A 111,645-nucleotide genomic window follows, 5' to 3' on the forward strand; every position below is an offset into this window, starting at 1 on the left:
CATCGAGATTGAAGCTCATCACCAATGTGTCGTCAAACGGCGTGATCTGAACATCATGCTGTGCAAGAACGCCCATGTCATATTTGAAATTCTGCCCAACCTTGAGGACCGCTTCGTCCTCCAGCAGCGGCTTCAGCTTCGCCAGAGCTTCGTCCATTCCGATCTGCTGCGGCGTTTCGCCAAACATATCTCCGCTGCCATGTCCAAGCGGGATATAGCAGGCCTGATTGGGCCCGGTGGCAAGACAGACACCAACGATACGCGCGGTCACGCTTTCGAGACTATCGGTCTCCAGATCAACAGCGCAGACACCCTGTTCAGTAGCGCGCGCAATCCAATGGTCGAGTGCCGCCATGTCCTGCACACATTCATATTTGGTGCGGTCAATGGCTGGCGCTTCCGGCCTTTTCGATGCGGGCTGGGATGCCGCCTTGTCGGAAACGTCTGGATCCTGGGGCTGGGCCTGACCATCGCCGCCGAGTTTTTTGAGGAGGCTGTTAAAGCCATGATAGGATAGAAATTCGCGCAATGGATCTTCAGGAATGTCCTGAAGCACAAAACTCTCAAGCGTGTCAGGCAACGGACAATCTTCCTTGAGCGTCACCAATATCCGCGACAGCCGCGCTTGCTCGGCAAATTCGATCAGATTCTCGCGCATCTTGGACTTTTTCATTTCCGGCGCAGCGGCGAGCACGCTTTCGATATCACCAAATTCGTTGATCAGCTTCGACGCTGTTTTTGGACCGATGCCGGGAACGCCGGGAATATTGTCCGAGCTATCCCCCATCAAGCCAAGCACATCGCCAAGCTTTTCCGGTCCAACCCCGAATTTCTCTTCGACCGTGCCGCGGTTCATCCGGGCATTTTTCATCGTATCGAGCATATCGACGCGGCTGTCGTCAAACGGCTCGATCAATTGCATCAAATCTTTGTCGGACGAGACGATGGTGACATTCCAACCCTGCGCAACCGCTGCTTTTGTATAGGAGGCGATCATATCATCGGCCTCGACATTTTCCTCCTCGATCAGCGGTAGCGAAAACGCGCGCGTGGCATCACGGATCATTGGAAATTGGGGACGCAAATCCTCCGGCGCCTCCGGCCGATTGGCCTTATATTGATCATAGAGATCATTGCGGAAACTGGTGCCTGACTTGTCCAGCACGACCGCCATATGGGTCGGCCCATCGGCTTTGTTAAGCTCATCAGCAAGCTTCCACAACATGGTCGTATAACCATAGACCGCGCCAACCGGCTCACCATGCACATTGGTCAACGGCGGCAGGCGATGATAGGCGCGGAAAATATAGGCCGAGCCGTCAACGAGATAAAGATGATTGGGTTTGCTGTCTGGAGAGTTCGTCATGACCGCCAGCACTAGCAGCGCCAGCGGCCTTCGTCATTTCAAATTCAGCGTCATCTGAAATTTGAACCCAATACCGTTGCTTTCAGATCCCGGGGTTCGTCGTGGACCGGGCGCGGTTTGGCACGCAAGCCGGGTTCAAACAGCACCACTTGATTGCGCCCGCCGCGTTTGGCCGCAAATAATGCGGTGTCGGCATTGGCCATAAGCGCCGCGCGCTCCTGATGCGGAGCAATGTCGGTTAGGCCGATACTCACGGTGATTACATGGCGCATATTGTGATGCGGTTTGAAGATCGTATTCTCGATTTCATGCCGGATCATTTCGCCAATAATCTGCCCTTCAGGCGCACTGGTGTCGGGCAAGAAAATACCAAATTCTTCACCACCTATGCGCCCGATCAAATCATCTTTGCGCAAAATTTTGCGAAATGCCTGGCCTAGCAACGCCAACGCCTGATCCCCGATAGGATGTCCGAAATTATCGTTGATGTTTTTGAAATGGTCGACATCAACCAGCATCAATACATTGGCCATGTCATCGGTCAATTCATCCTCGCGCATTTGATCAAAGCGGGTGATGAAACTGTCCCGATTGAGCAGACCGGTAAGCCCGTCAAAATTGGCCCTCTGTTCCAATGCCTTGTTCGCCCGGCGCAATTTTACCTGCGTTTCCTTAAGCCGATTGGTCAAGCTGGTAAGCTTGAACCGCTGTTTCGCCATATACAGACCCAGCGGAATGCTGATTCCCCAAGGCACCAACAATGCAAGACCCATCGCGCCCCAGAAATGATCATCCATCCCGAAGAATAGAAGATATAACGATCCGGTGAACGTAAACGACAGCAAAGTCGCGATCATCGAAAGGATAGCGGTCTGCCGCACGGGTGAAATATTGGTTAGGCTTGCTCTCATGGAAGCTCTGGATAAGGGAGATAGATTGCGGGGCTGTGGAAACCTATGGTTAACGCGCTGGTGTCTAAGTTCTTCTAACCCGTTAAAAAACTGGGATAGTCTGGTTAATATCGACCTGTTTGGAGGTTAACGCGTTAAGATTCCCTGCAAAGCATCTTTATTTTCGCGCAATACCATTTCTGCAAAATCCATGAAGGCACGAACCCGCGCAGTCCGTCTCAAATCCTCGTGGGTCAATATCCAGATATCACGCGACGGCATCGGGTCCCGGTCAGTGGCACGCACCAAACCGGGAACGCCATCCGCACCAAGGCAAGGCACCATGATCAAGCCCATAGCAGCCTGTGCCAGCTGTACCTGCAGACCAATGCTGGCAAAATTCCCCCAGACGGGAACCCGCGCATATTCGGTATCCTGAGTCCAATCTGGAAAGCGACTGCCACCGTCGTTCCCACCGAGCCAACGGGCATCCTCCGGCCGGTTTTCGAAATCCTGCTTGGCCAGATAATCCGGACTGGCATAGATGGACGAACAATAAGCAAAAAGCCGTTTTCCGACCAAAGTTTCCGGCGGGTTGTTATCCATCCGGATCGCAATATCCGCTTCGCGCCGGGCGACATCCAGCAGATCGAAACTGGTGATGATCTCTAGGTCCAAACCCGGATAGGCTGCACAAAATTCCGGTATGCGGTCCCCAAATATGGTGAGCGCAAAAGGCTCAGCCATCGTCACCTTCAGATTGCCCGACAATTCATTGTCGCGCCCGGCGATATGGCGTTCGACGGCAAATAATTCTTCCGAAAACCGACCGGCGACCCGGGCCAGTTCTTCGCCCGATACCGTTGGGAAATAGCCTTCGGGACGGCGTTCAAACAACCGGCTGTCGATTGATTTTTCCAGCTGCTCGATCCGGCGACTGACCGTGCTGTGATGCACCCGCAGTTGCTTGGCCGCGGCGCGCACCGTACCCGCCTCCATCACAGCGCGGAATGTTTTGACGTCTTCCCAATCCATATACCGGACTTGTAACCGCAAAATACGTGCATTGCATGGCTAAAATTTGCACCACTGATGTGCATTTAGTGCCTTTGACGCCTTATTTTTTGGCCGCTAAAAATCTTGCACTCACGCATCAACTGCCGCAAGTTGGCCAAAGACAGAAAATGGTCGATTAGGAGAGACCCCATGACCACACCGATTATCGCCGCCATTGCGGGCGCCATACTCATCATTCTGCAAGCCATATTGATGATACTGGTCGGTAGCCATCGTATCCGCAACCGGGTCAATCTGGGCACGGGTGACGACCCGGCACTGGAACGCAAAATCCGGCGCCATGGTAATCTTGCGGAAAATGCTGCGCTGTTCATTGTCGTTCTGGCGTTGGCAGAAATGACCGTGGTCCCCAATAATGTCGTCGGGATCATCGCCATTGTCTTTATCGTCGGCCGGATCTTGCACGCCATTGCCCTGTCAACAGTTGCCGGGTCGCACGGCGCCAAGACAGGCAAGATTTTTCAGGGCTTTCGTGCCCTTGGCGCTTTCGCGACTTTTGGCAGTTTCATCGCTTTGGGCGGCTATCTGCTCGCTGGCATATTCTAGACATTCACACATAACCTAATTTTGGAAAAACCAACATGACCACAACCCTCTCCCATATCTTCAAAGGCTCAACCGCTCAGGCCTTCCGCGGTTTGACCACTGTTCTCACCAAAGCCAAAGCCGCAGCGGATGCCGCCGGAACCGAGGACCAAGCCTATCTTGACGCGCGCCTATTTCCCGACATGAATGACCTGAAGTGGCAGGTACAGATGATCACGGAATTTGCCGTTCGCGGCGCCGCTCGCATGACCGGTGTGGCATCAGATGATCTGCCCAATATGCCAATGGAAGGCGATACATTTGATGCGTTGATCGCCAGAGTCGCAGAATGCGCGGAACAGGTCGCCAGCGCAGATGACGCCACAATCGATGGCAACGCCGCCATGAAAATAGCCCTGCCCGTCGGTCCCGAACAAACGATGGATCTGGATGGTGAGACCTATGTGCTCAGTTTCTTCCTCCCCAATCTATTTTTCCACGTCACCACAGCCTATAACTTGCTGCGCATGCAAGGGGTCGAGGTCGGGAAACGGGACTATATGGGAATGTAGGGCGGGATTAGCGCAGCCGCTCCGGACCCCGGCCGTCCTGCCACCATTGTTGTAACCAACCATAGGGTCGCGCAACCGCCCGCCCCCGTTCATCTCGCGCGGGTTCGAAGCGAAAGCGATCCTCGATCAACCGGCAAGTGGTGGCGTCCAAACCCGGATGACCGCTGGATTGCCGAATGCGACAATCGCTTGCCCGACCATCAACACCAACAGTGAAATGGACCAGGACATTGCCGCGATTTCCTGCCTTCCAGACCGACCGCGGAATATCCCTGCGGGAGAGCGCACCGGACAAATGGCGCGGGCCGGAGACAATGCCACTGCCGAAGCCATCGCCCTCTCCACCACTGCCAAAGCCGGGGCCAGGCCGGTCGGAAGCACCAGCACGATTGTCATCCCCCACGCCCGAAACCGGTGCCGTGACCACCGGCGATGCCAATTTCAGTTCTACCATCGGTTCCGGAGTCACAATCTGCGTCGCCTTTGCTCGCAAATTTTCGGAAGAGGCAGCCGCTTTCGTGTCTTTGGCCGGTTTCTTAGGCGGCACAGGGTCGGGCGGCGGCGGGGCGTTGATATTGATAACGCTAAGGCCTGCATTCACAGTCTTTGCTATTTCCATTCCCATGCCGTTCACTAGTACATAGCCAAGGGCAACATGGAGACTGATCACCCCTGCCAGTGATTTGGCACGATCTTGCCAGTCATCTTCCGCCACATAGTCCATAGTCATGTTCTACCACAGGGCCGATGAATATTCGCTGGCTAGCGTCAATTCTCGTTTGTTTGCGCGCGCAGATGCTGTTACGCTCGCTCCTGTTCGTGACTGGCGAGATCAAGATGGGCCACCATCGGGGAGCGGACGATTTTCACAGCCGATCGCCTGGGCGTTTCTCAAACTTTGGAGTAGCCCCATGACCGATAGCCCAAAACCCTTTCACATCGTTTTTCTGCTGTTTGACGGCATTACCCAACTCGACTTCACCGGACCGGCGCAATTTCTTTCCCGGATGCCGGGAGCGGTTGTCCATACGGCTGCCAAAAGCACCCAACCGATCGAAACCGACAGCGGCTTTGCCATCGTACCGAACTGCAATTTCGTCGACTGTCCACAAGCAGATCTGCTCTGCGTACCCGGTGGCTTTGGCACAAAGGACGTGATCGCCGATGCCGAAACATTGCAATTTCTGCGCGATCAGGCCGCTGGTGCCCAATATATAACCTCCGTTTGCACCGGTTCATTGGCACTCGGAGCGGCTGGCCTGCTCGAAGGCAAACGGGCGACGAGCCACTGGGCCTATACGTCGCTGCTCGAACGCTTTGGCGCGACCTTTGAAAAAGCGCGCGTCGTAAAGCATGGCAATGTCATCACCGCGGGCGGCGTGACATCGGGGATTGATTTCGCGCTGACCGTGATCGCCGAAATTGTCGGACAAGAATTTGCCGAAGCCGTCCAGCTGGGCCTAGAATATGATCCGCATCCCCCTTTTTCCAGCGGCAACCCAGATGTCGCCAGCCCAAAGCTCGTCGAGACATTGCACGAGCGCGGCTATGGTGCCGTGCTAAAGGAACTGGAGGAGATCATCCCGCCGCGATCCGGCTGACAGGATTGACTCAATCAAAACCCAAAGCGTATTTGTCCATATTATGGCAAGCAACATCATCAGGGTCATTATATCCGGCTTGGCCTGCCTATCGCTGGCATCTTGTGTAACAGCATCCGCACCGACGCCGCATCGTGCGCTGGTCGAAGCCTATACTGCAGCTTTCAATGGCCAGGATGTGCCCGCGATGGCGGCCATGATGCATCCGGATATTCAGTGGATCACGGTGACGGCGGGCAAGTCTGCGGTCACGACCGATGGCAAAATAAAAATGGTCGCTGAAATGGATGAATATTTTGGCGGCTCTACAAAGATCCGCAGCACGCTTAGCGGCTGGGGCATCAACGGTGCCTTTGTTTCGGCGGTTGAAACCGCGTCCTGGACATCGGCCTCCGGCAAGAAAATGGCGCAAAGTTCCAACGTGATCTATCAAATCGACGACGGATTGATCCGACGGGTATGGTATTTTCCTGAACAGCCGGCTCAATAGAAGGGCTCAGTATAGCCTCGCAAAACAAACAGACGACTTTCCGTGCCAAGGCAGGCATAGCCAAATTCAAATAGCGTCTGAAAGCCAAAATCCTGCCCGACAAACAACCACCACAGGAAGATAGGCCCCGCCGTATTAGCGAGGTCAAACTATTCCTCTTCGCGCTGTCGGCGGCGGCGGTCATTGCCAATGGCTATTATATTCACCCATTGGTTACCCCAGTCGCAGAAGAATTTGGTGTCAGCGGCGCGATGATCGGACTGGTTCCAGCGCTCAACCAGATCGCATTGGCGCTGGGCATATTGCTGCTGCTGCCGCTCGGCGACCGTATCAACAACCGCAAGCTGATTACGATATTTGTCGGTGGGCAATTTCTAGCCATGTTAGCGATGGCGCTATCCGGAAACTTCCCAATATTCCTCGTCGCCTCTTCGCTGCTCGGCTTTGTCACCATCGCGCCTTATCTGCTGCCCGCTTATGTGACCCAGCGCGTTGATCCGGCGCGCATCGGGCATGTCACCGGGATTATGACCGCTGGTGTAACTTTCGGAATATTGGGCAGCCGGGTGGGCGCAGGCTTGCTCGGCCACTATTTCGGCTGGCGATCGGCCTATTGGGTCGGGGTGGCGTGCATGGCATTGCTGGTGATCCTGCTGCCCGCGATCATGGAACGCAAACAGGATGAAAAGCCCTCCAGCGTTGAACCACCGCGCTATGGGGCGCTGCTCCGCTCGCTATGGCCCATCATGAAATCTCTACCCGAAGTGCCGTTGGGCGGGCTGATACAGGCGCTTTCATTCGGACTTTTCCTAGCGCTCTGGATGGCTATCGGCCTGCATTTGCCGCGCAATGGCTATGGTGTGGATACGGTTGGCTATCTTGCAATTATCGCTATCGTCAATGTCCTGGGCTCACCCTATGTCGGCCGGTTCGCCGACCATCTGGGGGCAGAACGCACACGCGTCTATTTCTGTGTCATGCAGCTGATCGGCGTCTGCCTTCTGCCCTTTGCGGGCGACAATCTCTGGCTCTTGGTGATCGCGATTATTTTCAACAGCATCGGCGGCGCTTCCGTCGACATTTGCAGCCGGACCATCCTGTTCAGCCGTGCACCCGAAATCAGAACCCGCCTGATGACCATCTATATTGTCATCATGTTCGTCGGCGGCGGCCTGTCCAGCTGGCTCGGCGCAGCCACTTATGAATTTGGCGGATGGACGGGCATCTCGGTCATGGCAGCCGTCTACGCCCTGACGATCATGGCGCTATCGCTGCTGGGTTTGCGCGTCGGTCGATCCAGAGCCTAGATTTTCACTAAAACCTTGCCGATATTACCGCCCGTAAAGAGCTTTTCATATGCGGTCAGGACATGCTCAATCCCGTCGGTGATATCAAAAGGCGTGTCGATCAAACCCTGATCTAACCACGTCTTGAGCTCTGCCGCCAGCCGCTCGCCCTGATCGGCAAAATCGGGAGAGAAAAAGCCTTCGATGCGCAGCCGTTTCATCAATATCTGGTCGAAATGTTCCGGCCCATGGCCACGGCCATCGCCTTTATATTGGGCGAGCAGTCCGCACAGCGCTACCCGCCCATAGAGCGCCATATTGGGTAAGACTGCATCCAATATCGGCCCGCCGACATTGTCAAAATAGGCGTGGATCCCGCCATCCACTTTGGCCAGTTCAGCCGCGATATCTGCATTCTTATAATCAATCGCCTTGGTGATGCCGAGTTCCTCTTCCAACCAGCGGCACTTGTCCGGTCCACCCGCCAGACCATAGACGTTCGCCCCCAATATCTTGGCAATCTGGCAAGCCAGCACGCCGGTGGCCCCCGCAGCAGCAGAGATCAGAACATTATCACTAGCCTTCACGCCCGCCGTTTCCTGCAAGCCCCAAAGCGCGGTCCAGCCGTTGAAGCCGAGCACACCAAAATGCTGTTTGATATCATCAATGCTGTCGTCAACCTTCACCAGCCCCGCCAGCTCCGGCTGCACGATACTATGTTCCGCCCATTGTCCGAAACCGCGGACCAGAGCACCTTCGGCAAAGCCCGCATGGCGGGAAGCGGCGACATGGCCAAGCACCAGACCAGCCATTTTTGTGCCCAGTTCCAAAGGTGGCTGATAGCCGTCTTCGCGTTCGGTCATCCACATCCGGGTGCCCGCATCCATCGACAAATAGGATGCCTTGATCATCACTTCGCCATCGGCGAGCTCCGGCATCGGTTCGCTCTCCAGTGAAAGCGAACCCGAAACATCCTCCGCTTCGGGGCGGCTGTTCAATTGCCAAAAACGGTTGCTGGTCACGGCATCACTCTCCTCATAAGCGGCGTAGCTTAGAGAAGATCATCCTGTTCGATACTATCCTTATTGGCGGGTGGGCCTTATTGGCGGGAAGGCTGAACAGCATCCCGTCCTTGCCCAGCTTGATAGCGGAGATGACCAGCCTCTTCATCGACTGTGCTCCCGTATGGGTCAGCATTCCACCAGATTGACCGCCAGTCCGCCTTGCGATGTCTCTTTATAGCGCTCGCTCATATCGAGGCCGGTCTTGCGCATCGTCTCGATCACTTCGTCGAGACTGACCCGGTGGGTGCCATCGCCCAGGATCGATAGCCGCGCCGCCTCAATCGCCTTGACCGCGCCCACCGCATTGCGTTCGATACAGGGCACTTGCACCAATCCACCAACAGGATCGCACGTGAGGCCAAGGTTATGCTCCATACCAATTTCGGCGGCATTTTCGACTTGCGAAGGCGTCCCTCCCCAAGCGGCGGTCAAGCCCGCAGCCGCCATCGAACAGGCGACACCGACTTCACCCTGACAACCGACTTCCGCGCCGGATATCGAAGCGTTTTCCTTGAACAGGGATCCGATAGCCGCAGCGGTCAGCAGGAAGGTCTCCACGCCCGCCGCATCGGCTTTCGGTGCAAAACGTTCATAGAATCGCAGCACAGACGGGACGATGCCAGCCGCGCCATTGGTCGGTGCGGTCACCACCTTGCCACCCGCAGCATTTTCCTCGTTCACCGCCAGAGCCCAGAGATTGACCCAGTCCAAAATGGTGAGCGGATCGGACAAGGCGCGTTCCTGTCGTTCCATCAAGCGTGCGTGGATCAAGGGGGCCCGCCGCTTGACGCGCAAACCGCCGGGCAAAATCCCGCCCTGTGCGATGCCGCGGTCGATACAGGCCGACATCGCATCGGCAATGGCGCGGATATCGGTGCTGATCTGCTCGTCCGACTTCACCATGCGCTCGTTTTTGCGCATGATATCGGCGATAGAAAGGCCCTCCTTATCGGCGATTTCTAGCAAATCGGCACCCGAGCAAAAGGGATGTGGTACGTCCCACAATCCACTCTCCGGATTGTTGCTGCCGATCTGATCCTCGTCCAGAATCGCGCCGCCGCCAACCGAATAATAGACTCGTGTATCGATCAGCTCCTCGCCGGAAAAAGCATTGAGTCGCATCGCATTGCTGTGAAAATCGAGACGCTTCCTTTGATCAAAGATAACGTCTGCCGCCTCGTCAAAGGCAATCTCATGCTTGCCGTTCAGACTGATTTGCTGACCGGACCGAATATTCTCGACCATTGCATCGGCGGCATCGGGTTCGATATTATCCGGCCGCTGACCCGACAGGCCCAACAGGATCGCCCGATCCGTCGCGTGGCCCTTGCCGGTCAGCGCCAGCGATCCAAAAAGCAATGTTTCCAGCCGCGTCACATCGGCAAGCCTGCCGGTCTCGGCAACCCGTTCCACGAATAGCGCAGCCGCTAGCATCGGACCCATCGTGTGGGAACTCGATGGGCCTACGCCGATTTTGAACAGCTCAAATGTGCTGGCGACCATATGCGTTGTCCTTCACAGTTCCCAGCTCAAGCCGAGATGTATGTCTTAAACCGCAACCTATACCAAGGCGATAGGACGGAAGATAGTCGCTACACATGTAACTGGCTTGCGCTGCACGGGCCGCGAAGTTTGCAAATACCTATGGCGGCATCCACAAAAAAGGGCCGGAAGTTTCCTTCCAGCCCCTCTTGATAGGTTCAGCGTGAGCCGAGCGTTTGGGTTTAGAAGCCCATACCGCCCATGCCGCCGCCCATGCCGCCCATATCAGGCATAGCTGGAGCGCCGCCGGCACTATCGTCAGGCGTATCTGCAACCGCTGCTTCGGTGGTGATCAACAGACCTGCAACCGAGGAAGCGTCCTGCAGAGCAGCGCGCACAACTTTGGTAGGATCGATCACACCGGATTTGACGAGATCTTCGTATTTGTCGCTGAACGCGTTAAAGCCGAAGTTCTTATCTTTCTGATCCAGCAATTTGCCAGCGACAACGGCGCCGTCAAAGCCTGCATTTTCAGCAATCTGGCGAACCGGAGCCTGCAACGCTTTACGAACAATGTCGATACCACGTGTCTGGTCTTCGTTTGCGCCTTCGAGGCCTTTGAGCGAAGATGTTGCATAGATAAGCGCGGTTCCGCCGCCAGGGACAATGCCTTCTTCAACAGCAGCACGGGTTGCGTGCAGCGCATCGTCGACACGGTCTTTCTTCTCTTTCACTTCAACTTCGGTCGCGCCACCGACTTTGATCACGGCAACACCGCCAGCGAGTTTCGCCAGACGCTCTTGCAGCTTCTCTTTGTCATAGTCGGACGTCGTGTTGGCAATCTGGCCACGGATCGCTTCGACGCGCGCCTTGATGTCGCCCTTCTTGCCAGCACCGTCAACAATCGTTGTATTGTCTTTATCGATGGTAACATTCTTGGCTTCACCGAGCATGTTCAGCGTAACGCTTTCCAGCTTGATGCCGAGATCTTCGGAGATCATTTCACCCTTGGTGAGGATCGCGATATCTTCGAGCATGGCTTTACGGCGATCACCGAAACCAGGTGCTTTCACCGCTGCGATTTTCAGACCGCCGCGCAATTTGTTGACCACGAGAGTAGCCAGCGCTTCGCCTTCGATATCTTCAGCAATGATCAAAAGCGGACGTCCGGCTTGCACAACAGCTTCCAAGATTGGGAGCAATGGCTGCAAGTTGGTCAGCTTCTTCTCGTGGATCAGGATGTAAGGGTTTTCGAGGTCCGCAATCATCTTGTCCGGGTTGGTGATGAAGTAAGGAGACAGGTAACCGCGGTCAAACTGCATGCCTTCCACAACGTCGAGTTCAAAGTCGAGACCTTTGGCTTCTTCAACCGTGATAACGCCTTCTTTGCCGACTTTGTCCATTGCTTCTGCAATTTTCTCACCAACTTCTTGGTCGCCATTGGCAGAGATAATGCCAACCTGAGCAATTTCGCCGCTGCCTTTGACAGTCTTGGAGCGCTTCTGAAGGTCAGCAACAACCGAACCAACAGCCTGGTCGATGCCACGCTTCAAATCCATCGGGTTCATGCCAGCAGACACAGATTTCATGCCTTCTTTGACAATCGCCTGCGCGAGCACGGTAGCCGTGGTGGTGCCGTCGCCAGCAACATCGTTGGTTTTCGATGCAACTTCACGAAGCATCTGTGCGCCCATATTTTCGAACTTGTCTTTCAGTTCGATTTCCTTGGCAACCGAAACACCATCCTTGGTGATGCGCGGTGCGCCAAAGCTCTTGTCGAGCACAACGTTGCGGCCTTTAGGGCCGAGGGTTACTTTAACAGCATCCGCAAGCGTGTTCACGCCGACCAGAATGCGTTCGCGAGCGTCGCGACCAAATTTTACGTCTTTAGCAGCCATGATATTTTCCTCTGCTTAAATGATTGAAATGATGATTGGGGAAAGCTCTTACTTCTCGACGATGCCGAGAATGTCGCTTTCTTTCATGATGATCAGCTCTTCGCCATCAACGGTGACTTCTGTGCCGGACCATTTGCCGAACAGGATTTTGTCGCCTTTTTTGACATCAAGCGCGGTGGTTTTGCCATTGTCGTCTTTCAGGCCATTGCCCACGGCGACAACTTTACCTTCGGAAGGCTTTTCCTGTGCACTATCCGGAATGATGATACCGCCTGCGGTCTTTGCGTCCGCTTCAACGCGGCGCACCAATACACGGTCATGTAATGGACGAAATTTCATAGATTTCCCTTTCTTGCCCTATCCAAAACTCTTCCGGCCAGCTGTTGTCGCCAACCCCAAGAGCAGAATCTGTGTGAATTAGCACTCTCTCCTTTCGAGTGCTAACGGAGACCATGTAATAGCTATTCACCCGCCGTCAAGGGAAAGGGTGGAAAATATTTTGTCCCATTTTTGTTAGATTTCTAGGGTGTTGCGATTCGCTTGCCGGTCGGGCGGCATTGCGGCGGGGGCATGGTGTAACCCGAACGGCCCGGGCAACGAATGTCACCATGAGCCTGCTCTGGCGGGTTCGTATATATCCCCCATCTCGAGAGAGGAAATTTTATGTCTGCTTTGATCAAATCTACCGCGACCGCTGCTGCCCTGGCCGCCGCAGCTACCCTGTCCCTGTCCGCCACCGCTGCGCAAGCGGCTGGTGCCAAAGAAAAATGCTATGGCGTCGCGCTGGCCGGCAAGAATGATTGTGCGGCTGGCCCCGGCACCAGTTGCGCCGGCACCTCGACCATCAATTATCAGGGCAATGCCTGGAAATATGTCGCCAAAGGCGCATGCACCGACATGGGTGGCACGCTGAGCGCGCATAAGGGCAATGCGAAACCGGTTCCCAAAAAGAGCTGAACACGCTAAATTCCGTGGATGGCCGCAATTCCTGATCCTCATGTTTCGTCAGCGGTGACTATGCCGAGCTCCCTCCCTCCATCGAGTGGCATAGGGTTGAAGTCGGTGCATTATAACAATGTGCTGGATGATGCCGCAGAAGCGAAACACCCGTCGTGGGTTGAGGTTCATCCACAGAATTACTTCGGCGATGGCGGTCCCGCGCACCGCTGGCTCACCGCTATCGCCGGAGTTTACCCGCTCAGTTTTCACAGCGTCGGACTGTCGCTCGGCAGCGCTGACGGACTTAACAACGATGATCTGGAGAAAATTGCCGCGCTCTGTGATCGCTATCAGCCCGCGATGCTATCCGACCATCTGAGCTGGAGCGGCAATGCCCATGATCGTTACCCCGACCTGCTCCCGATCCCCTATACACGCGAAGCGCTTGACCATTTTGCGGCAGAGATAGGCAAGGTCCAAGACCGCCTGCAACGGCCGATCCTGATCGAAAACCCGTCCCGCTACCTCAGCTATCGCGATGACGAGATGAGCGAGACGGAGTTTATTCACGCGCTCTGCCGCCAAGCGGGATGCGGGCTCTTGTTCGACATCAACAATGTCGAGGTTACGGCGACCAACGTCAGCCTTGATATGGAGGCCTATATTGATGCGATTGATCCCGCTATTGTCGGCGAAATCCATCTAGCCGGCCACGCACGGGAAGAACATGACAGCGGGCCGCTGCTGATCGACGATCATGGATCCATTGTCAGCGACGTCACCTGGCAGCTCTATCGCCGCTTCATCGCGCGCGCAGGCCCCAAACCGACTTTGATCGAATGGGATAGCAATATCCCGGAATATGATGTGCTCATGGTCGAGGTCGCCAAGGCCGATGCCATTTTGAACAACCCTCTGATAGAGGAGCCGCTCCATGCCCTCGCTCGCTGAAGGCCAGTCGCGCTTTATCACCTGCCTGCAAAAAGGGCCGGAGCATTTCCCCGCTGATCTATTTGCCGAAGACAAAGCCCGCGCACTGCTCGGCCTGAAAGCGCATGCCAATACAATCTCCCATGCCCGACTGGTCGCATTGGAAGATAGCTATCCCCGACTGCACGCCCATATGGGCCATGAAAAATTTCACGCGCTTTCACGGGAATATGTCGAGCAGAATCATATATTGACCTGTGACATCAACCATATCTCCGCCGGTTTCGTCGGCTTTCTGACCGAGAGCGGATATGGCGATAGCGAGATTGATCTCGCCCGGATCGAATGGGCCTGGCTGGAAAGCTATCGCAGCGCCGAAGCCACGCCCATCGCCTTGACCGATATTGCCAGTCTGGCCGAGACCGACTTGCTGGCATTCCCGATTGCCATCCATCCAGCGGTGCGCCTGATAGCCCTGTCCGGACCCCTGTCGCCCGAACTGGTGGAGCTTGCCGATATGGATCCGCAAGCCCTGATGATTGCTCGCCCGGAAGCGCAGGTGCTGTTCCATCCGCAAACCACCGTAGAACAGGCCATTGCAGAAAAAATCAGCGAGAGCACTACCATGGGTAACCTTTTGGAACATGCGCTCGAATTGAGTGATGAAGCCACGGCGATGCAGCATATTATCAAGCTGATCCAAGCCGGGGCGTTGATGCGGATCGAGGGATGAAGAGACAATGGCCATGATAAGAAAACTGATCAACATGATGAGCGGCGCGGTACCGGAGGGCATCGCGCTATTGGTAACCCGCATAGCCCTTGCGGGCATATTCTGGCGATCGGCCCGCACCAAGGTCGAAGAGGGTAGTTTCCTGACGATCAAGGACACGACATTTTTCCAATTTTCCGATGCGCCCTTTAACCAGGTGCCGGTGCTGAACGGCGATTTAGGCGCCTATGTCACCACCTATATGGAGCATTTCCTGCCGATATTGCTGATATTGGGGCTGGCCACGCGATTTGGTGCTCTTGGCCTTTTGGGCATGACTCTGGTGATCCAGATCTTTGTGTTTCCGGAAATGATAATCTGGTGGCAGACCCATATCCTTTGGGCGGCGATGGCGCTGATCCTGATCGTGCGTGGCGGCGGGATATTCTCGCTAGACCGGTTGATCGGACATAAATTGGGCTGATCCAATGATCGCCAATGAAGAAACTTTTCGTCACTTGATGATCAAGGCGCAAGGCGGCGACAAGCTTTGCTATGCCAGCCTGCTTGTCGAATGCGAGAAATGGTTGCGCCGCTATTATGCCCGCAAGATCAATCCCGCCGCCATTGATGATCTGGTGCAGGAAACCCTGATCTCGCTCCATCGCAAACGGGCAAGCTATGATCCGGCGAGAGCGTTTCTACCGTGGCTTGCTGCCATCGGCCGCTACCGCTGGATCGACAGTCTCCGCAAAATATACAAGCATGAGCATGATGCGCTTTATGAAGAAATGGTGGCCGATCCCCAGGATGAAGGCGTGACCGCCAAGGTCAGCCTTGAACGGCTGCTTGGCATGATCCCGCCAAAACAGGCCGAGGTGATTGACCTCGTCAAAATACAGGGCCTGAGCATCATCGAGACTTCGGCAAAAACCGGCCAGTCGGAATCGTTGGTCAAAGTGAATATCCATCGGGGACTGAAAAAAATGAGCGCCCTTATCGAGAGTGAATGACATGAGTGGAGTTGCAAATAATCTGATCGACGATCTGGTCGAAGAACTGGAACCGGTCCGGGCATTGAAGCCAAAAACCGGCCTAGCTATCGCCGGTGGCTTGACCGTGATCGCCGCCATCGCGGTGATGATGATATTGGGCGTGCGCAATGATCTGATGATCGGCATGGCCGACGAGATGTTTTTCCTGCGGTCCGGCGTGCTGTTGATGCTCGGCACCGCCACCGCGATTACGGTGGTCAACATGGCTCGGCCCGGTGTCGGAAAATTGAACCGCGGCTGGATATGGGCTTTGATTACAGCCGCGCTATTCCCGGCAACGGCGGCAATCATGAGCGCAATCAACATGCCGCCAGTCGAAGCCTTGCGCCCGATGGAAGGCCTGAAATGCCTGACCATCAGCGGGATTGCCGCCTTGACCATTGGCAGCGGCCTGACCTTGTGGCTACGCCAAGGTGCGCCGACATCGCCGGAACGCGCAGGCTGGCTGGTCGGTATCGCATCGGGCGCATTGGGCGCGATGGCCTATAATATCCACTGCCCGTTTAACGATATCTATTATGTCGGACTTTGGTTCACCATTCCGGTTATCGTCAGCGCTCTGGTTGGCCGACTGGCCGTACCCCGTCTAATCCGCTGGTAATATCCCCACTTGATCCCATATAGGATGAGTCAATCCAGTTAAGACAGGGATATGAATATGCAATTTGCACGGGCGGCTTGGAGATTTCTGGTTGCGATAAAGGACGGCTTGGTCCTGATCGCCATAATGCTGTTTTTCGGCCTGCTCTATACATTCCTGTCATCACAGCCCAATGCAGGCGCGATCCGCGACGGCGCATTGCTGCTCGACCTGAACGGGGTGATCGTCGAAGAACCAGCAGCGCCAACCTTTGAAGATTTTCTAGCCGGCAACAGCGCCGGCAGCCCGCGCGAATATCGTTTACGCGATGTGGTGCGCGCCATTGATGCAACCGTCGAAGATGACCGCGTCAAAGCCATCGTCCTTGACCTCAGCAGCTTTGCCGGTGGCGGACAGACCAGTCTCACCGACGTCGGGGAAGCGCTCGACCGTGCCAAAGAATCTGGCAAGCCCATCTACGCCTTCTCCAGCTTCTATAGCGACGACAGCTACCAGCTGGCCGCCCATGCGACCGAAATCTGGATGGACCCGATGGGCGGAATTATCTTTGCCGGGCCCGGCGGCAATCGGCTCTATTATAAGGGCCTGATCGACCAGCTGGGCGTGACCGCAAATATCTACCGCGTCGGCACCTATAAAAGCGCGGTCGAACCCTATATGCGCGCCGACCAATCACCCGCAGCACGCGAAGCCGCTTCAGCGCTTTACGGGGTCTTGTGGGACAGCTGGCTTGCCGAGGTTAAAAAGGCCCGGCCACAAGCCATAACCAAACCATTTGCCGATGACCCTGCGGCCTATATCACCGCGGCGGGCGGCGATTATGCATCGGTAGCAACGGAACAGAATCTGATCGACAAGCTCGGCGACAAGACCGCCTTTGACCGCTTTGTAGCGGAGCAGGTTGGGGTCGACAGCATGACCACACCGGACAGCTTCCAAAGCATCAACTATGATGATTTCATCCTTGCCTATCCGGGTGAAACAGAAGGCTCCCCCATTGGTGTCATCACCGTTGCGGGCGAAATCATTAGCGGTAATGCTGGCCCCGGCATGGCCGCCAGCGGCCGGATAGCGGAACTAATCTATGCGGCCCTGGAAGAAGACCAGATCAAGGCTTTGGTGGTCCGGGTGGATTCCCCCGGTGGTTCTGCCTTCGCCAGCGAAGAAATTCGCCTAGCACTGCTCGAAGCAAAGAAGAAACAGCTGCCCATCGTCATTTCCATGGGTGATGTCGCGGCAAGCGGCGGATATTGGGTGGCCACTGCGGGCGATCATATCTTCGCCGAGCCCGACACGATCACCGGCTCGATTGGCGTGTTCGCGGTACTGCCCAGCTTTGAAAAAGCACTGGCCAAATGGGGTGTCACCGCGGACGGCGTTCAGACCACTCCAGTGTCTGGTGAGCCCGATTTCGTGGGCGGCTTTGGCGATGATGTGAATGCGATTTTGCAGGCTGGAGTCGAACACAGCTATAGCGACTTTATCAAACTGGTGTCCGACGCTCGCGGCAAGACGCCGGAAGAAGTCGACACCATCGGACAAGGACGCGTCTGGGATGGCGGTACCGCCCGGCAATTGGGTCTCGTCGACGGCTTTGGTGGCATGACCGAAGCGCTAGCCGAAGCAGCGAAACGCGCGGGTCTGGAAGCGGGCGACTATCACGCGCAATATCTCGATCCACAAGACGGGTTTCCGGCCCTCCCCTTTGCGGGCATTCCCTTTGTTCAACAGGAAAGCACGCCGGTCACGGGTGTCATTGGCTGGGTCGCCCGGCGGCAAAAGGCTGTTGTCGGTGAAGCGATGGCAACCGCACAGGGCCTGCTTGTACGCGAAGATGTTCAGGCCCTATGCCTAGAATGCGGTACCGGAGTGCAGCGGAACACGGACGCATCATCCGCCTTAACCGATCATCTGCAAAGCTATTTCTTCTCGTCCGCACCCCGGTAAGACGGGAGCGAAAGGCCTTTTATGATGGCCAGCGCGCGCAAGGAAAATCCGGCGGCGAACGCGATCAGTGCCGCGATAAACGCCGACATGCCGGTCTGCGCGAGCAGAACGAAGATGAATGCGGAAAGCGCGCCGGCGGTCACATAAAGTTCCGGACGCACGATGATCGACGGTTCTCCTGAAAGCAGATCGCGGATCACCCCGCCCACACAAGCGGTGATGATCCCCATGATCGCAGCGGGAACCGGATCAATGCCCAGTTGCAGCGCCTTGGCTGCGCCAAATACCGAATAGGCCGCCAGACCGATGGCGTCGAACCAGTCGACCGCCGCCGGACGCCAGAATTTGGCCGGAGTGACCCAGACCAGCAAGGCAATCGTCAGGCACAAGATCGGGACGCGGGCATCCTGCACCCAGAAGACCGGCGCATCGATCAGCAGGTCACGCACCGTGCCGCCGCCAACCCCCGTGACCAGCGCGAAAAAAGCAAAGGTCACCAATGTCTGACCATTGCGGGCCGCGACCAAAGCACCGGAAATCGCGAAGACCGCAATCCCGAACAGATCGAGCCAGCTCAACAGACTATATAGAAATACAGTGTTCAAGCTGCCGGTCTCCGCATGATATCAGATGGCTTGATTGCCACAGCCAGATTGTCCCCCACCATGTCTAGATGAGTGCCGATATCTGTCGGGCACCATCTATCGCTTTAAAATCTTCATATCGGTCGGTGATCAGCTGCAAACCGATCGGCAGACCGTCCACGGACGCCACCGGTAGAACAGCAGCGGGCAGACCAGGGAACGTCACCAATCCCGCCCAAGCCAATTGCTCTGAAAAACGTCGCTCCACGCCGTCGGTAGCATAGGTCCGTTCCTTCATCGGGCGCGGGTCATGAGGAAATGCCACAGTGCTGGCGACGGGAGCCAGCACATAGTCAAATTCCTCAAACAACGCCTGCCATTGCCGCTGGTTGCGCGCCTGTGCATCCTCTAGGTCAAACCATTCGCGCACCGTGACATGAGATCCATCGGGCTTGGGGGCGCCAGCGGATACGGCGATGTTCAGCATCCGCATATAGTCGCGGTGCTGCTTTTCCAGATCAGGAAGCAAATCGGTGGAGCGTGTCACCGCGGCGCCTGCATCTTCGATCACCGCGACCAGTTCCTCCATATGCTGGTGGATGGCTTGCTCGACCGCCGCCGACGGATGATCCTTGAGAAGCAATATGCGCGCTTCGGGCAGCGGTTTTCGATCCTTGGGCAACGGTCGATCAACCGTGACGTCGAGCAATATCTCCAGATCATCGGCGCTGCGCGCCAATGGTCCGACCACCGACAGAACACCCTCTGCGCCTTCCTCGATGCCGGGCGGGAAATGCCCGTCTTTGCTGACAATCCCATATGTCGGTTTCAGGCCCCATGTGCCACAATAATGCGCAGGCACGCGGATAGATCCGCCAATATCGCTGCCATATTCAATCGGCACCATACCGCTGGCAACGGCGGCCGCGGCACCGCCGGAAGAACCGCCGGGCGACCGGTCCAGATCATGGGGGTTATTCGTCCGGCCATAGACGGGGTTATCGGCAAACCAGTCGGTCAGCATCGGCGGGATATTGGTCTTGCCCAGAATCACCGCGCCCGCCGCCTTCAATCGCTTGACCACCGCAGCATCTTCGTCAGCAATATTTCCTGCCGCCGCCGCGACGCCCCAGCAGGTTTGCAATCCAGCTATATTGAAGCTCTCCTTCACCGTCATCGGTACACCTAGCAAGGGAGCGCTGTCGCCCTTGGCCAGCCGTGCGTCGGCATCACGCGCCTGCTGCCGCGCCCGATCAAAGTCACGCACGACGATGGCGTTGATGCTCTCATCGCATTTTTCAATACGGGCAATGGCCGCTTCCGTGGCTTCGACGGAAGATGTTTTTCCGGACTTAATCCGGGACGCAAGCTCGGTTGCGGTTGGCTCGTTGGTGAGCGAAGGAATCGGCATGATCTTTCCCCTGCTCCAGGCCAAGACCCGGAGCCCTGCGATCAGTAGCGCTGCACCGCCCAGCGCTCCGCATCCCGTGCGGAGCACAACGACCCTTCTGATCTCTACATATGAATCGGCTTGCCCTGCACAGCCATTGCGGCTTCTTTAATCGCTTCGCTGTGCGTTGGATGGGCGTGGCAGGTATAGGCAATATCTTCGGACGTGGCACCAAATTCCATGGCCTGCGTGACCTGTGCGATCATCGTGCCGGCGAGCGAGGAAATGATATGGGCGCCGAGCACCCGGTCACTCTTCGCGTCGGAGATGATTTTCACATAACCGTCCGTATCGCGGTTGGTCTTGGCGCGGCTGTTGGCGGCGAACAGGAATTTGCCGACCTTATATTCGATGCCGCTGTCCTTCACCTCTTCCTCGGTCTTGCCGATGCTGGCAATTTCGGGGTGGGTATAGACGACGCCGGGGATCAGATCGTGGTTCACGATGCCCTGTTGTCCGGCGATAAATTCAGCGGCTGCAATGCCTTCATCTTCGGCCTTATGCGCGAGCATCGGGCCGGGGGTAACATCACCAATGGCATAGACGCCGGGCACTGCGGTCTGGAAGTCATGGCCGACTTCGATCTGGCCGCGATCATTGGTGGCGACACCGGAATTTTCCAGCGCGAGACCATCGATATTCGGCCGGCGACCAATGGCGACCAGCACCACATCGGCTTCCAATGTCTCGCTGTCTCCGCCCTGGGCCGGTTCCATGCTGAGCGTCGCTTTCTTGCCCTTGACCGTACAACCGGTGACCTTGGTTCCGGTCTTGATATCAAAGCCCTGCTTCTTGAAAATCCGCGCGCTGTCTTTGCGGATATTGCCGTCCATGCCGGGCAATATCTGGTCGAGATATTCCACCACCGTCACTTTCGCGCCAAGCCGCAGCCAGACCGAGCCCAGTTCCAGCCCGATCACGCCGCCGCCGATGACGACCATATGGCCGGGGACCTTCGGCAGCTCCAGCGCACCGGTGCTGTCGACGACGATATGTTTGCTATTGTCGACATCAATACCGGGTAGCGGGGTGACCGAAGAGCCGGTGGCGATCAGGACATTTTTCGCGCTATAGCTCTTGTTGCCCACTTTGACGCTATGGGCGCTTTCAAACGCGCCGCGGCCTTTGATCCAGTCGACCTTATTCTTCTTGAACAGCATCGAGATGCCGCCGGTCAGCTCTTTCACAGCCTTGGACTTCTCAGCCAGCATCTGCTTCAGATCCAGCTTCGCGCCGGTCAGTTTCACACCGAATTTCTCGAGCGCGCCGCTATGGGCTTCGTGATAAAGTTCGGATGCGTGCAACATCGCCTTGGACGGGATACAACCGACATTCAGGCAGGTGCCGCCCAGCGTCTCGCGACTTTCTACGCAGGCCGTTTTCAGGCCGAGCTGCGCCGCCCGGATCGCCGCGACATAACCGCCGGGGCCAGAACCAATTACCAGAAGATCATAGTCAAAATTATCGGTCATTTCTTACCTCTTGGTCCGTCATCCTGACACAGGATCAGCATGACGCGTGAAACTAAAGATCAATCAAAAGCCGTGCCGGGTCTTCGATCGCTTCCTTGATCCGCACAAGGAAGGTCACGGCTTCGCGGCCGTCGATCAGACGATGGTCATAGCTGAGCGCCAGATACATCATCGGCCGCGCCTCGATCGATCCGTCGGGCATCACCACCGGACGCTGTTCGATCCGGTGCAAACCGAGAACCGCCGACTGCGGCGGGTTGATGATCGGCGTCGACATCAGCGAACCGAACACGCCACCGTTGGAAATGGTGAAGGTTCCGCCCTTCATATCCGCCATGGTGAGGGTGCCATCTTTGGCACGCTTGCCGAAATCACCAATGGTGTTCTCGACATCGGCAAAGCTCATCGCTTCGGCGTTGCGAATGACAGGAACGACCAAGCCATTGGGCGCGCTCACGGCAACCGAGATATCGACATAGTCATGATAGACGATTTCATCGCCATCAATCTGCGCGTTGACCGATGGAACATCTTTCAGTGCCATGCAGGCCGCTTTCGCAAAAAAGCCCATGAAGCCGAGCTTCACGCCATGCTTCTTGGCGAACAGCTCCTTATATTTTTTGCGCGTTTCGATCACCGCCGTCATATCAACATCGTTGAATGTGGTGAGCAGCGCAGCCGTATCCTGCGCCTCTTTAAGCCGCCGTGCCACGGTCTGACGCAAACGGGTCATCCGGATGCGCTCTTCGTGACGGTTGCCACCCTGCGGCGCTGCTGTCACCGCCTGCGCGTCCACTGTGTCGCCTTTATCGGCGATAGGCGCTGCCTCGGCACCGGACTTCACATATTGCTCGACATCATCTTTGGTCAGCCGGCCATCTTTGCCTGTGCCAGTGATCTGGCTCGGGTCGATACCATGTTTCAGCACCAATCGGCGGACCGATGGGGACAGGGTGATCGAACCGTCCGCTTCTTCTGCCGCTGCAGTGGCCGGAGCCGCCGCTACTTTCGGAGCGGATTTGGCAGGTGCTGCACCGCTTCCGGCTTCGATCGTCGCGATGACCGCGCCAACCCCGACCGTATCGCCAACCGCGACCTGATGCGCACCCATGACACCGGCTTGCGGCGCGGGTACTTCCAACGCCACCTTGTCGGTTTCCAGACTAGCAATCGGTTCATCGGCAGCAACCGCATCGCCAGGCTGCTTGAGCCATTCGCCCAAAGTCGCTTCGGTGATCGATTCGCCCAATACCGGGACTGTTACTTCTGTTGCCATAATATCAACTCTGCTTTCGTAGCTTCCTTTGGCTCTGCCAAAATAGGCAGAAAACCCTTCTTAAGTCGCGTCATGTCCCAATGCCTCGGCGATTAGCCGGGCCTGCTGCTCTTTGTGCCGCGACGCGAGGCCGGTTGCCGGTGAGGCGCCCGCACATCGGCCGGCATAGGCTGGATCACGCGGACCAACGCCCGCCTGCTCCAGACAATCTTCCAAATAGGAACGGACAAAATGCCAGCTGCCGTTATTCTTCGGCTCTTCCTGAGCCCAGATGACGGTTTCTAGATTTTTCATCCGTTTCAGGCGGACCACCAATGGTTCACCCGGGAAGGGATAGAGCTGCTCGATCCGAACAATCGCGGTATTTTTGTCACCGGCTGCATCGCGCGCTTCGATCAGATCATAAGCGACCTTGCCCGAACAGAGCACGAGACGCTTCACATCCTTGTCCGCAGGCGGATTGGTGTCGGACAGGATCCGCATGAAATGATGATCGCCCTGAAAATCTTCCGCTTTTGACACGGCCATTTTGTGCCGCAGCAACGATTTGGGCGTCATGATGATCAAAGGCTTGCGGAACGACCGCAGCATCTGGCGGCGCAGGACGTGGAAATAATTGGCCGGGGTGGTGATATTCGCCACCTGGATATTATCCTGTGCGCACAATTGCAGGAACCGTTCCAGCCGTGCCGAACTATGTTCCGGTCCCTGGCCTTCATAACCATGGGGCAGCAGCATGACGAGGCCATTGGCGCGCAGCCACTTGGCTTCGCCCGACGCGACAAACTGATCGATCATGATCTGCGCGCCATTGGCAAAATCACCAAATTGCGCTTCCCAAAGCACCAAAGTTTTCGGATCGGCACCGGCATAGCCATATTCAAAGCCGAGCACGCCATATTCACTCAAGGGGCTGTCCAGCACTTCGAACCGGCCATGGGGCACCGTGCTCAAAGGCACATATTTTTCTTCACTGCCCTGATCGACCCAGACGGCGTGGCGCTGCGAAAAGGTACCGCGACCACTGTCCTGCCCGGAGAGGCGCACATTATAGCCTTCCGAAACCAGCGAACCATAAGCCAGCGCTTCACCGGTGGCCCAATCGAAATTCTCGCCCGCCGCGAACATTTTTGCCTTGGCGTCGAGAACCCGGCCCAAAGTCTTGTGAATCTTATGCCCTTCGGGAACAGTCGTCAGCGTCCGGCCAAGGCTATCGAATAATTTGGCGTCAATCGCCGTTTCAACATTGCGCCGCGCACTTTCCGGATCGGCCGGAATATGCAGGCCCTGCCAGCGACCACCAAACCAGTCAGCCTTGTCGGCTTTATAGTCGGCTGCTGCCTTGAATTCGGTTTCCAGTTGCGCAGAAAATGCGGCGCGCGTGCCATTGCCCCAATCCGCATCAATCAAACCTTCGTCGATCAACCGCTGCTCGTACAGCTTGCTAACCTTGGGATGCTTTTTAATCGCAGCATACATGACCGGCTGGGTGAAGCTGGGTTCGTCGCCTTCATTATGACCGAAGCGGCGATAGCACCACATGTCGATCACGATATCCCGGCCAAAGCGCTGGCGGAATTCAATCGCAATTTTGCAGGCAAAGGTCACTGCTTCCGGATCATCGCCATTCACATGGAAAATCGGGGCCTGCACACCTTTCGCGACGTCGGACGGATAGGGCGAGGAGCGAGCAAATTGCGGGCTGGTGGTGAAACCGATCTGGTTGTTGATCACGAAATGGATACAGCCGCCAGTGTTATAGCCACGGATACCGGAGAAGCCGAGACACTCCCAGACAATGCCTTGCCCAGCAAAGGCGGCATCGCCGTGAATCAATACCGGCAGAACCTGATCATGTTTTTCCAAATCGTCGCGCGCCACTTGCTGCGCCCGAACCTTGCCGAGCACCACCGGGTCCACCGCTTCGAGATGCGATGGATTGGGCACAAGGCTCATATGGACATTGATGCCGTCAAATTCGCGGTCGGTGCTGGTGCCGAGGTGATATTTCACATCGCCGGAGCCACCGACATCTTCCGGGCTGGCCGAGCCGCCGTGAAATTCGTGGAAGATCACTTTATAAGGCTTTGCCATCACATTGGCGAGAATGTTCAGACGGCCACGATGGGCCATGCCATAGACGATATCGCGGACACCGGATTGCCCGCCATATTTGATGATATTTTCCAATGCCGGCAACATCGATTCGCCGCCATCGAGACCGAAACGCTTGGTCCCGACATATTTCTTGCCGAGGAAATTCTCATATTCCTCGCCCTCGATCACCTTGTTGAGGATCGCTTTCTTGCCTTCCGGCGTGAAGTGGATTTCGGCGTCTTTGCCTTCCATCCGATCCTGCAGGAAGCGCCGTTCCTCAATGTCGGCAATATGCATATATTCTAGACCGACCGAGCCGCAATAATTGGCGCGCAACACGGCCTCGATTTCGCGAATGGACGCTGTTTCAAAACCCAATACGCCACCCAAAAAGATCGGTTTATCCATTTCGTCAGCGGTGAAGCCGTGAAATTCCGGAGTCAGGTCAGCCGGTTCTTCCAACTTGGAAAGGCCCAACGGATCCAGATTGGCACCCAGATGCCCGCGCACCCGATAGGTACGGATCAACATCATCGCACGGATCGATTTCTCCGCTGCCTCACCGACTTCGGCGTCGGACATAGCCTTGCCGGACTTCGCCGCCGCAGCTTTGATCTCGACGCCCATTTGCGTCGGATCGAGCGCGCTGTTCAGCTCATCCGCGGCATCAATCGGCCAATGTTTCTTCTGCCAGCTCGGGCCTGCTTCCTTTTCGGAAGTACCTATAAATTCCTGACCTTCTAGTCCCATGATCTTTTCCTTGGGGAGGGTGACCCTCCGCTCACGCAGAGGGCCATATAATCTAGACCAATTCTTTCAGCATCGCATCCAATGTGGTGCCAAGCTCTGACGGGCTTGGTGACACGCGGATGCCGGCCGCTTCCATTGCCGCAATCTTGTCTTCCGCGCCGCCTTTGCCGCCAGACACAATCGCGCCCGCATGACCCATCCGACGTCCCGGAGGAGCCGTAAGACCAGCGATGAAGCCAACCGTTGGTTTCGAACGGCCCTTCTTGGCTTCGTCAGCGAGGAATTGCGCCGCTTCTTCTTCGGCGCTGCCGCCAATTTCACCAATCATGATCATCGATTTGGTTTCATCATCGGCCAGGAACAATTCCAGCACGTCGATGAAGTTGGTACCGTTGACCGGGTCACCACCAATGCCGACCGCTGTGGTCTGGCCAAGGCCAACCGCTGTGGTCTGGTGCACCGCTTCATAGGTCAAAGTGCCGGAACGCGAGACCACGCCGACCGAGCCCTTCTGGAAAATGCTGCCGGGCATGATGCCGATCTTGCATTCATCGGGGGTCAGGACGCCGGGGCAGTTGGGGCCGATCAGGCGCGACTTGCTGCCCTGGAGCGCGCGCTTGACGCGCACCATGTCGAGCACCGGAACGCCCTCGGTAATCGCGACGATCAGCTCGATCTCGGCATCGATCGCTTCGAGGATCGAGTCCGCTGCAAATGGCGGCGGAACATATACAACAGAAGCGGTCGCGCCGGTCGCGTCTTTCGCCTCCGCAACCGTGTCAAAGTTCGGCAGACCGATATGGGTCGTGCCACCCTTGCCCGGCGTAACGCCCGCAACCATCTGCGTGCCATAAGCCAAAGCCTGTTCCGTGTGGAACGTACCGGTATTGCCGGTCATGCCCTGGGTGATAACCTTGGTATTTTTGTCGATTAAAATAGACATATAGATTCCCTTTTAATTCAATAACGATGCGATGAGGACTGCCACCAAATTCATTGCAATATGCGAGACACTTCGCGACAAAGACGGATTGGGTTGCGTCTTGATGTATCTATTCACCACCAATACGAAGGTCGGTATCGCGATACCTAAGATAGCTAATCGAATCGAGTACCATGCAATTCCAAAAGTGAGCACGAACGAAACTAGCGAAATCCACCATTCACTCTTGGCCATATGCCAGAACTGGACAATTCGCACTTCGCGATCAGTGGAATAGATTTTGTTCACGCCAGCGAGCTATCCAGCCCCTTACAAGCCACCAGCAATTCTTTCACTGCATCAACCGACACGTTGAAATTGGCTTTCGCTTCATCACTCAACTCGATCTCGATAATTTTCTCGACACCGTCTTTGCCGATAATCACCGGCACGCCGACATAGAGATCGTCAACGCCATATTGGCCGGTCAGATGCGCGGCGGCTGGTAGCACGCGGCGTTTGTCCTTGAGATAGCTTTCCGCCATCATGATCGCGCTGGTTGCCGGTGCATAATAAGCCGAGCCATTGCCGAGCAGACCAACGATCTCGCCGCCGCCCTTGCGGGTACGGTCGACAATCGCGTCGATTTTTTCCTGCGTGGTCCAGCCCATTTTGATGAGATCGGGGATCGGGATGCCAGCAACCGTTGAATAAGCCGGAACCGGAACCATCGTATCGCCGTGGCCGCCAAGAACGAACGCGGTGACATCTTCAACCGAGACTTCAAATTCGTCAGCCAGGAAGTGACGGAAGCGCGCACTGTCGAGAACGCCGGCCATGCCGACCACCTTGTTGTGCGGCAGACCAGAAAATTCGCGCAAAGCCCAAACCATCGCGTCGAGCGGGTTGGTGATGCAGATAACAAAAGCATCCGGCGCGTTGGCAGCAATGCCTTCGCCAACTGCCTTCATCACCTTCAGGTTGATACCGATCAGATCATCGCGGCTCATGCCAGGCTTGCGCGCAACACCGGCGGTCACGATGATCACATCGGCGCCAGCAATATCGGCATAATCATTGCTGCCTTTAAGATTGCTATCAAAACCATCCACTGGCGCGGCCTGGCTAAGATCAAGCGCCTTGCCTGCTGGCATGCCCTCGGCAATATCAAATAGGACGACATCTCCCATTTCCTTGGAAGCTGCGAGGTGGGCGAGCGTGCCGCCAATCATGCCTGCGCCGATCAGCGCAATCTTGTTACGGGCCATGTGGAAAATTCTCCTAAGAATAGAGTCGAAAACGGATATTAAGGGCAGGATTAGGCCCCTATTCTGACAAATTCAACCGCAGATAGCAGCATTTTACCTGCTATCTTTGCAAATAGTTCGCAATAGCAATAGTGCATGCCAAATTCGTCAAATATTCACCATATTGGCGGCTGCAACCAACATCGGAACCGGAAGAACATAGTTCTCCGCCCATCGGATTTCATTCCACCCCCATTGGCCTTGCCCAAAGTACAAAACATGCTTCCAACTCTTCCAATCTTTTGCGTTGCAAAGTGAAATTGAAATGGCATGATACAAGCCTTGGGAGAGAATATATGCTGACAAAAGGCGACGATTATCCGCTGCATCAAAGCCCGGAACCGATAGCGCTATCCGGCGGAAACCGGAACTTTTATGATCGCTATTTCTTCAACGGCTATTCACCCGACGGCAGCATCTTCTTCGCCGTTGCGCTGGGCATCTATCCCCAACTCGACATCATGGACGCCGCCTTTTGCGTCAGCATTGACGGCAAGCAGCATAATCTGCGCGCTTCCAAACGCATGGGAAGTGAAAGGCTGGACCTCACCGTCGGGCCGATCACCGTCACGATTGTCGAACCGCTGCAAAAGCTCCGCTTGACGGTTTCCGGTAATGATAGCCCGATCACGGCGGATATCACTCTCACCGCCCGTCATCAGCCGATCGAGGAACCCCGCTTCATCCGCCGCGAAGGGCCAAGGCTGATGATGGACTATACCAGAATGACGCAAAACGGCGACTGGTCGGGCATAATCACCGTCGATGGTCAGGATATAGATATCGGCAATTGCCGTGGAACCCGCGACCGCAGCTGGGGCATTCGTCCCATCGGCGCAGCGGAATCACAACCACCGCCAGCCGGAGCTTTCCCGCAATTCTGGTGGCTGTGGACTCCGCTCAATTTCGACGATCATTGCGGATTCTTTCACAGCAATGATGACGGGGAAGGCGTGCCATGGAACCGGCGCGGCGTGGTCGATACTATCTCCGGAGACGCGCTGGAATTCGAGCCCGAAGCGATTGCACTCAACTACCATTCGGGTTCTCGCCGTATCAAGCAAGTAGAGCTTGAAACCGGCAATGGATCGCTCTCGATCACGCCTCGCACCGGCGATGCAGCGCGCACATTCTATATGTCAGGCCTCGGTTATATGCATCCGGACTGGGGCCATGGCATGGATCACGGCGATCTCGACGTCGCTTATGATATCATCACTCTGGACCCTGCACCGACGATCGATATGACCACCATCCATATTCAGGCGCTGAGCGATGCAGTGCTGACGGCCGATGGCAAAGAACAGCGCGGCATCGGGGTGATCGAACAATTGTTCATCGGCCCGCACGCCACCAGTGGGCTTAGTGGAATCATGGACCCCGCAGCATGAGCGCCCAGTTTCCTCTGCGCCCGGAAGAATTCGAGACAGGGTTCATCGAAGAGGTTTTTGGCGCTGCGACGGGATCGCTCCGATCGCTGACCCATGAACCGGTTGGCACAGGCCAGATCTGCGATAGCTATCGCTTCACATGCGACTGGGCTGAAGATGGCCACCCCGAAACGTTCATCGCCAAATGCCCCAGCGCCGATCCGACAAGCCGGGGCGCCGCCGCGATCTTTCACCTCTATGATATGGAAGTCGGCTGGTATCGCGATGTTGCCGACGATTGTCAGACCCTCTGCCCGAAATCCTATCATGCCGATATCGCGGACAATGAACAAGAATTTGTCCTGCTGCTCGAAGATATGGCGCCGGCATCTCAGGGTGATCAATTGGCGGGTGCCTCATTGACGCAAGTCGAAACAACGCTGGCCGAGGCCGCTGCGCTCCATAATTTCACGCCTGAAGGCGGGTTCGACAATCTGAAATGGCTCCATCACAGTGCCGGCAACAGCCAGTTTCTGGAGAATAGCCTCGCCGCTGGTTACCCGGCTTTTCGCGAACGATTTTCTGCATTGCTCGCGGCCGATATTTTGGATTTGGGTCAGCAACTGGTTGACGGCATCGGCACCTATGTATCGCATGAAACTGGACAGCCGACGATCACCCATGGCGATATGCGGCTGGATAATATCTTGTTCCACCAAGATGATCGATTGGCCGCTCTGGTAGACTGGCAGACCTGCTCGCTGGGCAATCCCGCCAATGACGTGGCCTATATGATCGGAACCAGCTTCGCTGATCCAGCGGTCCGGCGGAAACAGGAGGCACAGCTTGTCCGCGACTATCTAAACCGGCGCACAGATGCCCCGGACTTTGATGCCTTCTGGATAGAATATCGCCGTCATGCCTTTTCCGGATTCATCATGGCGATCAACGCTTCACTGCATGTTGAACAGACAGAACGGGGAGACAAGATGTTCGCGGCAATGGCGGAAAGGCCGGCACAAATGGCGATAGATCTGGATAGCTTAAGTCTGCTCTAAACCGCCGCCCCATGGCCCAGCGCCAGATAGTCATCAGACTGCATCTCCAGCAATCGTGATGCGGTCCGCGCAAATTCAAAGCTGCCATCGCCTTCCGGATATAAAACATCCGGCTCCGCATCTGCCGCCGCCAAAAGCTTCACCTTATACTCGTAAAGTGCGTCAATCAGCGTCACGAAACGGGCCGCTTCGTTGCGATTCTCTTTGGAAAGCACCGGAATGCCGACAATGATCACGCTATGATAATGCCGGGCAATGGCCAGATAATCCTGAGCACCCCGGGCCTCTGCACAGAGCCGCTTGAACGAAAAGACACCGACACCTTTGAGCGATTTCGGTACGGTCAAATTGCGGCCACCCTGCACCGCGATTTCCGCGGACGGGACGTGTTCGCGATCCTCGGGCGGATAGTCAGTCAGGCGGAAAAAAGCTTCACTCAATGCCTTGGTCGCCGCCTCTCCGTTTGGAACATGCCAAAGATCGACGCCGCCCAAACGCTCCCGTCGATAATCGGTGGGGCCATTGAGTGAAATGACATCAAGCTGGGTTTTGAGCAGATCAATGAATGGCAGAAAATGCTCGCGGTTGAGGCCATCTTTATACAGATCATCGGGCGGGCGATTGGAGGTCGTCACGATCGTTACCCCCGCCTCGACCAACCCGGTGAACAGCCGCGACATGATCATCGCGTCGGCGCTGTTATTCACCACCATTTCGTCGAAAGCCAGAAAGCGCGCTTCGGCAGCCAAGGCCTTTGCCACCGGTATGATCGGGTCGCCCTGCTCCTTCTTCCGCTCGACATTGAGCCGCGCATGCACATCGAGCATGAATTCATGAAAATGGGCGCGTTTCTTCCGGTGGATGGCAAGATTATTGTAGAACAAGTCCATCAACATCGATTTGCCGCGCCCCACCCCGCCCCACATATAAATGCCCTTGGGTGCCGATGGCTTATTACCAAATGCACGCCATAATATGCTGCCCCGGGGCGGTACTGCTTCCAACCCTTCCTGCAATTGAGCAAGTCGTTTGGCGCAGACATCCTGATCCGCATCAGGCTTCAGCTCTCCCTGCGCGATCAAGTCCTGATAGCGCTGGTAAAAACTGCTCATTTTGCGCGCGGTGCCTTTTTCACGATGGCCGTAAAGGAGGCCATATTGTCCTGCCCGTCCTGCCCCTGCACAACCAGCCCGCGCATGAATAGAAACCGTCCGGTTTCACGGGTGATTTCGACTTGCGCCTCAAGCGGCTCATTCATCCGCGCAGCACCAATGAAATGCGTCTGTAATTCCAGCGTCACGGCATAACCGGATGGCCCGAGTTCCAGAACCCGCATCGCTGCGAAGAGCGAACAATCGATAAAGCCCATCATCGTTCCGCCGTGGACGACATCGCCGAGGTTGCGGTGCTTGCGTTCGGGGAACATGCGAACCCGCGCAATATCATCGCCTAGCCCGTCGCCGCCACGCCGGACAATCATCCGACCCAGAAAGCTATTATAGCAATCGGGATCAGTCAGCACCCACGTATTCCAGCCCGGATAGTCCGGGTCAGGATCGCTGATGACAAAATTACGCTCGGCTTCAGTCATGGTTTGAGCCTGCGTTCGAATCAGATTTCGCGCGCGGCGGTCATCTTCTTGATCTCGGCAATCGCCTTCGCCGGGGAAAGCCCCTTCGGACAGGCGTTTGCGCAATTCATGATCGTATGGCAGCGATAGAGCCGGAACGGATCTTCCAGTTCGTCGAGCCGGTCACCAGTCATTTCATCACGGCTGTCGGCTAGCCAGCGATAGGCTTGTAGCAAAATTGCGGGCCCAAGGAACTTGTCGCTATTCCACCAATAGCTAGGGCAGCTGGTCTGGCAGCAGGCACATAGGATGCACTCATATAGACCATCCAATTTGCTACGATCTTCTGGTGATTGCAGCCGCTCTTTGCCCGATGGTGTCGGCGTAACCGTTTTCAGCCAAGGCTGGATCGAGGCATATTGGGCGTAGAAATGGGTGAAATCGGGAACCAAATCCTTGATCACTTCCATATGCGGAAGCGGCGTTATGGTGACCTTATTGCCACAATCTTCAATCGCCGTGGTGCAGGCAAGGCCATTTTTACCGTTGATATTCATCGCACAGGAGCCGCAAATGCCTTCGCGGCAAGACCGGCGGAAGGTCAGAGTCGCATCCTGCTCGGACTTCATCTTGATCAGCGCATCAAGCACCATCGGTCCGCAATCTTCTGTGTCGATTTCGAACGTATCATAGCGGGGGTTTTCGCCCTTGTCGGGATCGTAGCGATAAACTTTAAACGGCCGCTTCTTGCCCCCGGTGAGCGCTTTATACATTTCGCCGGTTTTGCGAATCTTGCTATTCTTGGGGAGCGTAAAAGTAGCCATGTCTATCGGATTCCCTTGTTCTGCGGATCGACATAACCAAGAAATGTCAGTATCTCAACCGTTTTGCACTGCAAAATAGCTAGTGTCGCTTCCGATATCTGAAATCAGTGGTGGCGTTCGAAAAAAGCAACCATATCATCCAGCACCGGGGCTTTGTGACGGAATGGTTTCGCCAACGCCATCATGATCTCTAGATGGTCTATATCGGGATATTCGACATATTCAGCTTCTCCCCCCGCACTGCGAATTTTCTCGCGCAATATCTTGCTATTACGAGGCCTGACCTGTGTGTCATCGGTGCCGCTGGACAACCAAAGAGGCGGCGCATCGGGTCGGACAAAATTAACCGGCTGAGTCAGTTCGGGAGCGTGATAGTCACCAAAGCTCTGCTTCGTGGTTTCGGAATCAAAAGGATAAAAATCATAGGGGCCCGCCAGCGCCGCTACGCCCTTGATCAAATCCGGCGACTTGCCTTCGCGCCCCAGCCATTGCCGGTCCAGCGCCAACATCATCGCGTTATAAGCACCTGCAGATTGCCCAGAGAGAAATATCCGATCCACATCGCCACCATGGCCGCCAATATGATTGTGCACCCAGGCAAGCGCCTTCGCACTATCTTCTAGAAAACCGGGAAAGCGGGTTTCAGGGAACAGCCGATAATCCGGTAACACTACTATATAGCCCCGATTGGCTAGAGCCCGGCCAGTGAAAGCATATTGATCTTTCGCGCCATCGCGCCAGCCACCCCCATAGATGAAAACGACAACGGGAAGTGGTTCGGTTGCAGCCGTTTTCGGGGCCCATATATTGAGGCCTAGGCTCAGTTCCTCATCATAAATCTGGTCCTGCACCAGCAGTGTGGCATTGCCGTCACCCGGTATGACATTATTGGCCATATCCAGCTGCTTGGGTCCCGGCTGCGAGAAAAACCACCAGGCAAAACCGCCGCATGCCAATAGCAACACACCCATGATGACAAACCATTTCATACCTAACCTTAACCGGCAGCTCAACCGCTGGCAATGAGGCTCCAGTCAATCGGCTGATGGCGGTCCAGTGCCGCATCGGCAGCGGGCATGGGATATTTGAGTCCGTTGCCACAGTTGAACAGGACCACGCGATCGCTCTTGCTGATCAGGCCTTCCTCCAGCGATTTTAGATAGGCGGCAGCGGTAGCCGCACCTTCCGGACAGAGCAGCAGCCCGTCCTCCTGCCCTATCCGTTGTTGTGCCGCGATTACGGCGTCATCATCGACGGCGATTCCGAAACCGCCCGATTCGCGAACAGCACGCAGAATCAGGAAATCGCCAATCGCTGCTGGCACCCGGATACCCGCAGCCACCGTGTGGGCATTTTCCCATAACGGGGCATGGTCGAGGCCTTTTTCCCAAGCATCAACAATCGGTGCGCAGCCACTGGCCTGCACCGCAACCATACGCGGCCGCTTGGACCCTATGAAACCAATGGCTTCCAGTTCGTCAAAAGCCTTCCACATCCCAATTAGGCCCGTACCGCCGCCGGTCGGATAGAAAATCACATCCGGCACTTCCCAGCCCAATTGCTCGACCAGCTCCAGTCCCATCGTCTTCTTGCCTTCGATCCGGTAAGGCTCTTTCAACGTCGACAGGTTGAACCAATTCATGTCCGCTTCACCATCTGCGACAATCTTGCCGCAATCGTTGATCAGACCATTCACCCGCCAGACTTTGCCGCCTTGCAGAGCAATCTCACGGACGTTCACTTCTGGCGTATCATCGGGACAGAAAACAAAAGCCTCCATCCCGGCCCGCTGGGCATAGGCCGCCATAGCAGCCCCGGCATTGCCGTTGGTCGGCATCGCCAGTCTTTCCAGGCCCAGTTCCCTCGCCATCGATACCGCCATGACCAAACCCCGCGCCTTGAACGATCCCGTTGGCAGACGGCCTTCATCTTTGACGATCACATTGGCCCCAAGCGAGTTGTCGAGCGTGATTAGGGGCGTCATCTCTTCACCCAACGAAACAATATTCGCGGCGCTCGTGACCGGTAACAGCTCCCGATAGCGCCAGAGATCAGCAGCTCGGTCGGCCAGCGTTTCTTTGGTAAAATGCTCGGCGATCGCCGCCAAGTCATAGCGCACCAGTATCGGCGCGCCCGCAGGTGATAAATTCTGTACCGTTCCTACGGGTAAAACATCTCCGGTTTTGGAACATTCCAGATGGGTGACGAAATTGGCGATATCCGCCGTGCGATTGTTATGATTCATGCCACTTAGCTAGCACCAGCCGTCCGGCAGGCTACCAAAAAATTCGCATTTGGGTGATCGTCAGCCGTCCGCCTCAGCTTTTTCAAAAGGCGACGAAGCAACAGAGGTGTAGAAAAAGCTGGATTTTGCGATAAAGAGAGGGTCAACTGCCTGATCATCAAATAGAAAAGTAAAAACTTGTGTCGCGAAAGTTGTTCACCAAATGGGCCCACAGCGAAGACTCGCTCGTTCGGGTTTTCCGGAACAGCAGTTGGCTGTTTTCCGCCAAGGGTGTGGGGGCAGTTCTCAGTATTTTCTATCTTGCGATATTGACCAGAACATTGGGCGTTGCGGGCTTTGGTGAATTCATGGTCATCGTCGGCGCGGTCCAGGTCCTCGCGGCAATATTGAAGCTCCAGACTTGGCAAGCCGTCGTACAGTTTGGCGTACCATATTTATTGGCCGGCCAGAATCAGGCGTTCCGCAAATTGTCAGCTCAGAATTTCTGGATCGAACTCATCGGCGGACTGGTTGCATGCGGCGCCTTGTGGTTGATGCTTCCCTATGGCGCGTCGCAATTTGGCTGGAGTGATTCCATCAAGACTGCGATCTTGGGATATGGCGCGATTGTCTTTCTGTCGGTCCGGTCCACTCCAATTGGCATATTGCGCGCCCAAGATCGCTTCGGCGGCAATGCTTTCGGCGATGCGATCGTTCCGATCGTGCGCTTCGTTGGTGCGTTCGCCCTGTTTTTGACCACCGCTTCAATGACCGGCTTTTTGATTATCTGGGGACTTTCCGAATTTATCAGCTTTTTGGTGATGTGGTTGATGGTGTGGCGGCGGCATGAGACCGACCATCCGTTGCGTGACGCATCGGCTAGCGCCGCAAATCCGCCAAGTCGACGAGAATTTGTTGCATTTCTGCTGTTCACCAATCTCGCCTATCTGGTCAACGTGATCCGCGAACGATTGGTGGTTGTGATAGTCGGGCTTGTTGTCGGACCAGCAGCAGCGGGTTTATTCCGTCTGGCGGACCAGCTTGCCAACAGCCTCAACCGGCTTGCTGATGTTTTTGCGCGACCTTTGTTTGCAGAGCTATCCCGACTATTCGCAATCGGCCAGTCGCGCAAATTGCGCGCGCTGTTCTGGCGATCTCTCCGGGTTTCCGCAATCAGCGGCGGCGTCCTCTTCATCGGCCTTTTGCTGCTGGGGAAAAACATCATCACCCTCATTTCCGGTCCGGAATATCTTGCCGCTTTCCCGATATTGCTACTACTCGGTGCTGCGACCATTATCAGCTTGTCAGGCTTAGGTCTTGAGCCATTGCTGCAGGCGGCCGGTCGCGCACGAAATGCGCTTGTCGCGCGGGTCAGCGGACTGGTCGCGCTGGGGTTCCTCATGCTTATATTCTTACCCAAGTTCGGGACGATTGGCGCGGCGTGGGTGATGTTGATCTCCGCGATCTTGACGACCGGCATGCTGTTCTTCTCCAGTCGGGCAGCCATCACCCAACCCAAACAGCGCCCGTCGAAATCCGGATAGACATAAAAAAGGCGACCCGCAGGCCGCCTTTTTGAATTTCGATTTGGGTTCGCTTAACGCTTGGAGAACTGGAAGCTCTTACGCGCTTTTGCCTTACCATATTTCTTACGCTCAACCTTACGACTGTCACGGGTAAGAAAGCCTTCTGCCTTCACTGCGGACCGCAAAGCTGGCTCATATTTGGTCAGAGCTTGCGAAATCCCGTGCTTAACCGCACCAGCCTGTCCGGAAAGACCGCCGCCTTTGACGGTAACTTCAACGTCATACTGACCTTCACGCTCAGTGATTGCGAAAACCTGGTTGAGCACCAGACGCAAGGTTGGACGGGCGAAATAGGTTTCCTGATCGCGGCCATTGACCGTGATCTTACCCTTACCGGGCTTCAACCATACGCGGGCAACCGCGTCTTTCCGACGGCCGGTTGCATAAGCACGGCCATATTGATCCAGCTCCTGCTCGCGCAAAGGCATGGTGGAGACGGGTGGCTCAGCGGCTACAACTTCGGCATCCGCATCAGCAGCAGCCGGTGCATCAACCACAGCCGGGCCAGCGATATCTTTAAGATCAGCGAGATCGGTTTTTACGTCAGACATTATGCGCCCACCTTATTCTTACGGTTCATCGAAGCGACGTCGAGCGCCACTGGGTTCTGGCCGTTATACGGATGCTCGGTGCCAGCAAAAACATGCAAGGCACGCATCTGTGCGAAACCAAGCGGTCCCTTAGGGATCATCCGCTCAACAGCTTTTTCTACAACGCGCTCAGGGAAACGGCCTTCGAGGACCTTTTCCGCTGTCGTGCCGCTGATGCCGCCAGGATAGCCAGAGTGCTTGTAATAGGTTTTCTGCTTGGTCTTGTTGCCAGTGAACTTCACCTTTTCAGCATTGATCACGATGACATGGTCTCCGCAATCAACATGTGGGGTGTAGCTTGGCTTGTGCTTGCCGCGCAGGATATTGGCAATGATCGAAGACATACGGCCAACAACCAGATCGGTGGCATCAATGATATGCCATTTCTTTTCGACATCAGCTGGCTTCGCCGACTGAGTCTGTTTGGTGATACCCTTCATGGGCTTTGCTCCTTCTGGGAGAGTGAAGTGATTCAAAAAATACAAAAGCCGGGACGTTATGGCCCGGCCGACTGCGGCGCTATTGGCGATGTTTCTCCGGCAAGTCAAGCAAAAGCGGGGCTTTGCTGGCGGGTATAATATTACCTAGGGGTGCGGCCAGTGAGATGGATGCCCCATATGGTTGACGCGACAACCAATGCTCCCACCGCTTGATGCAATACCGCAAGATGGATGTTGATTCCGGTCATCACCGTAGCGATTCCGAGCAATATCTGACTGCCGAACGCAATGTGGATCGCAATCGAGGCCCGGCGATCTATGGGACGGACTTTCCGCGCAAGAATGACTAGAAAGCCGACGACGACCCAAGCCCACCAGCGATGAATGAAATGAATCAGATAGGGATCATTGCTCAACGTCGACCACAGCCCTGCCGCCCATTCTATCCCGCCGGGAATGAAATAATCATTCATCAGTGGCCAGGTGTTCGACACATATCCCGCATCGAGGCCCGCCGTATAAGCGCCGAACAGCAACTGTATGAAAAGCACGGCAATCACGGCCAAACCAAAGCCTGTCATCCGCGCTGGCTTATGATTGCCCACAGCCAGCTGCCGCAAATCAAGCGCGGTCCAAACCAGTCCACCGAGGATGAACAGCGCGGTCAACAAATGGACCGCCAGTCGATAATGACTAACATCGGTCCGTTCGCTCAGACCGGAACTGACCATCCACCAGCCGACCGCCCCTTGCAATCCACCAAGTGCGAGCAAGGCAAGCAGGCGCCAGCCATAGCCGGAGGGGATTGCCCGCTTCACGGCGAACCAGAGCAGGGGCAGCGCAAAAGCCACGCCGATCAACCGCCCGAGCAGACGGTGAACCCATTCCCAGAAATAGATGAACTTGAAATCCGCCAGCGTCATGCCCGCGGGACCGCTAATCTCCAAATATTCGGGAATCTGTTTATATTTTTCGAACTCGGATAGCCAATCCGCCTCGCTCAACGGAGGCAATGCCCCGGTCACCGGCTTCCATTCCGTTATCGACAGCCCTGATTCTGTCAGCCGGGTAATGCCGCCGACTATCACCATGATAAAAACCAGAAAGGCGACGGAATAGAGCCAGTTGGATATGGCGATAGGCCGCATTTTGATTGGGCTATTCGGTTGATTCGTAGCGATCGGGTCGGTCATGGATCGCTATTTGATATCAAAACCAAAGTCTGACAACCCGAAACATCGGTACCTTCGTCAGATACCTCCCTAATCCAAATGATATGTTGTATCTTAACCTCCTTAATCCTATATCGGCCGCACGCAATCAACATGTGAGGCAGCGAGTCGTGTTTACGGCCACGAAATTGTGGAACAAAGATGGTCTTTTGATCAGGGATGGTCTGTGGGATCGTTTGGCCGTGCTTCTTTCCGGCCTGTGCCTTGTGCATTGTATCTCGACCATCGCCATTGTCGCAATCTTGTCGTCGACCGGCGGTATGCTGTTCGATCCCCTGATCCACGAAATCGGTCTGGGTATCGCCATTGCCATCGGCTTGTTCAGTCTCGGTCGCGGCGTCATGGATCATGGCTATATCATGCCGGTTGCGATCGGAAGCCTCGGGTTGGGAATGATGATCGGTGCGATATCCATTGGTCATGATAGCGGGCACGGTAGCGAAGAAGTCTTGTCCACAATGATCGGCGTCGGCTTGCTCGCGCTTGCCCATGATCTGAACTACCGCGCCACGCATTAAATTGCTCCCCATTGCCCTTGCGGCGAAACTACCCTAAATTACCCTTATGGGAAAACATGATCATCATGAGCATCACGGCGAGTCTTTGGCCGACGCGGCACGCGCCAATCTAGAGAAATCCGGCGAAAAATGGACGGACACAAGGGCGTCTATCTTTGAAGCATTAGCTGGATTTTCACGCCCTGCCTCTGCCTATGACATCGCCGAACTCGTGTCCGCCGCACGCGGCAAACGCGTCGCACCGAATAGCGTCTATCGGATTCTCGATCTATTCGTGGCGAATAATCTCGCGATGCGGGTCGAAAGCGCCAATGCCTATCTAGCCAACAGCCACCCTGGCTGTCAGCATGACTGTATTTTCCTTGTTTGCGATACATGTGGCGAGGCCACACATATTGATGATGAGCCTCTGTCCCAACAAGTGCGCAAAGTGGCGCAGAGTGAAGGCTTTAATTCGATCCGCCCAGTGATTGAGGTACGTGGCATTTGCCAGAAGTGCATTTGATCCGCCCCATTTGTCAGCAAATGTTAATGGGCGGCCTGCTGAATATTCGACAGAGCATTGCGATGCCGTTAAAGCGGGGATCAAACAGGGAGTGAATATGCCGGTTTCGAATACACCTTTGCTGGATGATGTTTCCTATCCAGCAGACTTGCGCAAATTAAAGCCTGAACAGCTTCGGCAGTTTGCGGATGAGTTGCGCACGGAAGTGATCGATACGGTGTCCACAACCGGCGGTCATCTGGGCGCAGGCCTAGGGGTTGTCGAGCTAACCACAGCAATTCACTATGTCTTCAACACACCCGAAGACCGGCTGATCTTCGATGTTGGCCATCAATGCTATCCGCACAAAATCCTGACGGGCCGACGGGACCGGATCAGAACCTTGCGACAAGGTGGCGGACTATCGGGATTCACCAAACGGTCGGAAAGTGAATATGACCCCTTTGGCGCGGCACATAGTTCAACCTCTATTAGTGCGGCCCTTGGTTTTGCAATCGCCAACAAGCTGAACGACAAACCGGGCCGCGGCATTGCCGTCATCGGTGACGGCGCGATGAGCGCAGGCATGGCCTATGAGGCGATGAACAATGCCGAAGCAGCCGGTAATCGGTTGGTCGTCATCCTAAACGACAATGACATGTCAATCGCGCCGCCCGTGGGCGGTCTTTCGGCCTATCTTGCGCGCATAGTATCCTCCCGGGAATTTCTTGGCGTGCGCCAACTGGCACGCCGCATCGCCAGAAAACTGCCCAAGCCGCTACATGATGCCGCGCGCAAAACCGATGAATATGCGCGTGGTATGACCATGGGCGGAACCCTCTTCGAGGAACTGGGCTTCTACTATGTCGGTCCAATTGACGGCCATAATCTGGAGCATCTGATTCCCATATTGGAAAATGTGCGCGATGCCGCCGAAGGCCCCTGCCTGATCCATGTCGTCACCGAAAAAGGCAAAGGTTATAAATTTGCCGAGGAGGCCGCCGACAAATATCATGGCGTCGCCCAATTTGACGTTGTTTCGGGTAAGCAGAACAAAGGCCCCGGCGGCGGACCACCCGCCTATCAGAATGTTTTTGGTGAAACGCTGGCCAAGCTGGCCAACGATGATTCCCGTATCTGTGCCATTACCGCAGCCATGCCATCCGGTACCGGCGTGGATAAATTTGCCAAGGCGCATCCCGACAAGGCTTTTGATGTCGGTATTGCCGAACAACATGGCGTGACTTTTGCCGCCGGTCTCGCGGCACAGGGTATGCGCCCCTTTTGCGCAATCTATTCGACATTTTTGCAGCGCGCCTATGATCAGGTTGTCCACGATGTGGCCATCCAAAACCTGCCCGTGCGCTTTGCAATTGACCGGGCTGGCTTGGTCGGCGCAGATGGCAGCACCCATGCGGGGTCTTTTGATATCACCTATCTGGCAACGCTCCCCAATATGGTCGTGATGGCCGCCGCAGACGAAGCAGAGCTGGCGCACATGACCTATACCGCTGCGGAATATGACAAAGGCCCTATCGCCTTCCGCTATCCGCGCGGCAATGGCACCGGCGTGCCCATTCCGGAGAAGCTGGAACAGTTAGAAATCGGCAAAGGCCGGATCATCAAAGAAGGTACCAAGGTCGCGATACTCTCACTGGGCGCGCGCCTCGAAGAAGCCAAGAAAGCGGCCGAACGACTGGAAGCTAAAGGATTGAGTACGACCGTTGCCGATCTTCGTTTTGCCAAACCTTTGGATGAAAATCTGATCCGCAAATTGCTAACCACACATGAAGTCGCGGTCACGGTTGAAGAAGCATCTGTCGGCGGCCTTGGCGCCCATGTGCTCACCATGGCCTCTGATCAGGGCCTGACCGATGCCGGCCTGAAAATCCGTACCATGCGACTGCCGGATGTTTTCCAGGACCAGAATAAGCCAGATTTGCAATATGCTGAAGCTGGCTTAGATGCCGATGGCATAGTCGATACTGTGCTAAAGGCGCTGCGTCACAACAGCACTAGTGTTGAAGGGGCAGGCGCGCGGGCTTGACTTTACCCTAGGAAGTGTAGCTAATCCTCTTCGGAGGAACCTATGCCACCAATAGCCAGCAACATCATTCTCTATACATCCATAGCTGCCTTTGTTCTGTGCGTTATTGGTGGATTACTGATTTTGTTTGAAAGGTGGGAGCCCAAGCATAGCGGCACGCGACGGTGGCTCGTCGGGGGCGTGTTGGCTTCGATTGTCGGCGGAGTTGTTGCCAATTCCAACGCAATGTTTCGTCAATCGGGTGACAATAGTACGGCTGTCAGTATATTTAACGCCCAAACACCTGAAAGTCCGAACGGATCCATCGCAGTACAAACCGAACGCACGGTGCCAGATCCTCGGACAACCAATCCCGAAATAGGAAGCACTAACGACATTGGATTAACGACGCCCTCGGAGCCAGATGTGCCTAACCCAACGCCGCCCGCCACATCAGCAAAAAAATGGTCGGAACGAATTGTATCATGGCAATCCGCAAATTTGCCGGCCCGTCCGACGCTTCCCGATCCTCCCGACAAAAGCTATCCGGAATGCGCGGACAAAATAAAGGCGCAAGATTTCCTAGCGGTTACCAAGCAAGATGCTCGTGATTGCTTTCGGTTGCTGGATCAATTTAACTCGAAGACATTGCTGCCCTACCAGTTCCTCTACCATCCCTATACGGATGAGGTCGAAAAAGCGGCACGATATCAACCCGATGCTGAAATTCTGACTTTTTTACAGTCGGAATATCTTAGTCTGACCGATTCCGAAGGCGCGGATTTTCTGCGTTTCAACCAGATTAGTAATAAATTTGACGGTGATCGTCGCTGGATGCAGCGACTAAAATAACCGGATAGTCGCAGCATGCGCTTGCCGAACCGAAATCTATTGCCTAGGCGCCTTTCATGCTGCCCGAACTTTCCCATATCGATCATTGGATATTTGATCTCGACAATGTCCTCTATCCGGCCGAGTGCGATCTATTCGCGCTGATCGATATCAAAATGGGTGAATATATTTCCCAGACACTGGACTGTGATCTGGTAGAAGCACGAAAAATCCAGAAGGGGTTTTTCCACGAGCATGGGACCACGCTGGCTGGCTTGATGCATCACCATGACATTGACCCCGGCGATTTCCTCGATTTCGTTCATGACATAGATATGGACCGCCTATCTCCCGCGCCTTTGGTCCGCGATGCTATTGCTGCGCTACCGGGCGAAAAGCTGGTCTTCACCAATGCCGACCGGCCCTATGCGGAGCGAGTATTGGAAAAGCGCGGGCTCAGCGGCCTGTTTCACCAGATGCATGACATCCGAAACACCGGGCTTGTCCCCAAACCGCAAAAACCGGCTTATGACAGCATGGTCGCGGCTACCGGCATCGATCCAACGCGCGCCTTGTTCGTTGAAGATATGGCGCGCAATTTGCGTCCGGCGAAAGATTTGGGCATGACAACCGTGTGGATCAACACCGGTGCAGAATGGGCTGGCCGAGAGCATGATCCGGCCTATATTGATCACGAAATCACCGATCTGGAAAGCTGGGTCACCGGCCTCCACAAAGCGAAGGAAGAATAACCAACATGACCGCAGCATTGCAGACCATAATCGACGACGCCTGGGAAAAACGGGAATCCCTTGGCCTGACTACCCAAGGAGAGGTCCGCGATGCCGTGGATGCGGCTCTGGCAATGCTCGACAATGGCACCGGGCGTGTTGCGGAAAAAAAGGATGGAGCCTGGGTCGTCAATCAATGGCTTAAGAAAGCCGTACTGCTGTCCTTCCGGCTCAATGACAATGCAGTGATCGAAGGTCCCGGCGGCGCAAACCATTGGGACAAGGTCCCGAGCAAATTTGCCGGTTGGGGTGAAAACCGGTTCCGCGAAGCAGGCTTCCGATCCGTTCCCGGTTCCATCGTACGCCAAGGATCGCACATCGGACGCGGCGTTGTGCTGATGCCGAGCTTCGTCAACATCGGCGCCTTTGTCGATGAAGGCAGCATGATCGATGGTTGGGCGACAGTCGGCAGCTGCGCGCAAATCGGTAAAAATGTTCATATCTCCGGTGGCGCTGGCATCGGCGGCGTTCTCGAACCGCTACAGGCTGGTCCCGTGATCATCGAAGACGGCGCGTTTATCGGCGCGCGATCGGAAGTTGCCGAAGGCGTCCGTGTTGGCGAAGGCGCGGTGCTATCCATGGGCGTCTATCTTGGTGCATCCACCAAGATTGTTGACCGGGACACCGGAAAAATCTGGATCGGCGAAGTGCCACCTTATTCCGTTGTTGTGCCCGGAACATTGCCGCCCAAAGTAGCAGTTGATGGTGCGCCGCAACCGTCGCTCTATTGCGCAGTAATCGTCAAGACGGTCGACGCGCAGACGCGGTCCAAAACTGGCATCAACGAATTGCTGCGCGACTGATGGCTACCCGGGTGGATCAGGTGAAGGCAACGCTGGAACCGAACGACCACCCCTATCGCAACGGCGCATGGACTCCGGTTTTCGAAGAAGTCGACCGGGATGATCTCGAGATAATCGGGACCATTCCAGCCGATATTGACGGGCTATATGTCCGCAACACGGAAAACCCGGTCCATGGCAGCATCGGTCGCTATCACCCCTTTGATGGCGATGGAATGATCCACACCATCCGTTTGCAGGGTGGCAAAGCGGTCTATCGCAATCGCTTTGTCCGCACCGAGGGGTTTGAAGCGGAACAAGAAGAAGGCGGCCCTTTGTGGGCGGGAATCATGGGCAAGCCCGATGATTCCAAACGCAAAGGCTGGGGCGCCCATGGCAGCGTCAAGGACAGCAGCTCGACCGATGTTGTGATCCATGCTGGCGCGATCCTCTCGACCTTCTACCAATGCGGTGAAGGCTATCGGCTCGACCCGGACACATTGGAAACTCTGGGCACGGCGGGCTGGGTGCCGGAGGATGGCATTTCTGCGCATCCTAAGGTCGATGAAGCAACCGGCGAGTTGCTGTTTTTCAACTATTCGACCAAGCTACCCTATCTCCATTATGGCGTCGTCGGCCCGGACAATGAGCTGAAGCATCTCATACCCATCGAACTGCCCGGCGCGCGCCTGCCGCATGATATGGCGTTCACCGAAAATTTCGCGATATTCAATGACTGTCCGCTTTACTGGAAACCGGAGCTGATCGACCAGAATCTCTATATTCCTTCGTGGCATCCCGATGAGCCAACCCGCTTCGGCATCATCCCGCGCAGGGGCCAGCCGGAGGATATCAAATGGTTTGATGCCAAAGCGACCTATGTGCTCCACTGGTCCAATGCCTATGAAGACGGCGATGAAGTCGTCCTCGACGGCTATTTCCAGAATGATCCCGTACCGCCACCACTGACCGATTTCCCCGCCGGCTATGAAAGCATGGGCGCGAGCATCGACCTGCACAGTTTCAAACCCGAACTGCACCGCTGGCGTTTCAATATGAAAACCGGCGAGACCAAAGAAGAGACATTGTTCAACGACTATCCGGTCGAATTCGGGATGATCAACCAGCAGATCGCCGGACAGCCCTATCGCTATGTTTATAGTGTCACCGGCGAGCCGGGCTGGTTCCTGTTCAACGGTCTGACCAAACATGATCTGGTGACCGGCGAAACGGAGCATCTGAGCTTTGGCGAGCAGCGCTTCGGATCCGAAGCGCCCTTCATCCCGCGCGCCAATGCACGGTCAGAAGATGACGGCTATCTGATCAGCTTTATCACTGACATGGCGCAAGATCGCAGCGAGTGCATCATTATCGATGCGCAGAATATAGCGGCAGGTCCGGTCTGCACGATCATCCTACCGCACCGGATATCGAGCGGCACCCATGCGACTTGGGCTTCGGCGGCGCAATTGGGGTAATATGTCATGCCAGTACAGGCTGGCATCCAACCCGATATCGCGGTTCAATCAAACAATTCGCCATCGCTGGCTTTTCCGGCAGGCGGCGTAAGCCCGAGATGTTTCCAAGCACGATCATTGAGCATCCGTCCCCGCGCCGTCCGGGCGACCAGACCAAGCTGGATCAAATAGGGCTCAATCACTTCCTCGATCGTATCGCGCGGTTCGGACAGGCCGGCGGCTAGCGTTTCGACACCCACCGGTCCCCCCTTGTAGATATCCGCGATCATAAGGAGATAGCGGCGATCCATCGCGTCGAGGCCGATGCTGTCTACTTCCAGCCGCGTGAGCGACCCGTCAGCGGTTTTTCGATCAACAATCGCGGCCCCCGACACATTGGCGAAATCGCGGACCCGGCGGAGCAAGCGTCCTGCGATGCGCGGCGTGCCTCTTGCGCGACGGGCAACCTCGGTGGCACCATCCGGCGCGATGTCCAGATCGAGCAGCTTCGCGGCGCGGTGGACAACTTTTTCCAGCTCTTCGGTCGAGTAGAAGTTGAGCCGCACCGGAATGCCGAAACGATCGCGCAAGGGCGTGGTCAGCAACCCCTGTCTTGTGGTCGCCCCGATCAGCGTGAATTGCGGCAAGTCGATCCGCACCGACCGCGCTGACGGACCTTCACCGATGATCAAATCAAGTGCGCGGTCTTCCATCGCCGGATAAAGCACTTCCTCGACCACCGGATTGAGCCGGTGGATCTCGTCGATAAACAGGACATCGCCTTCTTCGAGATTGGTCAGAAGCGCCGCCAGATCACCGGATTTGGCAATGACCGGCCCCGACGTAGCACGAAAACCAACGCCCAGTTCCCGCGCAATAATCTGCGCCAGCGTGGTCTTGCCCAGGCCGGGCGGGCCGAAAAACAAAGTATGATCCAGCGCTTCCTTGCGCTGCCTCGCGGCGTCGATAAACACCCGCAAATTCCCGCGCGCCGCTTCCTGCCCGATAAATTCGTCTAGCGTTTTCGGACGCAGGGCGGCGTCTATGTCTTCGACCTTGCGTTCGGGTGATTGGAGGCGGTCTTCAGTCATGACTATTCGATGCCAGCAATTGCTGTGACCGCATCGGAAATTTCTTTGGCCACAAAAAATGCTCCTCCCCCAATCAACAAACCCAAGGGAAGAGCAATAGCAAGTGCTATTCGCCAGTTATTTGTCTTAATCCGGTTACTCAATGGATATAGGTAGCCGATTGGGAACCCTACATATGCACCTATAACTAGGATCAGCAGCCCCGACAGGATACTTAAAGTCAAACTTTCAATTTGATCAGCAGCCACTCGGAACACGGCTGCCAAAACAATTAGCTCGGCTAGCCGTGTGACATAGTCAACCGTTGGTTTTATATAATTTACCCAAGCGGTGTCCTCATATCGCTCTGTCCACTTCATCGCGCCGCCTTCTTCAATGCCAGCCGCACCAGCGCATCTAGCGTCACGCCATCGCCGGCCTCGGCATCTGCCGCCGCCACCGCTGCACTGGCATCCGCCGGTTTGAAGCCAAGATTCTGCAGCGCGCTGACCGCATCTGCGCTGTTGTTCGAGGACGCGTGAACCGCATCGCCGCCAGCAACCGGATCGGTCGCGATGCCGCCGACCTTGTCTTTCAATTCATTGACAATCCGCAGCGCCAGTTTTGGCCCCACGCCGTTGGCACGGCTGACCATCGCCTTGTCAGCGGTCGCCACGGCGCGCGAAATCTCTCCGGGTTCCAGTGCCGACAATATCGCCAGTGCGACCTTGCCGCCAACGCCTTGCACGGAGATCAGCAGCCGGAACCAGTCCCGCTCTGAACCGCTGGCAAAGCCCATCAGACGCATATCGGTCTCGCTGACCTGCATTTCGGTATAGATGGTCGCGCCATCGCCCTTGCCGCCAATCGCGCCAATGGTGCGCGACGAACAGAAAACCAGATAACCGACGCCATTTACGTCAAGCACGATATTATCCATGCCGATTTCGTCGATGGTGCCGGTCAGTTTTGCGATCATGTAGCTGTTTTAACGCGGCAGGCGAATCTGTCGAGTTTTTGTTTTGTTCTTTTCGTTCTTACCGCTTTCGGTGATGCACATGGGTGATCGCTACGGCCAGCGCATCAGCGGCATCCTCGCCAGCCAGTTTCACGCCGGGCAGCAGGATTTTGATCATCGCCTGCACTTGATCCTTGGCCGCATTGCCGACCCCAACCACAGATTTCTTCACGGTACGCGCCGAATATTCGCCGACTTCGATCCCGGTCCGTGAAGCGCCGAGCAGCACCACGCCGCGCGCCTGACCGAGCTTCAATGTGCTTTGAGGGTTGCTGTTGACGAACACTTCCTCAACCGCCGCGCCGTCCGGCTTATATTCCAGCAACAGATCCGTCAGTTCGAGATCAATTTTTAGCAAGCGACTGGCCAAAGCCATTTTGGGATCGGTTTTTATATGGCCATTGGCGATATGGGAAAGACGATTGCCATCGGCGCTGATCACGCCCCAGCCGGTTGTGCCGAGGCCGGGGTCAAGGCCTAGAATGATCATCTCAGATGGGAAGTCCCATCCGACGGCCGACAAAAGCCATGATCATATAAAGGCTGATCGTCAGCACACATCCAGCCGTCAGCGATAACCAGAAACTGGTGCCATTGCGCAGCAACAGCGGAATCAGCAAAAACATCGGGAGAGAGGGCAGGACATACCAGAATGTAGCCTCCGCATGTAGGGCCATATTCTCTGCGTCAGGGCGCGCATACCAAAGGAAAATCATACCCAAAATCGATATCAACGGCAACGAGGCGACCAGCGCCCCGAAACTCGGCTGACGTTGCGCGATGGTTGCGACCAGTGCGACGATCACTCCTGCGAGTGCGGCCTTGGCGGCAAATTCCCACATCACCCGGCGTTCAGTTTTTCCATGATCTCGTCGGACACGTCATAATTGCCCCAGACGGTCTGGACGTCGTCATCTTCTTCGAGCAAATCGATAAGACCAAGCAGTGTTTCAGCCTGTTCTTGATCGACTTCAACCTGAACCGATGGCCGCCAGGCAAGCTTCACGCTTCCCGCTTCACCGAGAGATTTCTCCAAAGCGCCTGCAACTTCATGCAAATCTTCCATCGCGGTCCAGATTTCGTGACCATCATCATCGGAAGAAATATCGTCGGCCCCTGCCTCCATGGCAGCTTCCAACACTTTATCCTCATCACCGGCGCTGACCGGATATTGAATATAGCCGACCCGATCAAAGCCGTGAGAAACCGATCCGGTTTCGCCGACATTGCCGCCATTGCGGGACATGATCGTGCGGACGTTGGTGAAGGTACGGTTGGTATTGTCGGTCAGGGTCTCGATGATCAGGGAGACGCCGCCCGGTCCAAAGCCTTCATAGCGCACTTCGCTATAGTCATCGCCTTCATTGGCAGAGGCCTTGTCAATGGCGCGCTGGATGCCATCTTTTGGCATGGACACGGCTTTGGCATTGTTCACAGCCAGGCGAAGCCGTGGGTTCATATCCGGATCCGGCATGCCCGATTTGGCCGCCACGGTAATTTCCCGGCTCAGCTTTGAAAATTGCGCCGAGCGTTTTTTATCCTGCGCACCCTTGCGATGCTTGATATTGTTAAATTTACTATGGCCTGCCATTTTACCTCAAATTCCCAAATTTCTCATTCTACAACTACCGCAGTTCCGGATGCGGATACCATTAACATCGAACCTTTGTCGCCTACGACTTCATAGTCAAGGTCAACACCCACTACAGCATTGGCACCAACCTTCGCCGCCTCTGCTTCCATTTCCGCCAAGGCTTCGTCGCGGGCGCGCTTCAGCACATTTTCATATTTGCCCGAACGCCCGCCGACAATATCAGTGATGCTGGCGAACAGGTCACGGAACAGGTTGGCACCAACAATCACCTCACCAATGACGATCCCGCGATAGTCACGGATCGCATGGCCTTCGATATTGGGTGTCGTAGTGGCGATCATATTGCTTGTCACACTCTTCGAGTTCCGAACCATTTGTTCACTGCTGTTAATCTGGCAAGGCTGTTAGAGCAATCGCTGAAACCAAGCAACATCGCGCCAAGCTCCCATTTTCCAACCCACTTCCTTATATGTGCCAATGTGCTCAAAATGCATTGTCTGATGCAACGCTATGCTCGCTTTGTTTGGTAGAGCTATTCCGGCAAATGCAGCGTGCATTTTTCTGGCTTTCAACCGCGGCAATAGCGCCTCATATAATCTCCGACCAACACCAAGGCGTCGTTGGTCAGAATCGATATAGGCGGTTATATCACAACTGGTTTGATAGGCCTCGCGGCTGCGATGTTCAGAACCATAGGCATAGCCAATGACCACTCCATCCACTTCGGCAACTAGCCAGTCGTGCAAACGCATTGCTTTGGAAATGCGAGCGGCCATTTCTTCATCGTCAGGCGCTTCGAGCTCAAAACTAATCCAGCTGTCGGTGACGAACGGCGCGTAGATTTCGGCACAGCGTGGCGCATCAGCAACCGTCGCAGGCCGGATCTCGACCATCAGGCCAAACCAAGCGCCGATTTATAGGTGTCGAGTATGGCTTCCATTTCCTGCCGGTCGTGGGTTTCCATTTTCCGCAGACGAACGATCTGACGCATGATTTTGGCGTCATAGCCTTGCGACTTGGCTTCGGAATAGACGTCACGGATATCGTCCGCCATGCCCTTTTTCTCTTCTTCCAGCCGCTCGATGCGCTCGATAAACAGACGCAGCTGGTCTGCGGCAACATTGCCTTCGCTCATTCTTTCATTCCCTTGAAAAACTATATTCGGATTCGAAGCCTATCCTTAAGATGCAACGACGTTTTTTGCTACGCTTTCCTTCATCTTTTTGAGCCGCTCAGGTGTGGCTTCGGTTTGATATTTTTTCTTCCACTCGCTCGCCGGCATGCCGTGAATTGCTTCCCGGGCTTCATCCTTGCTCATGCTACCGCCCGCTTCATTGGTCGCCTCCATCACCCAATCGGCAAGGCAGTTGCGGCAAAAGCCAGACAACCCCATCAAATCGATATTCTCCGCATCATGGCGATTCTGAAGATGATCGACCAGGCGACGAAAGGCGGTGGCAGCTGCAGCATCAGATATTTGGTCGGTCATGTTTGTTTCCGTTGTTATTTGTTTTTATCCTGTCATGAATTAGGGTTAGGAAACACGCAGGTAAAGCGCCACTAAGGAATTTGTGCATGGCATCGCCGATCTTCTCTCGTAATCGCAAAGTTAAAGTGCTGGCAACGCTCGGGCCGGCCAGCGGCAGCGCCGCCATGATCGAGAAAATGTACCGCGCCGGGGTCGATGCTTTTCGGATGAACATGAGCCATGGCGAACATCAGGCCCATGCTGCCAATGTGAAATCGATCCGGGCGCTGGAAAAGAAAGTCGGCCGGCCAATCACGATCCTCGCCGACCTGCAGGGGCCGAAACTGCGCATCGGTACTTTCGCAAAGCCGCCGGTGCTTTTGAAAGACGGCGCACGCTTCACGCTGGACATGCTGAACAAGCAGGGCGACGCGACGCGTGTAACACTGCCCCATAAAGAAATTTTGAACACCCTGCAGCCTGGGCACACATTACTTTTAGACGACGGCAAAATCCGGCTGGAGGTGACCAAGACGGATGGCAAGAGCGTCGAGACCAAAGTGGTCGTCGGTGGTGAAATTTCGGATCGTAAAGGCGTCAATGTTCCGGAAGTCGTGCTGCCGGTCAGTTCGCTCACCGACAAAGATCGCAAGGATTTAACCTTCGCGCTCGATCAGGATGTCGACTGGATCGCCCTCAGCTTTGTGCAGCGTCCCGAAGATGTTGCCGAAGCCCGGCGTCTCATCAGCGGCAAGACCGCATTGCTTGCCAAGATCGAAAAACCCGCGGCAATTGACCGCCTTGATGAGATACTCGAACTATCCGACGCCGTGATGGTGGCGCGCGGTGATCTGGGCGTTGAACTATTGCCCGAACAGGTGCCGCCGCTTCAGAAGAAGATCGTAGCAGCTGCCCGCAAACTGGGCCGGCCGGTGGTCGTCGCCACGCAAATGCTCGAATCGATGATCAAATCGCCGACACCCACCCGTGCAGAAGTGTCCGACGTAGCCACCGCCATATACGACGGCGCCGATGCAATCATGCTGTCAGCAGAATCCGCTATCGGTGACTGGCCGATCGAAGCGGCAACAATGATGGACAGGATTGCCGCCCAGGTGGAGAATGACCCCTCTTATGCCGACCGGGTTCATTTTACCGAAACGGTGCCCGATGAAACCACGGCAGATGCGTTGGCGGCGGCAAGCTATAATATTGCCCGCACCATCGAAACATCGGCGATTGTCTGCTATACATCCTCTGGCTCAACGGCGCGCAGAATGGCGCGCGAACGGCCCTCCGTCCCACTCATGGTCCTGACACCCAATCGCCACACTGCCCGGCGCATCGGATTGCTGTGGGGCGCCTATGCCATCGTCACGCGCGATGTTAGCGACTTTGAAGAAATGATCGCCAAGGCCAAGCGGATGGCATTGCGTCATCAGTTGGGCGAGACGGGCTCACGGTTGATTGTCTGTGCCGGTGTACCCTTTGGAACGCCCGGATCGACCAATTTGCTGCATATCGTTCGCCTGAGCGGGGACGAGCTCAAACAAAGCTAGAGCAGTTGTAAGACTTTCAACTCGCTTTCGAGCGTTGCCGCATTCTGAAAATGATGACCGGAAATACCGAGCGCTTGCCCGGCCTCGATATTATCGAGCCGATCATCGATGAAAAGGCATTGTTCTGCGCGTCGGTCAAAACGGTTTAGCGCGACTTCATATATCGCTCGGTCCGGTTTGATCAGCTTTTCTTCCCCAGAGATGACGATATCGGCAAAAAAGTCGAATATCGGTGCGGAGGGCCGGAACTGAGCCCAGGATTCGGCACCAAAATTGCTGATTCCAAAAAGAGGTACGCCGCGGTCCGCCAAGGCGCGGACGAGATCCAGCATACCTTCGACCGGTCCGGGAATCGTTTCGGAAAATCGCTCAGAATAGGCGATGATATGATCAGTATATTCTGGAAATTCCCGACTGCGCTCGGCAACCATGTCGGCAAAGGATCGGCCGGCATCATGTTGGAAATGCCATTCAGGCGTAACGACGTGGGAAAGAAACCAGTCCAGTTCTTCCGGATCATCGATCAGTTTTGCAAAGAGGCAACGCAAGTCCCAGTGATAGAGGACATTGCCAATATCAAAGATGACGCTATCAATTTTGGAGATGGCAGCAGCTCCTGCCAAATACAGGCGACTAGCCCTGACGCGCCTTGAAGCGACGATTCGTCTTGTTAATCACATAAGTGCGACCACGACGACGGATGACGCGGCAATCCCGGTGACGGTTCTTAAGCGACTTCAAAGAGTTGCGGACTTTCATTTTGGTACCACGCCTTGATTTTCTGAATTTCTTGAAAGCAGCCATGCTGCGTTGAAGCAGGGCAATTAAGGTCGACAGCCGCCAAAGTCAAGCGAACAGCATTATTCTCCGCGAATATCGATGAGTTTGCGCTCCCATGCCAGCGCATGGGCCACAATTTCGTCAAGGTCGGCATGTTTTGGCTGCCAAGGGAAGCGCTCCATGATCGCGCGATTGTCGGAAATCAGCGAATCGGGGTCGCCAGCGCGCCGGCCTTCCATTTCCCGTTTGATTTTCATGTTGGTGACCCGATCAACGGCATCGAGAACCTCAAGCACGGAAAAGCCGCGCCCATAGCCGCAATTGAGACGGTGATTTTGATCCGGCTGCGCGATCAACGCTTCCAAGGCCAGCACATGAGCCGTCGCCAGATCCGACACATGGATATAGTCCCTTACACCCGTGCCATCCGGCGTATCATAATCTGTCCCAAAAACAGCGACGCTGTCGCGTTTTCCGAGAGCCGCCTCGACCGCAACTTTGATCAAATGGGTCGCGCCAGCAGTGGATTGCCCTGTCCGGGCCAAGGGGTCTGCACCGGCGACATTGAAATAGCGCAACGCGCAGAAATTCAGGTCATGCGCTGCTGAAACATCCTGGAGCATATGCTCGGTCATCAATTTGGACATGCCATAGGGATTGATCGGCAGTTGCGGCGTCGTTTCGCTAACCGGGCTTTCTGCGGGAATGCCATAGGTCGCTGCCGTCGACGAGAAAATGAAATGATTCACGCCACCAGCAACAGCTGATTCGATCAGGCTGCGGCTCTTCGCGCTATTATTATGATAATATTTGAGAGGATCTTCCACCGATTCCGGTACAATGATCGAACCGGCAAAATGCATGATCGCACCGATCGTCTCAGCCTCGATGATCCGGGCGAGCAGCGCCGAATCTTCGATATCACCTTCATAAAAGGCCACATCTTCTGGCACGGCCCAACGAAAGCCGGTGGTGAGATTGTCGATCACTGCAACGGACCAACCAGCATCCTGCAAAGCGAGCACTGCATGACTGCCGATATACCCGGCCCCGCCGGTTACCAGAATCTTGAATGGTTTGGTCATGATGTCTCGATCTCGATAGGTCCCAATATTCGCCTGTTTACCACGCTGGTCTCCCATAGATTAAACGCGCCCGTTCGCCGATGCAATTTTTTACCGCAACGCCCATCATTATCCGCTAATATGCACCGGGGCGTGTTGAGGAGTTAATATTATGGCCGGTTTTCAATCCATTGCGTCAATGGGACTAGCAGGGCTGCTGTTGTCAGGATGCATGGCAATGACGCCACCCGTCGACGTCACCCGCTTTCACAACGCCCAAGTGGCTCAAATTATACCCGGTAGTGTCGTCGTCAAAGCATATGGATCAGACGAGGCCGATAGCCGCAGCATTGAATATGCGACCTATGAAACAGCGGTGCTCCGCGAATTGCAGCGCGTGGGTTTTTCAGAGGCAATCGATGCGGGCGCAAATAGCCAATATATTGCGCGCTACACACTGGAGCGCGCCCAGATAAGCGCCCGGGGTTCACGATCGCCGATTTCGGTCGGTGTCGGCGGCAGCACCGGCAGCTATGGGTCGGGCCTTGGTCTCGGCATCGGAATCAATCTGGGCGGCAAAGCGAAAGACAAGATCGCTACCGAACTTTCGGTGCGTATCGTCAAACGGGATGACGGGATCACGGTCTGGGAAGGGCGAGCATCGGTCGAAGCAAAGGAAGGGTCCCCGGCGTCCCAGCCCGGGCTGGCAGCCGCGCAATTGGCTGAAGCCCTATTCAAAGACTTTCCTGGAGAGTCCGGAACCACTATCAGGGTAGAATGACCATATATATCACCAGCGCGTTCGATAGCGGCAATATCGAAGTTCACGAGATTCACGGCACCAACGCCACGCTTTCCATCCGCAAGGATAAGGATAGCGAGTTTTTCCAATGGTTTCATTTCCGCGTGGCCTGCGAGATTGGCGACGAACTGGAATTGAACATTACCGGCCTGAAAGACTCGGCCTATCCGCAGGGCTGGCCGGATTATGATGCTTGCGTCAGTGAAGACCGGGAATATTGGGGCCGCGCAGCGAGCAGCTATGACGAGAAAAGCGGAACCCTGTCGATTCGCTATACCGCGAGCAGCAATATTATCTGGTTCGCCTATTTCGCGCCCTACAGCATTGAACGCCACCACGACTTGATCGCAGAAACGGCGACGATTGAAGGCGTCACTGTTCGGACGCTAGGGCATAGCCTGGAAGGCCAGCCAATCGACTGTGTAGAAATGGGAAGCGGTGACAAGCAGGTGTGGCTATACGCCCGCCAGCATCCCGGCGAAAGCATGGCGGAATGGTGGATGGAAGGCGCGCTTGAGATGCTGACCGATCCCACCGACCCCCACGCACGACTGCTGTTGCAACAATGCCGATTCCATATCATACCCAACATGAACCCAGATGGTTCGTTTAGAGGCCATTTACGAACCAATTTCGCTGGCACAAATCTCAACCGCGAATGGGCTGAACCGACTGCTGAAAAATCACCGGAAGTGTTGTGCGTCCGGAACGCTATGGACAAGAGTGATGTCGATTTTGCCATTGATGTCCACGGAGACGAAGCCATTCCAGCGGTTTTCATCGCTGGTTTTGAAGGCATTCCATCAATCACCGACCGACAGCTTGAACAATATCACGCATATCGCAACCGCCTGGCGCAGCGCACCCCGGATTTCCAGACCAAGCTTGGCTATCCGACCGCCGCAAAGGGCAAGGCCAATCTGTCAATGTCGACCAATCAATTGGCAGAACGATTCGGTGCTGTTGCGATGACTATGGAAATGCCGTTCAAAGACAATCGCGACCTACCCGATGCCGAGCAAGGTTGGTCCCCCGAGCGCTGCAATCTACTTGCACGCGAATGCCTCGCCACTCTGGCGGAAATGATCGACGAAATTTAGACAAGGGAAGCGATAGAGCAATATCCGTATTGCCAACATTACGGCTGTGTTTTTCAGATAGTATATCCCGCGAATATGTTATCGGGATCGTAGCGCCGTTTGAGCGAGGCAAGTTTAGTCGCCTTATCACCGAAATAGGCCGTCATCGGAGAGATAATATCCTTTTCAGCATAGCCCGCATAGGTGCGGCCATTGGCATAGGGGCGCAGCATATCGCGACAGTCGTCAACCCAATCGCACATTGACTCCCGCGTGGCCTGAGTTGGTTGCCGGCCTGTAAGGCTATTATATCGCAGCAGCATATGGGCCTCACGATGGGAAAAGCAGCTACGCTCATTGGGACGGGCATAACCGCCACCCCATGGAATACATTCAATCTCCCGCGCTTGTAGCATAGTGCGATCCGCCTGCAGGCGCGCAATCAGGTCAGAAATGGCGTCTTTTGGTAGTGGTGCTTCAAAAAACTGGGACCGTTGGGCCAACAAAGCGGTGCCGCTATAGGGTTGAGAAGGCAGCCAGGCTGGTTCGTCATGATAAGTCCGCGCGCCACTGGCATACCGCGCTATGTCATGCGCGGATTTAGTCGTAATATTAATCTGCTTGGAAAAGGAACCGAAATGCCGCGCCATTGATGCCAGCAAAGGTTCAAGTCCATCTTCATCAGGACCACTTGTGTCGAGGATGACACCATAGCATCGTACGAAACAGGACTCATCGGGGTCCTCAGGCACCATCAAGCTGATCTGAAGAGAGATTGCATTGTCCGCTAGCGGCGCATAGCTCTGCCATAGCGCGAAAATTTCTTCTGCGCTTTCCATCGGCCAGACGGCTTCCATGGCGACACCTGGATAGAGCGGTGCCGCATCGAAGCGGATTTGCGTCACTATGCCAAAGCCCACAGGCCCTGCCCCCGCGATCGCCCACAAAAGATTGCTATGCTGATCGGCATTGCATTCAACCATATTGCCGTCCGCCAGCAGCACATGCGCGGCAGACACCCGGTCGGACAGGATTCCATGCAGCCGCCCGGTCAATCCAAACCCTCCGACCATCGACAGTCCGCCGAGCGCAACCAAAGGACAACCTCCGACAGGTAAGGTCATTCCCGCTTGCAGCAAGCCGGCAACAGCATCGCCAGATAGAGTGCCCGGCCCAACCAGAATCGCATTCTCTCCTTCTGGCTCCAACCCGTTTAAATCGCCGCAATCGATTATAACATCGCCACGATTGGACATATCGGCAAAACAATGCCCTCCGCTCCGCACAGAAAAAGAAACGGCTCTATCACGCACAAATTCAAGCGCCCGGGCAACATCCTGGGGCGTTCGGCATTTAACGAGCAAGTCAGGAAGATGCAGTGGTAACTGGGATGCATGCTGTTTATTGGCAAGGACCATATCCTCATCATGTCGCCCAATACACCGACCGGCGAACCGATCACCAAATGTATTTTTCGCATCAGCGACTAGAGCGGAATGATCGGATGCACTCATAAGAGATCGGAATTATAGAGTTCTGACTGCAAGAGGAATAGCGACGCATAGGCCCCGCCCGATTGCATCAGTTCGTCGTGGCTACCCTGTTCAACGAGATGCCCATCTTGCAAAAAGAGAATGCGGTCGACATTTCTGATGCTCATCAGACGATGGGTTATTAGGAATACGGTGCGACCACGGCCCAAGTTGCGCAGCGCTTCATATGTTGCCATCTCCGCCTTCGCATCCAGCGGCGCTGTAGGTTCATCCCATATAACGATCGGACAGTCCCGATAGAGCCCCCGGGCAATCGCAAATTTCTGCCACTGCCCACCGGAGAGATCGTGACCTGCATGAAACTCCCGGGAGAGGAGCGTCTTCCAACCGTGCGGCAATTGTTCAATTATCGGCAATGCACCTGACTGTTCAGCTGCGCGCAATAACGTCTCTTCATTCTCGACATGCTCTCGATAGCGGCCGATCTCGATATTCGCTCGGGCAGAATCAGGCCAACGGACAGGGTGTTGCATGACCATCGATACTTGATCTGAAATCTCGGCAAGATCCATCTCGGCAAGGTTGATACCATCCCAGTCAACCATACCCTCTTGCGGCTGGTACAAGCCTGCCAACAGCTTAGCCAAGGTCGTCTTCCCTGACCCATTCTCCCCAACTAGTGCGACGGTTTCCCCCGCCTTTACCGTGAAGTTGATTTTCTCCAGCGTCCAGCGTCCGTCGCCTCCGGGATATTGAAAACTAAGATCATGAACATTTATACGCTGCGGGCAGCGGGGGGCTGGTTGCATGATGCGTTTGTTGCCTCGCGCACTGGCCGCCGCCACAAAACCTTGATAATCGCTTATATATAGCGACTTTTGTACCAACATATGGCCATTCATCACCAGCTGTTCGAGGGCGCCAGCAGCCATACGAAAGGCGACGATCGCAGCACTGGCCAAAGCCAGATCAATCCATGCATTCATGATCATTGAGAGCAATAGTCCCAGGACTAGCGCCCAACCGATTCCCGCCGCGATCGATGCGATGCCATTAATCACTGCCTCACGGCGGGCGATAGCAATATAGTGACTGCACAACTTCCCGGCTGCTTCCAGAAATCTAGTGATGATGAAACGCTGCGCCTGATGCGCGCGGATTTCAGCAGCGGTTTCGCGCTTGGTGGCCAATTCTCCATAAATTGTCGACATTCGCATCAGCGAAACCGTCTTTGCCATGCCGTCATAATGCACACGAGCTGCCTTAATCGCACCCCAGCCGCTAGGCAAAAGGGGAAGCAGCAGAAGGGGAAGCAGAATCGGGTGAAGAATCGCCAGTGCGATCATTGCACCAGCTACCGCAAACACGGCTGAGGCAGAATCAATCAAAGCGACGATCGATCCTTCAAGATGCAAAATGCCGCGATCCCGCGCGCGTTGTAGTTGATCATAGAAAAGCGGGTCGTCAAAATCGGATAAATGAATTCCGACGGTGGATCGGTAGAGCTGTTCTTCCGCCGCCAACCGAGCTTTTGGAGCGAGGCTGGCCTTATTCGTTGCCAATATGAACGAGAAACCAATCCGTAGCGCAAATATTACGCACAGCGCGATTATCGACGGCGCCGCAACCCGTAACTTGGCGGTAACATCCTCGCCGGAAAATAAAGGATCAAATATCCGATTGATCAGCACCAGAGTCAACGTCACGGTCGCGCCGATCAGCAACTGCATTGCGAATACGACCAGCGCCTGACGAGGTGCGGAACGCCGCACAATATCAATAACGGCCGTGCTTGCTATGCGGACACGGGACAAAGTTGCTCGAAAACCTTTTGGTAAATCCTGATTTTCCAAATGCCAATAGGGTCGCGAAAGACCCTCCGCGTCATTTTGGCCTTCACTTTCACTCACTCGCTTCGCCCTAACATGAGCGCCGATGGCAGTTTGCTATCCGGGTTCATTCTCAGCAACTGATAGGCAACGCCCCCATGTCCGGTGAACAGGCCCGGTAAAAAGGCGTCTCGTGTTACCCCACATGTTGGGCCGTGGACGTCAAGACTGGCCAATAGCGACGCTCCAAAGGCTTCGGCAGACATCGGAACATTCAATGTCCGCTGCACGGTCGGATTCCCGATGAGGTCCCAAGCCCCGAAATCGCCATGACAGATGCAATGATTCCACCCCAGCCCACGATCGAAAACCGCATCGATCGCAATTTGTACTGCGGCGCGGCTATGCTCGGTGTGAAGCGTTGGATCCATATCAAGATGCGCCAGCCCGATGCCAACCGCGCCATGGCACCAAGCCACGCTCTCTGTAACACCATCAATTTCGCGCAAATCACGCCAGTTCCTCCGCTCCGGATCGTACAGCCCATCTTCAAACTGAAAAGCCCGCATAGCAAAGTCTTGATAGACTGGGTCCCCAGTGGCCTCATGAAGCTTTTGCATCGCCCAACCAATGCCGGTTGTGCCATGGGAGAATCCGCCTAATCCTTGCGCGGTATAAGGCACCGGCCAGCTGATTGCATCGCCGATCGCTATGCTCCTGGCTGCCAAGCTGTCGGCAAGGTCTCGGGCTACGGCCAGTGGTCGCTCTTCACCACTAACTTCGGCAAGCCGGACTAGAGGGTAGATGGCACCACTTAGACCATAGAGCAGATCGTTGGTTTCCTCTGTTTCAGCACCCCATTTGATAAGTGGGACCAGCCGCAAGGCACGTTCTATCTTATCGGCCGCCGGCTGATCGTCAATATCAGCCATAGCCAACAACGCCCATATTTGCGACGCAACTCCAGCAAAGCCCCCGATCGCCGGCGGACGGACATGCTTACCTCCATCCATCTCCTGCAATTGCCGTTCTTCGATATGTGCAAGACTTTTTTCAAGCCGAACCATCACATCTTCCAGACCCTCCACCGGGTCGGCCCGACCAGACCGCATTTCGCTTAAATAAGAAGCCGCGAGCAAAGCAACACCGGACAACCCGGCATAAAGATCGGCTCCTAGCGGCGATACCGACCAACCGGCGGGCGTCAGGGTCGGGGCAATCCATGCAATGCTACCGTCGTCTGCTTTATGCCCGGTGGCTACGATCTGCGTCATTATCCTTGCCGCGTGCTCACGCCTGCACGCATCCAGATAATTGCCTTTATCGCTAGGAATCCACAATGACTCACCATCATGCATATGCCCATCCGACACATAGGCACTTACCACCGCCGCGCGAATGAAGTTGGCTTCCGCGTCCAAATCTGCATCCCGCCAATCCTCCAACGCTAGCGCGATGAGGTCCTGTTTTGCTAACCACTCAATGTCATTCGGCCCGGTGAGGGCACCATAGTCGCTTTGGGTCGTGAAGACGGGGATGTCGCCATGCCGTAGCTCCGTTACTTCAGCAGAGATGATCATGGGATCACTCGGCGCATAAGAGATATTTTCGGCCATTTCAGCCATAAGCGACTCGGCTTTTTGCCGCGCCGCCTCCGGATTGGCCAACGATGCTGGATGCCAGAGCATCCGTTCAATTTCAGCATAGGTTTCGGTGGGACGCACCACGACGCGAATCTGCCGGTCACGAAAACCGTCTAGTTGGGGTTCGAGTTTTCCGGCTTGATCAAGTGACCGAAGGATCGTGCTCAGCTTTTTGAAATGATCGACTATATCGGGCCAATAGCGCGTTATCGCTGGGTCTTTTGAAGGATGATTGGCTGAACGAGGGAGCTCGGCAGTCACCATTTCTACCCGCGCGGTATCACGGCCTGCATCCACGATAGCCGGAATGCTGGTCTTAGGCTGCTGGCCAGAGAGGCCGCCGACCCCCGACATATCAATGCCTCTCCAACCAAGGGCCTGCCCACGATCCGGCAGTAGGCCAATCGCAAGCACTCCACCACGCGTCAATTCCGAACAATAGTCATAGGCATCGCCGTAACCCGATGGCACCGGCTTCACATTGGGCGTAAAAAGCGTTTCACAATCTACCAACACGGGCATATCGCGATGAGCAATTAGATTTTCCGCATGAAGATCCGTACCGCCCAGCAGCCGCATCAACGCAAGTATTTGACCGATACCGCAGTAAAATTTCTGGCACTCCGCGTCATCTGCCGCATATTCGTGAGAAACGAACTGCGCCCAGCCATAGCTACCCTTGTCGAGAACATCGGGTACCTTGATATGAAGCGGCTCGTCCGTTTGTGCATTCAACCATTGCAAAAATCCGGTCAAACCGGTGTCGATCGCAAGCGACCGGGGTTTATAGACAATTTTACCACCATCCGTGTCTATAATACTAACCGTCTGACCGCCGTTATGAGTGTCCCCTTGTCCCAGAGACAGAGCAGTTAGCACAACTGTATCACATTTCATCATGGCGGAAATTTGTGTCCGGTCAGCACACCAGGAGACTGCAATCGCAGCAATCGCGCTACACTGTTGATCCAACAGCTTTTCTAAACGCGAGTACAGATCAGGATATTCTTTGAAACAATAGTCCCAGAAAGCTTGTGTCGCAGCGGTGTCGCAAAAATCTTGCCACCGCGCGCGGGATGTCTCACCATCAAGACGGCCTTCAACACGCGCTGCGTTAAGTTCAAGAATGAGAACGCGACTCAATCGCCGGGACAAACGAAACAGAAAAGCCTCTTTAGCGCTGCTCATAATGGCGCGCTTCTCGCTATCTGCTAAATCGGTTAACTCTTGCAAACGGGCCGCCAACCGCTCCTCAAAAGGTGCAGCCAGACGGCCCAGTTGTTTATCGAAAATGCGGTAATTCGCATATTCCGACATATTTAATTAGCAGCACCAGTTGGTGGCTGATCCACTGCAAACCGTACCACATTTGCCGGAACCGGTTCCGGTCTGGCACACGATATCAGCTTCAGCATGCTGGCCGCTGCTGAACAGTTCCCCAGCAGGTGATTCGATATTGGTGAACTCTTTCCACTTGGTTGCAGTGGTTTTATCATATTCAGATAGTGTCATCGTTTCTCTCCTTGCTAAAAAAGCCAGCATCAAAAGTCAGAAATCCATATCAGGTCGATCCATAAAATTACTCAAACAACGACTTGATAACTAAACCATTTCGTATTTTTGACGTCGACTAGTAACATTTGTAACATAGTTATTACATTTGTCAAATGCGATAAAATTTTGTGGTTTCCAACATAATAAAAGGAGCAGTATTTTGAGATAAACAACTCTTGGTTAACTATAAAAAATCCTCACTATAGATTAGATATCCAGTATCTTGGCCAAATCTCTGCAAAATATGGAGTAACTACAAATGAATAGTCAAAGGCTCGCCATATCAATCCGCCTGTAGAAACCGCCACGAAACGGGGTTTTGAACCGCTCAAGCTTACCGCATCGTCAGGTTCTCTACGACAGCCAACATTAGATATAGAAAATGGCGGAGTCGGAGGGATTCGAACCCTCGATAGGTTGCCCTATACACGCTTTCCAAGCGTGCGCGATCGACCACTCTGCCACGACTCCGCAAATACTATCTGACCCGTGAACCTGGTCGAATATCAGACAGCGCCGCTTCCCTAATGCCGGAAACAGGCTTTCGCAAGTGATAGTGTGGGGTTAGGGTGCTCGCCAAAGATGAAACCCGTTCGCGCTGAGCCTATCGAAGGACCAACTGCGCCGATAGCTTTGCATCGATAAGCCCGGCACGAGCAGAATTTTGAGGATGTTTTTATGAAAAAGATCAGCGCCGCTATCTCTCTATTCGCTCTGTTGAGCGCTATGCCTGCAATCGCTCAAGAAGCTGACAAACCAGAATCTCCGAGCCCCAATGCCATTGTCGATGCGGCCCCGGCCAGCGAATGGGTGACAATTTCGCCAAGCGACCTGTTGGTCATGGATCTTGCTCCTGATGCAAAGGGCGAAGCGCGCCGCGTGGTCATCCAACTAATGCCCGAACCCTTCTCGCAAGGCTGGATTCGCAACATCCGCAAGCTGGCTGCAGCAAAATTCTGGGATGGCACCAGCATCAACCGGGTACAGGACAATTATGTCGTACAATGGGGAGATGCCGGTTACGATAATCCGGAATCGGGAGAGACTGAGCAGAAGGCTCTGCCCGAAGGTTTGGAGACCGTGCCGGAGAGTGCCTACATAACACCAATGACTGACGATATGGTCACCAATGGCATCGCAACACATATCATCGACCAAGCATCTAATGACGACTATTTCCCGAGCAATGGTACAGACCCGTATATCAATGAAACCAGCGTTATGGCGGGTTGGCCGTTTGGGTTCGCGGAAGAAGGTGTTTCTCCCGTCCACTGCTACGGCGCGGTCGGCGTAGGCCGTAACTATTCCCCCGACACCGGGAGCGGCACCGAACTTTATACCGTGATCGGTCATGCGCCGCGTCATCTCGACCGCAATATTGCCGTCGTCGGACGCGTGATCGAAGGCATCGAACATCTCTCCAGCCTGCCGCGCGGCAAGGGGCAATTGGGATTTTATGCAGGCGCCAGCAAGCGAGTTCCGATTACATCCATCCGTCTGGGGGATGCGTTGGGTGACGGCTCAGTTCCCGCTTTCGAATATCTCGACACAAACAGCGACGTCTTCGCCCAATATGCCGATGCCCGCGCCAATCGTCGTGATCCGTTTTTTATCAAGCCAGCGGGCGGGGCCGATATATGCAATATTCCAGTGCCGGTTAGGCGGACCAAAGTGGAGTGAAACCCGCCTTTCCTACACTGATCCAATTGCGTAGACTCAACTCATGATATCAGACGCACCATCATCCTTCTTAATGTTGAATTTTCTGCCGTTCTGCGGCTATTCTGAAGGAAAAGGCTTATTTTTCTTTAGCACTGTAAAGTTTGTAAACTTCGCAACGGGAAGAGCGTGATGAAGAACAATCGTTGGAATATGGGACTCCTTGTTTTTTGCGCGCTAATTGCCGCTAATTTCTCACTGACATCGCCAGCTCTTGCACAGGAGGAGGAAGCAGAAGAAACGTCCAAGCTCACGCCGGCCGAAGTCCTTGCGGCCGCGCCCGTCGAACATTGGCTGCCGATCCCGGTCAGCGACTTAATGGTCCTCACCCTCCCTGACGCGACTGACGGAACGAAACGCCAGGCGGTGATTCAACTGCTCCCCGCCAAGCTCTCCGGCGGCCATGTTCGCAATGTTCGCGCCTTTGCCCGTACCCGCTGGTGGGACGGCACGAAAATTTACCGCGTGGCCAAGGACTTTGTCACCCAATTTGGCGGCAATCCTGATGCCAAAAAACTCCCCAAGGGGATCGAAGCCGTTCCGGAGAGAGAGTATTTCAACGCTGCTTTGGGAGCAAAGCGCGACGCCGATATGACCGCGCTCAATGCGGCGGTCGCCTATAGCAATGAATATCTCGGCACCGACATTCAGCCGCTGATGAAAATCATCTACGAAAGCTATGGTGCAAAAGTCGGCTTTGGCGCGGGCTGGCCGATTGGCAGCAAGACCGTTGATGGCGAGGTGAAATATTATCCAATCACCTGTCGCGGATCATTATCCCCCGCCCATTATGACCCGCCCGATAGTGGCAGCGGTGCGGAACTATCGGCAATCACCGGCGAAGCGGCGCGTAATCTCGATACCACATTCGGAATGGTTGGCCGCGTGATCGACGGGCTGGAGCATATGCAAAACCTACCGCTGGGAACCGCACCCGGCGGCTTCTATGCTGACAAATCGCAACATATAGAAATCCAGTCGATCCGAATGGCGTATGAGTTGCCGCTCGCCGAACAACCGCGCTATGAATATCTCGCCAGCTATAGTCCGGCGCTGCTCCAATATATCGCGGCCCATGGAGACTATGGCAATATTTGCACCGTTGCTGTGCCGATTAGGAAAGTTTCAAGATAGCGTAATAATATTACAAAGTGTCTCGCGTGGGCCGTCTTTTGCTGGTAATGTGCAGCCATTAGATTCGCTATAACAGGAGCTCCTCCATGCGCGTTGGTACCCCCAAAGAAATCAAGAATCACGAATATCGGGTCGGCCTGACCCCGGAGTCCGTCCGCGAATTGACGGCTCATGGCCATGATGTACTGGTCGAAACCGGCGCTGGTCTCGGCATCGGCGCAGAGGATGCGGAATATGTAGACGCGGGCGCGACCATCGCCGCAACCGCCGCCGAAGTCTTCGGACAATGCGAGATGGTGGTCAAGGTCAAGGAACCGCAAGCCGTCGAGCGGGCCATGCTGCGCGAAGACCAGATATTGTTCACCTATCTCCACCTCGCACCCGATCCGGAGCAGACCGCAGATCTGGTCAAATCCAAAGCCATCTGCATCGCCTATGAAACAGTGACCGGTACTGGTGGACTGCCCTTGCTCAAACCCATGAGTCAGGTTGCCGGCCGCATGTCGATCCAGGCTGGCGCAACAGCGCTGGAAAAAGCCCATGGGGGCCGCGGTATCTTACTCGGCGGCGTACCCGGTGTTGCGCCAGGCAAAGTGACGATCATCGGCGGTGGCGTGGTCGGCTTTAACGCGGCACAAATGGCCGCCGGTCTCGGCGCCGATGTGACAATCCTCGACCGCGATCCCGACGTACTGGAATCGGTCGGCACTCATTTTGAGTCGCGCGCCAAGACGCGTTTCTCCAACAAGGCCAATCTCGCGGAATGTGTTGCGGATGCCGATCTTGTCATTGGCGCCGTCCTGATCCCGGGAGCCGAAGCACCCAAACTGGTCACACGCGAGATGCTCAAAACCATGCGTCCCGGTTCGGTACTTTGCGACGTAGCGATCGACCAAGGCGGTTGTTTCGAAACGTCCAAGGCAACAACCCATGAAGAGCCCACCTATGTGGTCGACGATATCGTTCACTATTGCGTCGCCAATATGCCCGGCGCGGTATCGCGGACATCAACCTATGCGCTCAACAACGTCACCCTGCCCCATACGCTGGCTATCGCCAATAAAGGCTGGAAAAATGCGCTGCGGGCCGACGCGCATCTTGCCGAGGGCCTGAATGTCTGGAATGGTCATGTGACATATAAGGCGGTCGCGGACGATCTGGGCTATGACTATATGCCAGTGTCGGAGATAGTGGGCGCCACAATATAGCAAAGGGGATCGATTGAAATGGCAGCAGCAGACCAGAAACCGCTCGGCTCAGGATTTCACGCGAAAAGTGAGCCGCACGAAATACTGGCTGGTGTTGATCTGACCGGTAAGACCGCCATTGTCACCGGCGGCTATTCAGGCATCGGTCTCGAAACCACCCGGGCGCTGGCGGGCGCAGGTGCCTCCGTAATCGTACCGGTCCGCGATCCGGCCAAGGCAGAAGAGAATCTGTCGTCGGTCCAGGGCGATGTCTCATCGGCAAAGATGGACTTAGCCGATCTCGATTCCGTGCGTGATTTTGCGGCATCGGTCCATGGTAAGATTCCGTCACTGGATATGCTGATCAACAATGCCGGCATCATGGCTTGCCCACTGGACCGCGTTGGCCCGGGATGGGAGAGCCAATTTGCTATCAATCATATGGGTCATTTCACGCTCACCAAGGCGCTGATGCCCTGGCTCGCAAAGGCCGATACACCTCGCGTTGTCGCGCTGTCATCCATCGCCCATAAGCGCAACGGAATCCTCTGGGACGATATCCAGTTCGAGAAGAATGACTATGAAAAATGGACGGCCTATGCGCAGGCCAAAAGCGCAAACGCCCTGTTCGCCAACGGTTTGAACCGGCGGATGCAGGACTTTGGTGGCCGTGCCTTCTCGGTCCATCCCGGCGGAATTTTCACACCACTCCAGCGCCATCTTCCGATCGAAGAGCAGGTGGAATTGGGTTGGTTGAACAAAGACGGCAGCGTGCCGCCCATGGTCGCCCAGATCTTCAAGACACCAACACAGGGCTGCACGACGACACTTTGGGCTGCCACGTCAGCGTTGCTCAATGATAAGCCCGGCGTCTATTGCGAAGATTGCGATGTCGCGCAGTTGATGGACGAAAACTCGCTACCCTATGAACATTGCGCGCCGCATATCACCGATGATGCGGATGCCGAACGACTCTGGGACCTCAGCGAAACATTGCTCGCCACGGCGTGATAATGACGGGAAACCAGAACGACGCGGAATATGCTGGCCTGCTCCAACGCGACGAGGCTGGTTTCATCCTGCAGAGCGATGACGGTATCCGCTATCGGCTGGAACTTCTGCGCACCCCGATCGATGAGGTTGAGAAGCGCGTAATCGTCACCGGTCGGGTCCTGGAAAATGCTATTCTGGAAGCTGATGGGATTCGGCTAGCATGAACTTCCGCCGTGCCGCAGTCGGCGATATTGATACGCTCCATGCACTGGTAGAAAGCGCCTATCGGGGGGAAAGCGCGAAGCGCGGATGGACTCACGAGGCAGATTTGCTGGGTGGCCAGCGGACGGATGCAAGGGCCTTGCACGAAATCATTGTAGCCGATGATCAGGTGATCCTGCTCGCTCAAAATGGGCAAGCCCTCGCCGGATGCGTCCAGCTTTCCAACGTTGGAAACGGGCTCGCCTATCTGGGCCTGCTGACCGTCGATCCAACCAAGCAGGCGACTGGGCTCGGCAAGCAACTGCTACTGCAATCCGAAACCTTTGTCCGCGAAACTTGGCAGGCAGTCGCGATTGAGATGACCGTCATTCGCCAGCGCGCCGACCTGATCGCTTATTATGAACGCCGTGGCTACATGCAGACGGGCGAATACCGGCCCTTTCCGCACGACGATCCGCGCTTCGGTTTACCAAAAACTTCAGAACTGGAATTCACCGTGCTTCGCAAACCTATCTAGGCGGCCTTGCCTTCGAGGGCCTTCTGCCGGCGACGCTGCACTGAACTACCCAAGCCAAGCGCTTCGCGATATTTGGCCACCGTCCGGCGGGCAATATCAAAATCCTTGGCTTTCAACAGCGCAACCAGCTTGTCATCGGAAAGGATTTTCTTGGGGTCTTCGTTGTCGATCAGGGACTTGATATGGCTCTTCACCGCCTCGGCCGAAGAGGCCTCTCCACCGGTCGAAGACTGAATGCCGCTGGTGAAGAAATATTTGAGCTCGAACGTCCCACGTGAACAGGAAAGATATTTATTGGATGTCACCCGGCTGACCGTCGACTCATGCATCTCGATTTTCTCGGCAACATTCTTCAGAGTCAAAGGACGCAAATGCTCGACACCTTTGCGGAAAAACTCTTCCTGCTGCTTGACGATTTCCGTCGCGACTTTGACAATCGTACGCTGCCGTTGATCCAGAGCTTTGACCAACCAGTTGGCATCGGCGAGGCATTCGTTCAGCCATTCCTTTGATGCCTTATCCTGCGCTCCATCTTTCAGCTCTGAATAGTAGGTGCGATTGACCAGTACCTTCGGCAAAGTGGCGCTGTTGACTTCAATGATCCAGCGGTTCGTCTGCTCTGCGATAAAGACATCGGGTACAACCGCTTGCACATCTCCACCGCCAATCTTGCAACCTGGCTTCGGATCATAGTTGCGCAACTCGCTAATCATATCCATCAGATCTTCATCATCGACGCCACATATCCGCTTAAGTTGTGGCAAAGCCCCTTTGGCAAGCAGATCGAGATTATCGATCAAGCGGGCCATCGCTGGATCATAGCGATCCGCATCCTTAGCTTGCAGCGTGAGACATTCTGCCAGATCCCTTGCGCCAATACCGACAGGATCAAGCGTCTGAACAACGCCCAATATGCGCTTAACGTCTATAAGCTCTACAGCCAGCCGCTGAGCCAGCTCCAGCAAGTCGGATTGCAAATATCCGCACTCATCAATCTGATCGATAATATGTTGCGCTACAAATAGCTCTGTGCCGGAAAGGATGGCTCCCGCTTGGTCCATCAAATGGTCGGTCAGCGTGATCTCGGCGACCAGCATATTCTCGAAATCTGGGGCCTCACCCGGCGCGCTTGACCCGGAGCTCGCGCCATTCAGCCCAAGCTGCCCGTCCAGCGCTCCATCACTTTCAGAAAGGCTATTGTTGGAGAAACAATCCGTGTCGCTTGGCATATCAAGAGTGGATTCAGACTCGCCGGGTCCAGAAGTCAGAATTTCGTCGCTGCCCTGCGCCGCTGGCTCGCTCAGCCCTTCCTCGCCTTCTCTCCCTTCGCCGCTCTCCATCGAAATGTCACCGGTATCGAGAAGCGGGTTCTTCTCTATCTCGCTAGAAATGAATGTTTCCAGCTCTAGGTTGGACAATGTCAAAAGCTTGATCGCCTGCTGCAATTGCGGCGTCATCACTAGCGACTGACTTTGCCGCAAATCGAGGCGAGGCGCGATTGCCATCGCTAGAGCGCGAAACCTTCGCCCAAGTACAGGCGCCGAACATTGGCATCCGCGACTAGGTCTTCGGGACTTCCCGCGAACAATACTTGACCATCATAAATGATGCAGGCCCGATCAACGATATCAAGCGTCTCTCGAACATTATGATCCGTGATCAATACGCCGATGCCGCGCTCTCTCAACTGGCCAACCAAATCACGAATGTCTGCGATCGACAGGGGATCAATACCGGCAAAAGGTTCATCCAAGAGCACGATAGACGGGCTCGCCGCCAGCGCTCGGGCGATTTCACATCGCCGTCGCTCACCGCCCGAAAGAGCCATTGCCGGCGAGTTGCGGAGCTTCATAAGCCCAAATTCATCCAGCAGGCGATCGAGTGTTTCCTCTCTCGCGGCAGCTTCGGGCTCCACCATCTCCAAGACCGCCGCGATATTCTGTTCGACAGTCATCCCGCGGAAAATTGAAGTTTCTTGAGGCAGATAACCAATGCCAAGAATGGCCCGGCGATACATGGGAAGAGGCGTAATATCTTCACCATCGAGCATGATGCGCCCAGCGTCCGGCCGTACCAAACCCATAACCGAGTAAAAGCAGGTCGTTTTCCCGGCACCATTTGGCCCCAGCAACCCTACAACTTCGCCGCGCCCTACTGACAACGACACATCGGACAGGACCGAGCGTTTGTCATAGCTTTTGGCAATAGAAACGACCGCCAAACCATGCTCCATGGCATCGCTGGCCATAGCAGCTCCCGGATCGGCCATTGCCGGTGTATCAGTCGCGGTTGCGTCGTTCATCATTCGTCCTCATTCGCATGGGCTACCTTGTCGGTTGGTTAACAGCATGGCCCAATCTTATCCAAATTGGCAAGCTTTGTGCATGATGGATCGAAAATGGACCATTTCCGGAGAAAATCAAGCGCCATTGATATAGGAAACGGGATTATCTTCCCGATTCCACCCTCGGGATAGATTTTGCTAGGATCAACAGCAGATTCAGTTCTTGCGTTGCGGTACCGTGAATGTCCCAGACACCCGCCCGCCAGAGTCCTGCGTACCGGTAGAACGCCCATCTATTGTCGATCTACCCGATGCGAGATCAATGATCACGCGACCACCAGAGAGGCGGTTTGTTCCCTGTGTAAGAGAAACATCTCCGATCAAAGTGATGAGCCGCCGATTGAGGTCATATATAGCGACATTTCCTGAGGCCGTTTCACCGGCTTTCCGAATAGTAACGCCTCCGGACGCATCAATCCGGTCAATCTCGACACCTCCGACGCTCCGATATGCGACGGTCATGCGCGCGGCGTTGAGCACTAGTCCCGCCTGCTCAACACGGACCGAGCCGGATAGAACAACGCGGTCAGCACGGTCTTGAACTTCAATCCGCCCGGCATTGAAATTGACCGGAGCATTGCTGTTGTGGCTTCCGAACACTTGCGCCGGTGCTGGCTTTTCTAGCAGCAAGAAAGCGGAAGCAAGGAGAACCGTGCCAGTCGAAAGGGAAAGAAAAATATTCAATTTCATCTAAGGTCTTCTTAATCCATTTTGTTCGATCCGCAAACGGGCATTGCCATCCAGACTTACCGTACGCGCGACCAAATCTGCTTCCAGCCGATCAGCCCCAAAAGTACCAATATTGGTCCGCCCTTCGACAACACCATCGCTTATCAATGTGCGCTGTTTAAGATCAACGGTCACGTTGCTCGTCGAGAGGCGATAACCACTGGCCGCTTCAACTTGTACAGGCCCTGATACCCTCACGTTCTCTTGATCCATGTCATAGCGGCCTTCGCTTGCGCGTATCTGGCCGGGTCCATCTTGCATCAATATCCGGGCAGAAAGATCTTTCAATTCAACGACAGCCTCGTTCGAGCTTTTCTGGACCGCAGAACCGGCCTTTAGTGAAAACGGCCGTCCTTCGCTATCCTCACCTCGATAGAGTGCTTCGGTAACGCGCATCCGTTCCTTGGCAACGTCCACGCTATTCTTATCGAGCACGAAACTCAGCTCGCCAGTCATCGTGAATGGCGCCAAGGCCAGCATCGACCCCAAAATACCGACACCCATGGGCAGAATGAAACGCAACCATTTCACGTTTCTATCGTGCACGCTATTTGGCGCAGCAAATTCTTGGCGCTTTGTCCGGATGAGTTTAGCGGCGGTCGACATCGTTACACGATAATCCCACAATCACATGCACGGCTACTGAACAAGAAAACCCATCGTTTAGGCATGGGCAAAAATATCAACTTCTGGCCAGCCTGCCAAATCCAACCGGGCGCGATCAGGAAGAAATTCGAAGCAAGATTGCGCAAGGGCCGTTCTACCCTCTCGCTCAAGCCGTATCTCGAGTTCATCCTTCAACCGATGCAGAAAACGTACATCCGACGCAGCATAATCTCGCTGAGCATCGTTGATCTCAGGGTTGCCCCAGTCACTAGATTGCTGCTGTTTTGAAATATCCTTGCCCAGAAGTTCACGGACCAGCTCTTTCAGTCCGTGACGATCCGTATAAGTCCGGATCAGTCGCGAAGCGATTTTTGTGCAAAAAACCGGTTCGGCCATGACACCAAGATAATGCTCGATGGCGGCAAGATCAAAACGAGCAAAATGATATAGTTTCAACCGGTTTGGATCAGCCAAAATGACTCGAAGATTGGGAGCGGCAAAATCACTATCCGGGCCGAAGCGCACGAGATGCTCATCACCCGAGCCATCGGAGATTTGCAACAAGCAAAGACGGTCACGATGGGTTTGAAGTCCCATGGTTTCGGTGTCCACCGCAACAGCACCATCGCCTAACACGCCAGCGGGAAGGTCTTCTTCATGAAAAAAAACTGCCATTAATATTTGCCTGTCTATCTCTGTTTCTCGGCCAACTTCATTTTCTCAACCGTCGCGCCGAACAAGGCGCTCTCATGGACTTTGATTATCAACCTCGGTCCGATCTCCGGCCGCGAAAATGGACAGCAGCACGTTCTTGGATATGCCATGTGGCGCAGCCAGGTTCAAACAGCAAGTTTAGTTTGGCCATCATTCCACATAGAAATTTGGAGAAAGGGCCGAATTTATTCGCTTATTCGTCAATTTTTCGATAGGGTTGCGCCGCGCGCTTATGGGATTCGCGTGAAACAATGTTGCAGAAATCGTCCGCTGAAACATTGAAACTATTGGCCAGGGCGAATTGAAAGTGACGATTTAGGAATGGGTTTTGATAGAAACCGGCGTGGTAGAGGCCGGGATAAGCGCGATGGCTTCGGCGATGAAAACTTCGATGGATATCAAGGTGATAGCGGGCCGCCAGTAGAAAGATATACACGTCCAGACAGCGATTCTGGCGGCGGCCGACGAGGCGGCGGAATGCCAGACCAAGTCGTCGGCGAAAGCACCGGAACGGTGAAATTTTTCAATGCGTCAAAAGGCTTTGGCTTCATCGTACAAGATGGCGGCGGCGACGACGTTTTTGTCCATATCAGTCAAGTCGAACGCGCTGGCCTCAAAGGTCTTGCCGAAGGGCAGACGTTGCGTTTTTCACTGGTTGACCGCGGTGGAAAAGTGTCAGCATCCGACATCCAAATCGAAGGCGATCTTATTGAAGTTCCCGACCATGGAGGCGGTGCTCGCGAAGAACGTGGCGCACCCCCTCGCAGGGAGCTTACCGGCGAAAAAGCTACGGGTACCGTGAAGTTTTTCAACGGAACCAAAGGTTTTGGCTTCATCCAACGCGATGATGGACAGCCGGATGCTTTCGTCCATATTTCTGCGGTTGAGCGCGCTGGCATGCGCGGGCTGGAAGAAGGCGACAAGCTGGAATTTGAGCTGGAAGTTGACCAACGCGGCAAGACAGCAGCGGTGAATTTAATCGCAAAATAGCAGATTAATACCAGATCAAATATAAAAATGGCGGGCTTTAGACCCGCCATTTTTTATGCCGCAGAGGCCATTCCGCTATCCGCGACGCTTTACGAGGGAGCTAGTCTTTCTGCGCTATCTCCAGCAGGAACCAGGCACGTTCTTCGGCCTGGTCGGTCCAATCATCCAATAGACCATCGGTAGCATTGTCACCGGCCTCTTCGGCCAGTTCCTTCGCCGCGCGAAGTGTCTCTACCAACTTTAGGTTATCTGCGCGTAATTCGTCCAACATATCTGCTGCCGAAACCTTCGCATCGTCATTGTCAGCAATGCCCTGTCGGCGCGAGATATCCCCAATGGAAGTAAGCGTGCGGTGGCCATTTTTGCGCACGCGCTCAGCGATCACGTCCGTCGTCGCAAAAATCTGTGCCGCATGTTCATCAAACATAAGATGGTAGTCGCGAAAATGAGGGCCAGAAACATGCCAATGAAAATTCTTGGTCTTGAGATAGAGTGCAAAACTATCCGCAAGAATTCCATTCAGTGCTTCGGCTACCGCTTTCTTTGCATTACCACCGGTGGTCATAAGTTTTCTCCTTTTCAAAATGATCTATACTATGAAAAGAACATTACAGCCATTTGATCCTGCAGTATAATGGGATTCATTGCTGTCACAGATCGACAATATCGATCTAGAAGGGGGCGGGCAGGTAACGCTGGGAATCGCTAGATGATGCCCCACGCGCCAAGCGCTAGAATTCCACCAATAACCAACAAAACGGCACCGCCACCGTAGCGAATCGGTTGGATCGGAACATTCTCGGCCAATTGCCGCCGGAACAAGACGGCGGGCACGCAGGCGATCATCACCCCGATCCAGCCGCCGGCGGCGGCATAAGCCCACATATCTGTTCGCGCGGCAGTCGCCACCAGAATAAATTGCCCCTTATCACCAAATTGCAAAATGAAGAGTCCAAGAAAAGATGTCCAAAATGGTCCGATAGTCCAGCCGTCCAACAAATCGACTGGACGGCGCCACCCCACCATCCCAATACCGGCAAAAATCAGCGATAAGGCATAGAATAGCTGCAACGCATCCTCGCTGATCCACTGATGGACGGCAGAGCCGGCTATTGCAGAAATCATGCAGTTGCAGAGTGTTGCCAGGCCCAAACCCCAGATAATTGGCGACACGCGGCCATATCGTATCGCCAGGGCCGCGCAGAGTATCTGCGGCCGATCCCCAAATTCAGCCAAGGCCAAAGCAAAAATCGAAGTCAAAAATGCGTCCATTGCTCCAGCTACCATGCCAAAACACGGTTATGAAGCGATGAATGGACATCGACTTGGCGTACGACAGTTGTTTGCTGGCTTTTTCTTGACATTGCCCGCCACATTCACCATTAGCGCCAACAATCAATGCGGCGCCAATTGCGTCGCTGTTTTTATTTCAGCTTCTGCCTTAAGGAATGCACCATGGCGAAACCAGCCAATGTAAAGATCAAACTCGTCAGCACGGCGGACACCGGATTTTTCTATGTAACCCGGAAAAACCCGCGCAATCTCACCGAAAAAATGGTGCAGCGCAAATATGATCCGGTTGTTCGTAAACATGTCGAGTTCAAAGAAGCCAAGATCAAATAGGCGAACCCAGTTCAGCCTTTATCGGTGCAATATCTTTTGTACCGACTCGATGAATTTTGCGACCGATATGGGCTTTGAGACATAAGCCTCGGCCCCGGCACTCAATATTCGGTCTTCATCGCCTTTTCCAGCATAAGCGGTTACAGCCATGATCGGAATGGTCTTGAGCTGAGCATCCTGCTTGATCTGCTCAATCAGCTCCAAACCGCTGACGTGGGGCAATTGAATATCCATCACGATCAAATTCGGTACAAAACTCCGCGCCTTCTCGAGCACCTCCCGGCCATCGCTGACCGGTTCAACCACAAAAGCATGAGCGCGCAACAGGTCGCAAAACAGCTTGAGGTTCAATTCATTGTCCTCAACCACCAACACTCTTTTTGCCACGACCGGATTTACCCTTTCAAACTTACTGTCGACCCATTAGGCGAAAGCGGCAATGGAAACAAATCCCAATCTTGGGCAGGACCCCGAAATCATCGCCTTACAGGCGCTCGGCTGGGTGCTGCAGGATCAAGACAGAGCAGAACGCCTTCTCGCTGTGACTGGGCTGGATCCGCGCGAACTGCGGTCAGGCCTTGAGGATCCCGCGATGCTTGCAGCCCTCATCGGCTTTCTCGCCAATCACGAACCCGATCTTATCGCCTGTGCGGAGGCTATTGGCATCGCGCCCGCGACACTGGCAGCCGCAGCCGATCACCTCAATTTTCCCGGAGATTTTCATGAATAATAGGCCACTACTGATCAGCGACTGCGATGAAGTATTGCTGCATATGGTGGTACCTTTCCAGCAATGGCTGGATAGCGAAAAGCATATCCATTTCGATCTAGAAAATGGCAGTGACTTTGCCAATGCGCTGCGCCACAAACATGATGGCACGCAGGTACTCCCGGAACAGATCTGGCCTATGCTGAAAGAATTTTTTGCAACCGAAATGCATCGACAGGGCGCCATTGAAGGGGCCGTCGATTCTATCAACAAACTGAGCGAAACTGCCGATGTGGTGATATTGACCAATCTATTGGATGATCGCCGCGAAGCGCGGGCGGAACAGCTCAAGGCCGCTGGTATCGATTTTCCAGTCTATACCAACCAGGGTGGCAAGGGTGAGCTGCTAAACAGAATCATTGCCGAGTTTCAACCGTCGGTCGCTGTCTTTGTCGATGATCTGGGCCATCAACATGCCAGTGTCGCCAAGCACGCACCCGATGTCTGGCGGCTGCAGATGGTCGGAGAACCAGTCCTCGCCAAGCATATCAAAACCAACCCTGCGGCCCACACCCGCATTGACCAATGGCGCAACGCCATTGATTGGATATCAGACAAGTTTAAAAAGGCTGAGCCCGCTCCGGCAATGGACTTGCCATCACAGGAACTTGACCCAACCAACCATGCATGAGAGTTTAGCCTATGACCGATAATATTGAAAAAGCTCTGTCTGCCAAAGGCATTGATTTGCCGACACCGGCCGCCCCCGTGGCCTCTTATGTCCCGGCCGTTGAGATGAATGGATTGCTCCATATTAGCGGGCAGGTATCTATGCTTGATGGCCAGTTGATCACCGGCCGACTAGGCGATGATATGTCGCTGGAGGACGGGCAACAGGCCGCCAAGGCATGTGCACTTATGATTGCGGCACAGATTAAGAAAGCCGCCGGATCTCTCGATCGGGTTGACCGTATCGTCAAACTTGGCGTGTTCGTGAACAGCACCGCAGACTATACGGATCACCCCAAGGTCGCCAATGGCTGCTCTGATATGATGGAAGTGATTTTCGGCGCAGCAGGTCATCATGCCCGCAGTGCCGTCGGCGTAGCATCGCTGCCGCTTGGCGTGGCGGTTGAAGTCGATGCCATAGTCGCTCTGAAACCCGAGTGATCGGGACGCTGCTCGACAATGTGCTTGCGCCGGCGCCGGCGCCCGAACGTGTGGCGTTCCTGAAAGGGCAACCTTATGCGCATCGCGGACTACACGGTAATGGCGTGCTGGAAAATAGCCCGGCAGCCTTCGAAGCGGCGATCCAATTGGGCCATGGTATCGAATGCGACGTTCAAGCCGCGGAAGATGGCCGTGCCTTTGTCTTTCATGATTATGAGCTGGACCGGCTGACCGATCGATCCGGCCTGATCGGAAAGCTGCGAACCGAAGATATTGACCAGATTCAACTTAACGACGGGCATGGAAAGATTCCGCGCTTGCGCGAAACACTGGCGCAAATAGCCGGGCGCGTCCCTGTCCTGATAGAGATTAAATCCCGCAGCATGCAGGTCGGTCCTCTATGCTTGTCGGTTCGGCGAGCGCTGGAAGGCTATCGCAGCCCCGCAGCGATAATGTCGTTCAATCCCTTAGTCGGTGCCTGGTTTCGGAAAAATGCGGAACATATTGTCCGTGGGCTGGTCGTGACGGAAGAAGATAGCAAAAAATGGCGCGGCCGGATCGCCCGTCACCGCAATCTTTGGACAGCCCGGCCCGATTTTCTAGCCTATGACATCCGCGACCTACCCTCTCGCTTTGCTGCCGCCCAACGCGCACGCGGCTTACCGCTTGTGACTTGGACGGTTCGTTCTGCCGAACAGGAGAAAATTGCATCAATATATGCGGACGAGCCGGTTTATGAGATACCGCAGTCCTGATAGCATTGATTGCAATGTCCGATACGCCCGATACTTCAACAGAGATTACCGCCCGCGTTGCCGACGATATTTCCGGCCTGCCAGCCACACAATGGGATGATTGTGCCGGCTCAGCCAATCCGTTTGTCTCCCATGGCTTTCTCTCGGCAATGGAAGAATCGGGTAGCGTCGGGCCGGGAACCGGCTGGAAATCCCTTCCCATCATTATCGAAGATAGTGCGGGTAAGATCGCTGCCTGCTTGCCCAGCTATCTAAAATCGCACAGCCAGGGCGAATATATTTTTGATCAGCAATGGGCTCATGCGCTTGAAAGTGCCGGTGGCCAATATTATCCCAAGATCCAGATTGCATCCCCCTTCTCTCCAGTACCCGGACCTCGTCTGCTATTGCGCGACGACAGCCTTGCCATACCACTATTGCGGGCAGCCGAACAATTGGCAGAGAATAACGGTATTTCGTCGGTTCATGCGACATTTGTCAGCGAGGATCAGCTGGCCTATTTCCGCGAAGCGGGTTGGCTGATCCGTGCCGACAGCCAGTTCCACTGGCGCAACGACGGCTATGATAGCTTCGATGCTTTCCTCGGGGCACTATCTTCCCGGAAACGCAAAGCGATCCGGCGAGAACGCATCAAAGCACAAGAAGCAGTGGATATAGTCCATTTTTCCGGCGATGAAATTCAACCACATCACTGGGACTATTTTTGGGAATTTTATCAGGACACTGGAATGCGAAAATGGGGTCAGCCTTATTTGACACGCGATACCTTTGACCTATTGCACCAAAAAATGCCCGACCAGTTGCTATTGATATTTGCAATGCAAGATGGTGTCCCGGTCGCCGGCGCACTCAATGTCATCGGTGCAGAGACGTTATATGGGCGCTATTGGGGATGCACACAGAACATCCCGTTTCTACATTTCGAAATTTGCTATTATCAAGCGATAGACGCAGCCATCGCACGCGGATTGAAGGCGGTCGAAGCCGGAGCGCAGGGAAGTCACAAATTGGCGCGCGGCTATCAACCGGTGCCGACTTGGTCAGCGCATTATGTCGTCGATCCGGGATTTCGTTCGGCCATTGCCGACTATCTCGAACGCGAACGGCAAGCAGTGGCTGCCGATATTGAGTTTTTGGCCGAAATGGGGCCGTTCAAAAAAACGAGCTAGATTCAAGCGGCGCGGCGCGTGGTTTCCTGCAGCCAGTTGCGCGCTTCACGCTGCGCTTCGGCAATTTCGCGAGCCGTCATATCCAGCGAGATTTCAGCACGGCAAACCTTGCTTTCATCATGACCGGCCAATGCGGCCAGATTGAACCATTTATGTGCCTCGATCAAATCGACATCTGCACCTTGCGATCCGGTAGAATAGATAACACCCAGATCAAAATATGCATTGTCGCTGCCCTGTGCAGCCTCGACGAGGCGGCTTTCGATTAGAAAGGCGGCGCTTTTCATGCTGTTGCCCATATTGTCAGTCCTTGTTTCTATCGCCGCGTTTCTGGCGACAGAACGACTTTCAACCCAATTCCTTAAAGAAATGGTTAACGCAACATGCAGTAATTTTGATCGATGGCGGAAAAACCATAGAGAAACAGTTGTTTTTGATGGTTAACAAAAATGCCTCGGGCCCTAGGAAACCGGGATATTATCAATCAACCGGGTTTTTCCGATATGCGCGGCGGCAAAAAGACGGGCTGGCTCCGCAAAAACATCCAGAACTGCCAGGTTATCGGCGTTGCGAAGCTCGAAATAATCAATTTTGTGAAAACCAGAGCCAAGTATATGCGCGGCACTATCCTCTAATATCGTCGCAACTTTACCACCCGCCGCTATCGCCTTTGCCGCCGCCTGCATCGCTTGAGGCAGCGCTGCAGCATTGGCCCTTTGCTCTGCTGTCAAATAGGCATTGCGTGACGATAGAGCGAGGCCGTCGGGATCGCGGACCGTCGGAACACCGACAATATCATGAAGGAAATCAAGGTCCCGGGCCATCCGCCGGATGATCGCCAGCTGCTGATAGTCTTTCTCGCCAAAAAAAGCAGCGTCCGGACGGACCTGGTTGAACAATTTTGCCACCACTGTCGCGACACCATCAAAATGGCCGGGCCGCGCAGCGCCACACAGTCCATCGCTAATGCCGCCGACGCTTACATTAGTTGCATAGCCATCGGGGTAAACCTGATCCGCTGTCGGTGCCCAAAGCAGCTTCACCCCCGCCGCCTCCAGCAAAGCTGCATCGGCCGCCTCTTGGCGCGGATAGGCATCGAGGTCCTCACCTTCCCCGAATTGGGTTGGATTGACAAAGATTGATGCGACAACCGCATCGCACTGCTCGCTCGCCATTTCTACCAACCGCATGTGGCCCGCGTGCAGCGCGCCCATGGTCGGAACCAGGCCGATTTTAAATCCAGATTTGCGAAAATCCGCTAAAGCGTCCCGCAGCGGGTCAAGCTGTCGAACAATTTGCATGCATCACTCTTTGTGTTTAGATTTTGCTGTAAAGCTCTTGTAAGCTATGCGACGGTGGGTCGTCCTTCGCAAGGGCCAAGAACAAGGATATCACTCAAAACGTGACCAACAGCGCACATCATATTGTCTTCGCCAATGAAAAAGGCGGAACCGGCAAGTCGACCACCGCAGTTCATGTTGCGGTTGCCCTTGCCTATCAGGGCCACAAAGTGGGGATTATTGATCTCGATCCGCGCCAGCGTACTTCCTATCGCTATCTTGAAAATCGCGACGCAACGATGAAGCGTTTGGACATTCAAATTCCGCAGCCCTTTTATGAAGTCTTCGAAGATGACAATCTTGCGCGGCTTGAGCAACTGATGGATCGGATGGCGCATGGGGCTGATTTCCTGCTTTTTGACACGCCGGGTCGCGATGACAAGTTCGCCCGCTTTGTCGCAACACGGGCCAATACGCTCGTAACCCCCATCAATGACAGTTTTGTCGACTTTGACCTGATCGGACAAGTCGATCCGGAAACCTACAAGGTTCGCAAGTTGAGTTTTTACGCAGAGCTAATCTGGGACGCGCGCAAAGCGAGAGCAAAAGCAGATGGTACAACGATTGACTGGGTGTTGCTGAGAAACCGTACCCAATATGTCGAGGCGCATAATATGAAACGGATTGTTGCCGCGCTTGACGAATTGTCGCAGCGCGTTGGCTTCCGGATGATCCCCGGACTCAGCGAGAGAGTCATCTATCGGGAGCTTTTTCCGGCAGGCCTAACAATGCTCGACAAAAAGCATCTCGGCCGTTTGGCGACGAGCCATCTGGCCGCCCGACAAGAATTGCGGGAGCTGATCAAGCATCTCGCGCTGCCGCAAGGTGATCAGCAAACGCCGGATGGCAATGAGCCTGCGATAGCAAATTCCAAGCTGGTGGCCTGACCATGACGCCCTTGCTCATATTCGGTGGCGCAATTCTGACCTGGCTGGTCCTGTCCGGCAAAGCCAAAACGATGACCGCCAATCAGTGGTTGGCGCTGGTGATCGCGCTATTGGGCGCAAATTTTCTGCGCGGTGGCAGCTGGATCATGGGCGGTGCCATGATAGCCGGCGCAGCTTTCCTGAGCGGCTGGCGTATATTGATACCGGCGCGGGATAGTGACGAATCAAGCCGCAAACCGCGCAATTTTGAATTGGATCGGGCCCGATCTTTGTTGGGGGTGAACGAAGGGGCTGGCTTCATTGAAATTAACGCAGCTTGGAAAGAACGGCTTGCAGAACATCATCCCGATAACGGCGGAGATGAGCAGCTTGCGAAGATGATAAACCGGGCACGGGACATCTTATTGGAAGAGTTGGAAGCATCCGACCACAAATAAGCGCTCTTTCGCATATCGTCGGTAGCGCTGGATTTGCGCACATTTCGAGCCTATAAGCCCGGGCAAATCCAACAAGTAAGGCCTATGCCATGACCGCTGCCAACACCCATGAATTTCATCCCACTTCCCTGCGCGAATATGACATTCGCGGCATTATCGGAGAGACGCTGGGAGCGGAGGATGCCTATGCCATTGGCCGGGGATTCGGGACCTTAATCGCCCGTGATGGCGGCACAGCGGTCGCCACCGGATTTGATGGTCGTGACAGCTCTCCGATGCTGGAAGAAGCGCTTGTCCGCGGGCTCAATGATGCCGGAATCAACGCCATTTCTGTCGGTATGGGTCCCACTCCTATGCTTTATTACGCTGAAAGCGTGCTGGAACAGGTCCAAGGCGGTATCATGATCACCGGCAGCCACAATCCAGCCAATTATAACGGCTTCAAAATGGTCTTTCAGGGGCGCCCTTTTTTCGGCGCGGATATTCTCGGCCTCGGCAGCATGGCGTCCGAGGGTGACTGGGATCAGGGCAGCGGCACGTTCGAGCGGATCGACATTGAAGATGAATATGTCGAACGTCTGTTGAAGAATTTCACCGGCGACGCATTCAAGGTCGCATGGGATTGCGGCAACGGCGCGGCCGGACCGGTTATCGAGAAACTGACCAGACTGCTGACCGAACGCGGCGCGGGTGAACATCATCTGCTCTACACCGATGTCGACGGGTCTTTCCCCAATCATCATCCCGATCCGACCGAGGAGAAAAATCTCGTGGACCTCAAAGCGCTGGTCGCGGACAAGGGCCTCGATTTCGGTGTGGCCTTCGACGGCGATGGTGACCGGATTGGCGCGATCGACGGTGACGGCCGGGTGATCTGGGGCGACCAGCTGCTGCAAATCTATGCTGAGGATGTGCTGAAAAGCGAGCCTGGCACCACGATCATTGCCGACGTCAAGGCATCACAGGCCTTATATGACCGGATCGCGGCGCTCGGCGGCAAGCCGCTGATGTGGAAAACCGGCCATAGCCTGATCAAGTCGAAGATGAAGGAAACCGGATCGCCGCTTGCTGGCGAGATGAGCGGCCATGTGTTTTTCAAACATGATTATTACGGTTTTGACGATGCGCCTTATGCCGCAATCCGGCTGATTCAGGCAGCAACCAATATCGGCAAGAGCGTGACCCAATTGCGCAGCGATATGGTGGATATGATCAACACGCCGGAAATGCGTTTTCAAGTTGATGAAAGCCGCAAATTCGCGGTGATAGACGAGATATTGGAGCGGCTGTCGGCCAGCGGGGCCGATGTCAACGATACTGACGGCGCACGGGTCAATACCGAAGACGGCTGGTGGTTGCTGCGGGCCAGCAATACCCAGGATGTGCTGGTTGCCCGGGCCGAAGCCAAATCGCAGGACGGTCTCGACCGGCTGATGGCGCAGATTGACGAACAGCTGGCCCTATCGGGACTGGAGCGCGGGGAAACAGTGGGCCATTGATCCAGGACTAGAGACTGGCGAGAACATGAGGGCCCTCTGGTCTTAGATGAAGGTCGCAGAGCCCATGCTGGTTCCCGGGCCGACCGACGAGATCAGGAGGATGGCCGAACAGAAGATGGCGGCGAAACCGGCGGCAATTTCCTGATGTAGCGTGAAGCGGGGCATGGTTTTTTCCTTCCTATTGGTTTGCGTTATGCGATCAAGGCAGCAGAATTTTGAACAGCCGGGCCGATGCTTGCGGCAACAAGAATAGCGGCTGAGAAAAGAGCGGCAAAAGCAGCGGCGGCTTGATTCTGGATGTTTACGTTGGTCATTTTCAATTTCCTTTTTGTCTAAACTGGTGCTTCGCGGTTGTTGTTGCGAAGATGAAAACAACATTGCACGGGGCGTGCCAGTTTCATAATATCTATATTTTTCAATATTTTATTATAAATTTGGGAAAAGAACCGACTCACGAAGCGCTGATTAATAGGAAATATTGCCAATAATTGGTTTGCGTGATTGGTGCGGTACGCCAACAGACAGAGTGCGGCCCCGAACAGGAGCCCACGCGCAGCTCACAATCACCTCCCGGTTTCAACATCACATCCGTTTCTTATCGAAATGCACTATGGTCAGGCCCGATCCAATCGTTCAGGACCGTCTGAAAAAGGGATGGGGATTAGCGGATCATGGACCCGTATATTTACGTGGCAATCGTCAGCGCACTGGCTTTGCTCGCTTATTATTTCACATTGCTGATGGCAGGACTGGCGCGCGCCCGGTTCAAAATCGAGCCCCCTTCGCATAGCGGCCCACCAGAATATGAGCGCCATGTCCGGGCGCATCAGAACACATTGGAGCATCTGGTGCTGTTTCTACCTGGCCTGTGGTTGTTCGCCTATATCGTCAGCCCTTATTGGGCCGCCGGAATCGGATTGATCTGGCCTGTCATGCGGATCGGCTATGCTCTGGGATATCATAAGGCGCCGGAAAAACGTCTGCCTTGCCTCTATTTGAGCATGCCGCCTATCTATATATTCATACTTGGCACCTTGATCGGTGGCGTCGTTCAGCTTGTGAGAGGGTGAAACTAAACATGACCAAAGAATATGATCTGGTGATTCGCGGCGGCACCATCGCCGATGGCAGCGGCGGCGACCTTATGGATGGCGATATTGCGATCAATGACGGCAAGATTGCCGCGATCGGGCAACTGTCCGGGCAGGGCCGCGAGGAGATTGATGCCAGCGGCAAGATCGTCACCCCCGGCTTTATCGATGTGCACACCCATTATGACGGCCAGTGCATCTGGGCAGAAGAGCTCAGCCCGTCGTCTTCGCACGGCGTGACAACAGCCATCATGGGCAATTGCGGCGTTGGCTTCGCGCCCTGCCGCAAGGAAGATCACGACATGCTGATCAATGTGATGGAAGGCGTGGAAGATATTCCCGGCGTGGTCATGGCCGACGGCCTGCCTTGGAACTGGGAGACGTTTCCGGAATATCTCGACACCGTCGACAAGGGAAAGCGCGACATTGATATCGCCGCCTATTTGCCGCACTCGCCGCTGCGCGTCTATGCCATGGGCGCGCGCGGCGCGTCCCGCGAACCGGCCAATGACGATGATCTGGCGAAGATGCGCACGTTGGCGCGCGAAGCGATGGAGGCCGGAGCGATCGGTTTCGCCACATCCCGCCTTTCCATTCACAAGACCGCCGATGGCGGGGCTATCCCGACATTTGAAGCCGATGTAGCCGAACTGGAAGCGATCTGTGGCGGTATGAAAGATGCCGGGACGGGCACGTTTCAGGTGGTGCTCGACGCTTTCGTCGGTTGGGACAAGGAATATCAGGTGATCGAGCGGGTGGTGGAAAGCTCCGGACGGCCGGCGACCTTCACGCTGGCGTCCGGCAATGACGGCCCGCCGCGCTGGCGCAAGGTTCTCGATATGATCGAAAACACCAACGCCAATGGCGGCAAAGCGACCGCCCAGATCATGCCGCGCCCGATCGGGCTGATCGCCGGGCTGGAGCTGACGGTCCACCCGTTCATTCTCTGCCCGAGCTGGGCCAAGATTGCCGACTTGCCGATAGACGAGCAGGTAAAGGCCATGCGCGATCCGGAATTGCGGGCCGCCCTGATCAGCGAAGACTTTGAAGAGGGCCATCCGTTCAACGCGCTGGCCCGCGACTGGAACTGGCTGTTCCCGCTCGACAATCCACCGGATTATGCGCCGCCAAAAGAGATGAGCATGGCCGGGCAGGCAGCCGCCAAAGGCTGCACGCCGCAAGAGATCGCCTATGATCGATTGCTCGAAACCGAGGGCAAGGGCCTGTTCCTCGCGGCGCTGGGCAATTATGAAAATGGCACGCTGGCCAGCGCCCACAAGATGCTGAGCCACCCCCATTGCATTCCGGGGCTCGGCGACGGCGGAGCCCATTATGGCGCGATTTGCGATGCCAGCTATTCAACCTATTTGCTGACCCAATATGTTCGCAATCCGGGGCCGGAGCGCTTTGAGTTGGCCGAAGCCGTGCATATGCTGTCGCACAAGGCCGCCAAAGCGGTCGGCCTGAACGAGCGCGGCCTGCTCAAACCCGGCGCAAAGGCGGATATCAACGTGATTGATCTCGAAAAGCTACAGCTGCACTTGCCGGAAATTGTCCGGGATCTGCCCGCTGGTGGACAAAGGCTGCATCAGCGCGCGACCGGCTATGATGCCACCATCGTGTCCGGGGAAATCATTCGTCGCTTTGACCAATCCACCGGTGCCCGACCGGGTAAGTTGGTGCGCGGGGCGTGACCGAGACCATTCCCGAACAGACGCGCGCTGCTTGGGCAGATTTTCCGGAAGGCCTGACCAGCAAGCTAAGGCAGCTTCGTTCGCTGGTACTAGAGGTCGCAAAGGGCGATCCGGCCGTTGGGCCACTTGAAGAGACGCTCAAATGGGGCGAAGTTGCATTTCTGACGCCGGGCACAAAGTCAGGGACGACGATACGGATCAATCGGCACAAGAAGTCCGATGATGCATATGCCTTCTATGTACATTGCCAAACCGATCTGATCGACCGGTACAAACAATTATATGGCGACAGGCTGACGTTTGAAGGCAATCGCGCTGTGATATTCAATGCGAAGGACAGACTGCCCGTTGATGCGGTCAAACATTGCATTGCAATGGCACTGACCTATCATTTGCGAGATTCACGCTAGATTTTCTGACCCATGAATCGCGAAATATCGAAGAATTATTCGCTAGCCTTGGCCGGTTCACCAGACTCCGCGTGCATATCTGAAAAAATGCTCCAAATTGCTATGAATAGCGCCGCCACCAGCGGACCAATGACAATGCCGTTAATCCCGAAAAGCTGCAGTCCCCCAAGGGTGGAAATAAGCACAACATAATCCGGCATCCGCGTATCCCGGCCGACCAGAATCGGGCGCACCAGATTGTCGATCATGCTAATCACGAACACGCCGCAGAGGATCAGCACGACACCCTGCCAGACATAGCCGGTAACCAGCAAATAGAGGGCAACCGGGATCCAAACGAAGCCGGTGCCGATGGCGGGAATAAGCGAGAACAGCCCCATCAATACCGCCCAGAGCAACGCACCCCGGATATCAAGCGCCCAGAAGGCAAGGCCGCCGAGACTGCCTTGAATGATCGCGATAATCAGGCTGCCCTTAATCGTGGCGCGGATAACGATCAGGAATTTTTCCATCAATATTTGGCGTTTTTCTTCGCCCAGCGGAATCATCTGTTCGATACGGTCGGCCAAGGCCCGTCCATCGCGCAGCAGAAAGAAGGTCAGATATAGCATCACGCCAAGGCCCAGCAAAAACTGGAATGCACCCTGACCAACGCTCAGCAACTGGGTGACCAGAAATTCCAATATGGCGGATATCGATTGCTCTATCTCTGCCCTGATGCCGGCAAAGTCGTCATAACCATAAGCTGCAAGTTGGGCCTGCATCCAATTGGGCAAGGAGTTTCCAAACGCCTCGAACACGGCGCCAAAATCGATTTCTCCGGCCTGAATCCGTTGGTAGATAGTGCCGGCCTCTTGAACCAGAGCCATGCCGAGCAAGATGGCCGGCACCACGACCAGTAACAATATCAGGATCAGCGTGATTGCCGCGGCCAGATTGGCCCGGGACGGCATACGAACCAGCAGGGCTTCATAGACTGGACGGAACAGGACCGCGACCACAACGCCCCAGACGATAGCGCCGAAAAACGGCTCGATCAGCATCGCAAATGCCAGCGAAACAATGACGAGCAGTACGACCAGAAAGCCCCATTCGGCATTTTTCCTCGATGTATCTCGATTGTCCATTCACACCACTCTGCTTCGGTCTGTTGCGCGGACCGGGTTAAAAATTGCCACGAGCAACAGCTACGGGATTATTGAAGAGCGGGCAAGGATCAGCCGCTATCTCGCCGTGATCCCATCTCATGCGCCGCAACAATATCGGCCGCCTGTTCGCCTGCTCTGTTCAAATCTTTTGAAAGCTGCGACAATGGCATGGAGCGGCCCGGAAGGATGCCAGAAAGATACCGGAGTTGAAACAATAGAGCCCCATTCCAATGAAATGGTCGATGATCGCATTCCGTCAATCCTGACCGACTGGTTTACCACGCGCGGCTGGGCAATGCGGCAGCATCAGTTGGAAATGCTCGAAGCAGCACAAGCGGGCCGTCATGCCTTGCTGACGGCACCGACCGGTGCGGGCAAAACCCTAGCGGGATTTTTGCCGACGCTTGTTGATCTTATCGATCAAGAAAAATGCGATACGCTGCACACGCTCTATATCTCCCCGCTCAAGGCTCTCGCCGTCGATGTCCAGCGCAACCTGCTGACCCCCATAGAAGAAATGGGCCTGCCGATCACCGTCGAGACACGCAGCGGGGATACGCCAGCCAATCGCAAAGCGCGTCAGCGCGTCAAACCGCCACAGATATTGCTGACCACGCCGGAGTCACTCAACCTGCTGCTCAGCCAGCCGGATAGCTTCACCCTATTTGCCAATCTCAAGCGGGTGGTGATCGATGAAGTCCATGCCTTTGCCAGCGGAAAGCGCGGCGACCTATTGTCCCTATCGATGGCGCGGCTTCAGAAAATTGCGCCGGATATGCAACGCGTCGCTCTGTCCGCAACGATTGCAGAGCCGGATGATTTTTGCGCTTGGCTCGCTCCCTATGGCGATATCGACACCGTAACCCATGTGCGCGGCGCCGAAGGGGCGCCCGCCGATCTGTCGATCATGCTGCCCGAAACACCGGCTGGCGATCCGGTCCGCGTGCCCTGGGCTGGCCATGCCGGCGCTTATGCAATTCCGCAGGTGCTAGACGAGATTCGCGCCAACCGGATGACGTTGATCTTCTGCAACACACGCTTTCTGGCCGAATTCACCTTTCAAAAGCTGTGGGATATCAACGAGGAAACCCTTCCCATCGGCATCCATCACGGCAGCCTGTCGAAAGAAGCAAGGCGCAAGGTAGAAGGCGCCATGGCGTCGGGTAAGATGCGCGCGCTCGTCTGTACCGCTTCGCTCGATCTCGGCGTCGACTGGGGTGATATTGATTGCGTGATCCAAATGGGCGCGCCGAAGGGATCATCCCGCCTGCTCCAGCGCATTGGCCGTGCCAACCATCGACTTGATGTGTCATCCAAAGCGCTGCTCGTTCCCGGCAACCGCTTTGAATATCTGGAAGCGCAAGCGGCGCTGGATGCGGTGAACGAAGGCAGGCGCGATGGCGAACCCTTTCGCGCCGGTGGCCTGGACGTGCTCGCCCAACATGTGATGAGTTGCGCCTGCGCCGCGCCGTTTCAGGAGGAGGATTTGCGCGACGAAGTGCAAAGCGCCCTGCCCTATAGCGCGCTGACCCAGGAGCAGTTCGAACGGGTGCTGAATTTCACCCGCGATGGCGGCTATGCGCTCAAAGCCTATGACAAATTCAAAAGGCTGCGCCGGGATGCAAAAGGATTCTGGAATCTAACCCATCCGAAATTTGCCACCCAGCACCGGCTGAACGCCGGGATCATTGTCGACGCCGCGATGATGACCGTCCGGTTCAAAAATGGTCGCAATCTCGGAAAGGTCGAGGAAGGTTTTGCCGCCATGCTGTCAGTCGGCGACACATTTTTCTTCGCCGGGATGAGTCTTGAGCTGATCAAGATGGATAGCAGCGACGTCATCGTACGGGCATCAAAGAAAGCGGCGATGATCCCGAGCTACTCGGGGGCGCGGCTGCCGCTGACCACGCATTTGTCGGACCGGGTGCGTGGCTTTTTGACCGATCGTGCTGGATGGGCGCGCTTCCCCGATGATGTCCGCGAATGGCTGGAGATACAGGATCATCGTTCGGTCATGCCTGAGCCGGGACAGCTGCTGGTCGAGACCTTCCCGCATGAAAATCTCCATTATATGGTCAATTATAGCTTCGCCGGATGGAACGCCCATCAGTCGCTAGGCATGCTGCTCACGCGGCGGATGGAGGACCGGGGGCTGAAGCCCATTGGCTTTGTCGCCAATGACTATGCCTTGGCCTGCTTTAGCGTAGAGCCGGTGGAAGATCCCAAACCCCTGTTCAGTGCGGACATATTGGAGGATGAGTTTTTCGACTGGGTCGAAGGTTCGCATCTGCTCAAACGCGCCTTTCGCGAAGTCGCGGTCATCAGCGGTCTCGTCGACCGGCAGCATCCCGGAAAGCGCAAAACCGGTAAACAGGTTACCTTCTCCACCGACCTCATCTTCGATGTGCTGCGCAAATATGAACCTGACCATTTGTTGATGCAGGCAGCTTGGGCGGATGCCCGGTCACGGATGACCGATGTCGCGCGTCTGGGAGACCTTCTCGATCAAGCAGCCAATGCCTTGATCCATGTCGAGCTGGAGCGTGTCAGCCCCCTTGCCGTCCCCGTCTTGGTGATGATCGGACGAGAGCATGTCGCACAAGGCGCCACAGATGACGCACTGTTGATCGAAGCGGAATCGCTGATCAACGAAGCCATGAAGTTGGATTGAAACAGCGCGCTTCGCCAAGCCAAATTTGGAGAGAGTTGGTTTTTAGCGTAGGGTGCACCCATGATTGGTTCAATAACGCTATTCCCCCTCTTTACGTCGCTGTTCGCGGCCCAGCTCGCGAGCGCCACTCCGGTTGAACCCATAACCGAAGCCTTTGTTGCCGATGCGCTGCCCGAACAATTTCTCCAGCCCGATGCCGAACAAATCTCAATCGCGCAGGACCGGATGGACCGGATGACGGTTTCGGTCAGCATCTTGGATGACGGGCCTTATGAATTTATCATCGATACGGCCGCCCAGCGCACGATACTATCCAAAGAAATCGCGGGTGCGCTGGCGCTCGATATCGAAAATGTCGTCAATATTATCGCACTCGCCGGCTCCACCAGCGTGCAGACTGTCTACGTGCCCAGCCTGACGCTCGGCAAACGCAGCTATGAAAGCCTGATCTCTCCCACTTTCCGCTCTGCCAATATCGGTGCCGACGGCGTTCTTGGCCTCGACAGCCTGCAGGGGCAACGGATTCTCTTTGATTTTGTCGGAAACAATATCTCGGTCGAAGATACAGACAAAAAGCTGAAACGCCGGTCTCGTCGGGAAATCGTGGTGACGGCACGGCGGCGATCCGGACAATTGATATTCACCAACGCCACCATAGCCGGAATCAAAACCAACGTCATCGTTGATACGGGCGGGGAGCTGTCCATCGGAAACACGGCCCTGCAACGGCGATTGCGCCTCAAATCGTCGAGAATGGCGCAGATCGATCTTGTCGATGTCACCGGCCGGTCGGTGCAAGCCGACTATGGGGTCGCTGAAGAACTGCATATCGGGCGCGCGCGCTTTGGCGTCATTCCGATCGCTTTTGCGGATATTGCGCCCTTCAAAGCGTTGAAACTCGACAAAAAGCCGGCGCTATTTCTGGGCATGGACGCGTTGCGCAAATTTGACCGGATGGCGATCGATTTTGCCAACCGGAAAATCTATTTTCTGCTTCCCAAGGACATCTGAGGATGGTGCTTGTGAAGCTAGATGGCCCTTTTATCGCATCCCAATGGCAAGTGAGATGACAGCAACCGACCTAACGCCGTCAGGAACAATCAGACAGGAGATTTTATGCCAGCCTTTTCAACTAGCTTGATCCCGGCCTTCCTAGCGTCCACACTGGCGATGGCCTATCCCATTCCCTTCGGCCAACCGGTAACCCCCGGCAGCCTGACCAATCCTGAAGGGGAAATCATCGGTATCGATGAAGACCGTGCTGATCGGATGACCGTTCCGGTCAGCATAGAAGGCAAAGGGCCATTTTCTTTCGTCATCGATACCGGCGCTGAACGGACCGTGCTTTCCCACAAAGTTGCCAATAGGCTAGCACTGGAAGATGAAGAGCCTGCGGAATTGATGAGCATTGCCGGCACGACTATGGTCGACATGGTCTATGTGCCTAGCCTGACGCTGGGCCAGAAAAGCTATGAAGGCCTAGTCTCACCAGTTTTAGCCGCCCGGCACATTGGAGCCGACGGCATATTGGGTCTCGACGGTTTGCAGAATCAGCGTATTTTATTTGATTTCGTTGCCAATCAAATTGTCGTCGAAGACGCGGAACAAGTACGCCGTCGATCAAAATCGCGAGAAATTGTGGTGACCGCCAAACGGCGCTCGGGACAGCTGATCTTCACCGATGCGACAATTTCCGGCATTAAAGTCAACGTTATCGTCGATACAGGAGCGCAGGTTTCTATCGCCAATAGTGCGTTGCAGAAGCGCTTGCTGAAACGCGCGGCGGAATTGGGAGATGATAATTTCATGATCGCCGTCACCGGTGAGACCCTCGGAGTGAAATTTGGCAGATTACGCGATTTTCGCATCGGACGGGCCCACTTCTCCGGCCTGCCCGTTGCCTTCGCCGATGCCCCACCGTTTGAACGTTTCGGCCTTGCCGATAAGCCAACTCTGTTGATGGGCATGGATGTAATGCGGAAATTTGATCAGGTCGCGATCGATTTTCCCAAACGGAAAATCCACTTTCTGGCCCCAAAAAACGCGCAAAAAATCGTCAAGGAGCCACGATCCAGTCGGATCAAATCCTGACTGCGTCATCAAGCTGTGTCAGGCTGTTTCTTCCAAACTGAAAACCGGTTCTTCATCGCCATTTTTCCACTGCGGATATTTGACCATCGTCGCGACAAACAGCGGCGCGGCAAGATGGTCGCCTAGCCATTTCTGCAAAGCAGGCAAAGATAATGCATCGAACCACCCGCGGTCGTTGTTGGCGAACTGGCGGACGAAGGGGAATATTGCGTGGTCGGCTAGGCTGGGCTGCGTACCCATCAACTGTCCCGAATCCCGCAGCAGGCCATTTAGTTTTTCTAGAAAGGCCAGACCCTCTGCACGGTGCTCCAACGGGTCGACATTTTCATAGCGCGTGGGATATTTATAACGGTCAAGATTGTCTTTGAACGGGCCATCGGCTTCCGCAATCAATTCCGTTTCGGCGACACTGCCCTGCAGCCAGTTTGCTGGATCATTGCGGTCCAGAGCCCAATGCATGACCGCCAGACTCTCGTCGATCACCTGCCCGTCCGGCAGCACCAGCACCGGCACTGTGGCTTTTGGTGAGGCCGCGATCATTTCTTCCGGTTTGTCACGTAGCACGACCTCGCGCAGGCGGGCCGGAGTCTCGCTGACCAAGAGCGCCATCCTTGCGCGCATCGCATAGGGACAACGCCGGAAGCTATAGAGGACCGGCATATCGGTCATGCTGAGCCTAGATGCTGATGACCCTTTGCCGCCGCCTGTTCAACTTGGCGCTGGCGTTCGCGATAGCGGGCGCGCTGTTCGTCCGTGCGCTGGTCAATACAATGGGGGCAGGCCTCACCGGGAATATAATCCGGGGAAGCACGTTCCGCCACGTTCAACGGCATCCGGCACGCATAGCATTGGCCATAGTCGGATTCGCGCAAGCCGTGGCCAACGGCGACACGCTGGTCGAACAGGAAACAGTCGCCCTGCCAGACGCTGTCCGCTTCGGGCACGTTTTCCAGATATTTCAATATGCCGCCCTTGAGATGCTGGACATCATCAAAACCTTGCGCCTTCACATAGGCTGTCGCTTTTTCACAGCGGATGCCACCGGTACAGAACATGGCAATTTTCGGTGTCTTTTCCGAATCCTTGCGCAATTGTTCGGAGAAATCATCGAACCATGCCGGAAAGTCGCGAAAGGATTCGGTATTGGGATTGATTGCCCCATCGAAGCTACCAATCGCCACTTCATAGGCGTTGCGCGTATCGATTACGATTGTGTCCGGGTCGGCGATTAGATTGTTCCAGTCTGCCGGATCGACATAGGCACCCTTTTGCGTTGCCGCGTCGACACCTTCGACACCCATTGATACGATTTCTTTCTTCAACCGGACTTTCATCCGCAGAAAGGGCATCTCGCTCGCTTCGGAATATTTGACTTCCAGATCGGTGAAGCGGGGCAGCAAACGCAAACCGTCAATCACCGCATCAATAGCATCGGACGTGCCGGCGATCGTGCCGTTTATCCCTTCATCGGCGAGCAAGATCGTACCCTTAAGGCCATGCTCCTCGCACAGCGCGAGCACTTGCAGCCGCAGAGCGGCGGGATCATCGACCACCGCGAAATGATAGAGCGCAGCGACTTTTACGGGAGATACAGATTCGGTCATGGCAGCGCATATAGGGCCGCTGCGCGAGAAATTCCAACCCGGTGGCTTGCATAGCATGATTGTTCATCGCATAGCATCTCCATGGTTCCCCTTCTGTTCGCCAATCATCATTTTGATATCGTGGCTCCGGCCGCGCTCTACTGGCCGGATAAAAATGCGCTCTTGGTTGCCGATCTCCATTTGGAAAAAGCCAGTTTCTTTGCGCGGCAAGGCCAGATGCTGCCGCCTTATGACAGTCAGGCAACCCTGTCTGCCTTGGCCAATCTAGTCCGCGAGACCGGCGCGACTGCGGTGTTCTGCCTCGGCGATAATTATCATGATGGCGAAGGCGAGGCGCGACTCGAGTCCGATGCAGCAGAGCAATTGACCCGAATGACCAGCGCGCTCGAATGGATCTGGATCACCGGCAATCATGACCGTGATGTCGCAGGCCTTTGGGGCGGTACGGTGGTCGACGAATGGACAGGTGCCGGCCTGGCACTAAGGCATGAAGCAACAGCAGCCAGCCGATTGCCGGAAATCTCCGGCCACTATCATCCCAAAATCCGCATTGCGGTGCGGGGGCGCCATGTGTCGCGGCGATGCTTCGTCAAAGGCACTCATCATCTAATTCTGCCCGCGTTCGGAGCGCTCACCGGCGGCATGGCGGCAAATGATCCGGCCATCGAGGCCTGTGTTGGCGGGCCAGCAGAAGCCATCATCGGTCTGAAAGAAAAGCCCGTTCGATTCCCGTTACCCTTTAACGATCGACCAATTGAACCGATGAATGAAACACAGCTTGCATTGCCTCTGGCCACAAACCGCCGCTGACTGCTAACGGCCCGTTCATGGATCGATTCGCCCCCTATCGCGCCCAGCTGGACGCGCTCGAACATTCCGGACGAAAACGGAAACTGGCTGTTCCCACCGGCAGAGATTTTTCTTCCAATGACTATCTTGGGCTAGCGCGCAGCCCCTTTCTAAAAAAGGCCGCACAGGTCGCCATTGCCGATGGCATTGCCCACGGGTCCGGCGGATCACGGCTGCTCGGTGGCAACCATCCCGAGCATGAAGCGCTGGAAGCCTTTGCCGCCGAACATTATGGTTCAGAGACAAGCCTGTTCTTCGGCTCCGGCTTTGCCGCGAACAGCGCATTATTCGCCACCCTGCCGCAAACCGGCGATCTCGTATTATACGATGCGCTTATCCATGCGAGCGTTCATGACGGCATGAAGCTGGGCCGCGCCGACTTCACATCCTTTCCCCATAATGATTGCAACGCAGTCGAGCGGGAAATTCGCGCATGGCGCGCGTCTGGCGGCATGGGCACTGTCTGGATCGCGGTTGAAAGCCTATACAGCATGGATGGCGACCGCGCGCCGCTGACCAATCTCGCGCAAATTGCCGACAGGCATGACACAATGCTGGTGATTGACGAAGCCCATGCCGTCGGCGTGTTTGGTGAAGGCGGTAAGGGTCTGGCGGGCGATATCGGCGGACGAGATAATGTCATCATTTTGCGCACCTGTGGCAAGGCGCTGGGCGGTGACGGCGGTCTGTTGACCATGCCGAACATCATGCGAGAATTTTTCATCAATCGCGCGCGGCCGTTCATCTTCTCCACAGCGCCCAGCCCGTTGACCGCGCATCTGGCCCATCAAGCCATCACTTATGTGGCAAATAATCCTTCACTACAGGCCGATTTGTCGAGCCATATAGCGATCGCCCGGAATTGCTTTGCTGGCCTGTGTCTCAGCGATGGGCAAGACAGCCAGATTTTCCCTATCATTCTGGGTGAAGACAGGCTCGCGGTGGTCATCGCCCAAACGCTGCAGGGCCAGGGGTTTGACGTCAGAGCCATCCGTCCACCGACGGTACCAGCTGGCACCGCACGCCTGCGCATCTCACTGACCCTGAACGCAACGCAAGATGACATTCACAATCTATCCCGCGCATTGCGCGAAGCTCTAGCGATAGCCGAGGCAGCATGAACCAAAAATTTGTCATTACCGGTACCGATACGGATATCGGAAAAACCATTTTTGCCGCAGCGCTTACCGCCGCCTTGGAAGCCAGCTACTGGAAACCGGTTCAGGCGGGAATCGCGGATGGCACGGACAGCGAGACCGTTGCACGGATCGGCGGGGTCGATCCTTCGCGGATATTGCCCGACCGCTACCGATTGGAGATTCCCGCATCACCCCATTATTCGGCAGCGCAAGAAGGCGTAACCATTAGACTGGAGGATCTCGACATCCCACAGGTCGACGGCCCGCTAATCATCGAAGGAGCGGGTGGCGCGTTGGTTCCGGTCAATCCGGAACTGCTGTTCGCCGATCTCTTTGCCCATTGGTCACTGCCGGTGATCATCGTCGCGTCTACCAGTCTCGGGACCATCAACCACAGTCTGTTGACGATCGAAGCGCTGCGCTGCCGCAACGTGCCGATTCACGGCATTGCCTTCATCGGCGATGAAAATGTCGATAGCGAGCAAACCATCTGCCGGATCGGCGCCGTGCCCCATCTCGGACGTCTGCCGATCATCGACGATCTTGCGCCGGAGCCGTTGCGAGATGCTTTCAACGCCCATTTCAATCGTGCGGACTTCGGAGCATGAGCATCAATATCTGGCATCCCTTCACCCAGCACGGATTGGGCGAACCGATTCCGGAAATCGCGCGAGCCGAAGGCGCGGCTCTCTATAAAGCCGACGGCACTAGAATCATTGATGCGATATCGAGCTGGTGGGTGCAAACTCATGGCCATTGCCATCCGAAAATCGTAAGCGCAATTCAGGAGCAAAGCGCCAAGCTGGACCAGATGATCTTTGCCGGATGGACACATGAACCCGCCCGCGAACTAGCGGCCGGCCTATCGGATTTTCTGCCAGAATCGTTGGACCATATTTTCTTTTCCGACAGCGGATCAACCGCGGTCGAAGTGGCCCTGAAGATGGCGCTCGGCTATTGGCACAATCGCGGCGATGCCCGTCAGAAGATCCTCGTGATGGAACATAGCTATCATGGCGATACAATCGGCGCGATGTCGGTCGGCGCGCGCGGCGTGTTCAATCAGGCTTATGCGCCGCTGCTGTTTGATGTCGGGACCATAGCTTTCCCCGACGCGGGCTCGGAACAGAAGATGCTCGACCAGCTCGAAGCCTATTGCCGGAACAAAGATCATCCTCCGGCAGCGCTGATTGTCGAGCCCTTGATTCTCGGTGCGGGTGGCATGAAGGTCTATAGCCCCGAAATATTGAAACAGATGGCCGCGATCTGCCGCGCATATGATGTCCTGTTCATCGCCGACGAGGTCATGACCGGCTGGGGCCGCACCGGAACGGTCTTTGCCTGCGAGCAGGCAGGCATTGAACCGGACATATTGTGCATGGCCAAAGGTCTCACCGGGGGCGTCATTCCGCTGGCCGTCACCGCCGCTACCGATGCGCTATATCAGGCGCATTTCTCCAAAGACCGCGCGCAGATGTTCTTCCACTCCAGCAGCTTTACCGCCAATCCAATTGCTTGTGCGGCGGCAAACGCCAATCTGCAAATCTGGCGCGACGAACCGGTTCAGGGCCGGATCGACGACATTATCGCTTCCCATCAAAATTTTACACAGAGGCTGATGCACAAAGAAAATGTCAGCGGATTGCGTCAATGCGGAACCATATTGGCCTTTGAAATCGACGATAATGCGGGCGACTATATGTCTGAACTAGGCCCGCAACTCCTAGGTTTTTTCAGAGATTACAATATATTACTTCGCCCCTTGGGCAATACGGTCTATATCATGCCTCCGTATTGTATCGGCCGCGAGGATATGGAATCCATCTATACTGTTGTTGAGGAAGCGATTGACCATTTCCATAGCAACTGATCGGCAAGTGAGAGGGGTTTTTGCATAAGCCTCCAAAAACCGGCAAGGAAAGACCATGGAAATAATTGATTCTCTGATGGTAAAAATCGCGCTGATCGGCCTGCTCGGTATCGGCGCCCAATGGATTGCATGGAGAACCGGCCGTCCGGCCATTGCGCTCATGCTGATCGTCGGCGTTATTGCCGGGCCTATATTGGGCATTATCGATCCGGAACGCGATTTCGGAGCATTGCAGGAACCCATCATCAAGCTGGCCGTCGCGGTGATTCTATTTGAAGGCGGCCTCAGTCTAAACTTCCGTGAACTCCGGCAAGCGGGCGGCGCAGTGACCGCAATGGTGCTGGTTGCTGGTCCCATCGCCTGGGTCTTGGGTACCGGGGCGGCGCATTATGGTGCGGGCCTCTCTTGGGAAATCTCGGCCTTGCTCGGCGGCATCATGATCGTCACTGGTCCGACCGTCATTGGTCCGATGCTACGCACATTGCGAGTACCATCGCGGGTCCGCAATGTTCTGAAATGGGAAGGCATTGTAAATGATCCCATAGGCGCGCTGCTGGCCGTCGGCATCTATGCCTATATTACCTATGAAGGCGCCGATGCGAATATCGCAGTCATCAGCATGGATGTCCTCGCCGCAAGCTTCATCGCCGGGCTAATCGGTGCCGGGCTTGGCTTTGCCATCACCTGGCTGTTCCCCAGAGGCCTGGTGCCGGAATATCTGAAAGCCCCGTTTCTGCTGGTTACGGTCATCGCGGGCTTTGTCATCGCCGATCTGATCAAACATGAAACCGGACTGATCACGGTGACCGTGATGGGTATCGTTCTGGGCAACCGACAAATATATTCCAGTCAGGCGCTTTATCGATTCAAGGAAGATCTGGCAGTGCTGCTGATATCCGGTGTCTTCATCATATTGTCCGCGACATTGGATTGGGAAACGGTGCAGCAGTTCCGGCCACAATTTGTCATCTTCCTGATCTTGCTCTTGTTCGTCGTGCGGCCCATTTCCGTATTGATCGCCCTGCTGTTCAGCTCGCTGCCGTGGCGCGAACGCTTGTTCATCGCCTGGATAGCGCCGCGCGGTATTGTCGCCGTCGCGATCACCGGACTATTTGCGATCCGGCTGGTCGATCACGGATTCCCGGGCGCGGAAGCGCTGGTTCCCCTTAGCTTTGCTGTCGTTATCGCGACCATTTTCGCCCATGGCTTTTCAGCATCATGGGTTGCCGAGCGACTGGGGATTGCAGAAGGCAAAGGCGAAGGAGTCTTGATTGCCGGAGCCAATCGCTGGTCGATTGCTCTGGGCAAAATGCTCAGATCTCTCGATCTTGATGTCCTGATCACCGACAACAGCAAATTCGCCTTGCGCCGGGCGCGCCGCGAAGGGCTCGAGGTCCATCATGGCGACGTGCTCGACGAAGCCCATAATGACAATATCGATATGGGTGAATATCAACATCTTATCGCCGCCACCGACAATGACAGCCAGAATCAGTTAATCACGGCCGATCTGGGTCCCGAAATGGGCTATGAGCAGATCAGCCGGCTGGCCAATGACGGACAAGGCAAGAGCCGGGTTGGGCATGGGCGACTCTTGTTCGAATCCGGTGCTGACTTCGGCACTTTGCTCGACCGCGATCTAGCTGGCTGGCGATTCAGCAAAACCAATATCACCGAGAAGTTCACCGTCGAACATTACCGCAAAAATCTGGAAAAAGACGAAGAGCCGCTCGCCGTGTTCAAACCGGACCGGCGTCTGCTATTTTTCGCAACCGATACCCGGCCGGTGATAGAAAATGGTGATATCGTGATCAGCTATGTCGCCGCGGTCACAGCCGAGGAACGCAAAGCGGATCGTGCGGCTAAAGAAAGCGAAAAAAGCGACGAAAGCTGATTATCCTGCCTGTGTTGTGCGCGGACCAAATAGGGCCGTGCCAACCCGGATATGGGTGGCGCCGAGCTTTACAGCGCTTTCAAAATCCCCCGACATTCCCATGCTGAGTCCGGCAAGGCCATGATCATGCGCCAGCTTCGCAAGCAATGCAAAATAGGGAACCGGATTGGAATTCTCCGGAGGAACCGCCATCAAACCTGCTACGGATAGGCCGGCTGCTCGGGCTTGGCCGAGCAGCTCGGGAACAGCGCTGATATCACAACCACCTTTTTGAGGTTCTTCCCCGATATTGACTTGCAGATAGCACGGAATGTGGCGGTCTTGCTGGTCCATTTCCTTTGCCAGAGCCTTGACCAGAGAGGGCCGATCCAGCGAATGGATACTATCGAAAAGCGCCACCGCTTCCGCAGCCTTGTTGGATTGCAACTGGCCAATCATATGCAGCTCTATATCGGGATATTCCGTTTTCAACGCAGGCCATTTCTCCGCTGCTTCTTGTACGCGGTTTTCACCAAACACACGATGGCCAGACGCAATCAATGGTCGAATTTCCTCGGCACTGCGGGTTTTCGACACCGCGATGAGCGTAATATCGGATGGTTTGCGGTCCGCTATCCGGGCCGCTTTTTCCATCTTGCTGCGGATGTCGTTCAATGCCGGGTCTGCCAAATTCGTATCTTTCTCAGTCATTCTCTTTCGCCAAGCGTCGGTCTATAGGGCTGCTTATGTTGCGAGACCAGCCCTGCCCTGCTTTGCCCAGTCTAACGGATTCGGTCCTCCCCCGGATATGGCTGTTCACCGATCAGCGGAATGATGATTCTCTCCGGCAAGCCATACTGCGCCTGCCGCGCGGAAGCGGCATTGTCTTTCGCCACTATCATTTGCCCGAGCCATTGCGGCGGGAGCGGTTTGAAACAGTCAAAATACTGGCACGACGTCAGGGGCATTTGCTGTTCCTCGCCGGAACACCAACACTGGCCAAGCGCTGGCGCGCCGATGGAATATATGGACGATTCTCGCGCCGGTCCATATTTGGCCCGATGCTGCACAGCGCACCGGTTCACAATGCCCGGGAAATCCAGCAAGCCAATCGCGTCGGGGCGGATATCTATTTTCTGTCCCCGATCTTTGCAACCCGGTCCCACCTCGGCCAACGACCCTTGAACCCGGCACAAGCCCAACGCTTGGCCGCTCAGTGCAAAGGCGCCGTCATATTATTGGGCGGTATGAGCCAGAAACGCTATCGGACACGCAAAAACGCCACGACCCATGGTTGGGCAGCGATCGACGCTTTCAGCTAATCAGATTTTTAGAAGCGGAACTGGGTTCCGACATAGACCGCTTGGCTGTCCTGACGGTTGTCAGTCAGAGGCGCCATCCGGTCACGCTCATTGTTAATCCGGACACCGGCGGTCACGTCAAGATTGCGGGTAAGCGAATAGCTGCCACCGACATCAAGCGTATAATCTTTCTCACTGGCATCCAACGCGCGCGGCGCTGCATTGATCGGTGCGCTCGCATCCAGCGACATGCGCGTGTTGAAACGGCTCTTCTTGCCGGTCTTTTCTTCGCCGAGCAGTCTTCCCGCGCCAATTTCTGAAAGGTCAGGCATATCGCTGCCCAGCTTCTTAACCGGAAGCGCAAAGCTCTTCAGCCCTTTGGCTGAACCAAGGCTATAGGAAACAGGTGCAATTTTAGCCGCTGTCGTCAGACCCATTCCGGAAGCCGCTGCCAAGACATTTTCACGAATGGAAACAGCATCGGACTTCTGGCGAACCACTACAGTGACGGAACGTTCTCCGTCACGCGTGCCGCCAGCCGGCGTGAATTTGAAACTCGCATTTCCGCGCAATGCGCTAAGCTTGAACTTCGCTTGAAGATCTGGATCAGCGCCAGCAACGGTGAAGGAACCAACCGATCCCAATGTTTTCAGGGACACCATTGCGTCATCACTGGAAAGAATCTTCGCCAGAGCAGGAGTCATAGCAAGGCCGGAGATCGCGAGTCCCGTCGCTAACCAACCGAAATGACTACCCTTTTTCTTCATGACGAATGCGATTCCCCTTAGAACGAATCTTTGTATACTAGAATCTGTCCATCTGCACGAGTCAGCATATTGTTTTTATCCGATTTTCTGAAACTAGCGGGTTTCTGTTGCAGATCGGTTACGCTTTGGTCCAGACACTATGTTGATGTTACGGCATAGCGCAATAAAGATGAACCGGACATGATTATGCAGCTATTCAACTGGCGTTCAGTCGATACTGCACAAGAGCGAAAAATGCGCTTGTGCTTGCCCCCTGCGGCAAAGCATTTATAGAGAGCGCTGAAATGATATTATGTCCGGAACAAATCCCATCATCAGGATTTTGTGTCGGCGCAATTTGCAATCAGGAGCGCCTCATGTCCCGCCTCAATTCTTCGTTAATCCTGCGATCTGCAACCGCTGGCCTGCTGACGCTTTCCTTGCTCTCCGCATGCGGCGGCAAAGAGCGGCCAAAAGCCGATCTCGCGGCATCACAGATCACGACAATTGGCGTGAACAGTTATCTATGGCGCGCATCGCTGGACGCCTTGTCCTTCATGCCGCTGACCCAGACCGACAGCAATGGCGGCGTGATTTTGACCGACTGGTATGTGAACCCGCAAAATCCGGGCGAGCGGATGAAAATCAATGTCTCGATCCTGGACCAGGACCTGCGGGCCGATGCCTTGCGCGTCGCGGCATCGCGTCAGGTTGCCAGCAATGGCACATGGGTGGACGCTCCGGTCAAGGCCGCGACCACGCAGAAGCTTGAACAGATCATCCTCACCAAGGCCCGCGATTTGCGGCGCGGTGCGATCACCAACTAACCCTTCCTGCTACATCATGGGGCCGCAATGACCGATCAGCGATTCAATCCACTGGCGGCGGACAAACGCTGGCAAGAGCGCTGGTCAACCGCCGGCACTTTCGAAGCGGACGACGCCAGCAGCAAGCCGCGCAGCTATGTGCTCGAGATGTTTCCCTATCCGTCGGGCCGCATCCACATGGGCCATGTCCGTAACTATACGATGGGCGATGTGCTTGCCCGTTTCCGGCGGATGCAGGGCTATGAAGTGCTGCACCCGATGGGCTGGGACGCCTTCGGTATGCCGGCGGAAAATGCCGCGATGGAGAAAAAAGTCCATCCCGGCGAATGGACAAGAGCCAATATTGCTTCAATGCGCAGCCAGCTGAAAACGCTGGGCTTTGCCTTTGACTGGAGCCGCGAGCTGGCGACCTGCGAACCGGATTATTACGGGCAGGAACAGGCGCTGTTCATCGATCTGTTCGAGGGTGATCTGGTCTATCGCAAGGAATCGGCGGTCAACTGGGACCCGATCGATATGACCGTGCTCGCCAATGAGCAGGTGATCGACGGCAAGGGCTGGCGGTCCGGTGCTCCGGTCGAGAAGCGCAAGCTCAGCCAATGGTTTCTGAAGATCACCGATTTCGCCGAAGATCTGCTGGCCGGTCTGGACGAGCTCAAAGGCTGGCCGGAAAAAGTGCGGCTGATGCAGGAAAACTGGATCGGCAAGTCGCAAGGCCTGCAATTTCATTTCAATTTGGCGGAAGCGCAAGGCGATATTGCCAGTGTCGAGGTTTTCTCGACCCGCCCGGATACGATTTTCGGTGCGAGCTTTGCTGCCTTGTCGGCCGACCATCCGCTGACGCAGCGACTGGCCAAAGATAACGACGCGCTCGCCGCCTTCGCTGAAGAATGCAAGGCAGGTGGCACCACCGCGGCCGAGCTCGAAACGATGGAGAAAAAGGGCTTCGATACCGGCCTGACGGTTACCCATCCGCTTGATCCAGATTGGCAATTGCCCGTCTATGTCGCCAATTTCGTGCTGATGGATTATGGCACCGGCGCGGTATTCGGCGTGCCCGCCCATGACCAGCGCGATCTCGATTTCGCCCGCAAATATGATCTGCCGGTCAAACGCGTGGTTTCCGATGGTGAGGAGACAGACGCTCTGTTCACCGGCAATGAAGCCTATACCGGTCCCGGCAAAATCGTGAACAGTGCCTTTCTCGACGGCATGACGGTCGAAGCGGCGCAACAAAATGTAATCGACCGCGCGCAATCAGAAGGCTGGGGCAAGGCCCAGACCACCTGGCGGCTGCGCGACTGGGGCGTTTCGCGCCAGCGCTATTGGGGCACACCGATCCCGATCATCCATTGCGATGATTGTGGTCCGGTGCCGGTGCCCAAAGACCAGCTGCCGGTCACCCTGCCCGAAGATATCGATTTCGAAACGCCGGGCAATCCGCTGGAGCGGCACGCGACGTGGAAACATGTCGATTGCCCGAAATGCGGCAAGGCGGCGCGGCGCGAAACCGACACACTCGACACATTTGTCGACAGCAGCTGGTATTTCCTGCGCTTTGCCAGCCAGCCGGACGACCGGCCCTTTGATCCGGACGTGGTTAAACAATGGCTGCCGGTCACCCAATATATCGGCGGCGTCGAACATGCGATCCTGCATCTCCTCTATGCGCGTTTCTGGACGCGCGCTTTGGCGAGCATCGGCAAGCTGGATTTTGCCGAACCGTTCGAAAGCCTGTTCACCCAGGGCATGGTGACGCACGAGACCTATAAACATGGTGACGGCAGCTGGCTTTCGCCGGACGAGGTCGAGAAAAACGGCGCAGACTGGGCCGTGATTTCCGACGGTTCTCCGGTCACGACAGGCCGGGTCGAGAAAATGTCGAAGTCGAAGAAAAATGTCGTCGACCCCGATCCGATCATCGAACAATATGGCGCCGACGCGGTGCGTTTCTTCATGCTGTCCGACAGCCCGCCGGAACGCGACCTGCCATGGTCCGAGGCCGGCATCGAAGGCAGCTGGCGCTTTGTCCAGCGGCTGTGGCGTCTGTTCATTGCCGTCGCCGACGGGACCGATACAGCTCTCGGTGAAGACAAAACGCTCCGCCGCAAGCTTCATCAGACCGTGGCCGGTGTCGCTGGCGATGTCGAAGCGCTCTCCTTCAACAAGGCGGTGGCGAAGATATTCGAACTGGTCAATCTGATCGAGAAATCACAGCCTTCTGCAGACCGGACCACGGCGATCAAGTCGCTGGCCCGGATTGTCGCGCCGATGGTCCCGCATATTGCCGAGGAAGCATGGGCTTTATTCGGCGAAGACGGCTTGATCGCCGACGCGCCCTGGCCGGAGGTGGACGAAAGCCTGCTGGTCGATGATGAAGTCACCATAGCGATACAGGTGCGCGGCAAGCTGCGCGATACGATCACCGTCGCCAAGGGCAGCAGCAAGGATCAGCTCGAAGAGCTTGCTCTCGCATCCGAGAAGGTGCAGCGTAGCTTGGACGGAGCGGAAATAAAGAAGGTGATTGTCGTGCCCGACCGACTGGTCAATATCGTTATATGAGCAATATGATTGCCCGGATCGCCTTGCTGGTAACAATGTCGGCAATGCTGACGGCCTGCAACTTGCGGCCACTTTATGCCGGTGGAACTACGGGCGTTGTCGCACAGAAACTTGGCGATATCGAAATTGAACCAATTGCCGGTAAAGCTGGTTGGTTGACACGCAATGCGCTGAAGGATCAACTTGAAGCCTTCGGGGGGCAACAGACGAAATACCGCCTGACCGTGACACTGGACGACAAGATTGCAGGCTTTGGCGTGCGCAGTGATGACCGGATCACCCGCGAACGCAGAACTTTGCGCGCGCGCTATCAACTCGTCCGCTTGGCCGATTCCGTTGTCGTACTCGATGCGACAGCCGGTTCCGATGCCGGTATCGACGTCGTCTCTTCGGAATATGCGACGCTCGCGGCAGAAGATACCGCGCTAGAAAATCTCGCTACCCGCGTTGCCAATCAGATTGTAACCCGCATTTCTCGATTTGCCCGGGAAGAGGCTAACGCGTCACCGGATCCATGAAGGTCAAACCGGAAGACATTGTCAGGCGCTTTCATGCCGATCCCAATCATTTCCGACTGGTCCTATTATGCGGTCCCAATGTCACCCGCTGCCAAGCGTTGGTCGAAGAGCTCGTGCAACCATTGGCCCAATCGGCCGAACGGGTTGATCTCACCATTACCGACATCAATGACAGTCCTGCCAGGCTGAATGATGAGGCCAATTCCGCTTCCCTGTTCGGAGACAAGCGCTATCTCGTCTTGCGATTAAACAGCGGTGAAGCGGTTCGGGCAACCGCTGCAATCGACAATCTTTTGGCGAGCGAGGCTGGCGGCGATCCGGTGTTTGTTATCGCACCCGGCATGGGTGATAAAACCGCTCTGGCAAAAACCATCATAGCTGCATCCGATGGATTGATCGCGACATGCTATGAAACAACACCACAACAAGCCGCAGCAGCCATCGGCGCCATGGCAAAAGACGAAGGTCTTCAACTCGGTCGAGACATGGCGCAAGAAATCGCCGCGCTAACCAGCAACGACCTCGTATTGGCGCGTATGGAAGTCGAAAAAATCGCGCTATATCTGGATGCAAGCCCGGAAAACCCAAAGACTCCAGAACCCGATATTCTTCTTTTGCTCGGTGCAGAGAATGACGAAGAAGATATCAGCCTCTTGATCAACGCCGCATTGAATGGCGATGCTCCCCGTTTGGCGCAAGAAATTGCCGCTACGCGCGCGCAAGGCATCAGCGAAATCGGACTCATCCGGGTCATGCTCCGCCATCTCACGAAACTCGCGGAACTGCGCAGCAAGGTGGATAAAGGAGGGAATGTCGATTCCGTTGCCGGACATCCGAGCGTCTTTTTTAAAGACCAGAAACATTTCAAACGGCAACTGCGAATCTGGCCGTCAGCGCATATCAGCAGACTGATCGAGCGGGTTTTGCAATTGGAAATCACGATGAAAAGCAGCGGTCAACCGGACCATGTGCTGCTCGAAGAGGAGCTGCTGCTGATCGCGCGGAAAGCCGCTAGCAGTCGTTAGATCCCTTGACCGGCTGTCAACGAACATCCATCTACGCCCGATGGAAAAAATAATATTGAGCGAAGAACAATGGCGGCAACAATTGTCGCCGGAACAATATCATGTGCTGCGCGAAGCGGGGACCGAACGGGCTTTTACCGGCGCATTAAATGCCGAATATCGCAACGGAGAGTTTTTCTGTGCGGGTTGCGACAGCAAATTGTTTGAATCCGACAGCAAATTCGACAGCGGTTGCGGCTGGCCAAGCTTTTCCGAGCCTGCCGATCCAGATGCGGTTACAGAAATAGAAGACAATAGCCTCGGTATGCGCCGCATCGAGATACGCTGTTCCACCTGTGACGGCCATCTCGGCCATGTTTTTCCTGATGGACCGACAGAAACCGGCCTTCGCTATTGCATGAATAGCGCCGCCATGGCCTTTCAGCCCAAGGCCGATTGATTTTTCCCTGTCATTCCCCGTTCAGCCTGCAGTAAGGCTCGAACACGCTAGAAAAACTGCAATTCAGTATATTTGGGTAGATTGTTATGGCGCGGGGCAAAAAACGCAGCAAAAAGCAGGGACCAGTGCGCACTTGGCTGTGGCGGCTGTTCAAAGCTGGCCTGGTAGCCGGTTTTCTGGCCGCAATCGCCCTGGTCGTTGCGGTGTTGGTCATCCGCTCGTCACTTCCCGGATTCCAAGACCTGAAATCTTCACCCAATGGGCAAATGATCCGGGTGCTGGATGTGAACGGCAAAGAGCTCTTCTCCATGGGGCCAAGCTTCGGCGAGTGGTTGGATTATGGAGACATACCGCAGGTCATGAAAGATGCGATGGTGGCGGTCGAAGATCGGCGCTATGAGAGTCACCCTGGCGTGGATCCGATTGGTATCGCCCGGTCAGTATACGTCAGATTCGAACGCGGCCATTGGGCTCAGGGTGGTTCGACCATCACGCAGCAACTGGCGCGCAATGTTTTCCTGACCAACAAACGCACCTTTGCCAGAAAGGGCCGGGAAATACTGCTCGCGCTGGCGATGGAACGAAAATTCTCCAAAGAACAGATTCTCGAGCTGTACCTCAACAAAGTCTATTATGGCGGTGGTGCCTATGGCATTGACGCCGCTTCACGTCGGTTCTTTGCACATAGCGCCAGAGATTTGGACCTCGCCGAAGCCGCTATCATCGCCGGCCTCGTCAAAGCCCCTTCCCGCTATTCACCCACGGCAGATGCAAAAGCCGCTATCGGACGCGCAACCGTCGTTCTGGAGGTTATGCAGGACGCCGGTGCAATCAGTGCAGCGGATGCGGCCAATACCAAACCAGCCGCGGTCCAGCTCGCGCCAGAACCGCGCCAAAATAGCGTCCGCTATTTTACCGACTGGGCTCTGCCACAGCTCGATTTGCTGATCGACGAAACGGTCGAACCGATCGAAGTCTGGACGACATTGAATCTCGACATGCAACGCGTGGCCACAGCCGCCATTCAATCCCGCGTGCCGGCAGGCAGCCAGGGCGCATTGGTGGCAATCGACCGGGATGGAGCGGTGCGCGCAATGGTTGGCGGCACGGACTATGTGACGTCCAACTATAACCGCGCCACACAGGCAGTTCGTCAACCCGGATCGGCGTGGAAAGCCTTTGTCTATATGGCCGCGCTAGAAGCCGGCTACACGCCAAACGACACGGTGACCGATGAACCGATTACCATCGGCAACTGGACGCCCCGCAACAGCGGCGGTCGCTACGCCGGAGAGATAGATGTCCGCACGGCTTTCGCTTTCTCCAAAAATACCGTTGCGGCGGCTATTGGCGATGATGTCGGTACATCTTCCATCGCCAATATGGCGCGGCGTTTTGGTATCACCACGCCGATCGATACCAATCCTTCGATGGTTTTGGGCACTTCCGATGTGCGGCTCCTCGATATGACGCGTGCCTTCGCATCCATCAGCGCAAAAGGCGTCGCGATCACGCCTTTCGGGATCACCAAGGTCCAAACGATCAAGGGCGATGTGATCTATCAGAGCAAATTTGACGGCAGTCGGGTGCTGGTTGACCCATGGGTCGCCGCTGGCATCACCGATCTTATGCAAACCGCCGTGAACACCGGCACCGGGCGGGCCGCACAAATCGGCAGGCCAGTGGCGGGCAAAACCGGAACAACAAGCAGCAATAAAGATGGCTGGTTCCTGGGCTTTTCGAGCGGTCTGACAACCGGCGTATGGATGGGCCGGGATGATGCAAAACGCGTTGGAGGTCTGCAAGGTGGTCGCGCGCCCGCCGCCGCATTTGCGCAGTTCATGCGGGCGGCAGTCGCCAATCGCAAAGTCGAGAAATTCGATACCGAGCTGGTCTTGCCGGAATGGCAATTGGAACCGGATGATGATGAATTGTTCGGAGCGCCAGAAGACGGCATCTATGTCGACGAAAATGGTATGCCCATCGAAACCGGCGGCGGGATCGAATATGATCTGGAAGACGGGGAGGCCGCCGATGGTCCCCGGTTGGACCAGGATTGGATCGATTCAGTGCTCGGCCGCGGCGAAGATCCTGCACCCCGGAGACCGGAACCTGCGCCCGTCCAGCAGCCCAAACAAGACACGCCACAAAACCAGCCAGAATCCCTACTGCCCGAAGCAATGCTTTCCGAATCCGAATAACAATCTGATTCAGTCAGCCCATTGAGCCTGTCGTTCGGCTCCGACCATATGCAGGCCCCGACCGTGCTCCTTGAGCCAGCGGTCGGCGATCCTCCGGTCCGATTCATAAATCTCGTCGAGCAAAGCATAAAACCGTCGGCTATGATCCATATGTGTAAGATGGGCCACTTCATGCGCCACCACCGACCGTCGGACATGTGGCGGCGCCATGACCAAGCGCCAGCTCAATCGGATTGCTTTGCGGCCAGAACAACTGCCCCAACGCCGCCGCGCATCGCCGACCGATAGTTTCGGCAATTCCGTCCCTGCCCGCTGACAATAATATTGCAGATCTTCAGCATAAATAGCGCGGGCCTGCGCTTTGAGCCAACGCAGAATGCGAGCCTCGATATGGTCATGCGGCCCGCCAAGATGGATCTCGCCCTCCCCCAGCAATGGCGCGCGTGCAAAGTCCGGAGACCAACAAATGATATGCGGCTCACCCAGAAACGCAATCTGGCTGCCGGCTTCAACCTTTATCGGTGGCAAGGCTTCTTCAAAGCGAGCGTTAAGCCAGTCCGATTTTGACTGCGCAAAGCGCAAAGCCTGATTTTTCGATGCAAAGCTCGGCACCGTTAAGCGGACAATCCCTTTAACGGTGTCGGCTGACACAATGATTGACCGGGCCTGTTTCGATCGCCGCAATTGCAGCGGATAGCTGCCGCCATCCAGATGGATGGCCAAATCTTCCGCGCGCTCCGAACTAGAACGGCGCATCGATAATATGATTTTCAAGCGGCCCGGCTTTCGCTTCCGGAATGACCTTGCCCCGGATCGATTGACCTGCCGCATGGATGGATTCTCGGTCGCCGGAGATCAGATAGTGCCATGTCGGCAAGGGCAGGCCACGGGCGCGCATCTTATAGGAGCAGCTGTCTGGCAACCAATCAAATTCTTCGAGCTTGTTACGAGTCAGCCGCACACAATCCGGCACATGAAATTTGCGATGGCGATAGTCGCCACATTGCGCATGCTCTAGATCGAGCAATTTGCAAGCGATGTTGGTCATATAAATCTGGCCATCATCCTCATCTTCGGCTTTTAGCAAACAGCATTTTCCACAGCCATCGCACAGAGCTTCCCATTGGGCGCGGTCCAGCGATTCTAACGGCAGCTCCCAGAAGGGTTGTTCGGTGCCTATTTCATCCATCGGACAATTTCAGCCGCAACATCCTGCGGCGTACCATCATATGGGAGAAGGGCCAACGGCTCTCCTTGTGGGCCGAACAGATAGGCCTGTCGGCTATGGTCCACGAGATATTCACTTGCCGACTCATCATCGCGAACATCATAAAGAATCAGATATTTTTTCGCGACTTGGGCAATTTCATCGGCGCTACCGGTAAGACCGATAAGCCGTGGGTGAAAAGCAGAAACATATTGTTTCAGGACAGCCGGCGTGTCGCGCTCCGGATCAACCGATATGAAAATGGGTTGGATCTTATCGGCTAGAGCCGGATTGTCTTTCTCGGCCTGTTTCAATCCCAACATCAGATTTGCGAGATCGATCGGGCATACATCGGGACAAAAACTATAGCCGAAATAGATGATCCGATATTGGCCCGCAAAATCACCATCGGAGGTTCGACCACCGTCCTGATTTGTCAGCGTAAACGCGCCGCCAATCTTGGCCCCCGCTAGCGGGGGCTCCGCGTCCGCTGACATACTCCCGCCCGGTGCAGGGTTGCAAGCCGTCATGAGTGTCAGTAATCCAGCTGTCAGGATGATTTTTGCTATGTGGGTGATATTGTTCATTACGGGGCCAGACATGGTC

At 55.3% G+C, this 111,645-nt stretch carries 119 protein-coding genes, 1 tRNA gene and 1 riboswitch (1 of these 121 only partly in view); of the genes, 59 read left to right on the forward strand and 61 right to left on the reverse strand.

Going from position 1 to position 111,645, the window contains the following annotated elements; translation table 11 throughout:
- The 3 genes from polA to ABJG22_RS00770 form a co-directional block, all read right to left on the reverse strand.
- Positions 1 to 1,366, reverse strand: the beginning of a protein-coding gene (gene polA, locus ABJG22_RS00760) for a DNA polymerase I (RefSeq protein ID WP_348018326.1). The gene continues 1,439 nt to the left of window position 1, outside the view; 1,366 of the gene's 2,805 nt are visible here — the first part of the coding sequence; its start codon is at positions 1,364 to 1,366; its stop codon lies beyond the left edge, outside the window.
- A 50-nt stretch (positions 1,367 to 1,416) separates the two neighbouring features.
- The gene (locus tag ABJG22_RS00765; protein WP_348018327.1) at positions 1,417 to 2,277 is read right to left on the reverse strand and encodes a GGDEF domain-containing protein; all 861 of its coding nucleotides are present in this window, start codon (positions 2,275 to 2,277) and stop codon (positions 1,417 to 1,419) included.
- A gap of 126 nt (positions 2,278 to 2,403) precedes the next feature.
- Positions 2,404 to 3,291, reverse strand: a complete 888-nt coding sequence (locus ABJG22_RS00770) for a LysR family transcriptional regulator (protein WP_348018328.1) — start codon at positions 3,289 to 3,291, stop codon at positions 2,404 to 2,406.
- Between the two features lie 171 nt (positions 3,292 to 3,462).
- On the opposite strand from ABJG22_RS00770, the gene ABJG22_RS00775 reads away from it, so the two are divergent.
- Both ABJG22_RS00775 and ABJG22_RS00780 read left to right on the forward strand, forming a co-directional pair.
- Entirely contained in the window at positions 3,463 to 3,879 is a 417-nt protein-coding gene (locus tag ABJG22_RS00775; RefSeq protein WP_348018329.1) for an MAPEG family protein, read from the forward strand.
- Positions 3,880 to 3,914: 35 nt separating this feature from the next.
- A complete protein-coding gene (locus tag ABJG22_RS00780) occupies positions 3,915 to 4,430 on the forward strand; it encodes a DUF1993 domain-containing protein (protein WP_348018330.1) in 516 nt (171 codons plus the stop codon).
- 7 nt (positions 4,431 to 4,437) lie between these two features.
- Here the strand turns inward: ABJG22_RS00780 and ABJG22_RS00785 are convergent, their stop codons facing one another.
- Positions 4,438 to 5,160: a TonB family protein gene (locus ABJG22_RS00785; RefSeq protein ID WP_348018331.1), complete on the reverse strand. Its 723-nt coding sequence runs from the start codon at positions 5,158 to 5,160 to the stop codon at positions 4,438 to 4,440.
- A gap of 79 nt (positions 5,161 to 5,239) precedes the next feature.
- A riboswitch (ZMP/ZTP riboswitch) is annotated at positions 5,240 to 5,323 on the forward strand.
- An 18-nt stretch (positions 5,324 to 5,341) separates the two neighbouring features.
- Between ABJG22_RS00785 and ABJG22_RS00790 the strand changes: the two genes are divergently transcribed.
- From ABJG22_RS00790 to ABJG22_RS00800, 3 genes are all read left to right on the forward strand, one after another.
- Positions 5,342 to 6,031, forward strand: coding sequence for a DJ-1/PfpI family protein (locus ABJG22_RS00790; protein WP_348018332.1), 690 nt, complete (start codon positions 5,342 to 5,344; stop codon positions 6,029 to 6,031).
- 43 nt (positions 6,032 to 6,074) lie between these two features.
- The gene (locus ABJG22_RS00795; protein ID WP_348018333.1) at positions 6,075 to 6,521 is read left to right on the forward strand and encodes a nuclear transport factor 2 family protein; all 447 of its coding nucleotides are present in this window, start codon (positions 6,075 to 6,077) and stop codon (positions 6,519 to 6,521) included.
- Between the two features lie 164 nt (positions 6,522 to 6,685).
- Positions 6,686 to 7,828 (forward strand): MFS transporter, encoded by a 1,143-nt coding sequence (locus ABJG22_RS00800; protein WP_348018772.1) that lies wholly within the window; start codon positions 6,686 to 6,688, stop codon positions 7,826 to 7,828.
- Here ABJG22_RS00800 and ABJG22_RS00805 read toward each other — a convergent pair.
- The 4 genes from ABJG22_RS00805 to groES all read right to left on the reverse strand — a co-directional run bounded on the left by ABJG22_RS00805 (position 7,825) and on the right by groES (position 12,590).
- A complete protein-coding gene (locus ABJG22_RS00805) occupies positions 7,825 to 8,829 on the reverse strand; it encodes an NADP-dependent oxidoreductase (RefSeq protein ID WP_348018334.1) in 1,005 nt (334 codons plus the stop codon). The two genes, ABJG22_RS00800 and ABJG22_RS00805, sit on opposite strands and share 4 nt — an antisense overlap.
- Before the next feature lie 168 nt (positions 8,830 to 8,997).
- Positions 8,998 to 10,374, reverse strand: a complete 1,377-nt coding sequence (locus ABJG22_RS00810; protein ID WP_348018335.1) for an L-serine ammonia-lyase — start codon at positions 10,372 to 10,374, stop codon at positions 8,998 to 9,000.
- A gap of 221 nt (positions 10,375 to 10,595) precedes the next feature.
- The gene (gene groL / locus ABJG22_RS00815; protein WP_348018336.1) at positions 10,596 to 12,251 is read right to left on the reverse strand and encodes a chaperonin GroEL; all 1,656 of its coding nucleotides are present in this window, start codon (positions 12,249 to 12,251) and stop codon (positions 10,596 to 10,598) included.
- 48 nt (positions 12,252 to 12,299) lie between these two features.
- Positions 12,300 to 12,590, reverse strand: a complete 291-nt coding sequence (groES, locus tag ABJG22_RS00820) for a co-chaperone GroES (protein ID WP_348018337.1) — start codon at positions 12,588 to 12,590, stop codon at positions 12,300 to 12,302.
- Between the two features lie 324 nt (positions 12,591 to 12,914).
- Between groES and ABJG22_RS00825 the strand changes: the two genes are divergently transcribed.
- From ABJG22_RS00825 to sppA, 7 genes are read left to right on the forward strand one after another with little or no spacing between them, the layout of a single operon-like run.
- Positions 12,915 to 13,208, forward strand: a complete 294-nt coding sequence (locus ABJG22_RS00825; protein WP_348018338.1) for a DUF2282 domain-containing protein — start codon at positions 12,915 to 12,917, stop codon at positions 13,206 to 13,208.
- Positions 13,209 to 13,268: 60 nt separating this feature from the next.
- Positions 13,269 to 14,141 (forward strand): DUF692 domain-containing protein, encoded by an 873-nt coding sequence (locus ABJG22_RS00830; protein ID WP_348018339.1) that lies wholly within the window; start codon positions 13,269 to 13,271, stop codon positions 14,139 to 14,141.
- Positions 14,125 to 14,853: a putative DNA-binding domain-containing protein gene (locus tag ABJG22_RS00835; RefSeq protein ID WP_348018340.1), complete on the forward strand. Its 729-nt coding sequence runs from the start codon at positions 14,125 to 14,127 to the stop codon at positions 14,851 to 14,853. Before ABJG22_RS00830 ends, ABJG22_RS00835 begins: the two co-directional genes overlap by 17 nt.
- Before the next feature lie 7 nt (positions 14,854 to 14,860).
- Entirely contained in the window at positions 14,861 to 15,316 is a 456-nt protein-coding gene (locus ABJG22_RS00840) for a DoxX family protein (RefSeq protein WP_348018341.1), read from the forward strand.
- Between the two features lie 4 nt (positions 15,317 to 15,320).
- Positions 15,321 to 15,845: a sigma-70 family RNA polymerase sigma factor gene (locus tag ABJG22_RS00845; protein WP_348018342.1), complete on the forward strand. Its 525-nt coding sequence runs from the start codon at positions 15,321 to 15,323 to the stop codon at positions 15,843 to 15,845.
- A 1-nt stretch (position 15,846) separates the two neighbouring features.
- Complete coding sequence (locus tag ABJG22_RS00850) at positions 15,847 to 16,488, forward strand: DUF1109 domain-containing protein (protein ID WP_348018343.1); 642 nt, start codon at positions 15,847 to 15,849, stop codon at positions 16,486 to 16,488.
- A gap of 57 nt (positions 16,489 to 16,545) precedes the next feature.
- Positions 16,546 to 18,435 (forward strand): signal peptide peptidase SppA, encoded by a 1,890-nt coding sequence (sppA, locus tag ABJG22_RS00855; protein WP_348018344.1) that lies wholly within the window; start codon positions 16,546 to 16,548, stop codon positions 18,433 to 18,435.
- On the opposite strand, the gene ABJG22_RS00860 is transcribed toward sppA, so the two are convergent.
- From ABJG22_RS00860 to mdh, 7 genes are all read right to left on the reverse strand, one after another.
- Entirely contained in the window at positions 18,408 to 19,040 is a 633-nt protein-coding gene (locus ABJG22_RS00860) for a trimeric intracellular cation channel family protein (protein WP_348018345.1), read from the reverse strand. The two genes, sppA and ABJG22_RS00860, sit on opposite strands and share 28 nt — an antisense overlap.
- A 64-nt stretch (positions 19,041 to 19,104) precedes the next feature.
- Entirely contained in the window at positions 19,105 to 20,517 is a 1,413-nt protein-coding gene (locus ABJG22_RS00865) for an amidase family protein (RefSeq protein WP_348018346.1), read from the reverse strand.
- Positions 20,518 to 20,534: 17 nt separating this feature from the next.
- Positions 20,535 to 21,941 carry a dihydrolipoyl dehydrogenase gene (lpdA, locus tag ABJG22_RS00870; RefSeq protein WP_348018347.1) on the reverse strand — a complete coding sequence of 469 codons (1,407 nt, stop codon included), beginning with the start codon at positions 21,939 to 21,941 and terminating at the stop codon, positions 20,535 to 20,537.
- Positions 21,942 to 21,993: 52 nt separating this feature from the next.
- Entirely contained in the window at positions 21,994 to 23,217 is a 1,224-nt protein-coding gene (gene odhB / locus ABJG22_RS00875) for a 2-oxoglutarate dehydrogenase complex dihydrolipoyllysine-residue succinyltransferase (protein WP_348018348.1), read from the reverse strand.
- A 60-nt stretch (positions 23,218 to 23,277) separates the two neighbouring features.
- Positions 23,278 to 26,064 (reverse strand): 2-oxoglutarate dehydrogenase E1 component, encoded by a 2,787-nt coding sequence (locus tag ABJG22_RS00880; protein WP_348018349.1) that lies wholly within the window; start codon positions 26,062 to 26,064, stop codon positions 23,278 to 23,280.
- A 52-nt stretch (positions 26,065 to 26,116) separates the two neighbouring features.
- Entirely contained in the window at positions 26,117 to 27,007 is an 891-nt protein-coding gene (gene sucD, locus ABJG22_RS00885; RefSeq protein ID WP_348018350.1) for a succinate--CoA ligase subunit alpha, read from the reverse strand.
- Positions 27,008 to 27,291: 284 nt separating this feature from the next.
- Entirely contained in the window at positions 27,292 to 28,254 is a 963-nt protein-coding gene (gene mdh, locus ABJG22_RS00890; protein ID WP_348018351.1) for a malate dehydrogenase, read from the reverse strand.
- Positions 28,255 to 28,589: 335 nt separating this feature from the next.
- On the opposite strand from mdh, the gene ABJG22_RS00895 reads away from it, so the two are divergent.
- Both ABJG22_RS00895 and ABJG22_RS00900 read left to right on the forward strand, forming a co-directional pair.
- Positions 28,590 to 29,684, forward strand: a complete 1,095-nt coding sequence (locus ABJG22_RS00895) for a hypothetical protein (RefSeq protein ID WP_348018352.1) — start codon at positions 28,590 to 28,592, stop codon at positions 29,682 to 29,684.
- On the forward strand, positions 29,681 to 30,721 hold the full coding sequence (locus ABJG22_RS00900; RefSeq protein ID WP_348018353.1) for a phosphotransferase: 1,041 nt from the start codon (positions 29,681 to 29,683) through the stop codon (positions 30,719 to 30,721). The genes ABJG22_RS00895 and ABJG22_RS00900 overlap by 4 nt, the downstream gene beginning before the upstream one ends.
- On the opposite strand, the gene zapE is transcribed toward ABJG22_RS00900, so the two are convergent.
- The 5 genes from zapE to ABJG22_RS00925 all read right to left on the reverse strand — a co-directional run bounded on the left by zapE (position 30,718) and on the right by ABJG22_RS00925 (position 35,360).
- Positions 30,718 to 31,833 (reverse strand): cell division protein ZapE, encoded by a 1,116-nt coding sequence (zapE, locus tag ABJG22_RS00905; RefSeq protein WP_348018354.1) that lies wholly within the window; start codon positions 31,831 to 31,833, stop codon positions 30,718 to 30,720. The two genes, ABJG22_RS00900 and zapE, sit on opposite strands and share 4 nt — an antisense overlap.
- Positions 31,830 to 32,312: a PaaI family thioesterase gene (locus ABJG22_RS00910; protein WP_348018355.1), complete on the reverse strand. Its 483-nt coding sequence runs from the start codon at positions 32,310 to 32,312 to the stop codon at positions 31,830 to 31,832. The genes zapE and ABJG22_RS00910 overlap by 4 nt, the downstream gene beginning before the upstream one ends.
- Positions 32,313 to 32,332: 20 nt before the next feature.
- Complete coding sequence (locus tag ABJG22_RS00915; protein ID WP_348018356.1) at positions 32,333 to 33,115, reverse strand: succinate dehydrogenase iron-sulfur subunit; 783 nt, start codon at positions 33,113 to 33,115, stop codon at positions 32,333 to 32,335.
- Positions 33,116 to 33,219: 104 nt separating this feature from the next.
- Positions 33,220 to 34,104, reverse strand: a complete 885-nt coding sequence (locus tag ABJG22_RS00920) for an alpha/beta hydrolase (protein ID WP_348018357.1) — start codon at positions 34,102 to 34,104, stop codon at positions 33,220 to 33,222.
- 20 nt (positions 34,105 to 34,124) lie between these two features.
- Positions 34,125 to 35,360, reverse strand: coding sequence for a threonine synthase (locus ABJG22_RS00925; RefSeq protein ID WP_348018358.1), 1,236 nt, complete (start codon positions 35,358 to 35,360; stop codon positions 34,125 to 34,127).
- 179 nt (positions 35,361 to 35,539) lie between these two features.
- Between ABJG22_RS00925 and ABJG22_RS00930 the strand changes: the two genes are divergently transcribed.
- On the forward strand, positions 35,540 to 36,883 hold the full coding sequence (locus ABJG22_RS00930; RefSeq protein WP_348018359.1) for an oligosaccharide flippase family protein: 1,344 nt from the start codon (positions 35,540 to 35,542) through the stop codon (positions 36,881 to 36,883).
- 53 nt (positions 36,884 to 36,936) lie between these two features.
- On the opposite strand, the gene rpsI is transcribed toward ABJG22_RS00930, so the two are convergent.
- The 3 genes from rpsI to ABJG22_RS00945 form a co-directional block, all read right to left on the reverse strand.
- The gene (gene rpsI, locus ABJG22_RS00935) at positions 36,937 to 37,476 is read right to left on the reverse strand and encodes a 30S ribosomal protein S9 (protein WP_348018360.1); all 540 of its coding nucleotides are present in this window, start codon (positions 37,474 to 37,476) and stop codon (positions 36,937 to 36,939) included.
- On the reverse strand, positions 37,476 to 37,955 hold the full coding sequence (gene rplM, locus ABJG22_RS00940) for a 50S ribosomal protein L13 (protein WP_348018361.1): 480 nt from the start codon (positions 37,953 to 37,955) through the stop codon (positions 37,476 to 37,478). The genes rpsI and rplM overlap by 1 nt, the downstream gene beginning before the upstream one ends.
- Before the next feature lie 140 nt (positions 37,956 to 38,095).
- Entirely contained in the window at positions 38,096 to 39,148 is a 1,053-nt protein-coding gene (locus tag ABJG22_RS00945; RefSeq protein WP_348018362.1) for a COX15/CtaA family protein, read from the reverse strand.
- Between the two features lie 149 nt (positions 39,149 to 39,297).
- Here ABJG22_RS00945 and ABJG22_RS00950 point away from each other — a divergent pair, with 149 nt between their 5' ends.
- The 7 genes from ABJG22_RS00950 (at position 39,298) to ABJG22_RS00980 (ending at position 46,097) form a co-directional block, all read left to right on the forward strand.
- Complete coding sequence (locus ABJG22_RS00950; RefSeq protein ID WP_348018363.1) at positions 39,298 to 39,705, forward strand: MerC domain-containing protein; 408 nt, start codon at positions 39,298 to 39,300, stop codon at positions 39,703 to 39,705.
- 46 nt (positions 39,706 to 39,751) lie between these two features.
- Positions 39,752 to 40,210, forward strand: a complete 459-nt coding sequence (locus ABJG22_RS00955; protein ID WP_348018364.1) for a transcriptional repressor — start codon at positions 39,752 to 39,754, stop codon at positions 40,208 to 40,210.
- A gap of 97 nt (positions 40,211 to 40,307) precedes the next feature.
- Entirely contained in the window at positions 40,308 to 42,236 is a 1,929-nt protein-coding gene (dxs, locus tag ABJG22_RS00960) for a 1-deoxy-D-xylulose-5-phosphate synthase (RefSeq protein ID WP_348018365.1), read from the forward strand.
- Positions 42,237 to 42,278: 42 nt separating this feature from the next.
- Positions 42,279 to 43,067 carry a hypothetical protein gene (locus ABJG22_RS00965; RefSeq protein WP_348018366.1) on the forward strand — a complete coding sequence of 263 codons (789 nt, stop codon included), beginning with the start codon at positions 42,279 to 42,281 and terminating at the stop codon, positions 43,065 to 43,067.
- 56 nt (positions 43,068 to 43,123) lie between these two features.
- Positions 43,124 to 43,798 carry a pyrimidine 5'-nucleotidase gene (locus ABJG22_RS00970; RefSeq protein ID WP_348018367.1) on the forward strand — a complete coding sequence of 225 codons (675 nt, stop codon included), beginning with the start codon at positions 43,124 to 43,126 and terminating at the stop codon, positions 43,796 to 43,798.
- Positions 43,799 to 43,803: 5 nt separating this feature from the next.
- Entirely contained in the window at positions 43,804 to 44,640 is an 837-nt protein-coding gene (gene dapD / locus ABJG22_RS00975; protein WP_348018368.1) for a 2,3,4,5-tetrahydropyridine-2,6-dicarboxylate N-succinyltransferase, read from the forward strand.
- Complete coding sequence (locus ABJG22_RS00980; RefSeq protein ID WP_348018369.1) at positions 44,640 to 46,097, forward strand: carotenoid oxygenase family protein; 1,458 nt, start codon at positions 44,640 to 44,642, stop codon at positions 46,095 to 46,097. Before dapD ends, ABJG22_RS00980 begins: the two co-directional genes overlap by 1 nt.
- 44 nt (positions 46,098 to 46,141) lie before the next feature.
- Here ABJG22_RS00980 and ruvB read toward each other — a convergent pair whose 3' ends face one another.
- From ruvB to ABJG22_RS01030, 10 genes are all read right to left on the reverse strand, one after another.
- A complete protein-coding gene (gene ruvB / locus ABJG22_RS00985) occupies positions 46,142 to 47,167 on the reverse strand; it encodes a Holliday junction branch migration DNA helicase RuvB (protein WP_348018370.1) in 1,026 nt (341 codons plus the stop codon).
- Between the two features lie 2 nt (positions 47,168 to 47,169).
- Positions 47,170 to 47,526: a hypothetical protein gene (locus ABJG22_RS00990; protein WP_348018371.1), complete on the reverse strand. Its 357-nt coding sequence runs from the start codon at positions 47,524 to 47,526 to the stop codon at positions 47,170 to 47,172.
- Positions 47,523 to 48,125 carry a Holliday junction branch migration protein RuvA gene (gene ruvA, locus ABJG22_RS00995; protein ID WP_348018372.1) on the reverse strand — a complete coding sequence of 201 codons (603 nt, stop codon included), beginning with the start codon at positions 48,123 to 48,125 and terminating at the stop codon, positions 47,523 to 47,525. Before ruvA ends, ABJG22_RS00990 begins: the two co-directional genes overlap by 4 nt.
- A 58-nt stretch (positions 48,126 to 48,183) precedes the next feature.
- Complete coding sequence (ruvC, locus tag ABJG22_RS01000) at positions 48,184 to 48,654, reverse strand: crossover junction endodeoxyribonuclease RuvC (protein WP_348018373.1); 471 nt, start codon at positions 48,652 to 48,654, stop codon at positions 48,184 to 48,186.
- Position 48,655: 1 nt separating this feature from the next.
- Positions 48,656 to 49,006 carry a DUF3147 family protein gene (locus ABJG22_RS01005; protein WP_348018773.1) on the reverse strand — a complete coding sequence of 117 codons (351 nt, stop codon included), beginning with the start codon at positions 49,004 to 49,006 and terminating at the stop codon, positions 48,656 to 48,658.
- Positions 49,006 to 49,755, reverse strand: coding sequence for a YebC/PmpR family DNA-binding transcriptional regulator (locus ABJG22_RS01010; RefSeq protein ID WP_348018374.1), 750 nt, complete (start codon positions 49,753 to 49,755; stop codon positions 49,006 to 49,008). Before ABJG22_RS01010 ends, ABJG22_RS01005 begins: the two co-directional genes overlap by 1 nt.
- Before the next feature lie 23 nt (positions 49,756 to 49,778).
- Positions 49,779 to 50,099, reverse strand: a complete 321-nt coding sequence (locus tag ABJG22_RS01015; RefSeq protein WP_348018774.1) for a heavy metal-binding domain-containing protein — start codon at positions 50,097 to 50,099, stop codon at positions 49,779 to 49,781.
- A gap of 63 nt (positions 50,100 to 50,162) precedes the next feature.
- On the reverse strand, positions 50,163 to 50,651 hold the full coding sequence (locus ABJG22_RS01020; protein ID WP_348018375.1) for an arsinothricin resistance N-acetyltransferase ArsN1 family B: 489 nt from the start codon (positions 50,649 to 50,651) through the stop codon (positions 50,163 to 50,165).
- Complete coding sequence (locus ABJG22_RS01025; RefSeq protein WP_100093000.1) at positions 50,651 to 50,893, reverse strand: DUF2312 domain-containing protein; 243 nt, start codon at positions 50,891 to 50,893, stop codon at positions 50,651 to 50,653. The genes ABJG22_RS01020 and ABJG22_RS01025 overlap by 1 nt, the downstream gene beginning before the upstream one ends.
- A gap of 45 nt (positions 50,894 to 50,938) precedes the next feature.
- Entirely contained in the window at positions 50,939 to 51,247 is a 309-nt protein-coding gene (locus ABJG22_RS01030; RefSeq protein WP_348018376.1) for a DUF1244 domain-containing protein, read from the reverse strand.
- An 86-nt stretch (positions 51,248 to 51,333) separates the two neighbouring features.
- On the opposite strand from ABJG22_RS01030, the gene pyk reads away from it, so the two are divergent.
- Positions 51,334 to 52,785, forward strand: a complete 1,452-nt coding sequence (gene pyk, locus ABJG22_RS01035) for a pyruvate kinase (protein WP_348018377.1) — start codon at positions 51,334 to 51,336, stop codon at positions 52,783 to 52,785.
- On the opposite strand, the gene ABJG22_RS01040 is transcribed toward pyk, so the two are convergent.
- From ABJG22_RS01040 to galE, 3 genes are all read right to left on the reverse strand, one after another.
- The gene (locus ABJG22_RS01040; RefSeq protein ID WP_348018378.1) at positions 52,782 to 53,408 is read right to left on the reverse strand and encodes an HAD family phosphatase; all 627 of its coding nucleotides are present in this window, start codon (positions 53,406 to 53,408) and stop codon (positions 52,782 to 52,784) included. The two genes, pyk and ABJG22_RS01040, sit on opposite strands and share 4 nt — an antisense overlap.
- A gap of 10 nt (positions 53,409 to 53,418) precedes the next feature.
- Entirely contained in the window at positions 53,419 to 53,544 is a 126-nt protein-coding gene (ykgO, locus tag ABJG22_RS01045; RefSeq protein WP_011415100.1) for a type B 50S ribosomal protein L36, read from the reverse strand.
- A gap of 101 nt (positions 53,545 to 53,645) precedes the next feature.
- On the reverse strand, positions 53,646 to 54,650 hold the full coding sequence (gene galE / locus ABJG22_RS01050; protein WP_348018379.1) for a UDP-glucose 4-epimerase GalE: 1,005 nt from the start codon (positions 54,648 to 54,650) through the stop codon (positions 53,646 to 53,648).
- Positions 54,651 to 54,801: 151 nt separating this feature from the next.
- Here galE and ABJG22_RS01055 point away from each other — a divergent pair, with 151 nt between their 5' ends.
- On the forward strand, positions 54,802 to 55,410 hold the full coding sequence (locus ABJG22_RS01055; protein WP_348018380.1) for a DUF4136 domain-containing protein: 609 nt from the start codon (positions 54,802 to 54,804) through the stop codon (positions 55,408 to 55,410).
- Positions 55,407 to 56,531, forward strand: coding sequence for a M14-type cytosolic carboxypeptidase (locus ABJG22_RS01060; protein WP_348018381.1), 1,125 nt, complete (start codon positions 55,407 to 55,409; stop codon positions 56,529 to 56,531). The genes ABJG22_RS01055 and ABJG22_RS01060 overlap by 4 nt, the downstream gene beginning before the upstream one ends.
- Before the next feature lie 53 nt (positions 56,532 to 56,584).
- Here the strand turns inward: ABJG22_RS01060 and ABJG22_RS01065 are convergent, their stop codons facing one another.
- The 5 genes from ABJG22_RS01065 to ABJG22_RS01085 all read right to left on the reverse strand — a co-directional run bounded on the left by ABJG22_RS01065 (position 56,585) and on the right by ABJG22_RS01085 (position 63,500).
- Positions 56,585 to 58,024, reverse strand: coding sequence for an FAD-binding oxidoreductase (locus ABJG22_RS01065; RefSeq protein WP_348018382.1), 1,440 nt, complete (start codon positions 58,022 to 58,024; stop codon positions 56,585 to 56,587).
- Complete coding sequence (locus ABJG22_RS01070) at positions 58,021 to 59,913, reverse strand: ABC transporter ATP-binding protein (RefSeq protein WP_348018383.1); 1,893 nt, start codon at positions 59,911 to 59,913, stop codon at positions 58,021 to 58,023. Before ABJG22_RS01070 ends, ABJG22_RS01065 begins: the two co-directional genes overlap by 4 nt.
- Positions 59,910 to 62,792: a type 2 lanthipeptide synthetase LanM family protein gene (locus ABJG22_RS01075; protein ID WP_348018384.1), complete on the reverse strand. Its 2,883-nt coding sequence runs from the start codon at positions 62,790 to 62,792 to the stop codon at positions 59,910 to 59,912. Before ABJG22_RS01075 ends, ABJG22_RS01070 begins: the two co-directional genes overlap by 4 nt.
- Before the next feature lie 6 nt (positions 62,793 to 62,798).
- Positions 62,799 to 62,987 carry a DUF6229 family protein gene (locus ABJG22_RS01080; protein ID WP_348018385.1) on the reverse strand — a complete coding sequence of 63 codons (189 nt, stop codon included), beginning with the start codon at positions 62,985 to 62,987 and terminating at the stop codon, positions 62,799 to 62,801.
- Positions 62,988 to 63,412: 425 nt separating this feature from the next.
- A tRNA-Ser gene (locus ABJG22_RS01085) sits at positions 63,413 to 63,500 on the reverse strand.
- Between the two features lie 207 nt (positions 63,501 to 63,707).
- Between ABJG22_RS01085 and ABJG22_RS01090 the strand changes: the two genes are divergently transcribed.
- The 6 genes from ABJG22_RS01090 to ABJG22_RS01115 all read left to right on the forward strand — a co-directional run bounded on the left by ABJG22_RS01090 (position 63,708) and on the right by ABJG22_RS01115 (position 68,801).
- Positions 63,708 to 64,709: a peptidylprolyl isomerase gene (locus ABJG22_RS01090; protein ID WP_348018386.1), complete on the forward strand. Its 1,002-nt coding sequence runs from the start codon at positions 63,708 to 63,710 to the stop codon at positions 64,707 to 64,709.
- Positions 64,710 to 64,880: 171 nt separating this feature from the next.
- Positions 64,881 to 65,882, forward strand: coding sequence for a peptidylprolyl isomerase (locus ABJG22_RS01095; protein WP_348018387.1), 1,002 nt, complete (start codon positions 64,881 to 64,883; stop codon positions 65,880 to 65,882).
- An 86-nt stretch (positions 65,883 to 65,968) separates the two neighbouring features.
- Positions 65,969 to 67,090 (forward strand): alanine dehydrogenase, encoded by a 1,122-nt coding sequence (gene ald, locus ABJG22_RS01100; protein ID WP_348018388.1) that lies wholly within the window; start codon positions 65,969 to 65,971, stop codon positions 67,088 to 67,090.
- Positions 67,091 to 67,108: 18 nt separating this feature from the next.
- Positions 67,109 to 68,080, forward strand: a complete 972-nt coding sequence (locus ABJG22_RS01105; protein WP_348018389.1) for an oxidoreductase — start codon at positions 67,109 to 67,111, stop codon at positions 68,078 to 68,080.
- A 2-nt stretch (positions 68,081 to 68,082) separates the two neighbouring features.
- Positions 68,083 to 68,286 carry a DUF5818 domain-containing protein gene (locus tag ABJG22_RS01110; protein ID WP_348018390.1) on the forward strand — a complete coding sequence of 68 codons (204 nt, stop codon included), beginning with the start codon at positions 68,083 to 68,085 and terminating at the stop codon, positions 68,284 to 68,286.
- The gene (locus ABJG22_RS01115) at positions 68,283 to 68,801 is read left to right on the forward strand and encodes a GNAT family N-acetyltransferase (RefSeq protein WP_348018391.1); all 519 of its coding nucleotides are present in this window, start codon (positions 68,283 to 68,285) and stop codon (positions 68,799 to 68,801) included. Before ABJG22_RS01110 ends, ABJG22_RS01115 begins: the two co-directional genes overlap by 4 nt.
- Here ABJG22_RS01115 and rpoN read toward each other — a convergent pair.
- The 5 genes from rpoN to ABJG22_RS01140 form a co-directional block, all read right to left on the reverse strand.
- Complete coding sequence (rpoN, locus tag ABJG22_RS01120) at positions 68,798 to 70,306, reverse strand: RNA polymerase factor sigma-54 (protein WP_348018392.1); 1,509 nt, start codon at positions 70,304 to 70,306, stop codon at positions 68,798 to 68,800. The genes ABJG22_RS01115 and rpoN overlap by 4 nt on opposite strands.
- Before the next feature lie 2 nt (positions 70,307 to 70,308).
- A complete protein-coding gene (gene lptB / locus ABJG22_RS01125) occupies positions 70,309 to 71,070 on the reverse strand; it encodes an LPS export ABC transporter ATP-binding protein (protein ID WP_348018775.1) in 762 nt (253 codons plus the stop codon).
- 231 nt (positions 71,071 to 71,301) lie between these two features.
- Positions 71,302 to 71,835 carry an LptA/OstA family protein gene (locus ABJG22_RS01130; RefSeq protein ID WP_348018393.1) on the reverse strand — a complete coding sequence of 178 codons (534 nt, stop codon included), beginning with the start codon at positions 71,833 to 71,835 and terminating at the stop codon, positions 71,302 to 71,304.
- The gene (gene lptC / locus ABJG22_RS01135) at positions 71,836 to 72,480 is read right to left on the reverse strand and encodes an LPS export ABC transporter periplasmic protein LptC (RefSeq protein WP_348018394.1); all 645 of its coding nucleotides are present in this window, start codon (positions 72,478 to 72,480) and stop codon (positions 71,836 to 71,838) included.
- 57 nt (positions 72,481 to 72,537) lie between these two features.
- A complete protein-coding gene (locus ABJG22_RS01140; RefSeq protein ID WP_348018395.1) occupies positions 72,538 to 73,155 on the reverse strand; it encodes a ribonuclease H-like domain-containing protein in 618 nt (205 codons plus the stop codon).
- A 360-nt stretch (positions 73,156 to 73,515) separates the two neighbouring features.
- On the opposite strand from ABJG22_RS01140, the gene ABJG22_RS01145 reads away from it, so the two are divergent.
- Positions 73,516 to 74,184, forward strand: coding sequence for a cold-shock protein (locus ABJG22_RS01145; protein ID WP_348018396.1), 669 nt, complete (start codon positions 73,516 to 73,518; stop codon positions 74,182 to 74,184).
- 100 nt (positions 74,185 to 74,284) lie between these two features.
- On the opposite strand, the gene ABJG22_RS01150 is transcribed toward ABJG22_RS01145, so the two are convergent.
- On the reverse strand, positions 74,285 to 74,749 hold the full coding sequence (locus tag ABJG22_RS01150; RefSeq protein ID WP_348018397.1) for a DNA starvation/stationary phase protection protein: 465 nt from the start codon (positions 74,747 to 74,749) through the stop codon (positions 74,285 to 74,287).
- Positions 74,750 to 74,889: 140 nt separating this feature from the next.
- Positions 74,890 to 75,456, reverse strand: a complete 567-nt coding sequence (locus ABJG22_RS01155; RefSeq protein WP_348018398.1) for a TMEM165/GDT1 family protein — start codon at positions 75,454 to 75,456, stop codon at positions 74,890 to 74,892.
- Positions 75,457 to 75,639: 183 nt separating this feature from the next.
- Here ABJG22_RS01155 and rpmG point away from each other — a divergent pair, with 183 nt between their 5' ends.
- Entirely contained in the window at positions 75,640 to 75,807 is a 168-nt protein-coding gene (gene rpmG / locus ABJG22_RS01160; RefSeq protein WP_066741431.1) for a 50S ribosomal protein L33, read from the forward strand.
- A gap of 18 nt (positions 75,808 to 75,825) precedes the next feature.
- Here rpmG and ABJG22_RS01165 read toward each other — a convergent pair whose 3' ends face one another.
- The gene (locus tag ABJG22_RS01165; protein ID WP_348018399.1) at positions 75,826 to 76,194 is read right to left on the reverse strand and encodes a response regulator; all 369 of its coding nucleotides are present in this window, start codon (positions 76,192 to 76,194) and stop codon (positions 75,826 to 75,828) included.
- A 52-nt stretch (positions 76,195 to 76,246) separates the two neighbouring features.
- Here ABJG22_RS01165 and ABJG22_RS01170 point away from each other — a divergent pair, with 52 nt between their 5' ends.
- Genes ABJG22_RS01170 through ABJG22_RS01190 form a run of 5 tightly spaced genes read left to right on the forward strand, consistent with a single transcriptional unit; the run spans position 76,247 to position 79,610 of the window.
- Positions 76,247 to 76,537 carry a DUF3572 domain-containing protein gene (locus ABJG22_RS01170; protein ID WP_348018400.1) on the forward strand — a complete coding sequence of 97 codons (291 nt, stop codon included), beginning with the start codon at positions 76,247 to 76,249 and terminating at the stop codon, positions 76,535 to 76,537.
- Positions 76,530 to 77,207, forward strand: coding sequence for an HAD family hydrolase (locus tag ABJG22_RS01175; protein WP_348018401.1), 678 nt, complete (start codon positions 76,530 to 76,532; stop codon positions 77,205 to 77,207). The genes ABJG22_RS01170 and ABJG22_RS01175 overlap by 8 nt, the downstream gene beginning before the upstream one ends.
- A gap of 11 nt (positions 77,208 to 77,218) precedes the next feature.
- Positions 77,219 to 77,686 carry a RidA family protein gene (locus tag ABJG22_RS01180; RefSeq protein WP_348018402.1) on the forward strand — a complete coding sequence of 156 codons (468 nt, stop codon included), beginning with the start codon at positions 77,219 to 77,221 and terminating at the stop codon, positions 77,684 to 77,686.
- Positions 77,683 to 78,441, forward strand: a complete 759-nt coding sequence (locus ABJG22_RS01185; protein ID WP_348018403.1) for a glycerophosphodiester phosphodiesterase family protein — start codon at positions 77,683 to 77,685, stop codon at positions 78,439 to 78,441. The genes ABJG22_RS01180 and ABJG22_RS01185 overlap by 4 nt, the downstream gene beginning before the upstream one ends.
- Positions 78,442 to 78,455: 14 nt before the next feature.
- Positions 78,456 to 79,610 (forward strand): GNAT family N-acetyltransferase, encoded by a 1,155-nt coding sequence (locus ABJG22_RS01190; RefSeq protein ID WP_348018404.1) that lies wholly within the window; start codon positions 78,456 to 78,458, stop codon positions 79,608 to 79,610.
- A gap of 2 nt (positions 79,611 to 79,612) precedes the next feature.
- Here the strand turns inward: ABJG22_RS01190 and ABJG22_RS01195 are convergent, their stop codons facing one another.
- Both ABJG22_RS01195 and panC read right to left on the reverse strand, forming a co-directional pair.
- Positions 79,613 to 79,909, reverse strand: a complete 297-nt coding sequence (locus tag ABJG22_RS01195; RefSeq protein WP_348018405.1) for a hypothetical protein — start codon at positions 79,907 to 79,909, stop codon at positions 79,613 to 79,615.
- Between the two features lie 162 nt (positions 79,910 to 80,071).
- Positions 80,072 to 80,911, reverse strand: coding sequence for a pantoate--beta-alanine ligase (panC, locus tag ABJG22_RS01200; protein WP_348018406.1), 840 nt, complete (start codon positions 80,909 to 80,911; stop codon positions 80,072 to 80,074).
- Between the two features lie 101 nt (positions 80,912 to 81,012).
- Between panC and ABJG22_RS01205 the strand changes: the two genes are divergently transcribed.
- From ABJG22_RS01205 to ABJG22_RS01215, 3 genes are all read left to right on the forward strand, one after another.
- Complete coding sequence (locus tag ABJG22_RS01205; RefSeq protein WP_348018407.1) at positions 81,013 to 81,837, forward strand: division plane positioning ATPase MipZ; 825 nt, start codon at positions 81,013 to 81,015, stop codon at positions 81,835 to 81,837.
- Between the two features lie 2 nt (positions 81,838 to 81,839).
- Positions 81,840 to 82,274: a hypothetical protein gene (locus ABJG22_RS01210; protein WP_348018408.1), complete on the forward strand. Its 435-nt coding sequence runs from the start codon at positions 81,840 to 81,842 to the stop codon at positions 82,272 to 82,274.
- 89 nt (positions 82,275 to 82,363) lie between these two features.
- Entirely contained in the window at positions 82,364 to 83,773 is a 1,410-nt protein-coding gene (locus ABJG22_RS01215; RefSeq protein ID WP_348018409.1) for a phosphomannomutase/phosphoglucomutase, read from the forward strand.
- A gap of 42 nt (positions 83,774 to 83,815) precedes the next feature.
- On the opposite strand, the gene ABJG22_RS01220 is transcribed toward ABJG22_RS01215, so the two are convergent.
- Together ABJG22_RS01220 and ABJG22_RS01225 are read right to left on the reverse strand one after the other, a co-directional pair.
- Entirely contained in the window at positions 83,816 to 83,938 is a 123-nt protein-coding gene (locus ABJG22_RS01220) for a hypothetical protein (protein ID WP_348018410.1), read from the reverse strand.
- A 26-nt stretch (positions 83,939 to 83,964) separates the two neighbouring features.
- Positions 83,965 to 84,087, reverse strand: coding sequence for a hypothetical protein (locus ABJG22_RS01225; protein ID WP_348018411.1), 123 nt, complete (start codon positions 84,085 to 84,087; stop codon positions 83,965 to 83,967).
- Between the two features lie 357 nt (positions 84,088 to 84,444).
- Between ABJG22_RS01225 and ABJG22_RS01230 the strand changes: the two genes are divergently transcribed.
- The 3 genes from ABJG22_RS01230 to ABJG22_RS01240 are packed head-to-tail and all read left to right on the forward strand — an operon-like array spanning position 84,445 to position 86,968.
- A complete protein-coding gene (locus ABJG22_RS01230; protein ID WP_348018412.1) occupies positions 84,445 to 84,843 on the forward strand; it encodes an MAPEG family protein in 399 nt (132 codons plus the stop codon).
- 8 nt (positions 84,844 to 84,851) lie between these two features.
- On the forward strand, positions 84,852 to 86,558 hold the full coding sequence (locus tag ABJG22_RS01235; protein WP_348018413.1) for an amidohydrolase family protein: 1,707 nt from the start codon (positions 84,852 to 84,854) through the stop codon (positions 86,556 to 86,558).
- The gene (locus ABJG22_RS01240) at positions 86,555 to 86,968 is read left to right on the forward strand and encodes a DUF1801 domain-containing protein (RefSeq protein WP_348018414.1); all 414 of its coding nucleotides are present in this window, start codon (positions 86,555 to 86,557) and stop codon (positions 86,966 to 86,968) included. The genes ABJG22_RS01235 and ABJG22_RS01240 overlap by 4 nt, the downstream gene beginning before the upstream one ends.
- Positions 86,969 to 87,003: 35 nt before the next feature.
- Here ABJG22_RS01240 and ABJG22_RS01245 read toward each other — a convergent pair whose 3' ends face one another.
- Complete coding sequence (locus ABJG22_RS01245; RefSeq protein ID WP_348018415.1) at positions 87,004 to 88,095, reverse strand: AI-2E family transporter; 1,092 nt, start codon at positions 88,093 to 88,095, stop codon at positions 87,004 to 87,006.
- Between the two features lie 256 nt (positions 88,096 to 88,351).
- On the opposite strand from ABJG22_RS01245, the gene ABJG22_RS01250 reads away from it, so the two are divergent.
- The 3 genes from ABJG22_RS01250 (at position 88,352) to ABJG22_RS01260 (ending at position 92,878) form a co-directional block, all read left to right on the forward strand.
- A complete protein-coding gene (locus ABJG22_RS01250) occupies positions 88,352 to 90,787 on the forward strand; it encodes a ligase-associated DNA damage response DEXH box helicase (RefSeq protein WP_348018776.1) in 2,436 nt (811 codons plus the stop codon).
- 60 nt (positions 90,788 to 90,847) lie between these two features.
- A complete protein-coding gene (locus tag ABJG22_RS01255; protein WP_348018416.1) occupies positions 90,848 to 91,798 on the forward strand; it encodes a retroviral-like aspartic protease family protein in 951 nt (316 codons plus the stop codon).
- A 105-nt stretch (positions 91,799 to 91,903) separates the two neighbouring features.
- Positions 91,904 to 92,878, forward strand: a complete 975-nt coding sequence (locus tag ABJG22_RS01260; RefSeq protein ID WP_348018417.1) for a retropepsin-like aspartic protease — start codon at positions 91,904 to 91,906, stop codon at positions 92,876 to 92,878.
- A gap of 18 nt (positions 92,879 to 92,896) precedes the next feature.
- Here ABJG22_RS01260 and ABJG22_RS01265 read toward each other — a convergent pair whose 3' ends face one another.
- Together ABJG22_RS01265 and ABJG22_RS01270 are read right to left on the reverse strand one after the other, a co-directional pair.
- Complete coding sequence (locus ABJG22_RS01265) at positions 92,897 to 93,547, reverse strand: glutathione S-transferase (protein ID WP_348018418.1); 651 nt, start codon at positions 93,545 to 93,547, stop codon at positions 92,897 to 92,899.
- Positions 93,544 to 94,482, reverse strand: coding sequence for a rhodanese-related sulfurtransferase (locus ABJG22_RS01270; protein ID WP_348018419.1), 939 nt, complete (start codon positions 94,480 to 94,482; stop codon positions 93,544 to 93,546). Before ABJG22_RS01270 ends, ABJG22_RS01265 begins: the two co-directional genes overlap by 4 nt.
- An 81-nt stretch (positions 94,483 to 94,563) precedes the next feature.
- On the opposite strand from ABJG22_RS01270, the gene pdeM reads away from it, so the two are divergent.
- The 5 genes from pdeM to ABJG22_RS01295 are packed head-to-tail and all read left to right on the forward strand — an operon-like array spanning position 94,564 to position 100,234.
- Positions 94,564 to 95,292 (forward strand): ligase-associated DNA damage response endonuclease PdeM, encoded by a 729-nt coding sequence (gene pdeM, locus ABJG22_RS01275; RefSeq protein WP_348018420.1) that lies wholly within the window; start codon positions 94,564 to 94,566, stop codon positions 95,290 to 95,292.
- Positions 95,293 to 95,309: 17 nt separating this feature from the next.
- Positions 95,310 to 96,452 (forward strand): 8-amino-7-oxononanoate synthase, encoded by a 1,143-nt coding sequence (locus tag ABJG22_RS01280; protein ID WP_348018421.1) that lies wholly within the window; start codon positions 95,310 to 95,312, stop codon positions 96,450 to 96,452.
- Positions 96,449 to 97,078, forward strand: a complete 630-nt coding sequence (gene bioD, locus ABJG22_RS01285; protein WP_348018422.1) for a dethiobiotin synthase — start codon at positions 96,449 to 96,451, stop codon at positions 97,076 to 97,078. Before ABJG22_RS01280 ends, bioD begins: the two co-directional genes overlap by 4 nt.
- Positions 97,075 to 98,340, forward strand: coding sequence for an adenosylmethionine--8-amino-7-oxononanoate transaminase (locus tag ABJG22_RS01290; protein WP_348018423.1), 1,266 nt, complete (start codon positions 97,075 to 97,077; stop codon positions 98,338 to 98,340). Before bioD ends, ABJG22_RS01290 begins: the two co-directional genes overlap by 4 nt.
- 55 nt (positions 98,341 to 98,395) lie before the next feature.
- Positions 98,396 to 100,234: a sodium:proton antiporter gene (locus ABJG22_RS01295; RefSeq protein WP_348018424.1), complete on the forward strand. Its 1,839-nt coding sequence runs from the start codon at positions 98,396 to 98,398 to the stop codon at positions 100,232 to 100,234.
- Here ABJG22_RS01295 and ABJG22_RS01300 read toward each other — a convergent pair whose 3' ends face one another.
- Complete coding sequence (locus tag ABJG22_RS01300; protein WP_348018425.1) at positions 100,235 to 100,924, reverse strand: YggS family pyridoxal phosphate-dependent enzyme; 690 nt, start codon at positions 100,922 to 100,924, stop codon at positions 100,235 to 100,237.
- 35 nt (positions 100,925 to 100,959) lie between these two features.
- Between ABJG22_RS01300 and ABJG22_RS01305 the strand changes: the two genes are divergently transcribed.
- Complete coding sequence (locus ABJG22_RS01305) at positions 100,960 to 101,535, forward strand: thiamine phosphate synthase (RefSeq protein WP_348018426.1); 576 nt, start codon at positions 100,960 to 100,962, stop codon at positions 101,533 to 101,535.
- An 8-nt stretch (positions 101,536 to 101,543) separates the two neighbouring features.
- On the opposite strand, the gene ABJG22_RS01310 is transcribed toward ABJG22_RS01305, so the two are convergent.
- On the reverse strand, positions 101,544 to 102,281 hold the full coding sequence (locus ABJG22_RS01310) for a hypothetical protein (protein WP_348018427.1): 738 nt from the start codon (positions 102,279 to 102,281) through the stop codon (positions 101,544 to 101,546).
- Between the two features lie 356 nt (positions 102,282 to 102,637).
- Here ABJG22_RS01310 and ABJG22_RS01315 point away from each other — a divergent pair, with 356 nt between their 5' ends.
- The 6 genes from ABJG22_RS01315 to ABJG22_RS01340 all read left to right on the forward strand — a co-directional run bounded on the left by ABJG22_RS01315 (position 102,638) and on the right by ABJG22_RS01340 (position 109,832).
- Complete coding sequence (locus ABJG22_RS01315) at positions 102,638 to 103,087, forward strand: DUF3576 domain-containing protein (protein ID WP_348018428.1); 450 nt, start codon at positions 102,638 to 102,640, stop codon at positions 103,085 to 103,087.
- A 27-nt stretch (positions 103,088 to 103,114) separates the two neighbouring features.
- Positions 103,115 to 105,649, forward strand: a complete 2,535-nt coding sequence (gene leuS / locus ABJG22_RS01320; RefSeq protein ID WP_348018429.1) for a leucine--tRNA ligase — start codon at positions 103,115 to 103,117, stop codon at positions 105,647 to 105,649.
- The gene (gene lptE, locus ABJG22_RS01325) at positions 105,646 to 106,167 is read left to right on the forward strand and encodes an LPS assembly lipoprotein LptE (protein ID WP_348018430.1); all 522 of its coding nucleotides are present in this window, start codon (positions 105,646 to 105,648) and stop codon (positions 106,165 to 106,167) included. Before leuS ends, lptE begins: the two co-directional genes overlap by 4 nt.
- A complete protein-coding gene (gene holA, locus ABJG22_RS01330; RefSeq protein WP_348018431.1) occupies positions 106,164 to 107,192 on the forward strand; it encodes a DNA polymerase III subunit delta in 1,029 nt (342 codons plus the stop codon). Before lptE ends, holA begins: the two co-directional genes overlap by 4 nt.
- Positions 107,193 to 107,232: 40 nt before the next feature.
- Positions 107,233 to 107,631: a peptide-methionine (R)-S-oxide reductase MsrB gene (msrB, locus tag ABJG22_RS01335; protein ID WP_348018432.1), complete on the forward strand. Its 399-nt coding sequence runs from the start codon at positions 107,233 to 107,235 to the stop codon at positions 107,629 to 107,631.
- An 86-nt stretch (positions 107,632 to 107,717) separates the two neighbouring features.
- Positions 107,718 to 109,832, forward strand: a complete 2,115-nt coding sequence (locus ABJG22_RS01340) for a PBP1A family penicillin-binding protein (RefSeq protein ID WP_348018433.1) — start codon at positions 107,718 to 107,720, stop codon at positions 109,830 to 109,832.
- Positions 109,833 to 109,841: 9 nt separating this feature from the next.
- Here the strand turns inward: ABJG22_RS01340 and ABJG22_RS01345 are convergent, their stop codons facing one another.
- The 3 genes from ABJG22_RS01345 to ABJG22_RS01355 are packed head-to-tail and all read right to left on the reverse strand — an operon-like array spanning position 109,842 to position 111,641.
- Positions 109,842 to 110,588 carry a SprT family zinc-dependent metalloprotease gene (locus ABJG22_RS01345; protein ID WP_348018434.1) on the reverse strand — a complete coding sequence of 249 codons (747 nt, stop codon included), beginning with the start codon at positions 110,586 to 110,588 and terminating at the stop codon, positions 109,842 to 109,844.
- Positions 110,575 to 111,021, reverse strand: coding sequence for a YcgN family cysteine cluster protein (locus ABJG22_RS01350; protein WP_348018435.1), 447 nt, complete (start codon positions 111,019 to 111,021; stop codon positions 110,575 to 110,577). Before ABJG22_RS01350 ends, ABJG22_RS01345 begins: the two co-directional genes overlap by 14 nt.
- Positions 111,009 to 111,641, reverse strand: a complete 633-nt coding sequence (locus ABJG22_RS01355; RefSeq protein ID WP_348018436.1) for an SCO family protein — start codon at positions 111,639 to 111,641, stop codon at positions 111,009 to 111,011. Before ABJG22_RS01355 ends, ABJG22_RS01350 begins: the two co-directional genes overlap by 13 nt.
- Positions 111,642 to 111,645: the final 4 nt, after the last annotated feature.

This window comes from Parasphingorhabdus sp., assembly GCF_039939955.1.
Lineage (GTDB): Bacteria > Pseudomonadota > Alphaproteobacteria > Sphingomonadales > Sphingomonadaceae > Parasphingorhabdus.

Bases quoted from the DNA above. Each gene is read 5' to 3' on its own strand.
- ABJG22_RS01305 (WP_348018426.1), top strand. From the start codon at position 100,960: ATGTTGCGAGACCAGCCCTGCCCTGCTTTGCCCAGTCTAACGGATTCG.
- ABJG22_RS01025 (WP_100093000.1), bottom strand. From the start codon at position 50,893: ATGAGCGAAGGCAATGTTGCCGCAGACCAGCTGCGTCTGTTTATCGAG.
- ABJG22_RS01245 (WP_348018415.1), bottom strand. From the start codon at position 88,095: ATGGACAATCGAGATACATCGAGGAAAAATGCCGAATGGGGCTTTCTG.
- ykgO (WP_011415100.1), bottom strand. From the start codon at position 53,544: ATGAAAGTCCGCAACTCTTTGAAGTCGCTTAAGAACCGTCACCGGGAT.
- ABJG22_RS01350 (WP_348018435.1), bottom strand. From the start codon at position 111,021: ATGGATGAAATAGGCACCGAACAACCCTTCTGGGAGCTGCCGTTAGAA.
- ABJG22_RS00920 (WP_348018357.1), bottom strand. From the start codon at position 34,104: ATGAAATGGTTTGTCATCATGGGTGTGTTGCTATTGGCATGCGGCGGT.
- dxs (WP_348018365.1), top strand. From the start codon at position 40,308: ATGCCGGTTTCGAATACACCTTTGCTGGATGATGTTTCCTATCCAGCA.
- rpmG (WP_066741431.1), top strand. From the start codon at position 75,640: ATGGCGAAACCAGCCAATGTAAAGATCAAACTCGTCAGCACGGCGGAC.
- ABJG22_RS01020 (WP_348018375.1), bottom strand. From the start codon at position 50,651: ATGGTCGAGATCCGGCCTGCGACGGTTGCTGATGCGCCACGCTGTGCC.
- ABJG22_RS01220 (WP_348018410.1), bottom strand. From the start codon at position 83,938: ATGCCCCGCTTCACGCTACATCAGGAAATTGCCGCCGGTTTCGCCGCC.
- ABJG22_RS01155 (WP_348018398.1), bottom strand. From the start codon at position 75,456: ATGGACGCATTTTTGACTTCGATTTTTGCTTTGGCCTTGGCTGAATTT.
- ABJG22_RS01065 (WP_348018382.1), bottom strand. From the start codon at position 58,024: ATGAGTGCATCCGATCATTCCGCTCTAGTCGCTGATGCGAAAAATACA.
- zapE (WP_348018354.1), bottom strand. From the start codon at position 31,833: ATGAGCAGTTTTTACCAGCGCTATCAGGACTTGATCGCGCAGGGAGAG.
- ABJG22_RS01210 (WP_348018408.1), top strand. From the start codon at position 81,840: ATGACGCCCTTGCTCATATTCGGTGGCGCAATTCTGACCTGGCTGGTC.
- ABJG22_RS01105 (WP_348018389.1), top strand. From the start codon at position 67,109: ATGGCAGCAGCAGACCAGAAACCGCTCGGCTCAGGATTTCACGCGAAA.
- sppA (WP_348018344.1), top strand. From the start codon at position 16,546: ATGCAATTTGCACGGGCGGCTTGGAGATTTCTGGTTGCGATAAAGGAC.
- groES (WP_348018337.1), bottom strand. From the start codon at position 12,590: ATGAAATTTCGTCCATTACATGACCGTGTATTGGTGCGCCGCGTTGAA.
- ABJG22_RS00895 (WP_348018352.1), top strand. From the start codon at position 28,590: ATGCTGACAAAAGGCGACGATTATCCGCTGCATCAAAGCCCGGAACCG.
- ABJG22_RS00780 (WP_348018330.1), top strand. From the start codon at position 3,915: ATGACCACAACCCTCTCCCATATCTTCAAAGGCTCAACCGCTCAGGCC.
- ABJG22_RS01260 (WP_348018417.1), top strand. From the start codon at position 91,904: ATGCCAGCCTTTTCAACTAGCTTGATCCCGGCCTTCCTAGCGTCCACA.
- ABJG22_RS01095 (WP_348018387.1), top strand. From the start codon at position 64,881: ATGAAGAACAATCGTTGGAATATGGGACTCCTTGTTTTTTGCGCGCTA.
- rpsI (WP_348018360.1), bottom strand. From the start codon at position 37,476: ATGTCTGACGTAAAAACCGATCTCGCTGATCTTAAAGATATCGCTGGC.
- ABJG22_RS00785 (WP_348018331.1), bottom strand. From the start codon at position 5,160: ATGACTATGGACTATGTGGCGGAAGATGACTGGCAAGATCGTGCCAAA.
- ABJG22_RS01180 (WP_348018402.1), top strand. From the start codon at position 77,219: ATGACCGATAATATTGAAAAAGCTCTGTCTGCCAAAGGCATTGATTTG.
- ABJG22_RS00790 (WP_348018332.1), top strand. From the start codon at position 5,342: ATGACCGATAGCCCAAAACCCTTTCACATCGTTTTTCTGCTGTTTGAC.
- rpoN (WP_348018392.1), bottom strand. From the start codon at position 70,306: ATGGCAATCGCGCCTCGCCTCGATTTGCGGCAAAGTCAGTCGCTAGTG.
- ald (WP_348018388.1), top strand. From the start codon at position 65,969: ATGCGCGTTGGTACCCCCAAAGAAATCAAGAATCACGAATATCGGGTC.
- ABJG22_RS00990 (WP_348018371.1), bottom strand. From the start codon at position 47,526: ATGAAGTGGACAGAGCGATATGAGGACACCGCTTGGGTAAATTATATA.
- ABJG22_RS00830 (WP_348018339.1), top strand. From the start codon at position 13,269: ATGCCGAGCTCCCTCCCTCCATCGAGTGGCATAGGGTTGAAGTCGGTG.
- ABJG22_RS01110 (WP_348018390.1), top strand. From the start codon at position 68,083: ATGACGGGAAACCAGAACGACGCGGAATATGCTGGCCTGCTCCAACGC.
- ABJG22_RS00845 (WP_348018342.1), top strand. From the start codon at position 15,321: ATGATCGCCAATGAAGAAACTTTTCGTCACTTGATGATCAAGGCGCAA.
- ABJG22_RS01250 (WP_348018776.1), top strand. From the start codon at position 88,352: ATGGTCGATGATCGCATTCCGTCAATCCTGACCGACTGGTTTACCACG.
- ABJG22_RS01295 (WP_348018424.1), top strand. From the start codon at position 98,396: ATGGAAATAATTGATTCTCTGATGGTAAAAATCGCGCTGATCGGCCTG.
- ABJG22_RS01015 (WP_348018774.1), bottom strand. From the start codon at position 50,099: ATGATCGCCACTACGACACCCAATATCGAAGGCCATGCGATCCGTGAC.
- groL (WP_348018336.1), bottom strand. From the start codon at position 12,251: ATGGCTGCTAAAGACGTAAAATTTGGTCGCGACGCTCGCGAACGCATT.
- ABJG22_RS01145 (WP_348018396.1), top strand. From the start codon at position 73,516: ATGGGTTTTGATAGAAACCGGCGTGGTAGAGGCCGGGATAAGCGCGAT.
- ABJG22_RS00945 (WP_348018362.1), bottom strand. From the start codon at position 39,148: ATGACCGACCCGATCGCTACGAATCAACCGAATAGCCCAATCAAAATG.
- panC (WP_348018406.1), bottom strand. From the start codon at position 80,911: ATGCAAATTGTTCGACAGCTTGACCCGCTGCGGGACGCTTTAGCGGAT.
- galE (WP_348018379.1), bottom strand. From the start codon at position 54,650: ATGACCAAACCATTCAAGATTCTGGTAACCGGCGGGGCCGGGTATATC.
- ABJG22_RS01310 (WP_348018427.1), bottom strand. From the start codon at position 102,281: ATGAAGAAAAAGGGTAGTCATTTCGGTTGGTTAGCGACGGGACTCGCG.
- ABJG22_RS01300 (WP_348018425.1), bottom strand. From the start codon at position 100,924: ATGACTGAGAAAGATACGAATTTGGCAGACCCGGCATTGAACGACATC.
- lpdA (WP_348018347.1), bottom strand. From the start codon at position 21,941: ATGACCGATAATTTTGACTATGATCTTCTGGTAATTGGTTCTGGCCCC.
- ABJG22_RS01230 (WP_348018412.1), top strand. From the start codon at position 84,445: ATGGACCCGTATATTTACGTGGCAATCGTCAGCGCACTGGCTTTGCTC.
- ABJG22_RS00915 (WP_348018356.1), bottom strand. From the start codon at position 33,115: ATGGCTACTTTTACGCTCCCCAAGAATAGCAAGATTCGCAAAACCGGC.
- ABJG22_RS00825 (WP_348018338.1), top strand. From the start codon at position 12,915: ATGTCTGCTTTGATCAAATCTACCGCGACCGCTGCTGCCCTGGCCGCC.
- ABJG22_RS01315 (WP_348018428.1), top strand. From the start codon at position 102,638: ATGTCCCGCCTCAATTCTTCGTTAATCCTGCGATCTGCAACCGCTGGC.
- ABJG22_RS01075 (WP_348018384.1), bottom strand. From the start codon at position 62,792: ATGTCGGAATATGCGAATTACCGCATTTTCGATAAACAACTGGGCCGT.
- holA (WP_348018431.1), top strand. From the start codon at position 106,164: ATGAAGGTCAAACCGGAAGACATTGTCAGGCGCTTTCATGCCGATCCC.
- dapD (WP_348018368.1), top strand. From the start codon at position 43,804: ATGACCGCAGCATTGCAGACCATAATCGACGACGCCTGGGAAAAACGG.
- ABJG22_RS00925 (WP_348018358.1), bottom strand. From the start codon at position 35,360: ATGAATCATAACAATCGCACGGCGGATATCGCCAATTTCGTCACCCAT.
- ABJG22_RS00765 (WP_348018327.1), bottom strand. From the start codon at position 2,277: ATGAGAGCAAGCCTAACCAATATTTCACCCGTGCGGCAGACCGCTATC.
- ABJG22_RS01175 (WP_348018401.1), top strand. From the start codon at position 76,530: ATGAATAATAGGCCACTACTGATCAGCGACTGCGATGAAGTATTGCTG.
- ABJG22_RS00880 (WP_348018349.1), bottom strand. From the start codon at position 26,064: ATGGGACTAGAAGGTCAGGAATTTATAGGTACTTCCGAAAAGGAAGCA.
- ABJG22_RS00835 (WP_348018340.1), top strand. From the start codon at position 14,125: ATGCCCTCGCTCGCTGAAGGCCAGTCGCGCTTTATCACCTGCCTGCAA.
- sucD (WP_348018350.1), bottom strand. From the start codon at position 27,007: ATGTCTATTTTAATCGACAAAAATACCAAGGTTATCACCCAGGGCATG.
- ABJG22_RS00795 (WP_348018333.1), top strand. From the start codon at position 6,075: ATGGCAAGCAACATCATCAGGGTCATTATATCCGGCTTGGCCTGCCTA.
- ruvC (WP_348018373.1), bottom strand. From the start codon at position 48,654: ATGATCATTCTAGGCCTTGACCCCGGCCTCGGCACAACCGGCTGGGGC.
- ABJG22_RS01060 (WP_348018381.1), top strand. From the start codon at position 55,407: ATGACCATATATATCACCAGCGCGTTCGATAGCGGCAATATCGAAGTT.
- ABJG22_RS01225 (WP_348018411.1), bottom strand. From the start codon at position 84,087: ATGACCAACGTAAACATCCAGAATCAAGCCGCCGCTGCTTTTGCCGCT.
- ABJG22_RS01005 (WP_348018773.1), bottom strand. From the start codon at position 49,006: ATGTGGGAATTTGCCGCCAAGGCCGCACTCGCAGGAGTGATCGTCGCA.
- ABJG22_RS00900 (WP_348018353.1), top strand. From the start codon at position 29,681: ATGAGCGCCCAGTTTCCTCTGCGCCCGGAAGAATTCGAGACAGGGTTC.
- ABJG22_RS01140 (WP_348018395.1), bottom strand. From the start codon at position 73,155: ATGGCAGTTTTTTTTCATGAAGAAGACCTTCCCGCTGGCGTGTTAGGC.
- ABJG22_RS00965 (WP_348018366.1), top strand. From the start codon at position 42,279: ATGCCACCAATAGCCAGCAACATCATTCTCTATACATCCATAGCTGCC.
- ruvB (WP_348018370.1), bottom strand. From the start codon at position 47,167: ATGACTGAAGACCGCCTCCAATCACCCGAACGCAAGGTCGAAGACATA.
- ABJG22_RS00775 (WP_348018329.1), top strand. From the start codon at position 3,463: ATGACCACACCGATTATCGCCGCCATTGCGGGCGCCATACTCATCATT.
- msrB (WP_348018432.1), top strand. From the start codon at position 107,233: ATGGAAAAAATAATATTGAGCGAAGAACAATGGCGGCAACAATTGTCG.
- ABJG22_RS01055 (WP_348018380.1), top strand. From the start codon at position 54,802: ATGGCCGGTTTTCAATCCATTGCGTCAATGGGACTAGCAGGGCTGCTG.
- bioD (WP_348018422.1), top strand. From the start codon at position 96,449: ATGAACCAAAAATTTGTCATTACCGGTACCGATACGGATATCGGAAAA.
- ABJG22_RS01010 (WP_348018374.1), bottom strand. From the start codon at position 49,755: ATGGCAGGCCATAGTAAATTTAACAATATCAAGCATCGCAAGGGTGCG.
- ABJG22_RS01255 (WP_348018416.1), top strand. From the start codon at position 90,848: ATGATTGGTTCAATAACGCTATTCCCCCTCTTTACGTCGCTGTTCGCG.
- ABJG22_RS01280 (WP_348018421.1), top strand. From the start codon at position 95,310: ATGGATCGATTCGCCCCCTATCGCGCCCAGCTGGACGCGCTCGAACAT.
- leuS (WP_348018429.1), top strand. From the start codon at position 103,115: ATGACCGATCAGCGATTCAATCCACTGGCGGCGGACAAACGCTGGCAA.
- ABJG22_RS01345 (WP_348018434.1), bottom strand. From the start codon at position 110,588: ATGCGCCGTTCTAGTTCGGAGCGCGCGGAAGATTTGGCCATCCATCTG.
- ABJG22_RS01215 (WP_348018409.1), top strand. From the start codon at position 82,364: ATGACCGCTGCCAACACCCATGAATTTCATCCCACTTCCCTGCGCGAA.
- ABJG22_RS00840 (WP_348018341.1), top strand. From the start codon at position 14,861: ATGGCCATGATAAGAAAACTGATCAACATGATGAGCGGCGCGGTACCG.
- lptE (WP_348018430.1), top strand. From the start codon at position 105,646: ATGAGCAATATGATTGCCCGGATCGCCTTGCTGGTAACAATGTCGGCA.
- rplM (WP_348018361.1), bottom strand. From the start codon at position 37,955: ATGAAGGGTATCACCAAACAGACTCAGTCGGCGAAGCCAGCTGATGTC.
- ABJG22_RS01170 (WP_348018400.1), top strand. From the start codon at position 76,247: ATGGAAACAAATCCCAATCTTGGGCAGGACCCCGAAATCATCGCCTTA.
- lptC (WP_348018394.1), bottom strand. From the start codon at position 72,480: ATGTCGACCGCCGCTAAACTCATCCGGACAAAGCGCCAAGAATTTGCT.
- ABJG22_RS00980 (WP_348018369.1), top strand. From the start codon at position 44,640: ATGGCTACCCGGGTGGATCAGGTGAAGGCAACGCTGGAACCGAACGAC.
- pdeM (WP_348018420.1), top strand. From the start codon at position 94,564: ATGGTTCCCCTTCTGTTCGCCAATCATCATTTTGATATCGTGGCTCCG.
- ABJG22_RS01150 (WP_348018397.1), bottom strand. From the start codon at position 74,749: ATGACCACCGGTGGTAATGCAAAGAAAGCGGTAGCCGAAGCACTGAAT.
- ABJG22_RS00955 (WP_348018364.1), top strand. From the start codon at position 39,752: ATGGGAAAACATGATCATCATGAGCATCACGGCGAGTCTTTGGCCGAC.
- odhB (WP_348018348.1), bottom strand. From the start codon at position 23,217: ATGGCAACAGAAGTAACAGTCCCGGTATTGGGCGAATCGATCACCGAA.
- ABJG22_RS00850 (WP_348018343.1), top strand. From the start codon at position 15,847: ATGAGTGGAGTTGCAAATAATCTGATCGACGATCTGGTCGAAGAACTG.
- ABJG22_RS01030 (WP_348018376.1), bottom strand. From the start codon at position 51,247: ATGACCGACCAAATATCTGATGCTGCAGCTGCCACCGCCTTTCGTCGC.
- ABJG22_RS00810 (WP_348018335.1), bottom strand. From the start codon at position 10,374: ATGGTCGCCAGCACATTTGAGCTGTTCAAAATCGGCGTAGGCCCATCG.
- ABJG22_RS01195 (WP_348018405.1), bottom strand. From the start codon at position 79,909: ATGGGCAACAGCATGAAAAGCGCCGCCTTTCTAATCGAAAGCCGCCTC.
- ABJG22_RS01340 (WP_348018433.1), top strand. From the start codon at position 107,718: ATGGCGCGGGGCAAAAAACGCAGCAAAAAGCAGGGACCAGTGCGCACT.
- ABJG22_RS01115 (WP_348018391.1), top strand. From the start codon at position 68,283: ATGAACTTCCGCCGTGCCGCAGTCGGCGATATTGATACGCTCCATGCA.
- ABJG22_RS01355 (WP_348018436.1), bottom strand. From the start codon at position 111,641: ATGTCTGGCCCCGTAATGAACAATATCACCCACATAGCAAAAATCATC.
- ABJG22_RS01190 (WP_348018404.1), top strand. From the start codon at position 78,456: ATGTCCGATACGCCCGATACTTCAACAGAGATTACCGCCCGCGTTGCC.
- ruvA (WP_348018372.1), bottom strand. From the start codon at position 48,125: ATGATCGCAAAACTGACCGGCACCATCGACGAAATCGGCATGGATAAT.
- ABJG22_RS00970 (WP_348018367.1), top strand. From the start codon at position 43,124: ATGCTGCCCGAACTTTCCCATATCGATCATTGGATATTTGATCTCGAC.
- ABJG22_RS01235 (WP_348018413.1), top strand. From the start codon at position 84,852: ATGACCAAAGAATATGATCTGGTGATTCGCGGCGGCACCATCGCCGAT.
- pyk (WP_348018377.1), top strand. From the start codon at position 51,334: ATGGCATCGCCGATCTTCTCTCGTAATCGCAAAGTTAAAGTGCTGGCA.
- ABJG22_RS00910 (WP_348018355.1), bottom strand. From the start codon at position 32,312: ATGACTGAAGCCGAGCGTAATTTTGTCATCAGCGATCCTGACCCGGAC.
- lptB (WP_348018775.1), bottom strand. From the start codon at position 71,070: ATGGCCGATCCGGGAGCTGCTATGGCCAGCGATGCCATGGAGCATGGT.
- ABJG22_RS00770 (WP_348018328.1), bottom strand. From the start codon at position 3,291: ATGGATTGGGAAGACGTCAAAACATTCCGCGCTGTGATGGAGGCGGGT.
- ABJG22_RS01090 (WP_348018386.1), top strand. From the start codon at position 63,708: ATGAAAAAGATCAGCGCCGCTATCTCTCTATTCGCTCTGTTGAGCGCT.
- mdh (WP_348018351.1), bottom strand. From the start codon at position 28,254: ATGGCCCGTAACAAGATTGCGCTGATCGGCGCAGGCATGATTGGCGGC.
- ABJG22_RS01080 (WP_348018385.1), bottom strand. From the start codon at position 62,987: ATGACACTATCTGAATATGATAAAACCACTGCAACCAAGTGGAAAGAG.
- ABJG22_RS01130 (WP_348018393.1), bottom strand. From the start codon at position 71,835: ATGAAATTGAATATTTTTCTTTCCCTTTCGACTGGCACGGTTCTCCTT.
- ABJG22_RS01265 (WP_348018418.1), bottom strand. From the start codon at position 93,547: ATGACCGATATGCCGGTCCTCTATAGCTTCCGGCGTTGTCCCTATGCG.
- ABJG22_RS01270 (WP_348018419.1), bottom strand. From the start codon at position 94,482: ATGACCGAATCTGTATCTCCCGTAAAAGTCGCTGCGCTCTATCATTTC.
- ABJG22_RS01290 (WP_348018423.1), top strand. From the start codon at position 97,075: ATGAGCATCAATATCTGGCATCCCTTCACCCAGCACGGATTGGGCGAA.